This is a genomic window from Gardnerella sp. DNF00257 (assembly GCF_049262745.1).
GTDB classification, from domain to species: Bacteria; Actinomycetota; Actinomycetes; order Actinomycetales; family Bifidobacteriaceae; genus Bifidobacterium; species Bifidobacterium piotii.
On sequence record NZ_CP058403.1, the window covers coordinates 173,014 to 288,356 of the forward strand.

69 protein-coding genes, 3 tRNA genes and 1 pseudogene (2 of these 73 only partly in view) are annotated in these 115,343 nt (G+C 44.8%); 53 read left to right on the top strand and 20 right to left on the bottom strand.

The window, feature by feature from the left end:
• The 6 genes from HXT23_RS00620 to HXT23_RS00645 form a co-directional block, all read left to right on the top strand.
• Positions 1 to 1,532, top strand: partial view of an acyl-CoA carboxylase subunit beta gene (locus HXT23_RS00620; RefSeq protein WP_016801717.1) — the 3' portion only. 121 nt of this gene lie to the left of the window's left edge; 1,532 of the gene's 1,653 nt are visible here — the last part of the coding sequence; its start codon lies beyond the left edge, outside the window; it ends in the stop codon at positions 1,530 to 1,532.
• A gap of 197 nt (positions 1,533 to 1,729) precedes the next feature.
• Positions 1,730 to 11,368, top strand: a complete 9,639-nt coding sequence (locus tag HXT23_RS00625; protein WP_422112909.1) for a fatty acid synthase subunit beta domain-containing protein — start codon at positions 1,730 to 1,732, stop codon at positions 11,366 to 11,368.
• Positions 11,369 to 11,979: 611 nt separating this feature from the next.
• Positions 11,980 to 17,742: a type I pullulanase gene (pulA, locus tag HXT23_RS00630; protein WP_422113061.1), complete on the top strand. Its 5,763-nt coding sequence runs from the start codon at positions 11,980 to 11,982 to the stop codon at positions 17,740 to 17,742.
• A gap of 238 nt (positions 17,743 to 17,980) precedes the next feature.
• Entirely contained in the window at positions 17,981 to 18,499 is a 519-nt protein-coding gene (locus HXT23_RS00635; protein WP_422113062.1) for a holo-ACP synthase, read from the top strand.
• A gap of 198 nt (positions 18,500 to 18,697) precedes the next feature.
• Positions 18,698 to 18,771 (top strand) — tRNA-Gly (locus HXT23_RS00640).
• Between the two features lie 125 nt (positions 18,772 to 18,896).
• Complete coding sequence (locus HXT23_RS00645; protein ID WP_422112910.1) at positions 18,897 to 20,855, top strand: GH25 family lysozyme; 1,959 nt, start codon at positions 18,897 to 18,899, stop codon at positions 20,853 to 20,855.
• Between the two features lie 114 nt (positions 20,856 to 20,969).
• Here HXT23_RS00645 and rfbA read toward each other — a convergent pair whose 3' ends face one another.
• From rfbA to HXT23_RS00670, 5 genes are all read right to left on the bottom strand, one after another.
• Positions 20,970 to 21,869 (bottom strand): glucose-1-phosphate thymidylyltransferase RfbA, encoded by a 900-nt coding sequence (gene rfbA, locus HXT23_RS00650; protein WP_016636204.1) that lies wholly within the window; start codon positions 21,867 to 21,869, stop codon positions 20,970 to 20,972.
• A gap of 14 nt (positions 21,870 to 21,883) precedes the next feature.
• Positions 21,884 to 23,326 (bottom strand): sugar nucleotide-binding protein, encoded by a 1,443-nt coding sequence (locus HXT23_RS00655; protein WP_116438667.1) that lies wholly within the window; start codon positions 23,324 to 23,326, stop codon positions 21,884 to 21,886.
• A 118-nt stretch (positions 23,327 to 23,444) separates the two neighbouring features.
• Complete coding sequence (gene rfbB / locus HXT23_RS00660; RefSeq protein WP_004129905.1) at positions 23,445 to 24,479, bottom strand: dTDP-glucose 4,6-dehydratase; 1,035 nt, start codon at positions 24,477 to 24,479, stop codon at positions 23,445 to 23,447.
• Positions 24,480 to 24,559: 80 nt separating this feature from the next.
• The gene (locus HXT23_RS00665; protein ID WP_373271617.1) at positions 24,560 to 25,231 is read right to left on the bottom strand and encodes an ABC transporter ATP-binding protein; all 672 of its coding nucleotides are present in this window, start codon (positions 25,229 to 25,231) and stop codon (positions 24,560 to 24,562) included.
• Positions 25,232 to 25,383: 152 nt separating this feature from the next.
• Positions 25,384 to 26,247, bottom strand: coding sequence for an ABC transporter permease (locus tag HXT23_RS00670; protein WP_162862698.1), 864 nt, complete (start codon positions 26,245 to 26,247; stop codon positions 25,384 to 25,386).
• Between the two features lie 177 nt (positions 26,248 to 26,424).
• Here HXT23_RS00670 and HXT23_RS00675 point away from each other — a divergent pair, with 177 nt between their 5' ends.
• The gene (locus HXT23_RS00675) at positions 26,425 to 27,267 is read left to right on the top strand and encodes an NAD-dependent epimerase/dehydratase family protein (protein WP_116438665.1); all 843 of its coding nucleotides are present in this window, start codon (positions 26,425 to 26,427) and stop codon (positions 27,265 to 27,267) included.
• A gap of 65 nt (positions 27,268 to 27,332) precedes the next feature.
• Positions 27,333 to 28,304, top strand: coding sequence for a glycosyltransferase family 2 protein (locus tag HXT23_RS00680; protein ID WP_116438664.1), 972 nt, complete (start codon positions 27,333 to 27,335; stop codon positions 28,302 to 28,304).
• Between the two features lie 39 nt (positions 28,305 to 28,343).
• Here the strand turns inward: HXT23_RS00680 and HXT23_RS00685 are convergent, their stop codons facing one another.
• Positions 28,344 to 30,038 (bottom strand): glucosyltransferase domain-containing protein, encoded by a 1,695-nt coding sequence (locus HXT23_RS00685; protein WP_116438663.1) that lies wholly within the window; start codon positions 30,036 to 30,038, stop codon positions 28,344 to 28,346.
• A 154-nt stretch (positions 30,039 to 30,192) separates the two neighbouring features.
• Here HXT23_RS00685 and HXT23_RS00690 point away from each other — a divergent pair, with 154 nt between their 5' ends.
• The 6 genes from HXT23_RS00690 (at position 30,193) to HXT23_RS00715 (ending at position 38,026) form a co-directional block, all read left to right on the top strand.
• Positions 30,193 to 31,479: a glycosyltransferase family 2 protein gene (locus HXT23_RS00690; protein WP_116286085.1), complete on the top strand. Its 1,287-nt coding sequence runs from the start codon at positions 30,193 to 30,195 to the stop codon at positions 31,477 to 31,479.
• Between the two features lie 88 nt (positions 31,480 to 31,567).
• Positions 31,568 to 33,493, top strand: a complete 1,926-nt coding sequence (locus tag HXT23_RS00695) for a rhamnan synthesis F family protein (protein WP_422112911.1) — start codon at positions 31,568 to 31,570, stop codon at positions 33,491 to 33,493.
• A complete protein-coding gene (locus HXT23_RS00700; protein WP_162861533.1) occupies positions 33,486 to 34,631 on the top strand; it encodes an acyltransferase family protein in 1,146 nt (381 codons plus the stop codon). Before HXT23_RS00695 ends, HXT23_RS00700 begins: the two co-directional genes overlap by 8 nt.
• 1 nt (position 34,632) lies before the next feature.
• Positions 34,633 to 35,529, top strand: coding sequence for a glycosyltransferase (locus HXT23_RS00705; RefSeq protein ID WP_020758864.1), 897 nt, complete (start codon positions 34,633 to 34,635; stop codon positions 35,527 to 35,529).
• Between the two features lie 19 nt (positions 35,530 to 35,548).
• Positions 35,549 to 36,721: a glycosyltransferase family 2 protein gene (locus tag HXT23_RS00710; RefSeq protein ID WP_116438747.1), complete on the top strand. Its 1,173-nt coding sequence runs from the start codon at positions 35,549 to 35,551 to the stop codon at positions 36,719 to 36,721.
• 78 nt (positions 36,722 to 36,799) lie between these two features.
• Positions 36,800 to 38,026: a UDP-galactopyranose/dTDP-fucopyranose mutase family protein gene (locus HXT23_RS00715; protein ID WP_032839440.1), complete on the top strand. Its 1,227-nt coding sequence runs from the start codon at positions 36,800 to 36,802 to the stop codon at positions 38,024 to 38,026.
• A 92-nt stretch (positions 38,027 to 38,118) separates the two neighbouring features.
• On the opposite strand, the gene HXT23_RS00720 is transcribed toward HXT23_RS00715, so the two are convergent.
• Positions 38,119 to 38,203 (bottom strand) — tRNA-Ser (locus HXT23_RS00720).
• 353 nt (positions 38,204 to 38,556) lie between these two features.
• Here HXT23_RS00720 and HXT23_RS00725 point away from each other — a divergent pair.
• The 9 genes from HXT23_RS00725 (at position 38,557) to HXT23_RS00765 (ending at position 60,808) form a co-directional block, all read left to right on the top strand.
• Positions 38,557 to 39,504 (top strand): DMT family transporter, encoded by a 948-nt coding sequence (locus tag HXT23_RS00725; RefSeq protein ID WP_004129941.1) that lies wholly within the window; start codon positions 38,557 to 38,559, stop codon positions 39,502 to 39,504.
• A gap of 11 nt (positions 39,505 to 39,515) precedes the next feature.
• The gene (locus tag HXT23_RS00730) at positions 39,516 to 40,184 is read left to right on the top strand and encodes a tRNA (cytidine(34)-2'-O)-methyltransferase (RefSeq protein ID WP_082258759.1); all 669 of its coding nucleotides are present in this window, start codon (positions 39,516 to 39,518) and stop codon (positions 40,182 to 40,184) included.
• Positions 40,185 to 40,248: 64 nt separating this feature from the next.
• A complete protein-coding gene (locus tag HXT23_RS00735; RefSeq protein WP_422112912.1) occupies positions 40,249 to 41,010 on the top strand; it encodes a peptide ABC transporter permease in 762 nt (253 codons plus the stop codon).
• 553 nt (positions 41,011 to 41,563) lie between these two features.
• Positions 41,564 to 45,130: a DNA-directed RNA polymerase subunit beta gene (rpoB, locus tag HXT23_RS00740; protein ID WP_422112913.1), complete on the top strand. Its 3,567-nt coding sequence runs from the start codon at positions 41,564 to 41,566 to the stop codon at positions 45,128 to 45,130.
• 93 nt (positions 45,131 to 45,223) lie between these two features.
• Positions 45,224 to 49,243 carry a DNA-directed RNA polymerase subunit beta' gene (locus HXT23_RS00745; RefSeq protein ID WP_248899346.1) on the top strand — a complete coding sequence of 1,340 codons (4,020 nt, stop codon included), beginning with the start codon at positions 45,224 to 45,226 and terminating at the stop codon, positions 49,241 to 49,243.
• Positions 49,244 to 49,633: 390 nt separating this feature from the next.
• Entirely contained in the window at positions 49,634 to 50,401 is a 768-nt protein-coding gene (locus tag HXT23_RS00750) for a hypothetical protein (protein ID WP_102704916.1), read from the top strand.
• A gap of 434 nt (positions 50,402 to 50,835) precedes the next feature.
• Positions 50,836 to 55,758: a PD-(D/E)XK nuclease family protein gene (locus HXT23_RS00755; protein WP_422112914.1), complete on the top strand. Its 4,923-nt coding sequence runs from the start codon at positions 50,836 to 50,838 to the stop codon at positions 55,756 to 55,758.
• Entirely contained in the window at positions 55,748 to 60,025 is a 4,278-nt protein-coding gene (locus tag HXT23_RS00760; RefSeq protein ID WP_119529381.1) for an ATP-dependent DNA helicase, read from the top strand. Before HXT23_RS00755 ends, HXT23_RS00760 begins: the two co-directional genes overlap by 11 nt.
• A 102-nt stretch (positions 60,026 to 60,127) precedes the next feature.
• Positions 60,128 to 60,808 carry a GNAT family N-acetyltransferase gene (locus HXT23_RS00765; RefSeq protein WP_004132743.1) on the top strand — a complete coding sequence of 227 codons (681 nt, stop codon included), beginning with the start codon at positions 60,128 to 60,130 and terminating at the stop codon, positions 60,806 to 60,808.
• Positions 60,809 to 61,119: 311 nt separating this feature from the next.
• On the opposite strand, the gene HXT23_RS00770 is transcribed toward HXT23_RS00765, so the two are convergent.
• Positions 61,120 to 62,511 carry an MFS transporter gene (locus HXT23_RS00770; RefSeq protein WP_119529382.1) on the bottom strand — a complete coding sequence of 464 codons (1,392 nt, stop codon included), beginning with the start codon at positions 62,509 to 62,511 and terminating at the stop codon, positions 61,120 to 61,122.
• 415 nt (positions 62,512 to 62,926) lie between these two features.
• Here HXT23_RS00770 and HXT23_RS00775 point away from each other — a divergent pair, with 415 nt between their 5' ends.
• From HXT23_RS00775 to HXT23_RS00795, 5 genes are all read left to right on the top strand, one after another.
• On the top strand, positions 62,927 to 63,070 hold the full coding sequence (locus HXT23_RS00775) for a hypothetical protein (protein ID WP_020973320.1): 144 nt from the start codon (positions 62,927 to 62,929) through the stop codon (positions 63,068 to 63,070).
• A 208-nt stretch (positions 63,071 to 63,278) separates the two neighbouring features.
• On the top strand, positions 63,279 to 65,234 hold the full coding sequence (locus HXT23_RS00780; RefSeq protein WP_016636387.1) for a ribonuclease J: 1,956 nt from the start codon (positions 63,279 to 63,281) through the stop codon (positions 65,232 to 65,234).
• A gap of 108 nt (positions 65,235 to 65,342) precedes the next feature.
• A complete protein-coding gene (pepN, locus tag HXT23_RS00785; RefSeq protein ID WP_422112915.1) occupies positions 65,343 to 67,955 on the top strand; it encodes an aminopeptidase N in 2,613 nt (870 codons plus the stop codon).
• A gap of 132 nt (positions 67,956 to 68,087) precedes the next feature.
• Complete coding sequence (locus HXT23_RS00790; protein ID WP_422113063.1) at positions 68,088 to 69,668, top strand: aminopeptidase P family protein; 1,581 nt, start codon at positions 68,088 to 68,090, stop codon at positions 69,666 to 69,668.
• A 308-nt stretch (positions 69,669 to 69,976) separates the two neighbouring features.
• Positions 69,977 to 70,873: a carbohydrate kinase family protein gene (locus HXT23_RS00795; protein ID WP_004132728.1), complete on the top strand. Its 897-nt coding sequence runs from the start codon at positions 69,977 to 69,979 to the stop codon at positions 70,871 to 70,873.
• A 105-nt stretch (positions 70,874 to 70,978) separates the two neighbouring features.
• On the opposite strand, the gene HXT23_RS00800 is transcribed toward HXT23_RS00795, so the two are convergent.
• Positions 70,979 to 71,052 (bottom strand) — tRNA-Ile (locus HXT23_RS00800).
• 147 nt (positions 71,053 to 71,199) lie between these two features.
• The gene (locus HXT23_RS00805; RefSeq protein ID WP_422112916.1) at positions 71,200 to 71,916 is read right to left on the bottom strand and encodes an ECF transporter S component; all 717 of its coding nucleotides are present in this window, start codon (positions 71,914 to 71,916) and stop codon (positions 71,200 to 71,202) included.
• Between the two features lie 351 nt (positions 71,917 to 72,267).
• Between HXT23_RS00805 and HXT23_RS00810 the strand changes: the two genes are divergently transcribed.
• A complete protein-coding gene (locus tag HXT23_RS00810; RefSeq protein ID WP_032815748.1) occupies positions 72,268 to 73,722 on the top strand; it encodes a bifunctional folylpolyglutamate synthase/dihydrofolate synthase in 1,455 nt (484 codons plus the stop codon).
• 59 nt (positions 73,723 to 73,781) lie between these two features.
• Here the strand turns inward: HXT23_RS00810 and HXT23_RS00815 are convergent, their stop codons facing one another.
• The 6 genes from HXT23_RS00815 to HXT23_RS00840 all read right to left on the bottom strand — a co-directional run bounded on the left by HXT23_RS00815 (position 73,782) and on the right by HXT23_RS00840 (position 79,362).
• Positions 73,782 to 75,563, bottom strand: coding sequence for a UDP-N-acetylmuramoyl-L-alanyl-D-glutamate--2,6-diaminopimelate ligase (locus tag HXT23_RS00815; protein ID WP_422112917.1), 1,782 nt, complete (start codon positions 75,561 to 75,563; stop codon positions 73,782 to 73,784).
• A gap of 126 nt (positions 75,564 to 75,689) precedes the next feature.
• On the bottom strand, positions 75,690 to 76,460 hold the full coding sequence (locus HXT23_RS00820) for an exonuclease domain-containing protein (RefSeq protein WP_102704926.1): 771 nt from the start codon (positions 76,458 to 76,460) through the stop codon (positions 75,690 to 75,692).
• 170 nt (positions 76,461 to 76,630) lie between these two features.
• The gene (locus HXT23_RS00825; protein WP_369803150.1) at positions 76,631 to 76,705 is read right to left on the bottom strand and encodes a 50S ribosomal protein bL37; all 75 of its coding nucleotides are present in this window, start codon (positions 76,703 to 76,705) and stop codon (positions 76,631 to 76,633) included.
• Positions 76,706 to 76,774: 69 nt separating this feature from the next.
• Positions 76,775 to 77,275, bottom strand: a complete 501-nt coding sequence (gene ybaK, locus HXT23_RS00830) for a Cys-tRNA(Pro) deacylase (protein ID WP_102704927.1) — start codon at positions 77,273 to 77,275, stop codon at positions 76,775 to 76,777.
• 95 nt (positions 77,276 to 77,370) lie between these two features.
• A complete protein-coding gene (gene gap, locus HXT23_RS00835) occupies positions 77,371 to 78,426 on the bottom strand; it encodes a type I glyceraldehyde-3-phosphate dehydrogenase (RefSeq protein WP_016636398.1) in 1,056 nt (351 codons plus the stop codon).
• 198 nt (positions 78,427 to 78,624) lie between these two features.
• Positions 78,625 to 79,362, bottom strand: a complete 738-nt coding sequence (locus HXT23_RS00840; RefSeq protein WP_422113064.1) for a thiamine diphosphokinase — start codon at positions 79,360 to 79,362, stop codon at positions 78,625 to 78,627.
• Between the two features lie 255 nt (positions 79,363 to 79,617).
• Between HXT23_RS00840 and infC the strand changes: the two genes are divergently transcribed.
• The 5 genes from infC (at position 79,618) to HXT23_RS00865 (ending at position 83,609) form a co-directional block, all read left to right on the top strand.
• Positions 79,618 to 80,385: a translation initiation factor IF-3 gene (infC, locus tag HXT23_RS00845; protein WP_422112918.1), complete on the top strand. Its 768-nt coding sequence runs from the start codon at positions 79,618 to 79,620 to the stop codon at positions 80,383 to 80,385.
• The gene (gene rpmI, locus HXT23_RS00850; RefSeq protein ID WP_004132712.1) at positions 80,366 to 80,560 is read left to right on the top strand and encodes a 50S ribosomal protein L35; all 195 of its coding nucleotides are present in this window, start codon (positions 80,366 to 80,368) and stop codon (positions 80,558 to 80,560) included. Before infC ends, rpmI begins: the two co-directional genes overlap by 20 nt.
• 54 nt (positions 80,561 to 80,614) lie before the next feature.
• Positions 80,615 to 80,998, top strand: coding sequence for a 50S ribosomal protein L20 (rplT, locus tag HXT23_RS00855; protein WP_004114536.1), 384 nt, complete (start codon positions 80,615 to 80,617; stop codon positions 80,996 to 80,998).
• A gap of 242 nt (positions 80,999 to 81,240) precedes the next feature.
• Positions 81,241 to 82,653 (top strand): phosphoglucosamine mutase, encoded by a 1,413-nt coding sequence (gene glmM / locus HXT23_RS00860; protein WP_016794945.1) that lies wholly within the window; start codon positions 81,241 to 81,243, stop codon positions 82,651 to 82,653.
• A 302-nt stretch (positions 82,654 to 82,955) separates the two neighbouring features.
• The gene (locus HXT23_RS00865) at positions 82,956 to 83,609 is read left to right on the top strand and encodes a peptide deformylase (protein WP_422112919.1); all 654 of its coding nucleotides are present in this window, start codon (positions 82,956 to 82,958) and stop codon (positions 83,607 to 83,609) included.
• A gap of 100 nt (positions 83,610 to 83,709) precedes the next feature.
• Here the strand turns inward: HXT23_RS00865 and glnA are convergent, their stop codons facing one another.
• Positions 83,710 to 85,146: a type I glutamate--ammonia ligase gene (gene glnA, locus HXT23_RS00870; protein ID WP_016819218.1), complete on the bottom strand. Its 1,437-nt coding sequence runs from the start codon at positions 85,144 to 85,146 to the stop codon at positions 83,710 to 83,712.
• Positions 85,147 to 85,269: 123 nt separating this feature from the next.
• Between glnA and HXT23_RS00875 the strand changes: the two genes are divergently transcribed.
• From HXT23_RS00875 to HXT23_RS00895, 5 genes are all read left to right on the top strand, one after another.
• Positions 85,270 to 86,922, top strand: coding sequence for an AI-2E family transporter (locus tag HXT23_RS00875; RefSeq protein WP_422112920.1), 1,653 nt, complete (start codon positions 85,270 to 85,272; stop codon positions 86,920 to 86,922).
• Positions 86,919 to 88,145: a glycosyltransferase family 2 protein gene (locus HXT23_RS00880; RefSeq protein ID WP_004130024.1), complete on the top strand. Its 1,227-nt coding sequence runs from the start codon at positions 86,919 to 86,921 to the stop codon at positions 88,143 to 88,145. The genes HXT23_RS00875 and HXT23_RS00880 overlap by 4 nt, the downstream gene beginning before the upstream one ends.
• A gap of 241 nt (positions 88,146 to 88,386) precedes the next feature.
• The gene (locus HXT23_RS00885) at positions 88,387 to 89,250 is read left to right on the top strand and encodes an ABC transporter ATP-binding protein (protein ID WP_422112921.1); all 864 of its coding nucleotides are present in this window, start codon (positions 88,387 to 88,389) and stop codon (positions 89,248 to 89,250) included.
• Positions 89,251 to 89,270: 20 nt separating this feature from the next.
• The gene (locus HXT23_RS00890; protein WP_422112922.1) at positions 89,271 to 90,923 is read left to right on the top strand and encodes a hypothetical protein; all 1,653 of its coding nucleotides are present in this window, start codon (positions 89,271 to 89,273) and stop codon (positions 90,921 to 90,923) included.
• 140 nt (positions 90,924 to 91,063) lie between these two features.
• Positions 91,064 to 92,716: a D-alanyl-D-alanine carboxypeptidase/D-alanyl-D-alanine-endopeptidase gene (locus HXT23_RS00895; RefSeq protein ID WP_020757111.1), complete on the top strand. Its 1,653-nt coding sequence runs from the start codon at positions 91,064 to 91,066 to the stop codon at positions 92,714 to 92,716.
• A 200-nt stretch (positions 92,717 to 92,916) separates the two neighbouring features.
• On the opposite strand, the gene tilS is transcribed toward HXT23_RS00895, so the two are convergent.
• The gene (tilS, locus tag HXT23_RS00900; RefSeq protein ID WP_422112923.1) at positions 92,917 to 93,987 is read right to left on the bottom strand and encodes a tRNA lysidine(34) synthetase TilS; all 1,071 of its coding nucleotides are present in this window, start codon (positions 93,985 to 93,987) and stop codon (positions 92,917 to 92,919) included.
• A 69-nt stretch (positions 93,988 to 94,056) separates the two neighbouring features.
• On the opposite strand from tilS, the gene hpt reads away from it, so the two are divergent.
• The 11 genes from hpt (at position 94,057) to HXT23_RS00955 (ending at position 110,382) form a co-directional block, all read left to right on the top strand.
• Positions 94,057 to 94,611, top strand: a complete 555-nt coding sequence (gene hpt / locus HXT23_RS00905; protein ID WP_422112924.1) for a hypoxanthine phosphoribosyltransferase — start codon at positions 94,057 to 94,059, stop codon at positions 94,609 to 94,611.
• Between the two features lie 220 nt (positions 94,612 to 94,831).
• The gene (gene ftsH / locus HXT23_RS00910) at positions 94,832 to 97,678 is read left to right on the top strand and encodes an ATP-dependent zinc metalloprotease FtsH (RefSeq protein WP_422112925.1); all 2,847 of its coding nucleotides are present in this window, start codon (positions 94,832 to 94,834) and stop codon (positions 97,676 to 97,678) included.
• Complete coding sequence (locus HXT23_RS00915; protein WP_016831152.1) at positions 97,678 to 98,187, top strand: DUF3180 domain-containing protein; 510 nt, start codon at positions 97,678 to 97,680, stop codon at positions 98,185 to 98,187. The genes ftsH and HXT23_RS00915 overlap by 1 nt, the downstream gene beginning before the upstream one ends.
• A 104-nt stretch (positions 98,188 to 98,291) precedes the next feature.
• Positions 98,292 to 99,968: an energy-dependent translational throttle protein EttA gene (ettA, locus tag HXT23_RS00920; RefSeq protein WP_004130043.1), complete on the top strand. Its 1,677-nt coding sequence runs from the start codon at positions 98,292 to 98,294 to the stop codon at positions 99,966 to 99,968.
• A 30-nt stretch (positions 99,969 to 99,998) separates the two neighbouring features.
• Positions 99,999 to 100,136 carry a hypothetical protein gene (locus HXT23_RS00925; RefSeq protein ID WP_422112926.1) on the top strand — a complete coding sequence of 46 codons (138 nt, stop codon included), beginning with the start codon at positions 99,999 to 100,001 and terminating at the stop codon, positions 100,134 to 100,136.
• Between the two features lie 61 nt (positions 100,137 to 100,197).
• A complete protein-coding gene (locus tag HXT23_RS00930) occupies positions 100,198 to 101,292 on the top strand; it encodes a lipid II:glycine glycyltransferase FemX (protein WP_422112927.1) in 1,095 nt (364 codons plus the stop codon).
• Positions 101,293 to 101,592: 300 nt separating this feature from the next.
• Positions 101,593 to 101,766 (top strand): hypothetical protein, encoded by a 174-nt coding sequence (locus tag HXT23_RS00935; RefSeq protein ID WP_422112928.1) that lies wholly within the window; start codon positions 101,593 to 101,595, stop codon positions 101,764 to 101,766.
• A 125-nt stretch (positions 101,767 to 101,891) separates the two neighbouring features.
• Positions 101,892 to 107,366 (top strand): GA module, encoded by a 5,475-nt coding sequence (locus HXT23_RS00940; RefSeq protein ID WP_422113065.1) that lies wholly within the window; start codon positions 101,892 to 101,894, stop codon positions 107,364 to 107,366.
• A gap of 285 nt (positions 107,367 to 107,651) precedes the next feature.
• Positions 107,652 to 109,523: a DEAD/DEAH box helicase gene (locus tag HXT23_RS00945; RefSeq protein ID WP_422112929.1), complete on the top strand. Its 1,872-nt coding sequence runs from the start codon at positions 107,652 to 107,654 to the stop codon at positions 109,521 to 109,523.
• Positions 109,524 to 109,800: 277 nt separating this feature from the next.
• The gene (locus tag HXT23_RS00950; RefSeq protein ID WP_115757313.1) at positions 109,801 to 110,073 is read left to right on the top strand and encodes a hypothetical protein; all 273 of its coding nucleotides are present in this window, start codon (positions 109,801 to 109,803) and stop codon (positions 110,071 to 110,073) included.
• Positions 110,074 to 110,091: 18 nt separating this feature from the next.
• Positions 110,092 to 110,382, top strand: a complete 291-nt coding sequence (locus HXT23_RS00955) for a hypothetical protein (protein ID WP_050567573.1) — start codon at positions 110,092 to 110,094, stop codon at positions 110,380 to 110,382.
• A gap of 207 nt (positions 110,383 to 110,589) precedes the next feature.
• Here HXT23_RS00955 and HXT23_RS00960 read toward each other — a convergent pair whose 3' ends face one another.
• Both HXT23_RS00960 and HXT23_RS00965 read right to left on the bottom strand, forming a co-directional pair.
• Positions 110,590 to 113,052, bottom strand: coding sequence for a LacI family DNA-binding transcriptional regulator (locus HXT23_RS00960; RefSeq protein WP_422112930.1), 2,463 nt, complete (start codon positions 113,050 to 113,052; stop codon positions 110,590 to 110,592).
• 62 nt (positions 113,053 to 113,114) lie between these two features.
• Positions 113,115 to 114,434, bottom strand: coding sequence for a sugar porter family MFS transporter (locus HXT23_RS00965; RefSeq protein WP_020757185.1), 1,320 nt, complete (start codon positions 114,432 to 114,434; stop codon positions 113,115 to 113,117).
• A 479-nt stretch (positions 114,435 to 114,913) separates the two neighbouring features.
• Here HXT23_RS00965 and HXT23_RS00970 point away from each other — a divergent pair.
• From HXT23_RS00970 to HXT23_RS00980, 3 genes and pseudogenes are all read left to right on the top strand, one after another.
• Positions 114,914 to 115,009: pseudogene (locus HXT23_RS00970) on the top strand (helix-turn-helix domain-containing protein); the annotation flags it as partial.
• Positions 115,010 to 115,027: 18 nt separating this feature from the next.
• Complete coding sequence (locus tag HXT23_RS00975) at positions 115,028 to 115,210, top strand: hypothetical protein (RefSeq protein ID WP_230473116.1); 183 nt, start codon at positions 115,028 to 115,030, stop codon at positions 115,208 to 115,210.
• A 23-nt stretch (positions 115,211 to 115,233) separates the two neighbouring features.
• Positions 115,234 to 115,343, top strand: partial view of an IS3 family transposase gene (locus HXT23_RS00980; RefSeq protein ID WP_148699028.1) — the start only. Its footprint extends 688 nt past the window's final position; the window shows 110 of its 798 coding nt (coding positions 1-110); its start codon is at positions 115,234 to 115,236; its stop codon lies beyond the right edge, outside the window.

A 115,343-nucleotide genomic window follows, 5' to 3' on the forward strand; every position in this document is an offset into this window, starting at 1 on the left:
AAGCAGCCGTAGAACACGCGGCTCGCCTTGCTAGAGATGCCGAGCAGAATGCTTTAGAACGCCAGCATGCAAAGGGAAAATCCACTGCCAGAGAGCGTTTGGATTTGCTTTTTGATACGGGCACGTTTGAAGAAATCGGCCGCTTTAACGGCGGAGACATAAATAACGATGTTGCAGGATGCGCTGTAATCACTGGCTTTGGCGAAGTGTACGGCAAAAAAGTGGCCGTGTATGCGCAGGATTTTTCCGTTCGTGGCGGCACGCTTGGTCGCGCTGAAGGCCAGAAAATTTGCCATCTTCTAGACATGGCGTTGCAGCTTGCGGTTCCAGTTGTTGCGCTAATCGACTCGGGTGGCGCTCGCATTCAAGAAGGCGTTAACGCGCTTACGCAATATGGCAGAATCTTCAAAAAAACTTGTGAAGCAAGCGGTTTAATTCCGCAAATTTCCTTGATTTTAGGACCTTGTGCTGGTGGCGCAGTTTATTGCCCTGCTCTTACGGATTTTATAATCATGACTCGCGAGCATTCCAACATGTTTGTAACTGGTCCAGATGTTGTTAAGGCTGCTACAGGCGAGTCGATTAGCATGGACGATTTGGGCGGTGGATATGTGCATAACTCCACTTCGGGCGTTGCTCACTATTTGGGCGAAGACGAGGCGGACGCCATTGACTACGCGCGCACGATCCTTGCTTATTTGCCGCAAAATTGCAATCAAAATCCGCCAACATTCGCATACGCTGCCACTCGCGCAGACAGAGAAACCGCTAAGCAGCTTGCGACTATTGTTCCGAGCAATGATCGCCAGCCGTACGACGTTTTAGACGTTATTCGCGCAATCGTAGATTATGGCGAATTTGTGCAAGTTCAGGAGCTTTATGCTGCATCCGCGGTTGTTGGTTTTGCTTGCATAGACGGGCATCCTGTTGGAATAGTGGCAAATCAGCCTAAGGTAAACGCGGGAATTTTAGACGTTAATTCTTCCGAAAAAGTAGCGCGATTTGTGCGATTGTGCGACGCGTTTAATCTTCCTGTTGTAACTCTTGTAGACACTCCTGGATACAAGCCAGGGTCTGACCAGGAGCACGCTGGAATTATTCGCAGAGGCGCAAAAGTAATTTACGCATACGCAAACGCGCAAGTTCCGCTTGTTACCGTGATTTTACGCAAGGCTTTTGGTGGAGCATACATTGTAATGGGCTCAAAGTCTATGGGCGCAGACTTTAACTATGCTTGGCCTACCAGCCAGATAGCGGTTTTGGGCGCTCAAGGAGCTGTGAACATTATTCATCGCAAGGATTTGCAAAAAGCAAAAGAGCGCGGTCAAGATGTTGACGCTTTAAGAAAAAAGCTTGTTGAGAATTACGAAAATACCACTGTAAACGCGAATCTTTCGCTGGAAACTGGCCAGATTGACGCAATGATAGATCCTGAGCAAACAAGAGATGTTATTGCTAATTCTTTGAAGATTTTAAGAAGTAAAAAACGCGTTTCGAGAACGGGGAAGCATCATGGAAACCAGCCAATGTGATTTTAGGGTGATTTTAGGGTGATTTTAGGGTGATTTGAGATGATTTGGCAGCCGCGCAAAAGTCGCAAGCAGCCGCGGACGCGACTAGCAACAAGTTCAAATAATCAAAGTCACAAATAATCAAAGTCACAAATAAATCAAAACACAAAACATAAATCTTAAAAATAAAACGTAAACCCACAAACAAAGGAAATAAAATGACAAAATACTTATTTGATGAGCTTGCACAAAATCCACATATTTTAGTTTTTGCAGGGCAATCCACGCCGTGGGTTCAAGCGTTAAAAGACGCGCAAAAAGATGAAGACTTAAACGCTCAGCTTCGCGAGTATAACAATTGCGCCAAAAAACTTCTAAACAACATATATGCGCAGCTTTTAGCAAACGCAGGAAAAGACATAAACGTATTCGACGCTTTAGAATCTGCAAACGAGCGCACGCAAGACGCGCAAATAAGCGTTCCAGGAATCACATTGGCGCAGCTTGCATCTGTTAGCGATTTTACAAATCTTGGGTACAATTTTGAAGTTTGCAAGCCAATCGCAAGTCTTGGGCATTCTCAAGGCGTGATTGCTGCAAAAATGGTAGAAGCGCGATTAGAGGCTGGCTCTTGGCAGGCAGCGCAAAGCAAAATCGCGGAACTTTTGGCGATTGCGTACATAATCGGAGCGGCTGCAGATCGCGAAGCGCGGCTTTTGGAAATAAGCGCAAACGGCAATGCTACTCCAATGCTCTCATTAAAAGGCGTAACTCAAAAACAGGCAGAAGTTTTGATTTCGCGCGTGGATCGTAAGCGTGCCGAAGTTTCGATAGCAGTTAAAAATTCGCGAAATCACATGGTGTTATCGGGCTATCCGCAAGACATGGAGGCTGTTTTAAGCGAAGCGCAAAAAGAAGCGGCTCATTCTAAAAAATTACGAGATATGAAGATGCGCGGCGGATCGGTTTTTGCGCCAATCGCAGAGTATTTAGATGTTACAGTGCCATTCCATTCGCCAATGATGAGCAAAGCGGTAGATAACGCTGAAAAATGGGCAAAAGAAGCTGGATTAAATGCCGATCTTACTAGAAGTCTTGCAAATCAAGTTTTAGTAGAGCAAGTGGATTGGGCAAGTCAAATCAAAAAAACTTTGGCAAATCTGGGCGAATCTGCTAAAGATTTGTGGATAATCGACATGGGCCCTGGAGAAGTGCTTGGAAAGCTTACAAGCGTGCTAGTTCAGGGAAGTGGCGCTGGAATCGTAGAAGCTGGAACAATGGCGTATCGCGCTAATGCGTCTACAATGGATGCTTCTTCCGCAAATTCTCTGCGAACGGGATGCTGGGCGGATTTTGCACCACGCGTAGTAGAAACGCCATTAGGGCGCAAAGTAGTTACAAAGTTTAGCAAGCTAACGGGCAAGGCTCCTGTTCTTCTTGCAGGCATGACTCCAACAACCGTAGACCCGCAAATCGTTGCGGCTGCTGCAAACGCGGGATACTGGGCGGAGCTTGCAGGCGGTGGCCAAGTAACAGAAGAAGTGTTTAACAAGCATGTGGAAATGCTCCAAAAGCAGCTAAAAGAGGGAGCAACTGTAGAATTCAACGCCATGTTTATGGACCGCTATTTGTGGAATTTGCAATTTGGCGCCAAGCGTATAGTTCCAAAAAAGCGCGCTTCGGGAGCGCCAATCGACGGCGTTGTTATTTCTGCAGGAATCCCAGAGCTAGACGAAGCGAAGGAACTTGTTAAAACTCTTCAAGAAGATGGATTCCCGTATGTTGCTTTTAAGCCAGGAACAGTAGATCAGATTCGTCAAGTTATTCGCATTGCAAAAGCTGTTAAGCCAGCAACGATTATTGCGCAAGTAGAAGGCGGATCTGCAGGCGGCCACCACTCTTGGGAGTCGCTAGACGATTTGCTTATTAGCACTTATGCTCAAGTGCGCGAATGCAATAATTTGGTGCTTGTAGCAGGTGGCGGAATCGGCACTCCTTCGCGAGCTGCCGACTACATTAGTGGCGAATGGTCCAATAAGTACGACTTGCCAAATATGCCAGTAGATGCTGTGATGATTGGCACTGCAGCAATGACGGCAAAGGAAGCGCACACAAGCGCGCAAGTTAAGCGCATGTTGGTGGAGACGCCTGGAATTACAGAAGCAAATGATGCGTGTGTGGAAGGTCTTGGCGCAAGTGAAGATCCGTTTGCTCCGATTGGCGAGCGCTGGGTGCCTTCTGGAAAGGTTGTTGGCGGAGTAACAAGCGGATTAAGCCATTTGCACGCAGATATTTACGAGATTGAGAATGCATCTGCGCGCTGTGGAAGGCTTCTTGTGCACATGATGAAGCATCCAGAAGAGCTTGAATTACGTAAAGACGAGGTTATTGCTGCTCTTAACACAACAGCAAAGCCATATTTTGGCAATGTTGAAAGCATGACATACCAGCAATTTGCCCAGCGATTCCTCGATTTATGCTACCCGTGGGCAGATTCCACGTATGCGGATCGATATGCTCATTTGCTTAAAAGAATCGAAGCGCGTTTTGCGTTGCAAGATTCTGGCGAATTTGAGTCAAGCTTGCCTTCTTCTAAAATCATTTTTGAAAATCCTCAAGAAGCTTTGAACAATCTTATTGAAAAGTTCCCAGATGCAGCGCAAACAAACGTTATTCCAATGGATGCCGCATGGTTCCCAACTTTGGTGCGCGAATACCCTAAGCCAATGCCGTTTGTGCCAGTAATCGACAACGATTTGCTTCGCTGGTGGGGCCAAGATCAGCTTTGGCAGTCGGAAGATTCGCGCTACTCGGCAGACGCTGTTCGCGTAATTCCAGGGCCGATTTCTGTTGCTGGAATAACAACAATGGACGAGCCAATCGCAGATATTTTGGGAAGATTTGAAGATGCGGTTATAAAACGTTCGGCTGCTGGCGATTCTAGAGTTTCTCTTGCGCAAAGCGCGTTTAGTCAAATCGCATTTAGTCAAATCGCGTGCGCAAAAAATGTTGAAGAATACGTGCGCGCATGCCCGAATATATCTTGGATTGGTCACCTAACTTCTAATCCTGCTTATAAAACGCAAGATAATAGCGAAAACTACGTTATAAGCGTTGTTAGTGAAGAAGATAGCGTAATTAAGCTTGATTTAGATATTAAATTAGACACATTCTGGGATGATTTAAGCGGCAACGATTCAAGTGCTAACGATTCAAGCGCTAACGATTCAAGTAAGGCTGATAATAGCAATAAGAATCATGCTGTGCGAAGCATTGTGATTCCGCTTATTGTAGATGCGAATCGCGCAGGAGGCGTGCCAGTAGTAGATAGAGATCGCTTGCCAAAGTACGTTTATAAGATGCTTGCAGCTACAGCAGGCATTGGAAACGTTGCGATTACGGGAGATGCTTTAAGCGAAATGCCTAAAGTAGATGAAAGCAGCAAATCGCAAGAAGCGCCATTTGGCGTAGTAAAGTCTTCGTACACGCTTTCTAGAAATCTTGGAATCGATCACGAATCTGCTACAGCTGGGCGACTTTCTGGCGGATTACAGCCGTCTAGAATTGTTCCAGACGCGCTAGTTGGTCCTGCTTGGCCAACAATTTATTCTGCTTTGGGGTCCGTAATGGTAGACGGGTACCCAGTAATCGAAGGCTTGCTTAACGCGGTTCATTTAGACCACCTAATAGAACTAGATGTATCTGCAGATGACCTGCAAAAATATGTTGGAACACGCATAAACCTCACTGGTTGGGCAGAAGATTACGCCGAATCAGCTTCTGGGCGAGTAGTGACAATACACATAATTCACAATGCGCAAGACGGAACGCATCTAGCTCACGAAACAGAACGATTTGCGATTCGCGGTCGAAGCTACAGTGCAGCGCTGCCAAAGCCTGCTGCGCAATACGGAGATGCAGCGGATTTGCACGAATATGATGTAGATGCAACTCCTAGAAGAATGCTTAGAAGAGTTGTTTTGAGCGCGCCTAAAGACATGACGGCATTTGCGCGCACTTCTGGCGATTTTAACCCAATTCACACTTCTTACAGAGGCGCTGCAATATCTGGGCTTAAAGCGCCGCTTGTACACGGAATGTGGCTTTCGGCGGCAGCTCAGCACGTTGCGCAAGCCTTGGACGAAAAAGGCGCGCGCTACGAGTTGATTGGCTGGACGTACAACATGTACGGCATGGTGCAGCTTAACGATAAGGTTGAGATAACTGTTGAGCGCGTAGGAAAAGTTCGACGCGCAGGACTTGCGCTAGAAGTAACATGCCGCGTAAACGGGCAAGTTGTGTCTAAGGCCAGCGCTCTTACAGGCTCGCCGCGCGCCGCCTTTGTATACCCGGGTCAGGGTATTCAAAAGCAAGGTATGTCGCTAGATGAGCGCGCAAAATCGCCAGCTGTGCGCGAAACTTGGCAGCGCGCCGATAAGCTTACTCGCGAAAAGCTCGGATTCTCAATTCTTGCTGTTGTTCGAGATAATCCTAAGGAACTAACAGCAAATGGCGTAACGTATCGTCACCCAGAAGGCTTGCTTAACTTAACGCAATTTACGCAAGTTGCGCTCGCTACTGTTGCTTTTGCACAAACTGCTCGCTTGCGTGAAGCTGGATGCGATATTTGGCCAGCTTACTTTGCAGGCCATTCTCTAGGCGAATACAATGCGCTAAGCTCTTTCGCTCAAATTATTCCGCTAGAAACCGTGTTGGAACTCGTGTTCCATCGCGGATCTACAATGCATCATTTGATTGAGCGAGATGCGCAAGGCCGATCCAACTATAGAATGGGAGCTTTGCGTCCAAACCAGTTTGGCGTAGGAGACGATGGCGTAAACGCGTATGTTGAAGGAATCTCTAAGCAAACTGGCGAATTCTTGCAAATCGTAAACTACAATTTGGCAGGTCAGCAATACGCGATTGCTGGAACAATAAAAGGTCTTAAAGCCTTGGCCGAAGATTCCGCTAAGCGTGCTAAAGAATATGGCGGAAAGCCGCCGTTTATTTTGGTTCCAGGAATTGACGTGCCATTCCATTCTAAGCTGCTTAGAAAAGGTGTGCCAGAGTTCCGCGATAAGCTGGATTCGCTTCTTCCAAAGCATATTGATTACTCTGTGCTTGTTGGACGCTACATTCCAAACTTGGTTGCGTGCCCGTTTGAGCTTACGCGCGAGTTTGCGCAAAAGATTCTAGACGTTGTGCCTTCAAAGCGTATTGAAGCGGCTTTACAAGATGATGCAACTTGGGATTCTTATGCTGCAGACGAGCAAAAGCTTGGCAGATTGCTTCTTACGGAGCTTCTTTCTTGGCAGTTTGCTTCCCCTGTTCGCTGGATTGAAACGCAAGCGCTTATGTTCTCTAGCACTTCTTGCGGCGGATTAGGCGTAGAAGAATACGTTGAAGTTGGTTTAGCGAATGCTCCAACTTTGGCAAATCTTGGCGCAAAAACGCTTGCATTGCCAGAGTTTAGTAGTCAGCGTGTTGCTGTTTATAACGTTGGGCGAGACGAGAGTCGTGTTTATAAAACAGACACCGATTCGCTTGTGCCAGAAGTTTTTGAAGACGATGAAAGCGCGGTTAATGAGCAGGCGGCTGCTGGCGATTCTTCCCAGGAGGCCGCACAAAAGTCGCAAGCAACCGCAACGGCAAGTGCTGCGTCTGCTCAAATAAATGCAAATAATAATGCAAATAATTCTGCGCAAAATGTGCAAAATGCATCAAATGCAGTGCAAAATGTGCCATCTGATTCTGTTGCAGATATTGCATTTAAGGCGTCGGATGCTATTGAAATGCTGATTGCATACAGTGCTAAGATTCGCGCCGACCAAATTGGCGCTGCCGACACAACGGATACGTTAACAAACGGCGTATCTTCTAGGCGAAACCAGCTTTTAATGGACATAAGCTCCGAGCTTGGGGTGCCTAGCGTGGATGGCGCTGCGGAAGCTCCAATGAGCACTCTTAGCAAGCTAGTAAACTCTGCAGCTCCTCGCTACAAGGCTTTTGGTGCCGTTCTTAGCGACATTGTAAGGCAAAGTTTGAGGTCGCTTTTTGGTGCAGCTGGCGTAAAGCCTGCTCAAGTAGATAAGCGAATTACGGAAGTCTATAAGCTTGGCGAAGGCTGGCGTGCGCACGTTTTGGCGGCGCTTGTTTTGCAAACGCGCTCTGGCGCAAGCGTTCGCGGAGGCGATTTGGCGCAGCTCTCTACGCAGCCAGCAAAGAACGCTTCTGCAGCTCAAGCGTTGATTGATTCTGCGATTAATCAAGTTGCTAAACAGCACGGAATTACTCTTGCTCAGCCAGGTTCTGCAGGATCTGGCGCTGCAGGTGGTGCGGTTGTTGATTCTGCTGCGCTTGACGCTTTTGCGCAACAGGTTGTTGGCGCGGATGGCGTTTTGGCTGCCACTGCTAAGTTTGTGCTAGCAAAGCTTGGTGTTGAGACTCCTCAAGTAAAAGATGAAGCGGATGAAAATGCGGCTGTTGTTGCAGCAGTAGAAGCTGAGCTTGGAGCGGATTGGCCAAAGCAGGTGGAGCCTCGATTTGATGAGCGCAAGGCGATTCTTTTCGATGACCGCTGGGCTAGTGCTCGCGAAGATTTGGCGCGTATCTACTACAATTCTGGGTATGATTCTTGCGCAAATAATTCCGAAGATCTTAAGCACGTTAGCGAAATTTTGAACCGCTACGGTAGCTTTGTTGGATTAGGGATCGCAACCGCTCGCGAAGCTGAGTGGTTTGCTAAAAAGTGCAAAGATAATAAATTCAACGGTAATAATCGCAACGATAATAAGTTCAGCGTATTGTCTTCTATTTTTGAGCAAGTCGCAAAAGATGCGCTAAAGTCTACTAGCGATTTGCCAAAGTCGCGCAATCATGAGCATTATGGAGACGATTCGCAAATCTTCTCGAATTGCTTTGAAGGAGATATTGCTGTTGTAACAGGCGTTGCGCCAAATTCGATTGCAGCACGAGTTGTGACTGGTCTTCTAGAAGGCGGAGCTACGGTTATTGCCACTTCTCACAGCTTTAAGCCGAGTGTAAAAAAGTGGGCTAAAGAAGCCTACAGACTTCACGCAACAGCTTCGGCTAAATTGTGGCTTGTTCCAGCAAACTTGTCTAGTTACCGAGATGTTGACGCTCTTGTAAAGTGGGTTGGCACAGTTTCTAAGAAGGTTAGTGGCGCTACAACCACCATTTTGAAGCCTGCTTACAATCCAACTCTGTTCTTCCCATTTGCAGCTCCGCCAGTTAGTGGAACTTTGGCGGATTCTGGTGCGCTTTTTGAATCGCAATCCAGGCTTATGCTTTGGGGTGTTGAGCACGCAATCGCAGGATTTGCTCAAATCGGAGCAGATACAGATGTAAAGCATTGTATGCACGTTGTGTTGCCAGGATCGCCTAATCGCGGTATTTTTGGCGGCGACGGAGCTTATGGCGAAGTCAAGAGCGCATTCGACGCCATTGTTAATCGCGCGCATGCCGAAAAAGTGTGGTCGAATCGCGTAACTTTTGCTCATCCAAAGATTGGCTGGGTGCGCGGAACTGGATTAATGGGTGCAAATGATCCTCTTGTGGAAGCTGTTGAAAGCCGTGGCTTAAAAACCTTTACAACAAGCCAGATGGCAAATCTTTTGCTTGACTTGTGCACTAAAGATGCGCGCGAGCTTGCTGCAAAGGCGCCTCTAGACGTTGATTTAACAGGTGGATTAGGCTCGGAGCCTCTTGACTTGAACGAGCTTAAAGCTCAAGCTTTGCAAGAGAATAGTCGTAAGCAGGCTAATCAGGATGCTTCAAACGATTCTTCAATCAAGTCTGAAGTCAAGTCTCTAAATAAGGCGCTTCCGTCTCCAAATATTCCAACTCAAGCAAGCGTTAACTTGGAAGATTGGAAGAACGTAACAGCAAAGCCGCAAGACCAAATCGTTATAGTTTCTGTTGGCGAGATTGGCCCTTGGGGTTCTGGTCGTACGCGCTTTAGTGCCGAGCAGTCAATCCAAGATGACGGAACGGTTTCGCTTTGTGCAGGCGCTGTTTTGGAATTGGCTTGGAGCATGGGCTTGCTAACTTGGCAAGATTCGCCAAAGCCAGGATGGTACGATGCGGAAGGCACGCTTGTGCCAGAAGAAGACATTGCAGAAAAGTATCGCGACGAGGTAGTGGCTCGCTCGGGAATAAGGCCGTTTGAGACTGGTATGGGCAGCGACTACAAGGATGGAGCAAACGAAGAAGAAGCCGAAATCTTCCTCGACCACGATGTATCTTTCAACGTTGCTACAGAGCAAATTGCGCGCGAATACGTGGCGCTAGACGAAGAGCACACAGAGATTTCTAGCGACCCAGAGTCTGGCGAATGGATTGTTACGCGCAAAGCTGGATCCATGATTCGCGTGCCAAGGCGAGCAGCCATGACGCGCACTGTTGGTGGGCAATTGCCTAAGGGCTTCGATCCATTAAAGTGGGGTATTCCAGCTTCGATGGTTGGAAGCGTAGATCCGATTGCGCTTTGGAACATAGTCTCTACTGTTGATGCCTACATTTGCGCAGGATTTACGCCTTCGGAAATTTTGCAAGCTGTGCATCCGTCTCTTGTTGCATCGACTCAAGGCACAGGATTTGGCGGAATGACGTCTATGCGAAAGCTGTATTTGGATAGATTCCTAAATCACGAAATTCCTACAGACGTGCTTCAAGAAGCGTTGCCAAATGTTGTTGCAGCTCACGTAATGCAAACGTATATTGGCGGATATGGAAACATGGTTCAGCCAGTTTCGGCATGCGCCACTGCTGCAGTTTCGCTAGAAGAAGGCGTTGATAAGATTGCGCTTGGCAAAGCTGACTTTGTTGTAACAGGCGCGATTGACGATATTGGCGTTGAGTCCGTTGTTGGCTTTGGCAATATGAACGCTACTGCAAACAGCGAGGAAATGTACGAAAAGGGCATAAATCCGCGATTCTTCTCGCGTGCTAATGATCGCAGGCGTGGAGGATTCCTGGAAGCGCAAGGCGGCGGCACGATTCTTATTACGCGAGGAGATATTGCGCTTAAGCTTGGATTGCCTGTTGCTGGCGTAGTTGGATTTATTCACTCGTACGCGGATGGTATTCACACTTCGATTCCAGCTCCAGGATTGGGTGCGCTCGCTGCAGGATTGGGCGGCTGCGATTCCAAGCTTGTGCACGATTTGGCGGAGCTTGGTGTTACTCCAGACGATATTGCTGTTGTTTCTAAGCACGATACGTCTACAAACGCAAACGACCCGAACGAGTCTGAGTTACACAATACGCTTGCGCACGCGATTGGGCGCACAAGCGGAAATCCGCTATTTGTGATTAGCCAAAAGTCGCTTACTGGCCACGCAAAGGGTGGCGCATGTGTGTTCCAGATTAATGGCTTAACTCAGCTGTTTAGAAGTGGCTGGGTTCCAATCAACGCTTCGCTTGATTGCGTGGATCCTAAGCTTGCGCGCGACGACCACATGGTTTGGTTGCGAAAGAGGATTCACATTGGCTCTGTTAAAGCGGCTCTTGCTACATCGCTTGGATTCGGGCACGTTAGCGGATTCGTGGCGCTTGTGCATCCTGGTGCGTTTGAGGCGGCTGTGGCAGCTAGCGCTGGCGTGGATGCGCTTAAAGAGTGGCGAGCAAAGGCAAATGCGCGTTTGGCTGCGGGCCATCGACTTTTGCAAGAGGGCATGATGGGTCATGTGCAACTGTTTGAGCCTGTGGAAAATCGCCGTTTGCTTAAAGACGGCACGCGCATGCCAGATGGGTCGCGCTACGATGGGCATGAAGCAGAAAAAGCTATGCTGCTAAACCCAGATGCTCGCTTAGATGCAAGCGGCTATTATTGCTGACGAATCGACGATTTCGCGTTTAGAGCGTAGTGCGGTTTCCTTACTTGGTATTGCGCGAGGTTTGAGTATTTCTCTCCTCGCAGGCGCGCCAACCTGCCAGAGCGCTTAAAGCGTAGCGCGCGAAGGCAATTTGGCGCGCTGAGCCGCTCAAACGTAAAGTCCAGTGGACTTTACGTGCGGCGAAGACGTTAGCGCGCTTAGACCGCGCGAGCGAAACGCCTCGCTCGCTGCGAAAAATCTCGAATCTCCACATAGCCTGGTGAAATCTGCGTAATCTTGTAGTGCGTTTGTATGGCAACACGCCGTAAATTAGGTACAAACGCACTACAAGTTTGTGCGGGTTCGCACTATATGTGTGACTAATATCGCAGTTATATTTTTGACTTTTGTAAAAATTGCAAAAGTGTTATAATGGCTCCTTACGTGCAAAATTGCGAAAAATTCAAGGTGCTTATGGCAATTTGCGTTCAAAATAAGCAATCTTATGTGTAAACCAAAGTTGGTTGTAATAAGAAGTGAAACATAGTTGTGTCACCTATAGTTTTCATGTTTTGCATGGCAATAAAACAATATAGAAGCATGTTTGTGCCAACGGAGGAAAGGATATGCAGATGGTCGCTCATCGCCACCTTGCGTCGAAAATAGTTTCTATGATTGCAGCGAGTGCAATGTTAATAACAGGTTTTGCTGTTGTTGGCAATGCAAGCGCTAGTAGTGAGTCTAGTAATTCTCAATCTAGCAATCTAACTCTTAACCGTAAGGGTGTTATTGTTACTGCGTTCCAGCAAACTTGGAATAGTATTGCTCAAGAATGCAAAACAACTTATGGTCCTGAGGGCGTGAGTTATGTGCAAGTGTCTCCTCCAAATGAGCATGTAAAGGGTACTCAGTGGTGGACTTCTTATCAGCCTGTGAGCTATAAATTAAAGTCAAAACTCGGCGATGAATATGGCTTTAAGAAGATGATTACTGCTTGCAATGCTGCAGGTGTTGGAATCATTGCAGATGCTGTTATTAATCACATGACTGGTGCTGGTGACACTCATACAGAGGGTGTTGGTGGAAGTAAATATAGCGCTAAAGATCAGTCTTTCCCAGATGCTGGATATAAAAAGGATGATTTCCATCAAGATGCTAGTAATATTGAGCACTATAACAATGCGGAGGAAGTGTGGAATCGCAGGCTTGTTGGCTTGCTTGATTTGGATACATCAAAGCAGAATGTGCGCGAGACTTTAGGTAAGTACTTTGCTCATTTGCTAAAGCTAGGTGTTGCTGGCTTCCGTATTGACGCAGTAAAACATATTTCTCCAACAGATATGGCTGCGATTAAAGCTGAAGCTGCAAAACAATCTGGTAAAAATGCGGATGAGATTTGGTGGATGCAGGAGACGATTGGTGATCCTTCTGAAGCTAAAGAAATACAGCCAGATCAGCATTTGAATGAAGGTGAAGTCAACGAATTCCAATATTCGTACCGATTAAAGAGTGATTTTTATGGCTCAATATCGAATCTAAAAAATATTACCAATGGACTTGTTCCAAGCGATAAAGCTTCAATTTTTGTAACTAATTGGGATACTCCTCGCGAAAATTATGTGCGCACGCTTACCTATAAGGATGGTCCTCGCTACGAGCTTGCAAACGCATTTATGCTTGGCTACCCGTATGGAAATCCAAACATTTACTCGGGGTATAGGTTTGAGAATGGTCATAAGGATGATGGTGCGCCTGGAGCGACTGAAGATAAAGTTGAAGATGTAGATTGTTCCCCAACAACTGGTTGGCAGTGCACTCAGCGTTGGACTTCTATTCGTGGAATGGTCGGTTTCTTTAAGGCTGTAAATGGTGCTCAAGTCACTAATTGGCAAGATGACGGCAATAATAACATTGCTTTTAGTCGTGCAGGCAAGGGATTCTTAGCAATAAACAATACGCCAAACGCAAAGAAAGTTTTGTATAAGACTGATTTGCCTGATGGTGAGTATTGCAACGTTTATGAGGCTGGAAATTGCTCTAAGACTGTTAAAGTTACAGATGGCAAAGTTGCTGCGACTATTGCTCCTTATTCTGCAATTGCTTTGCATGTGGATGCGCTTAAGGACAATATTTATGAAAAAGTAAAATCTAATACAGCACGTGACGAATCTGATCCAAAATACAATGTTGACGATGCTAAAGACCAGTCAACAACTGTCTATTTTAATGCTAAAAATAAAGCAGGTAATCCAAGCTCAGTAAATATTCATTATCAAATCGGCAATGATTCTTGGACTGCAGTTCCCGGTAGACCAATGCGCAAAGTTTGCGATGATTGGTTTGCAAGAACAATTCCTAATAATGGAAAACAAATTACTGCTGTATTTAACGACGGTGGAGATAGGTGGTATCACTTAAATAATTCAAATAATGGTAATTTTACTATTCCAGCTGGCGCAAAGAATTATGTAGTAGATGCAGATTTGAAAGGTTCTGAATCTGCTGAAATTCCTTGCAAAGCAGAATCTTCAAAACCTTCTGCATTAAAGACGAAGATTGTTATTCACTACAATCAAAAAAACACGAATAAAGGTGTCTATATTTGGGGTCTTAAAGATGCTCAAGGTAATGAAATAGATGGTGCTTGGCATAAGTTCAATGGTCAAGACGCTTTTGGTAAGACTTACACAGTTGAGGCTGATGGCACTTACGAGGGTGGAAAAGTTGGATTTATTATTACCACTAATCCAGGATCTGATAATAAAAATTGGCATAAGGACGGAGACAAAGATCGTAAGATTTGGCAAATTGAAGATGGTGTTGGCGAAGCTTGGGTTGTAAGCGGGAATGAAGATACTTTTGCTGAACCGCCATCTGAAGTTGCTAACAAGCTTAATAACATTAAAACGTTAAACGTTACTGTTCACTATCGCAGAACAAACAAGGATTACGCTGGTTGGAATCTTTGGACTTGGTACGGTAGTGAGAAGGGCGTAAAGCAAGATTTTACGGCCCATGATGATTTCGGAAAGATTGCAGAATATACGTTCCACAATGATTCTGGCGTAAAAGATCCAAAGTTTATTGTGCGCTATTCCATGCAAGGAAACGATTGGGTTTATAAAGATCCTGGCGAAGGCGATCGCCCAATTCCTGCAAAAGCAATCACTTTAAGCCAAGATGGTAACACTGGCAACGCTGAAATCTGGCTTATGCAGGGAGATAGTAGAGTTTACTTAAGTCCAAACGTAATCAACACAAAGGCTAATGCTTTTAACGCTGATATTACGTCTTTTAAGGAATTTACTGTAAATGTGAGCGGCGACCCTTCGGAAGTTAAGAATGGTGATGTTACTGTAACTGATGTTACAGATTCAAAGAAAAATCAACACAAGACAATAGATATTTCGCAAGTTGCTGTTGTGGATAATAGGATCGTAATCACTGCAAAGAACGAATTAGATCTTAAGAAAATGTATGAAATCAACATTAAGGGTGTTGGTGGAATGCCTAAGACAGTTTCTGCTTCAACTGTTAAAGGCTCTAAGATTGTTCGCACTGATGAGTTTGATCAAAAGTATGCGTACATAGGCGATGACTTGGGTGCTGTTGTAAAAGATGGTTCTACGACTTTCAAGCTTTGGGCTCCAACTGCTACAAAAGTGGAGTTAGTAACTTATAAGTCAACTGATGAAAAAGCACAAGAAGATAAAACACAAGATCTGACTCTTGGTACAGAAGCTGGAAAGCTTGGCGTGTGGAGTATTACTACGAGTGATGCAAAAGTTGGCACTGCTTACACTTACAAGGTTCATTTTGCAGATGGCACTGTTAATAATTCTCCAGATCCTTATGCAAAAGCTGCTGTGAGAAACGGAATGAGATCCGTTGTATTCGGTAAAGATACTGGTAAGCCTGTACCTCGTATGGCATCGTTTGATAAGCGCCCAACTGATGCGACTATTGCAGAGATGAATATTCGCGACTTCTCAATTCACGAAAGTTCTGGCATAGATGGTGCAAAGCGCGGCAAATATCTCGGTGTAATCGAGTCTGATGCTAAAAAAGATGGAAAGCCAACTGGCTTTGATTATTTGAAGTCTCTTGGAATCACTCACGTACAAATCATGCCAATGTATGATTTTGGTTCTGTGAATGAAGCAGGAGATTTGAGTTATGTTGCTACTAACGACAAAAATAGTCCTCACCAAAACTGGGGCTACGATCCAATTAATTACAATGTTCCAGAAGGATCGTATGCATCTGATTCAGCAAATCCTGCTACTCGTATTACGGAGCTAAAGCAAATGGTTAAAGGCCTGCATGATGCTGGCTTGCGTGTGATTATGGATGTAGTTTATAACCATGTTTATAACGCGCAAAAGAACGCTTTTGGCCAAACTGTGCCAGGTTACTACTTCCGTTACAACGATGACGGCAGCTTGTCTAATAGATCTGGTTGCGGAAACGATACTGCTTCAGAGCGCAAAATGATGCGAAAGTATATTGTTGACTCTGTAAAGTATTGGGCTAAAGAGTACGGTATTGACGGCTTCCGTTTTGATTTGATGGGATTGATTGACCTTGAAACCATTAAGGAAGTGCGTGAAGCTGTTTATGCAATTGACCCGAACTCGATTATTCTTGGCGAAGGCTGGGATATGAGCCAATTGCCTTATGGAAACCGCACTATTCAGCCTAATGCGTATAAGCTTGCTGGCAATAATGGCGTTGCGTTCTTTAACGATTCCTTCCGTGATGCTGTAAAAGGCCAGGGAGATGATGGTGTTACTGGATTCGTGTCTGGAAACAGATATAGCGACAATCTGGTAATGCAAAATCTTTACGGCTGCCAGCCTGGAAATGCAAGCTGCACTGGTAGGCGCTACGCGAATGCTGGTCAGACTGTGCAATATGTTGAAGCTCACGACAATCTTAATCTTTATGATAAGTTGAAGAAATCCTTGACTAATGAGACAGAAGAGAATCTTAAGAAGCGAGTAATGCTTGCTAATTCGCTTGTAATGTTTGCGCATGGCATGCCATTCTTTGAGCTTGGTCAAGAGTTCTTACGAAGCAAGAATGGTAATGCTAATAGTTACAATGCTGGCGACGGCGACAATTCCGTTAAGTGGGATTTGGTTAATAAGAATTCCGATGCTGTTGAGTACTTCAAAGAGTTGATAAAGCTAAGAAACGAGATTCCAGCGTTACGCGATTCCGAATATTCTGATGTTAATAAGAATATGCATTGGATTAAGAGCAGTGATGGAATTAATGCGTTTAGTGTTGATAGCAACAATAAAACGTATGTGTTTATTTTCAATGCTAATAGTAGTGAATCTACTGTGAATATTAGCAAAGGAAAGTATCATGTGCGCATTGCCGATGGAAAAGCTAACAGCGATGAAGTATCAAAGTGTCCTGAAATTACTGTAGATGACAATGGAAATTACAAGGTTTCTGCTCTTTCGACTGCTGTGCTTGTGAAGGATGCTGAAAAGAAGGACGATAATCCTTTTGCAAATCTTAAGGCTGATGATGTTCTCAAATATAAGATGAATCCTTTAGATATTAATAAGTTGAAGGATGAATCTAAGCCTGGTACTCAGCCTGGTACGCAGAATTCAAATCCATCTACGCCTGGGCATGAACAAACTCCCGGCACTGTAACTCCTACACCGCAGCCACCTGCTCCTGGCCCTGTAGTGCCAAATCCAGCTCCAGCGCCTGGGCATGAGCAAACTCCTGGTCAAGTGACGCCTGCTCCGTCTCCGTCACCAGCTCCTCAGCCTAAGCCATCTGATCATGAAACTCCAGATAAGCCAGGTCAGACTAAGCCAGGTCAGTCTAAGACTGAAACTCCATCTGAGAATTCTGCACCAGCTAAACCAGCAGAATCTGCTCCAGTGCCTGTTGCTCCACGAACAGTTCAGCAGCTTAATCCAGAATTAAGGGGAACTCTCAGTGTTAGTAACAATAACGTTGCAACTGCAGGTGTTGTGAATAGTGTGAGAATTAATGTTGTAAACAGAGAGTTCACCGAGCGTTTGCAGCGTGACGGAGTAGTTTATGCTTACGCGTACATTTACTCGTCTCCACGCTTGCTTAAGGGTGCCGATGGCTCAAAGTTTGTTGCTGTTCGCATGGTGAATGGCAAGCCTCAATTTGATGCTCAATTCCCATCTGGATACTCTGGTAAACACACTGTTTTGCTTGTAGACGAACATGGAAAACAGTTAGCGTGGACGGATATTACTGTTGTTAACAATAGTGATTCGAGACGTGATAGTTTCCATTTGCAAACTGGTAGCAGTGTTATTACTGTGTTTGCGGTATTCATTGTGCTTGCTTTTGCTGCAATTATTGTTCGCTATAAAGTTGCATTTAGATAGATTTGTGACTTTGGGTTTTAGAGCAAAGCGCTTTGACTGCGTTTCCGCACTTTGTACCAAATTTAGGGCAAATTTGGTACAAAGTGCGTCACATCATTCGCGCTCTACGCTTGTGTTATATTTGTCTCAGCCGTGAGACGTTTGTAACGTTTTTTGGCCAAAATTCGTTATATTTGCATCATTGATGAGACAAATATAACGCAAGTGTAGTGCCCAGAGTAGTTAGGAAGTGAGTTCAATGATTGCAGGCATTGGTTGCGATGTTGTTAATGTTGCGGATTTTGCGCAACAAATGCAAGATGGCAATGGGTGGCGCTCGCTATTTTCTACGCGTGAGCTTAGGCAGTGCGCTATGCGAGCACACTTAAAAAACGACGCTGAGGCGATTCATGTTGCGGCTCGCTGGGCTGGTAAAGAGGCGGTTATAAAAGCGTGGTGCGAAGCGATGAGCACTCTTGGTTTGCAATATCCGTATACTTTAGACAACACTCCTTGGGCAAGTATTGAGATTTTAGACGATTCGCATGGATGCCCGAGTGTTCGACTTAGTGAAGACGTTAATCAAAAGCTTCTAGAATCATTACACGCGCCAGAGGCGACTAATCCGCATGAATCCGACAGCGCTAATGTAAGCGTTAATGGTGTAAATCGCGTAAATCACCCTAATTGGCGTGTGTCTTTAAGTCACGATGGATTAGTGCAAAATTCTTCTGCTATTGCACTTGCGTTTGTTGTTTTAGAGTTACGCGAGTCTTAATCATAAAACCTTAATCATGCGAGCATGCAGCGAATTTTACGCATGAATGTGTATTCAATGTGCGTCAAATGTGCAAATTTTCCGAGAATTGCACAATTTAGCGCGAGTGTCGAAAGTTGCTTTAGTTCTAAACAGTCTGTATAATTAATCGAGTTGCTGTTTTGCATGGTAACTAATAGCTTGCAAAATTTGCATATTGCGGATGTAGCTCAATGGTAGAGTATCAGTCTTCCAAACTGATGACGCGGGTCCGATTCCCGTCATCCGCTCCACTTTTATTCTTACTTTTGTTCTTATTTGATTCCATTTTGTTTTCATACACACATGTTTTAAGCTGTTTGCGCATGTTGGTATTGTTGTAACAGTTAAACACGTAAAACATGTGTCTGGAGGGATTTTGGGACAGTTTATTGTACGTGTAATTGCAAGTTTAGTTTCTATAGCAACATCTCTTGTTGTAAATTCTGCTCCTGCGTTTAAAGTAGAAAATCGTTTGGATTTTAAGAATGTTGCTTCCAAAGTCGCAGATGTCGCAGATGGTGAAAATAGTGCGGAATTGTCAGATAATGGCACTAACACTGTTGAAGAAGATCAATTAAATGCGTTTTCTAATGGCGATTCACGCAATGATTCTAAGTTGCCTAAAAAAGTGGCATCTTCCTTTACAAACAAAGACGAAGTTGTTTCTTCAAAGTATGCGATTGCAGATAATGGAGAATTAAAGTCACTTAAAACTGGCCAAACTGTTACCGACTCTAAGCTTGTTGGAACTAAAGATAAGCAGCCAGATCCACTCGCTAAAAGTAACGGTGAACGTTTTACGCCTATAACTGTTGGCGATTTGCGAAAAGAGATAAAGCGCGAAAATTCGAGCAGCACTAATGCTGATTTTTCTGCCACCAATAACACTCCGATTTCTAGCAAAAAGCGTGTTGAAAATAAGCGTTCTCTTAGAAAAAATAAGGTTGTTCTTATAAGCTCTAATCAAAAAAATCCCGAAGAAACTGACTCAAACGAAAAAAGCCAGGAGTCACAAGCTTTAGAATCTAGAACATCCACGTATACAACTTATGGATCGGTGCGTAAGATTTCTTTGCCAACAAACGGCTTTGGCACTAGGTGGGGAGACTACAACGGAACTCAGGCATTCTATGATGGCAATGGAAGCCTGTTTGCGTACAACGCCAGTGGTGTGATTGATGTTTCCGAACATCAAAAAGAAATTAACTGGGCTGCAGCTAAGGCAGCTGGCGTAGAAGGCGCGATTATACGTATTAGTTACGGCTGGGAAAACGGCTACGATAAATACGCTTTGCGAAATATTAGAGAATGCAAGCGTTTAGGTATTCCGTTTGGAATCTACATGTATTCTTACGCCGAAAAACCAGAAGATGGTGCTAACGAGGGCGCAGACGTTGCAAGTCTTCTTAGGCGTGCAGGCGTTAGCCCAGGCGACCTTTCTTACCCTGTTTACTACGATCTTGAAAAATGGGTTTGGGCTGGCCACACTGCTCCAACTAGCCCATACGTTTACCAAAACATTGTTTCGTCTTGGTGGAATCAGCTGTATAACGCAGGATACACAAATCTTGGCATTTACTCATATGCAAACTATTTGAAAGGCCCGCTTAATTCTCAATACATTCACGATCGAGCAAGTTGGGTTGCTAGCTACGGCGCAACTCCGCTATTTAACATTAGAACGGCGTTGCGCGGATGGCAGTACACGTCTAAGGCTCGCATATCTGGTATTGATGGAAATGTTGACGTTAGCGCGTTTGGAACTGGTCCAAATTCTCCAGTAACACAAACTAGCGTAGACTTTACATGGATTATTCGTAATAACGATATTGCTGTTGGAGCTGCTGTTACAGGCAATTTGAATAGACGCTTGGAATATCGTTGGCTTTCTTACGATTTATCCACTAAGCAATGGAATACAATCTCCGATTGGAGTGTTGGCAATTGGGCATCTTGGGTAACAAGCAATGGCGATTATTGGCTTCATTGCGAAGTTCGAGATGCTTACACTTATAAGTCGCTTGGAACTAAAACAATTGCCTTCCACTACCAAGTAAACAATCCTGTTGAGCCTGAGTTTGTTGAAAAAACGATTGTTTCTGGAACTTACGCAGCTTGGCAAGGAAGTAGCGTTCTCTTAGGCGCTGTAACGAATAATCCTAGTGGATATACGATTATTAAGATTTACGATTACAACGCTAAGCAGTGGGTGAGCCAATTTAAGGGGCCATGGGCTTTGTGGAGTCCTCATCCTGGAATTTATTGGACTCATTTCGAAGCGTATTCAAAAGATGGTAAGCTTCAAGACACTAAGACTTATGCTTTTGGAGTGTGATTCTTAATCTTTATGTAACTTTATGTAAAGATAGAAAAAGTCAGTAAATAAAATAAAAAGACCGTGCGTAAACAGCTCGGTCTTTTTGTTAAATTAAGTTATTAATTTATTTTACTAATCTTCAAACAAATCTTTAGATATAATAATGCGATTTTCAGCAACCTGCTTTAAGTGCTTGCCATAGTTGCTTTTACCATATTTTTCTGCAGACTCAAGTAAACGCTCGCGACTAATCCACTGATTTTCGTACGCAATCTCCTCAAGCACTGCGATTGGCAGCCCTTGCGCTCGCTCTATTGTGCGCACAAATTCGCCCGCTTCGTAAAGCGAGTCCATTGTGCCAGTGTCTAGCCACGCGTATCCGCGACCAAGAGTCATAACGTTTAGAGAGCCATTTTCTAAGTACATTTTGTTAAGGTCTGTAATTTCAAGTTCTCCGCGCGCGCTCGGCTTAACTTGTTTTGCAAACTCTGTAACTCTGGAATCGTAGAAGTATAAGCCTGTAACAGCATAGTTTGATGCTGGATGTTCCGGTTTTTCTACTATGCTAACGGCCTTGTGATTTTCGTCAAATTCCACAACGCCGTATCTTTCTGGGTCGTCTACGTAGTAGCCGAATACTGTAGCGCCGTGTTCTACGTGTGCAGCGCGCTTTAGAATTGCTCCCAAGCCATTTCCGTAGAATATATTGTCTCCAAGAACAAGCGCGCAAGAATCGCCATTTATAAACTCTTCTCCGATTATAAATGCTTGAGCAAGTCCGTCTGGCGATGGCTGAACTTTGTAAGATAAGTTGATTCCAAATTGCTCTCCGCTTCCAAGCAGCCTTTCAAAATTCGGCAAGTCTTGAGGAGTGGAAATCACAAGAATATCTCGGATTCCAGCCATCATAAGCACGCTAAGAGGGTAATACACCATTGGCTTATCGTAAACTGGCAAAAGCTGCTTAGACGTTACTGTAGTAAGTGGGTATAGGCGTGTGCCAGAACCGCCAGCAAGAATAATGCCTTTCATCTTTGAAACATCCTTTACTTGTTGTTTTGTTCAATTCTATTTACGTAAGATTCAAGCAAATCTTCCCAATCGCCTGGCGTAAATCCAGTGGACTCGATTTTTTGCAAGTCAAGTGCGCACTTGTGTGGTCTAGGAGAGCCATTAGATATGCGCGTGTAATCGTCTACGCGATTTGCTTCGATTTTGCTTGTGTCTACATTAAGTTGTGTAAACACTTTTTTAGCAATATCGTGCCAAGACGCGATTTTGCCAGATCCTGTAAGATTGTATGTTCCGTATTGTGCCTGAGTGTTTAGAAGATGGAACATGCCTTTTACTAAGTCGCTTGCAAAAGTGAGTCTGCCAGTTTGATCTATTGGTGCTTGAACACTAACAGATTCGCCATTTTTGCAACGGTTTGCAAAGTCAATCATTCGCGTTACAAAGTTTCGTCCTTGCCCAACAATCCAGCTTGAGCGAATAATATAATGCTGTGGAACATTTGCTACTAGAGAATCTGCTGCAGCTTTTGTTTCGCCGTACACGCCTAGTGGCGCAAAGTCTTCGTTTTCTTTGTGATTTTCTTGAGTGCCGTCAAAAACATAGTCGCTTGAAATATGCACAAGAGTAATGTGGTGTTCTTGCGCAATTTTTGCAAGATTTGCCACTCCTTTAACGTTGCTATTCCACGCGGCTCTTCGCCCTTGTGGCGTTTGCGCGCCATCTACAGACGTGTATGCTGCAGTGTTAATAATCGTTCCGTACAAATCCCAGTCGTAGCTGTTGTAATCGTCTTTATTTGCTATATCGAAGCTATCTAAGTCTACGTACTCAAATCCTTCTAAATCATGCTCTTTAGCATAGTTTTGTATTGCGCGACCAAGTTGACCATTGCATCCAGTTACAAGAGTGCGCTTTGGCGCCATTGGCTTTGCGTCTTTTAGCATTGGATGGTGTAAGTCTGCTTCGCTGCGCTCGGATTCTTCGAGCGGTATTGGCCAGTTAATGTGTAAATCTGGGTCTGCAAGGTTTACAAAAGTGTATGTTTTCTTTTGCTCTAGCGACCAATGTGCATTTACTAAATAAGTGTATGCTGTGCCGTCTTTCAAAGCTTGGAAGCTGTTTCCTACGCCTCTAGGCACGTAGATTGCTTTGCTTGGGTTTAGTGTGGTTGTGTACACTTGACCGAAGCTTTGCCCTGGTCTTAAATCTACCCATGCGCCAAATACTTCGCCAGTAGCAATGCTTATGTATTTATCCCATGGTTCTGCGTGGATGCCTCTGGTTACTCCGCGTTTTTCGTTGAACGAAATGTTGTTTTGCACAGGTCCAAAGTCGGGGAGACCTAGAGCCGTCATTTTGGCGCGCTGCCAGTTTTCTTTGAACCATCCGCGGTTGTCTCCGTGCACTGGAAGATCGAACACGATTAAACCTGGAATATTGGTTTTTGTAACGCTTAGTTCTTTTTCAAATTCCATAGCATCCTGCAAATTCTTTATTTTTATTAGATTTATGACTATTTTTGGCTAGATTTGCAAACTATTACATACAAGTTGCATGCAATCTTCGTACAAGCAAGCTTGACTTTTATGCGATTCACTGTCCTTGTGCTTTATATTTCGCTTCGGTTGCGCTTTTAGCGCCTTCCCACCATGCTCGATTTTCTGTGTACCATTTGATTGTTTGCTCTAAGCCTGTTGTAAAGTCTGTGTGCTTTGGCTTCCATCCAAGCTGCGTTTGCAATTTTGTGCTGTCGATTGCATAACGGCGATCGTGGCCTGGGCGATCTTTTACAAGGTCAAAGTCGTCTGCATCTTTGCCCATCATTTCTAGAATCATGCGCAAAACTGTTATATTGTTTTTCTCACCGTTCGCGCCAATCAGGTATGTGTTTCCAAGTTCTCCCTTTGTTAGGATTGTCCAAACAGCGCTGCTGTGGTCTTCAGTGTGAATCCAATCTCGCACGTTTAATCCTTGGCCGTATAGCTTTGGTCGAATACCCTCTAAAATATTTGTGATTTGTCGAGGAATAAACTTTTCAACATGCTGGTATGGTCCGTAGTTGTTTGAGCAGTTGCTGATTGTTGTGTGCAAACCGTATGTGCGGGTCCATGCGCGTACCAGCATATCGCTTGCAGCTTTTGTGGAGCTGTATGGGCTGGATGGGTGGTATGGCGTTTCCTCTGTGAATTTGGCTGGGTCATCTAATGCCAAATCTCCGTACACTTCATCTGTGGAAATGTGATGGTATCGAATGCCGTACTTTCTAACTGCTTCTAGAAGTCTAAAAGTGCCTTCAACGTTGGTTTTAAGGAATGGTTCAGGGTCTGCAATGCTGTTGTCATTATGCGATTCTGCAGCGTAGTGCACAATCGCGTCGTGCCCTGGAACAAGCTTATCTAAAAGCTCAGCATCGCAAATATTGCCGTGCACAAAATCAACTCTGTCTTCTGGCAATCCTGCAATATTTTCAATATTTCCAGCGTACGTTAACGCGTCTAATACTGTTACGTGCGTTTCTGGGTGATTGTTCACTACGTAGTGCACAAAATTAGACCCAATAAAGCCACATCCGCCAGTTACAATTATGTTTTTTGGCTCAAAGTTTGTTGTGTTACTCATGTTTTCCATAATATCCTCTTATATGCCTTTTGCTTTTTAGTTTTGATTATTGTTTATGTTTTTTAAGTTTTATTGCTTAAGATTTTCGTTTATGCTTTATTGTTTAAGCTTTCTCGCATTGCGTTAAATGCTGGCTCGGCTTCACCGTCGTAAATCATGTGTGAATGAGACAGCACTATGCAGCGAGAGCAAAGTTGCTTAATCTGATCTTCGCTGTGCGAAACAATTACCATTGTTTGCCCTCGTTTTTGCTGCTCTTTAAGCCTAGTAATGCACTTGTGTTGGAAAGCTTCGTCTCCAACTGCAAGAATTTCGTCGATTAAGAATATGTCTGGATCGCTGTGCGCTGCTACAGAAAACGCCAATCGTAAGAACATTCCAGAAGAGTAGAACTTAACTTCTGTGTCCATAAAAGGCTCTATTTCGCTAAAGTCTACTATTGATTGGTATTTATCGTCTATTTCTTCTTTTGTCATTCCAAGAATTGCGCCGTTAAGATACACGTTTTCGCGACCAGTTAAGTCGGCAGCAAATCCTGCTCCAACTTCGATTAGTCCTGCGATTCTTCCGCGCGCGCAAACTTCGCCTTCGTCTGGTTGCATAACTCCAGAAAGCATTTTAAGCATAGTGGACTTTCCAGAGCCATTCATGCCTATTAGTCCAACAGTTTCGCCGCGTTTAATAGTAAAACTAACATTGCTTAAAGCTGTAAAGTTTTGTGTCTCGTGCTTTTTAGACGGCGGTGTTAGCAAGTTTACAATCGACTCTTTAATCGAATGATTTGCTCGCAGCGAGAATCGTTTAGTAACGTTAGAAACGCTTAACACAACGTCTTCTGGAAGTGTGTTATAAGGCTTATTCATATATAACTCCTGCTGCTCTTAAAAGTAAAATCCACAAAATCTTAGTAAGCTTAAATTTCTTGAGCAAACTTGCCTTCAAGATGTCTAAATGTAACTTCGCCAATAAGTAGTACAGCAAATGCAACTACAAGGCTTTCGCAAAGTCTTAAAGACCAAGCTCCTGCAAATTGGAAAGTGCGATCTGTGGCATTTAGCCAGAATCCGCGGTGGAATGCTTCAACGCTTATTGCAATAGGATTTGCATAATACATCTCTAAAACCCATCGTGGTGCGTGAGCTGCAACCATCTGCCACGTGTAGAAGCACGGCGCAAGCCATACAGCAACCATTGCTACCAAGTCTGTAATGTTTTCTGCATCTCTATAAAAAACGTTTATTGCTCCAAAGAATAATCCAAGACCAAACGCAAACGTACACACGCTAATAAATCCGATTATTGCCACTATTACGCCTGCAAAATCTGGAATCCACCCCATGCATAATGCTCCGATTATAAGCACGATTACTTGTGGGAAAAAGTGTACAAAAGCAACTCGTAGCGATGCAAGTGGGAATAGTTCTCTAGGAAGATAGATTTTTTGTATTAAGCCAGCATTAGAAAGTATTGATCTTGTGCAATTAGAGAATGCTTCTACAAAAAAGTTTGTTACTATGATTCCGCTAAAAAGGTACAGTGGGTAGGCTTGAATGCCACCTCCGCGGCCAAGTCCTAAGAAAATTCCCATTGCAACGTAGAACACTACAAATTGTGTTATTGGCTTTACGTACGTCCAAGCCATACCGAGCCAAGAACCGCGATATCTTATGCGTACTTCTTTTTTTACAAGTAAGCCAAGCAAATAAAGGTATCTTGGAATGTCAATCAGACCTTTGCTTCTACCAGGGTGATAGATGGCGTCAGACTTTGTTGTCATCGCTGCCTTTCTTACAAAATTTGCAGTGTGCATGCACGTATAACTTTGTTAAGTTTACATTTGGGGATTGATTTGTGCTAATAACTATCACGTGTTTTGTGTTAGTTTGCTTTTGTTTATAGCTTTACTGTGCTTGGCATGTTTGAAAGTTTTTATACGCTGCTAAACTGAAAAATTATGAGTAAGCGAATTCTTGTTACTGGTGCTGGTGGATATATTGGTCGTCACGTTGTTAAAGCTCTTTTAGATGCAGGCGCTAGCGTAATTGCTTCCGACTTGCGTTTAGATGGTGTTGATGAGCGCGCAACGCGTATTGAAGCGAATATTTTTAGCGATGATGCTGATTTGTTTGCAAAGCTTGGGTCTCCAGACGTTTGCTTGCACATGGCTTGGCGCAACGGTTTTAAGCATGCTGCAGACACTCACATGGAAGATTTATCGAATCATTATCGATTTATTCGTCTTATGCTTTCGGGTGGCTTAAAGCAGATTGCTGTTATGGGTTCTATGCACGAAGTTGGCTACTGGGAGGGCGCTATTGACGAGAGCACGCCTTGCAAGCCAGCTTCTATGTATGGCATTTCTAAGAATGCTTTGCGTGAAGCTACTTTGCTTTTGGGCAAAGAGTATGATGCCACTGTTCAATGGATTCGTGCGTACTACATTGTTGGCGACGACGCTCGTGGAAACTCTATTTTCTCTAAGCTCCTTCAAGCGTCTCTTGAAGGAAAGAAGACTTTTCCGTTTACTACTGGAAAAAACAAGTACGATTTTATTAATGTAGACGTGTTGGCTAAGCAAATTGCTGCAACCGTTTTGCAAGATAAAGTAAATGGCGTAATTAATTGCTGCACGGGTGAGCCTGTTTCGCTTGCGGATCGCGTTGAGCGCTACATTCGCGAGAATAATCTTGATATTTCGCTTGAGTATGGCGCATTCCCAGATAGACCATACGATTCTCCAGCAGTTTGGGGAGATAATAGCAAAATCCAAAATATTATGAGTGATTTTCTAAAATAGTTATTGCAAATCGTAACTTTTCTGGATTTTTAATGCTAAATTATGGTTTTTAGAAAGGATTAACATTGCGTGAAACATTGCAAAACGTTAAGCGCCCATGCATATATTTTGTTCTTCCTTGCTACAACGAGGAGCCTGTTCTTCCGCAGACTTCTAGTATTCTTTTAAGCAAAGTTACTTTTCTTATTGAAAATAAGATTATTTCGGATTCTAGCCGTATTCTTTTTGTGGATGATGGTTCTAGAGATTCAACTTGGAATATTATTTGCGATTTACACCAGTCGAATCCTTCGCTTTTTGGCGGTGTAAAGCTTGCGCATAATCGCGGTCATCAAAATGCTTTGCTTGCTGGCTTAACTACAGCATATAAATCGGGTTGCGATGCTGCAATTTCCATGGACGCTGATTTGCAAGACGATGTTGATGTTGTTGATCAATTTATTGCAAAATATGTGGAAGGCTACGAGGTTGTGTATGGCGTTCGCTCGTCTAGAGAAACAGACACGTGGTTTAAGCGCAATACTGCATTAGCTTTTTACAGTGTTTTTAAGTGGATGGGCGCAGAAACCGTTCCAAATCATGCCGATTATAGACTTATGGGCAAGAATGCGTTGAAAGCTCTTTTGGAATACAAAGAAGTTAATCTTTTCTTGCGTGGCATAGTGCCGTCGATCGGCTTTAAGTCAACAAAAGTTGAGTATGTACGCGGTAAGCGCAAAGCTGGTGTGTCTAAGTATCCGCTTAAAAAGATGATTTCGTTTGCTGTAGACGGCATTACGTCTTTTTCTACTAAGCCTTTGAGTTTTGTAACATTTGCAGGATTCGCGTCTATTTTAGTTTCGCTATGCGTATTTGTTTACGTAATAGTTTCCGTTTTGCAAGGGAAAGCAGTTGCTGGTTGGGGCTCTGTTATGTTCTCAATGTGGTTTATTGGCGGATTGATTATGCTTTCAATCGGCATTGTGGGCGAATATATTGGAAAGATTTATATGGAATCTAAGCATCGCCCACGTTACGAGATTGAAACTACTATTTAGGTATTTAGGTATCTAGGTATCTAAATTCTTAACTTCTACTTAGTGCTTATTTTGCACTGGTTCAGAGAATTTTACGACTATATACTTGTTATCTAAAACAGTAGTGCATTTATTTGAAGGCCAAGAAGGCAGATTTTGTACGGCCTTTTCTGCGTTTATATAAGCGGATTCTAATACAGGAGTTTCCATCTTAAATCCAGTAGCTGAGCGTATAAAACCAGCTTTTACCCATGTGCCGTGAAGAGTTGAGAATCCAATCTCAAACATTGATCGCCCAATAAGTTCAAGCTGATCTGACTTAAATTCACTAGGATTGTAGTCTGCTATGTGATTGCCAACGAATACTACTTTAAGCGGATTTTTATGATTTGCTTGTATTGCTTCTATTCTTCTAGCAACATCTTGAGCAATGTAATAGTCTTGGTTGTAAGTCATGTATTCCGTGTAATACAAGCGATTTACTGTAAACGACTGACTTAATCCAATAATTGCAAGAAGAACGCACGCAATAATCGTTGTTAAAGTCTTTTTGCTAAATTGCATAATGTAATGCAACAAATACATGCATGCAAAAGCGCCAGCAAGAGGGTAGGTTAGTTCCGTTCGTGCTATTCCAGATGTGCCAAGTATTACGCTCATCATCATAGGGCTTGCAACTATAGCAATAGCAAAAATAATAGTAAAAGCGTTAAGCTCTTTACGAATCACTTGAACAATAGTTAATAACACTAAAGCGATTAATGCGATTGTTATAAATACGCTATGGAATATTGTTCTTCCTAGATACATGCTTTTTGCATGCGAAAGTATAGCATGAATGATTGTTGATATAGGGTCTTTACCCCAACGCATTTGTTCTTTAATGTACGGATCAACGAAGGTGTGGTTAGTGGCGATAACAATTTTGTTCAAAATCGCATAGCATGCATAGCTTGCTATAAACACGCAAATATATGTAAAAACGTAGGCTACTATGTTCTTGAATTTGCATGCATAGCTTCCTTTAACCATTAATGCAATCATTGCTGTTCCAGCAACAAAAACAGTAGTCATTGCTAAGTAGAGAGTAAAACCAAAAATTGCAAAAATAAGTGCCATTAATGTGTACGTTAAAAGAGTCTTAAGTTGCTTGCGATTTTGGTACGCGTTATGCGCACACATAAGCGATATGCTAACAAACATTAGCGCACAAGCTACGTCATCTCCCATAAGCAAGAATCCAAGCATTTCTGCAAGAATAGGAGCGCTTATAAACGGAATCATAAATAAAGCTGGGTGGAATTTTGTTCCTAAATTGTGCGCTTTGCTAAACAAATATGCCCATGTTGTTGCGGAGGCAAAAAGCGCAAGAATCATTAAGATTCCAGCTAATGAATTGTTATACCAGTATCTTCCTGTAACGTACTTAAAAGCTAGCAATCCAAAGCGTTCTAGGCGTATCCAAGAATTGTAAAGAGCCTTAGATCTAGAGATCATCTCTTCTGTGTCTATAGAAAAAGTATTAGAAAAAGCTTTTTGACCGTATGCAATAATCAAAAAAATTGCGCTTATTGCAAGTTCAACAACATTAGATTTACAAAAATAAATGAAGTCTTTAAAAGAATATGTTTTTTCTATAATTGCTCTAGTTGTGCTAGTTGAGTTGCTTTTTTTGCCGCATTTTGCAAGTGTAGCTGAATCTTGTAGTTGATTAGTGTTTAATTCTTTAATACAACTAGAGTCTGCTTGATTCATACTACAACCCTTCTATGCGTTTAATCTACATGCGCTACTTACAATTGTATTATAAGATTCTATACATGCTCAACAAGCTATAAGGATTACGTTTAGTAGTACAATAGACATGGTTTGTGCTGTTTTACTGATTAGTGTGCAATGGAGACGATTTATGAATCCTGCAATTTCCATAGTTGTTCCTGCGTATAACAAGGAGCCGTATATTAAGCAATGTATGGATTCACTTATTAATCAAACTCTTAAAGACATTGAGATTATTGTTGTTGACGACGCTAGTACAGATAATACTTTGCAAATTCTTCGCGATTACGAGAAAAAAGATTCTAGAGTAAAAATTATTGCTAAGGCTTTGAATGGCGGATTGCACATGGCTCGTAAAACCGCTGTTAAGGCAACTAGCGGAGATTACGTTCTTTTTGTTGACGCAGACGATGAGATTGAGCTTAAAACTTGCGAAGTTCTTTACTCGTACGTTAGTAGTCATCCCGCAGATATATTGCATTTTGGTGTTTCTATTCATCCAGAAGGCAAATCGGACGAAGATTTTGCATACAGTTACGATCAAATGTATGCGCAAACCAATGGGGATCAATCGGGAGACAATATTATAAAATCGTCGTTCTCTAGCGATTTTCCGCATTGGATGCCTTGGAATGTAATAACAGCACTTTTTAATGGCGATTTAATACGCGCTTCTTTTGAAAAAACAGTTTCTACTAGACTCACTAAAGTCGAAGACGCATACGAATACTTTGTAACGGCATCTTCTGCTAATACTTTGAAGGACTTAACGGCGTTCCGCGCGCTTAAATACCATATTGGCAGAGGAATTTCTGGAAGATCTAAAATAAGCGTTGAAAGATTTAGCACGGAACAGCAATACATTAAAGATGTTGTAAGCGCTGTTTACGATTTTGCTGGCGATTTTGCTAAAGAGTCTTCGATGAAAAGTCACAAGCAAACCGTTGAAGAAGCTGCAAAATGGTTTAATAATCGCGCTTTGAAAATAGTAAAAGATGAGTTCTTTACACGTCTAAAAGTCGAGGATTTTCAAGAAGCCATAAACGCTGTTATTGAAACATGGGGATTAGAGCGTGCGTGCTTGATTGTGCTCGAAGAGCTTGTGCACCTTATGAATCAAGTTGTAGAAGATGATTGCGTAATAAAACACGGCTCCGTTTGTGATGCTCTTCTTAACGTTTACCGAAACATTAAACCAGATAGTTTTAATGGTTCACAGAACGCAACTTATGCTGAGCAAGTAGACTTAATGTCTTTGCATATTATGCAGGTTCATAAGCAAAGATATGAAGAAGAACAAAAGCGTTTGCAAATTGAAGCGCAAAAACGTTACGATGCAATGCCAGCGTATAAGCGTTTTGCAAAAAAGATAAAAAATATGGTTAAAAACTTAACTAAACCAAAGAATGATAAATAAAGTCTAAAAAATAAATTTGCGATTAAACAAATTACAAAATTACACAATAGAATAATCAAAGATAATTAAAGGTAAATCGGGAGATAACATGATTTTGGAAAATCCAAAGCGCTTGGGCATTTTCTTCTTCTACGATGCGCAAGGTCACGCAGACCGTTATGTGTCTACGTTGCTTGATGGATTCAAACCATTCTTTAACGAGCTTGCGATTGTAGTTAATGGCAAAATCGACGAGCAAAGTGAGTCGATGCTTAAAAGCTATGCGAATAAGTTTATTTTGCGCGAAAACAAAGGTTTTGACGTGTGGGCGTACAAGACAGCAATGGATTCTTACGGTTGGGAGAATCTGGAAAAGTTTGACGAAGTAGTGTTATTTAACGCTACGATTATGGGGCCAGTTTATCCGTTTAGCGAAATGTTTAACGCTATGAACGCAAAAGACCTTGATTTTTGGGGCATAACAAAGTTCCATAAGGTTAATGGAGATCCGTTTGGCTACAGCCCGTACGGATACTTGCCAGAGCATATTCAATCGCATTTCCACGCATACAGAAAAAGCTTTATTCAATCTAAGGATTTTCAGGATTATTGGAATAATCTTCCACCAATCAACAGCTACTTTGAGTCGGTTGGATTGCATGAATCTGTGTTTACAAAGCGATTTGCAGATAAGGGTTACAAGTGGTCTGTATACGTTGATACGAGTGATTTAGAAGGCTACTCTTACGGTCCAATAACGTATGCTGCAAGGCAGATTGTGGAATATAAGCGTTGCCCGATTTTTAAGCGCAGGTCTTTCTTCCATGATTACTCCGACGTTTCTACGCAATCCGTTGGAAACCAAGCATTAGACTTATACGAGTATTTGCGGGATCACACCGATTACAACACGGATTTGATTTGGGAAAATGCTTTGCGAAGCATGAATATGGCAGATTTGATGAAGAATCTTCATTTGCGATACATTTTGCCGCAAAATCAGATTGTGGAAAACTCATCAACAGCTACATCAACTGCAACTGCTAAGTCTGCATCTAAGCCAAAAGTTGCGTTGTGCATGCACTTGTATTACATGGATTTGCTAGATAAAAGTTTGCACTATATTCAATCCATGCCGCAGTGGTGTGACGTTATTTTAACTGTAGGTTCAAAAGAAAACCAGCAAATCGTGAAACAGCGCGTGAAACAACTTCCGTATAACGTAGACGTACGGTTGATTGAAAATCGCGGTAGAGATGTGAGCGCATTCTTAGTGGGTGGCGGCGCAGATCTTATGAAGTACGATTACGTATGCTTTGCTCACGATAAAAAAGTCACGCAATTATCGCCTCGAAGCATAGGCGACGGATTCGCATACAAGTGCTTTGAAAATATTCTTGCAAGTAAAGAGTATGTGCAAAACGTTATAAATCTATTTGAAACGCATCCGCGACTTGGAATGGCAATGCCAACGCCGCCAAATCACGCAGACTACTTCCCAGGATTTACATACACTTGGGGTCCAAACTTTGAAGGCACAAAGAAATTCCTAGAAAAAACGTTAGGAATTAGCGTTCCGTTAGACGAAAATAAAGACGCTATAGCTCCGCTTGGCACAATGTTCTGGTTCCGCACGAAAGCACTGCACGGGCTATTGGATAGAAAGTGGACTTACGAAGATTTTCCAGCAGAACCGCTAAAAATAGACGGAACGTTGTTGCACTTTATAGAGCGAGCATATGGGTATGTGCCGCAATCAAACGGCTACTACGACGCATACATATTCTCCGACCACTTTGCGCGAATAGAAATGACGAATCTAGAATTCGATGTTCGAGAACTATCAAAATCTGTTAGCACGCCGTGGATTAAGCACAATTTGGAAGAAACTTGTAGAGAAGTAATGCGCGGAAAGCGCTTCCGCTACACTGTTTTAAGAGTGCTAAAAAGTATTGCAAAACGCGTATTTTATAAGGCTTTGTACATAGCTCAAAGAATTGTACACATTGGTCGTAAAGGTAAAGAAGATGAGTGATATAAGCGCAGATACATCGTTGCCAAAACTCGCGCGTGCAAAAAAACCGCGACTTTTCTACTTGGATTGGATTCGCGCAATAGCTGCGATTTTGATTGTTGTAACGCATTTTAACAATCCGTATTTGGAGCCTACGCGATTCTTTGTAAATAGGCCGTTTGGAATTTACATTGGTGGATTAGGAGTATCGCTATTTTTGATTATTTCTGGCGCCGCTCTTATGTACAACTACGGGGATAGAGAAAGCCTGGATTTGCGCACATTCTACACAAAGCGCGCAAAAACGTTGTATCCAATGTTTTGGGTGGCATTTGTAGTGGCGAATATTTTACTGTTTATTCGCAATAATGGCTATATTTTTGTACCAAGGCATAAAATAACAGCAATTTTTTCGCTTTTTGGAATGGATGGCTACGCTTCTGCATTCGGCGTAGGAACTTTTTATGTTCTAGGAGAGTGGTTCTTAGGGTTCATAATACTGTTTTACATAGTGTTTCCACTTTTAAGAGTTGGCGTAAATAAAATGCCAATAGCAACTGTTTGCATTGTGTTGGCTTTATACGCTGCAACAGTTGCGTTCTTTACTTTTTACCAGATTCCACGAGTGCCGTCTGATATTCTTTTAACAACAAGATTGCCAGAATTAGTATTTGGCATGATTTTTGTAAAGTTCATTAAAAAAGTTCCGCATTGGCTTGCTGCAATATCTTTTGTGATTCTTGCAGCACAACAATTAACGCATGTTTTGCAAGGCAATATTGCCGTTACGATTGTAGGAATATTTGCATTCCTATTGCTATCTTATATTGGCGAACTTGTTAAAAGTTTTAAGCCACTAAGCGCGTGCACAAAGTTTATATCCGCATATTCGTACCCGATTTTTTTGGTTCACCACGTGTTAATAATGCAAGTGTTTACAGTAATATATCCAGTGTGGCTTAATCGCTGGCAAGCGTACGGATTGCTAATCGCAGAGTTTGTGGTGATTCTTGTGCTTTCTGTAATACTCAAGCGTTTTACAAACTTGATTGTGGGTTTTGTGAGCAAATATTTAGTGAAAAGTAGTAGCAAAAATAGTGTTGAAAGTGCTGTGAGAAATCGCAGTGATAATAGCAGCACGAATCGCAGTTTGGATTAACATGCATATTTGTGCAGGAATAATCACCTATAATCCAACTTTAACAGACGTAAGCACGTGTTTAGAAGCGCTATGCAATCAAGTAGAGCGCGTAATAATCGTAGACAATGCGTCTAAAAATGTTAAAAGCTTGCAAGAAGTTGTAAGCAAATACGCAAACGTGACTTTAGTTAAAAACAGTCAAAATATTGGTTTTGCAAAAGCATTGACGCAAGTGTTTGAATGGGCAAAATCGCAAGGTTTCAACTGGGTTCTAACGCTTAACGACGATTCTGTTGTGCCAAGCAACATGATTAGCGAATACAAGAAAATCCTGGAAAATCAGGGAAGTCTTGTAAATCAAAAAAATGCAAAAAATGCAAAAATCGCAATTGTATGCTCTTTGCTAAAAAACCGTTTAGACGGCACGATTTTACACAGCAAGTGTCACGAAGACGAATGCATAACGTCTGGAAGCTTAACAAGCGTAGAAGCGTGGGCTAAGATCGGCGGATTTGACGAATGGTTGGAAATTGACGGAGTAGACTTCGACTTTTCAAGGCGACTAGTGCGCGCTGGGTGGAAAATCGTAGAGTGCCAAAACGTTATAATGGAACACCAAATCGGCAAAGCGCGCTCAATAAACTTGATTATAAAACACCCAATCGTGTGGAATCACAACGCAAATCGCAAGTACTACATAGCGCGAAATATGCAAGTAGTGGACTACAAAATGGGAACATACTCGTACGCTAAGTCGTTGCGTGCAGTTGTGCGAGATATGATTTTTGTTGCGCTGTGGGAAAAGAATAAATTTGCTAAGATTCACGCGATGATACGCGGATTTAAGGATGGGCAGCAAAAGATTCGTCAAATGCGCAAAATCTCATCTTGTAAAGCAGAGCAGAACGCGGTTTGAAAGGATAGCAATGATAGCAATGGAAAATTATGCTAAAAACGAAAATCCGCTAGTTTCTATAATCGTGCCAGTCTACAATTCTGCAAAATATTTGAGCGGATGCGTGGACTCGATTCTTGCGCAAACTTACAAAAACATAGAGCTGATTTTAGTAGACGACGGATCCAAAGACGACTCGGGTAAAATTTGCGATTCATACGCATCAAAAGATTCGCGAGTTAAAGTAATACACCAACAAAATGGCGGAATATCGCGCGCGCAAAACGCAGGGCTTGATGCAGCAAGTGGGGAATTTATAGCGTTTGCAGACAATGACGATATTCTAGATTGCAAAAATATTGAGATTTTGTTAAACGCGCTTTTGCAAAGCGGAGCTAGCATGAGCAAAGCAAAATGGCAGCAATTTGGGATAAGTAGCTTAGAGCAGATTAAAAGAGAAGCTGGCTTGGGTGCGCGTGGCTTGGGTGCGCGTGGATTGGGTGCGCGCGGTTTGAGCGCGAGCGGATTAGGTACGGAAAAATCGCAAGCAACCGCGCGTTTAGAGAGCGCGACTCAAATAAAAATCGTAGAAAATCCGCTAAAAGCGTATCAAACTGTATTTTGCAAAATATTTAGAATAATCGGAAACAAGCTGGGCAAAAACAGCGAAGCGCTCTACTTTAACGAAGCGAATTGGTGCAGGCTGTACAAGCGAGAGGTTTGGCAGGGAGTGCGATTCCCAGAAGGAAAGTTTGCGCAAGACACGGCGATGGCAAGCGTGCTGTACTCGCGCATGAATTGCGTGGCACATGTGGACGAAGTGCTGTATTACTGGCTGCAACGCACGGATTCCGTAACGCATAAAATGCGAGACGCGGGCTTTTACCACGATCATATAGACGCAGTTCGAGCAAATTGGGATTTGTGCTTAGAGCACAACGTTTTGCCAGCAAGAAGCTACTACACAATGGTTGGGAATTTGCGTTACGAGCGATGCGCGATGAAAAGCGGAGAAAATACGCTTAATGGCGGAAAAAATAGCGACGCAGAAATCCAAAAAATATACGAAAAAAATTATGCTAAAGACGTAGAATTTGCTAAATCAGCTGTTAAAAAGCTTACGATTTTACAGCGCGCGCAATGTTTTACGATGGCGTGTGTTAGGAATCTTGAAAAAATAATCTACGATTGCAAAATCAAAAATATGAAGTAATGCAATTAAAAATATGAAGTAATGCAATTGAAAATCGAAGAGTAAGTGCAAATCAGAAAGCAAGAAATGAGTGGGAAAATGAGCGAATACCCAGATTTAGTAGTTGTTGGAGCAGGATTGTTCGGCTTAACCGTAGCTCAGCAGGCTGCAGAACGCGCTGGCGCTCGCGTTGAGATTATTGACGTGCGTAATCATATTGGCGGCAATGCTTACTCGTATTTTGACGAGCGAACGGGAATCGAAATTCACAAGTATGGTGCGCATCTTTTTCATACAAGCAATAAGCGCGTGTGGGATTATGTGAACCGCTTTACAACGTTTACTAACTACGTGCATCGCGTTTACGCAACGCATGATGGCGAAGTGTATTCGTTGCCAATCAACTTGGGTACGATTAACCAATTCTTCCACGCGCACTACACGCCAGAAGAAGCAAAGGCGCTTATTGCAAGCCAAGCAGGGGAGTTTGCTGGTAAAGATCCGCAAAACCTAAACGATAAGGGTATTAGCCTAATTGGGCGCCCGCTTTACGAGGCGTTTATTAAGAATTACACGGCAAAACAGTGGCAAACGGATCCTTCTAAGCTGCCTGCTGGAATTATTAAGCGCTTGCCTGTGCGATTTAACTACAATAATCGCTACTTTAAAGACACTTGGGAAGGATTGCCAGCGGACGGATATACGGCTTGGATGCAGCGCATGATTGATAATCCGCTAATTCATGTTTCGCTTGGCGTGGACTTTTTCGACGAATCGCAGCCGTTTAACAAGCGCGCGCTGGCGGAAGCTGGAGTGCCAGTGGTTTATACGGGTCCAGTTGATAGGTATTTTGATTACGCGCTTGGCGAGTTAAAGTGGCGTACTGTTGACTTTAAGGAAGTACGTTACCAGGAGAGCGACCATTTTGGCTGCCCAGTTATGAACTATTCGGATGCTGATGTTACGTTTACGCGCGCGATTGAGTTTAAGAACTTTAATCCAGAGCGCGAGGAGGTTTCTACGGAGGCTAGCGGCGTTGCTAGCGGCGATGCTGATTTTGTGCCAGGTAAAAGCGTGAAAGCTGGGGAGACTGTGGTTTGGCATGAGTATTCTCGCGCTGCAACTCGAGAAGATGAGCCGTATTACCCTGTGAATACTGAGGAAGATAAAGCCTTGTATGCGCGCTATGCGGAGCTTGCAGCAGCTGAGACGAACACTGTTTTTGGTGGGCGATTGGGAACGTACAGTTACTACGATATGCACAATGTGATTGATATGGCTTTGCGCGCTTACGAATCGCAAGTAGCGCCACTTATTGCGCGCTAAGCGTAAGTAAGGCTGTCGCAAGTAGGACTGGCGCAAAGTATATAGTACGAAAAAGGGTTCCAACCACTCATATTGGCTAGAACCCCTACTCGCGGAGAATACGAGATTCGAACTCGTGAGGCTGTTACACCAACACGCTTTCCAAGCGTGCGCCATAGACCACTAGGCGAATTCTCCACATCAATCATTGCGCTAAACACACAACAAAAGACAACTTAAATAAGATAACATAGTGTGCGGATAATGCAAAATCGCGCGTTGCGCGACGACCTACCTTTTCGCTTAGAGCGTAGCTCGCTAACGACATTTCTAACGTTTTTGCGATTCTCAAATCACCTCAATAGATTTATTGCACATACACTCCTTGCAATTGAGCGTTGTTGATTATGTGCGTGTTGTTGATTATGTGATAGTGTAGATTTTTCATATGTAGTAAGCGATTTGCGATTTGTGATTTGCGACTTACTACAGATGTGCAAAACTACAGGATTATTATCAAATACAGGGTTTAAGTTTAGAAGGTGTTTAGCATGGATGTTGGTTTTGTAAAGAATATCCAAAAAATAAAGCCTAAAAAGACAAATCCTGCAGTTGATCATAGTCCGCGCACAATGATGATTGGCATAATCTTAACAATTCTTGGCGGCGCGCTTTGGGGCACAAACGCTACTGTTTCTAAGATTCTAATGTCTAAATACCTTGTAAGTCCGCTGCAAATCGCGTGCGTTCGTCAGCTTGCTGCAGGCGTGCTTTTTGTAATCGTTGCCTCAATTGTTAATCGCAAGCAACTCGTTGGCGCATTAAGCACAAAAAAATCATGGCCAATGCTAGTCGTAACAGGTATTGTGTGCGTGCTTTTAACGCAAGTTGCGTATCTTTTTACAATCGACTGGACTAACTCTGGAACAGCTACCGTTTTGCAAAGCCTCAATCTTCTTTTTGTGCTTGTTTACGTGTGTTTGCGGTCAAAAAGAACTCCGACTTTGCGCGAAAACATTGGTGTTTTGCTTGCGTTTGCAGGAACTGCGCTTATGGCAACGGGCGGCAATTTTAGCTCGCTTTCGCTGCCGTTGATGGGACTTTTGTGGGGATTAGCAGATGCTGCGAGTACGGCGGCGCTTGCGATTATGCCAGTTAAATTGATTGCAAAATGGGGAAATCTTACTGTAAACGGAATCACGTTTATAATTGCAGGTCTTATTATGCTGCCATTTGTGAAGCCATGGCAAACAATGCCTCCTTTAGATTTGAGCGCGTATTTGCTGTTTACTTTTACGATTGTTGGCGGAACTTTTGGCGCATATTGGATGTTTTTGGCTGGCATTATGCGAGTTGGATCTGTGCGCGGAACGCTTTTAGGCGCGAGTGAGCCTGTTATGGCTGCAATCACGGCTGTTGTGTTTACGGGAGCTGTGTTCTCGTGGGCTGATTTTGCAGGATTTGCGCTTATTTTTATTATGATGATTTTATTGAGGTGATTATTACGAATATGCAAGATGCACAAAACACGGATTTACAAAATCCAGATGCACAAAACCCAGTCAATCGCGTAGAGCAGATGTATGAGTACGGCTACCGAAAGTCAAACTACGGCCCAGACGAGCTTGTAACAGACGCGCACGGAAATCCAATCAGCGTTATGGATGCCATGCTAAGCGCGCAAGATGCAAGCACTGCGCAAACTCAAACTCCGCACTTGTGCTTCTATTCGCCTAGAATCCCAGGGAATACAGGCTCTGCGATTCGCCTTTGCGCGGTAACTGGTACGATTTTGCATCTTGTAGAGCCGCTTGGATTTAATCTTCAAGACACAAAGCTTCGTCGCGCAGGCCTTGATTATCACGATATGGCACACGTTGTTATGCATCCGAATTTTGAAAACCTTGTTGAGTCAATGCCAAATTCTCGCATAATTGCGTTTACTGCAAACGCCACAAAACTTTACACAGATATTGAATATAAGCCGAATGATATTTTGCTTTTTGGGCCAGAGCCAGGAGATATTCCAGACCCAATGGATATTATGGCAGGCCCGCATGTTGCGGAACAGGTTCGCTTGCCAATGCGACCTTCGCTTAGAAGCTTAAATCTTACGAATTGCGCATCAATCGCCATTTATGAGGCGTGGCGTCAGCTTGGATTTGAGGGCGGAAAATAGTCATAAATAGCTAGAAATCGTCATAAATAGCCAAAAATAGTCTTAAAACTACTCATGCATTACAATGGTTAATATGCCTGTGTTAAAACGTAAACCGAAGCGGAAGATTAGTGCTGCGCGACGCCGCATGTACATTCGCCGCCGAATCGTAGTTTGCGTGGGGCTGCTGGCTGTTTTAGCATTCTGCATTTTTTGCATAGTCAGCATTTTTAAGGGCATTAGCGCAATCGGAACCGCTATAAACAAACATTCAGACGTTACTCTATCTAAACAGCTTGTACCAGATCCAAGGCCTGTTGGAGTCATAAAAAAATGCAGTGCAAAAGACGTTAGAATTGAGCTATCTGCTGCATCTCAGGCGGTTCCTATGGGCGGAACTTTAGAGTTTAATGCTCACATTGTTTACGAAGGCGACGATTCGTGCAGGATTGACGCTTCGAGCGGAAGAATGGTGTTGAATATAGGCCAAAGCGCAGGCGGTTCATCGCAAGCGGCTGGCGATTCTTCTGGCGCAAAAGTCGATAAGTCAAATAAACAAAATAAATCGTCTAAAACTAAAACAAAAGAAAAACCGCAAGCAGTTGTTCCGCAATGGCAATCAGATATGTGCATAATTCCACTCAAGCCGCTACTTATGGCAAAAGGTGATTCGTACGATAAAAAGTTTACTTGGAATACAAACGCTACGATTGGCACGCCAAGTGGAGAAAATTGCGCGAATGACTCCGATTTGCCTAAAGTTTCGCGCGGAACGTACATTGCGCAAATCGAGCATAAAGATGTAGCAGGGTTGCAAAGCAATCCCGTTGTTATTTCTGTTAGCTAGTGTTTGTGTTGACTTTTGTTCAATATTTTGTGCATTTTTTGCAGTGCGTTTGTATCAAAAAACACCAAAATCAGGTACAAACGCACTACATGATTACGCAGATTTCACCAAACTAGGTAGAGATTCGAGATTTTTCGCAGCGGATGAAGCGAACCTCAGCATGAAATGGTGATTCGCTGAAGCAGCAAGAAAAATCGAGAATCTCGGCGATGAAAACTACGCAAAAGTTCTAGGCATTCAGAAGGTTTGATGTATTTCTATACGAGCAATAAAAGAGGAGCGTAGCGACGGGACTTGCGAGGAGAGAAATACTCAAACCTCGCGCAACAACAAATGCTATATGTGTAGATTAGTACCCTACATCAATGGCGCAAAAAGTCGAAGCGAAGGGGTAAAATCGTTTCTTTGTACACGGTGTGTCATATAGCGGGCATACTCAAGGAACCGAAGAAGGCGCCCGCAAACCCAAAATCGTTGATTTTAAGCGCGTTTGCTGCGATTTTCTAAAGCTCCCAAGGATTAATAAAACTAGCTAGCGATAAAGGAACGTCCATTGGCTGCTGAACAAGCTACGACGAACACCACCAAAGTCATCGCGCGTGCCGACGAGCACAGCATTAAGTTGCACAAAGCGTCGGATCGTGTGAATTTCGGCTCCATTTGTGAGCCAATCGATGTGCCATACCTCCTCGGTGTGCAAACCGACAGCTTTGACTGGCTGATCGGCTCCGAGCGTTGGAAGAAGCGCGTCGAAGAAGATGAGGCAAATGGCACTCACACTGTGCCACACGTCTCTGGTCTAGAAGAAGTGTTCCAAGAGATTTCTCCAATCGAGAATTTTGCTGAGACAATGAGCCTCACATTCTCGGATCCATATTTTGAAGAGCCACGTCACACTGTGCTTGAGTGCAAAGAGAAGGATTACACATATTCCGCTCCTTTGTACGTAAATGCAGAGTTTGAAAACGGCGAAACTGGCGAGATTAAGAGCCAGACTGTTTTTATGGGTGATTTCCCATTACAAACCCCACACGGAACATTCATTATTGGCGGCACTGAGCGCGTAATTGTGTCTCAGCTTGTGCGTTCCCCAGGCGTGTACTTCGATCGCACGCAAGATCGCACTTCCGATAAAGACGTTTTTGGTGCAAAAATCATTCCAAGTCGCGGAGCGTGGCTTGAGTTCGAGATTGATAAGCGCGATGTTCTTGGCGTGCGCGTAGATCGCAAGCGCAAGCAGTCTGCAATCGTATTCTTAATGGCAATCGGCATGACTAAGCCAGAAATTGCCGAAGCGTTCCAGGGATATCCTCTTGTTCTCGACGCTCTAGAAAAAGAGCCAATCGATACTCAAGACGATGCTCTTACAGACTTGTACAGAAAGATTCGTCCAGCAGATACTGCAACTGCCGACGCGGGTCGCAATTTGCTCGAATCCTTCTACTTCAACACAAAGCGCTACGATTTGGCGCGCGTTGGTCGCTACAAGATTAATCGCAAGCTTGGTTTGGAAGCGGATTACAACGATCGCAGCTTGAATCGCGAAGACATTATTGCCACAATCAAGTATTTGGTTACTTTGCATGCTGGCGAAAAGACCTTCCCAGGCAAGCGCGATGGCGAAGATGTGCAGTTGCGTGTAGACGTAGACGATATTGATCACTTTGGAAACCGCCGAATCCGCCAGGTTGGCGAGCTTGTACAGAATCAGATTCGTACTGGCTTAAGCCGTATGGAGCGCGTTGTGCGCGAACGCATGACAACGCAAGACGCTGAGGCGATTACACCACAGTCATTGATTAATATTCGACCAGTTAACGCTACGATTAAGGAGTTCTTCGGAACTTCCCAGCTTAGCCAGTTTATGGATCAAAACAATCCTTTGGCAGGCGTTACAAACAAGCGTCGTCTTTCGGCTCTTGGTCCTGGTGGTCTTTCTAGAGACCGCGCATCTATGGAAGTTCGAGACGTGCACCCATCCCACTTTGGTCGTATGTGCCCAATCGAATCCCCAGAAGGTCCAAACATCGGTCTTATCGGTTCGCTTGCAACCTTTGGTCGCATTAACCCATTCGGCTTTATTGAAACGCCTTATCGTAAGGTTGTTAACGGTCATGTGACTAACGAAGTCGAATATATGACTGCAGATCGCGAAGCCGAGCACGTTATTGCTCAGGCAAACCAGGAACTCGACGAAAATGGCAACTTTGTTGGCACGCAGGCACTTGCTCGCGTGGACGAAGAAGAAGCAGTCGATGTGCCTGTAAGCACTGTTGACTACATGGATGTTTCCCCACGTCAGATGGTTTCCCTCGGCGCAAGCTTGATTCCATTCTTGGAGCACGATGAAGGTCACCGTGCTTTGATGGGTACCAACATGCAGCGCCAGGCCGTGCCTCTTATTAAGTCGGAGCGTCCACTTGTTGGTACGGGTTCTGAATGGCGTGCTGCAGTTGATTCTGGAGACGTGATTCTTTCCGAAAAGCCAGGCGTTGTAACCTACGTTTCTGCGGATATTATTCGCGTTATGAACGATGATGGAACTCAATCTAGCTACAAGCTTTCTAAGTTCCAGCGTTCCAACCAGACTACTTGCTACAACCAGGTGCCGCTTATTAAAGATGGTGAGCGCGTGGAAGCAGGAACTGTTTTGGCTGATGGCCCTGCAACCGACAAGGGTGAGCTTGCACTCGGCAAGAATTTGCTCGTTGCGTTTATGCCTTGGAACGGCTACAACTACGAGGACGCTGTGATTATTTCTCAGCGACTCGTACAAGACGATACGCTTTCTTCGATTCACATTGAAGAGTACGAGATTGATGCTCGCGAAACCAAGCTTGGTGCCGAAGAGATTACTCGCGATCTTCCAAACGTTGGCGAAGACGCTATTGCAAACCTCGACGAGCGCGGTATTATTCGCATTGGTGCCGAGGTAGAAGCTGGCGACATTTTGGTTGGTAAGGTAACACCTAAGGGCGAGACCGAGCTTACTCCAGAAGAGCGCTTGCTTCGCGCAATCTTTGGCGAAAAGAGCCGCGAAGTTCGAGACACTTCTTTGCGCGTGCCACACGGCGAAACTGGTACTGTGATTGCTGTTAAGGAAATCACTCGTGAAGACGCTGAAGACGATGGCGATGAGCTTCCAAATGGCGTAAACCAGATGATTCGCGTGTACATTGCTCAGCATCGTAAGATTACGCAGGGCGATAAGCTTTCTGGTCGTCACGGCAACAAGGGTGTTATTTCCCGCATTCTGCCAGAAGAAGATATGCCATTCTTGGAGGATGGTACTCCAGTAGACATTATGCTTAACCCGCTGGGCGTGCCTTCTCGAATGAACTTGGGCCAGGTGCTCGAGCTTCACTTGGGTTGGATTGCTCACGCAGGCTGGGATATTAACTTGGATCCAGACCTTGAGGCCGCTTGGAAGAAGTACGTGCCAGAAGGCGCCGAGCACGGCAATCCATGCACTCCTGTTGCAACTCCAGTGTTCGACGGCGTGCGCCCAGAGACCTTGAAGGGTCTTTTGAGCACTACGCTTGCAGACCGCGACGGCAATAAGCTTGTTGGCTCCGACGGTAAGGCAACACTGTTTGACGGCCGCACTGGTGAACCATTCCCTAAGCCAATTTCTGTTGGTTACATGTACATCTTGAAGCTGCATCACTTGGTTGATGATAAGATTCACGCTCGTTCCACTGGTCCTTACTCTATGATTACCCAGCAGCCGTTGGGTGGTAAGGCTCAGTTCGGCGGCCAGCGCTTTGGTGAGATGGAAGTGTGGGCGCTTGAGGCTTATGGCGCTGCGTACACATTGCACGAAATGATGACCACAAAGTCTGATGACGTTGACGGTCGCGTGCGCGTGTATGGCGCTATTGTTAAGGGCGATAATCTTCCACCTGCTGGTATTCCTGAGTCCTTTAAGGTGTTGCTCAAGGAAATGCAGTCGCTCTCCTTGAATGTTGAGGTGCTTAACTCCGAAGGAGTGGCAATCGACATGAAGGATGAAGATGATGATCCGGTGTCGTCTTCTGAAAATTTGGGCTTTAATATTGGTGCACGACCAGATTCGTCTGCCAAAGAAGACCAAGTTATTCAAGAACCTGAATACCAGTGATACAAGTGTTACAAGTGTTTTAATCACTAATCACTAATCACTAATCACTTTAAGAAACTTAGAAAAACAATTTCATGAGACAGGACGATAATAGTGCTGGACGTCAACGCATTTGACAAACTGAGGATTGGACTGGCCACTGCCGAAGACATCCGTAGCTGGAGCCACGGCGAAGTTAAGAAGCCAGAAACCATTAATTACCGTACCCTTAAGCCAGAGAAGGATGGTCTGTTCGGTGAGCAGATTTTTGGTCCTACTCGCGATTGGGAGTGTGCGTGCGGCAAGTATAAGCGCGTACGCTTTAAGGGAATCGTGTGCGAGCGATGCGGCGTGGAAGTTACACGCAGCCGCGTTCGCCGTGAACGCATGGGTCATATTGAGCTTGCGGCTCCTGTAACACACATTTGGTTCTTCAAGGGTGTGCCAAGCCGCTTGGGATATTTGCTCGACATTGCTCCAAAAGACTTGGAAAAGGTCATCTACTTTGCAGCCTACATGGTTACTAAGGTGGACGAAGAGCAGCGTCACCAGGATCTTCCAGACTTGCAAGACGAGTTTGATACTGAGATTGGCAATCTTCGCAAGCGCCGCGACAACGAGATTGATGCGCGTGCAAAGAAAGCAGAAGAAGATCTTCACGAGCTAGAAGAATCGGGCGAGGCAAAAGGTAGCGCAAAGTCTAAGTTGCGTGCTGGAGCTGAGCGCGAAATGTCTGCTATCCGTACTCGCTACGACGAGCAAATTCAGCGTTTGAACGCAGTTTTCGATCGCTTTAAGGGCTTGCGTGCAGGAGATATGGAAGGCGATGTTGATCTTTGGCGAGAGATGGAAGACCGCTATGGCGATTACTTTGAAGGATGCATGGGCGCGGAAGCAATCAAGAAGCGCTTGCAAGACTTCGATCTTAAGTCTGCTGCTGTAGAACTTCGCGAAGAAATCGACAATGGTACTGGTCAGCGCAAGGCGCGCGCTTTGAAGCGACTTAAGGTTGTGAACGCGTTCTTGACTACTGGAAACAAGCCAGAAGCAATGGTTTTGGACGTTATTCCAGTAATTCCACCAGACTTGCGACCAATGGTTCAGCTTGATGGTGGCCGCTTTGCAACATCTGATTTGAACGATTTGTACCGTCGTGTAATCAACCGTAACAACCGTTTGAAGAGGTTGATTGAGCTTGGCGCGCCTGAAATCATGCTTAATAACGAAAAGCGCATGCTTCAGGAAGCTGTTGATTCACTCTTCGACAACGGTCGTCGTGGCCGCCCAGTAACTGGTGCATCTAACAGACCATTAAAGTCGCTTTCCGATATGCTTAAAGGTAAGCAGGGTCGATTCCGCCAGAACTTGCTCGGTAAGCGAGTTGATTACTCTGGTCGTTCCGTAATCGTTGTTGGTCCAAGCCTTCGCATGCATCAATGCGGTTTGCCTAAGCCAATGGCGTTGGAGCTGTTTAAGCCATTTGTTATTAAGCGTTTGGTAGATCAGGGCTTTGCTCAGAATATGAAGAGCGCAAAGCGCCTTGTGGATCGCGGAGATTCCGAGGTTTGGGGCGTGCTCGAGGAAGTTATTTCCGAGCATCCTGTTCTTCTTAACCGCGCACCTACGCTTCACCGCTTGGGTATTCAAGCATTTGAGCCAATCTTGGTTGAAGGTAAGGCAATCCACTTGCCGCCACTTGCGTGTGCAGCATTCAACGCCGACTTCGATGGTGACCAGATGGCAGTGCATTTGCCACTTTCCGCCGAAGCTCAAGCAGAAGCTCGCAGCTTGATGATGGCATCCGACAACATCTTAAAGCCAGCAGATGGTCACACTGTTACAATGCCATCTCAGGATATGATTTTGGGCTTGTACTACTTGTCTACCGTAATCGACGGTGCAAAGGGTCAAGGCCGAATCTTCTCTTCGCTTGCAGAGGCGCAAATGGCGCTCGACAAGCACGAGATTGACATGCAAGCTAAGGTGTTAATTCGCGTTCCTGCAGACTTTGTTTTGCCAAAGGATTGGCAGCCTTCTGAGCTTAAGGTTGTAGACCCAGAGCCAGGCAGCCCAGATGTTGTGCGTGAAGAGCGCTTTAAGGATGGAACTGTTCTGTTTGCAACGTCTTGCGGTCGCGTGCTGTTTAATAGCACTCTTCCAGAGGATTATCCGTTTGTAAACCAGCAGGTTCCAAAGGGTGTTCTTTCTAAGATTGTTGACGACATTGCTACGCGCTATTCCACCGCTCAGGTTGCCGCAAGCCTCGATGCTTTGAAGGATCTTGGCTTTACGCGCGCACCTTGGTCGGGCGTTACAATGGCATTCTCCGACATTGTGCTTCCTCCAAATCGCGAGCAAATTGCGCAAGATTACGAGGATCAGGCTGCAAAGATCAACTCCCAGTACGATATGGGTCTTCTTACAGACGAAGAGCGTCGTCAAGAGTTGATTAACTTGTGGACAGAGTGCACCGATAAGGTTGCAGACGCAATGCGCGAGAACTTCCACGACGACAACAACGTGAACATTATGGTTCAGTCTGGCGCACGTGGTAACTGGATGCAGATTCGTCAGATTGCTGGTATGCGAGGCTTGGTGGCAAATCCTAAGGGCGAGATTATTCCTCGTCCTGTTAAGTCAAACTACCGCGATGGCCTTTCCGTGTTGGAGTACTTCATCTCGCAGCACGGTGCTCGTAAGGGCTTGGCAGATACCGCACTTCGTACAGCAGAATCTGGTTATTTGACTCGTCGTCTTGTGGACGTTTCTCAGGAAGTTATTGTTCGCGAAGAAGATTGCGGCACAAAGCGTGGTCTTGTTATGAAGATTGCAGACCGCGACGAAAATGGCAATTTGACGCTTGTTAAGGCTGCTGATGGTGGCCCATACTCGCGCTTGCTCGCTGCAGACGTGCTCGATCCAGCAGACAGTACAACAGTTTTGGCAAAGTGTGGAGACGCGCTTTCTATGGACGTTTTGCGCAGCTTGGTTGCTCACGGCGTTGAAGAGGTTAAGGCTCGCTCTGTGCTTACTTGCGAATCTAAGCGTGGCGTTTGCGCAAAGTGCTACGGCTGGTCTTTGGCTACAAGCCGACTCGTGGATGTTGGCGAGGCTGTTGGTATTGTTGCAGCACAGTCCATTGGTGAGCCTGGTACGCAGCTTACGCTTCGTTCCTTCCACTCTGGTGGCGTTGCTTCTGCAAGCGATATTACGCAGGGTCTTCCTCGTGTTACCGAGCTTTTTGAGGCTCGTACTCCTAAGGGCGAGGCTCCAATCGCAGAGTTCCCAGGCGTTGTGAAGGTAGAAGATACGGATCACGGCCGTCAGGTCACTTTGACTCCAGACGATACAACCGTTGAGCCAATCGTTTACCCAGTAACTCGCCGTGCTCCAATGCTTGTTAAGGATGGCGACCACGTTGAGGTTGGCACGCAGCTTATTGAGGGTTCTGTGGATCCTAAGAAGATTTTGCGAATCCTTGGCCCGCGCGCAGCTCAGGTGAATATTGTGGAAGAAGTTCACAACGTTTACCGTTCTCAGGGCGTTGATATTCACGATAAGCACATTGAGGTTATTGTTCACCAGATGCTTCGCCGTATTACGGTGATTGATTCTGGAGACACTGAGCTTCTTCCAGGTGAGCTTGTGGATCAGGCAAAGTTCCGCGAGGCAAATCTTGCTGCCGTTAAGAATGGCGGTAAGCCTGCTGCTGGTCGACCAGAGCTTATGGGTATTACCAAGGCTTCTTTGGCTACGGATTCTTGGCTTTCTGCCGCATCCTTCCAGGAGACTACACGCGTGCTTACTGAGGCTGCTTTGAGCCAGAAGGAAGATGATCTTAAGGGTCTAAAGGAGAACGTGATTATTGGTAAGCTCATTCCAGCTGGTACTGGTTTGGCGCGCTACCGTAATGCGGATGTGTCTGCGGATCCAGAAGTTCGTGACGCTATGTATCCAAATCTTGCTGTGACTGCTGAAAATAGCACTCCATCAAACTTTGGTGAAAGCGACATGGCAGATGTTGACTTCTCCAACATTGATTTTGGAGACATGAAGCTCGGTGATGATTTTAATCCAGATGATTATCTTGACGATCAAGGTGGTCAGAGTGATTACGATGATGACATTGAGTAATCATGTGATTGCTTAATTGTGTGATTGCTTAATCAAGCAAATCTGCTTCGACTAGCCGTTGCAAGTTGTTTTACGCATCTTGCAGCGGCTTTTTGTTTTTTACATTTTTTGCCGAAAATGTTGCTCTAATTGGCGTGTCGAGCAACAAAATGCGGAAAATCGCGCGCTACGCTTTAAGCGAAAAGGTAGGTCGTGGCGTTGCGGCAGATTGTTTGGCATTATCTACAAAAATCGCCATTGAATTTTGCACGTTTTGCTATTTATAGATCGGAGTCAAGTATAGTAAATCTTATTTATGTAAAACGAAATGTGTTTATGTGAAAAATCGAAGAACATAAATAATCGAAGAACATAAATAAGAATTAAAACTTATTTGAAAGCGAGCTTAAAATGAGCGAAACACTAGTCCTAACGCGCAAAGATTACGTTACAAGAACCATAATTCGAGTTATTGCAATAGTTTCATCCATTTACGGAATGGCAATGTCTTGGGATTCAATGGCGCTAACGTATTTTACGAATCTTTCTAACTTGATGATTTGCGCGGCGCTGCTTGGCTCGCTGATTCTAGACGCGCGAAGTGCGCTTAAGTCTAAAAGCGATGAGCAGGGTGTGCAGGCTGAGCGCACTGGCGGCTGGGTAGATTCAAAGCCAAACGCATGGTACGTTTTTAAATTTATGATGACGATTTCGATTGCCGTCACGTTTACGCTGTATCTGTGCTTTTTGGCTCCTACAAATAAGCTCGGATTTGTTGGCGCGTACATGAACAATGGGTGCTCAAGCTTATGCGTGCATTTTATAACGCCGTTGCTTGCGATTTTTGACTTTATTCTTTTTGACTACAAATACAAGTCCAGCCGTGCGCACGTTTATTTTGCTACGATTCCGCCGCTCACTTACGTTGCGTACGCTGTTGCTCTAAGCGAGTTTGCTGGCGTGCGTTGGGGAGAGCATGCTATGGCAGCGCCGTACAATTTTTTGAACTACAAAGCGCCTGCAGGGTGGTTTGGTTTTGCGCTAAACACGTTTAATTCCACAACTCTTGGAGTTGGTGTTGTTTATTTGCTTGCCATTTTTACGCTGATTTTTATTGGCATTGGAATAGCATTTCTTGCGATTAAAAACGATCGCGCGACGACCTGCCTTCGAGCTTAGAGCGTAGCGCGAGAAGGCAATTCGGAGCGCTGAGCCGCTCAAGGCAGAAGCATTGCTTCTGCGCGGCGAAGACGTGAGCGCGGTTAATCCGCGCGAGCGACCTTCCGCGTTTTGTACCATTTTTGGGTCAAATTTGGTACAAAGTGCGGAATCAAGCGACACGACACGCGCGCGAATCTACTTGCATGGGCGCTTTGACTGAGCTTGAAATTGCATAGCGCATTTCAAGCTCCTTCAAAGCGTGATTTGGCTCAAACGTAAAGTCCAGTGGACTTTACGTGCGAACGACATGACCTGCCTTGTAGTGCGATTGTACTGGATTTTGGTGTTTTTTAATACAAACGCACTACATAAGTAGCACAAGGCAGGTGATCGTTAGCTCAGTCAAAGCGTAAACGCGGGAATAGCTCGCGCCAGTTGATAGAATTGTGTTTATGTGTACGGAAGAATCTGCGCTAACAGACGTTCAGTCGTTGCTAAATGGCACTCTTAAAAACGCGCATGAACGCAACACCAATGTTTTGCTTGTTTTTGGAGCACCAAACGATGGCAAGTCAAGTTTTGCGCTTAGCGCGTTGCTTTTGGGTTTGCGTTTTGATTGGAGCGTGGCATCTGATTCGCCTTGCTCGCTCAATAATCGCGCTGCGCAGCTTTTACTAAAAAACGCTATTCGTGGTGATATAGCTGTTGCTGCTGCTCAAAATCGCTCTACAGCTGCACGAATGTCGGATTATGTGATTCAAAACTTGGGTGTTTCGCATCAATCGCGCCCAGTTGGCACACTTTCCGCGCTTGCGTTTAGTTTGATTTCCGCGCGAAACAAGCTTTTTGGCATGCCTGCACCTAAGTTGCTTAATGGCGCTGAGCAAGATGCTCTTCTTCGTGAAGTTGTGCGCGTACACGTTAATCACGTTTTGCAAGGCGATAGTGGCAAGTGCCGAGTTTGCGCTCTTTTTAGCGAGTATTTTGCTAGCGATTATTCTAAAGATTCTTCTTCTAAAGATTCTTCTAGCGATTCTTCTAAAAATTCTTGGATTTACACAATTTCTAAATTACAAAACGCGCAAAATAGCGAGGACTCGCATGATTCGCATGATTTTAGTGATTCGCTCGATTCTAATTACATCTATAACATCTCGGTAAATAGCGCTTTTATCCACCAACTTCGAGATATGCTCGCGCGCTTAGACGAGATGGGCATTGTAAGCGATCCTGCGGAAAAAAATATGCTGAACAGCTTGGACTCGCATCTTAGTGTTCACTCGGATTTTGTATCGTCTATTATTGTTAGTCGCATTAGAGCTCAATGGAATTTAGCTTTTGCTCTTAGAAGCGAGTATGCTGCAAGCGTGCGCAAAAAGTATCCAAACGCGTTTAGGCTTGATTCTTCTAGGCTTTTGGCAAGTGGCGTTCAAATTTTGAACGATATTTTTAATAATTTACATTGCAATAGTGCTAATAAATCTTCGGCGGCTTGCGATTCTTCACTTGAGTTTTATGCTCTTAAACTCTTCCTTCCGCACATGCTGGTTGTTGACGATTTTCACGATGTAACGCTTGCTGGTTTGGCTTTTCTTGAGTCGCTAGCGCGCTTGGGCGTGAGAATTGTTTTAACGGCAAATCCCGACGAATCCGTGCAATCCTTCCGCGGATCTTACCCAGATTACGTTGTTGAATCAGCGCAAAATGGCGTTATGCAAGCTGCTGTTTCTAAAATTTGCGATTATAAAGTCGAAGGATTTGGCGAAGATTTTGCAAAACAGATATCGCAAGATGTAAAGTGCCAAGAATCGCATAATCTCCCTGATTTTCTAAACCATTCTAATCGCTCAATTGCGCTAAATCTTTTTTCTGCACGTGTTTCGCTTTCGATTGCTTCGCTTATGCCAACGCAAACGCCTATGACCCGCAGGGCTTGGAAAATGGCCAATATTCAAGGTGCTTTTCCTATAGAAAAAATCGAATTAAATTCGCAAAAAACAGAAAATTCTTCGGTTTCTGGCGATTTGTACAGAACTCCTAGCCAAGAGATGGATTGCGTTATTTGGCAAATAAAGCGCGCTCATCTAGACAATAAGATTCCTTGGAAAAACATGGCTTTAATTGCGCACGATAATGCAACAGTTCGCGCGTTTGGCGAGCGTCTTAGAAAAGACGGAGTTCCTGTGCGCTACTCGAGCGTCACGCGCGCGCTTAGAGACGAGCCGTTTATTAAAGCGCTTTTTGCGATTATTGAGTTAGCGCAATTTAGTCAAAAAAGCGTTGACGATTTAGCAAAAAGCGTGCATTCGGGTAATTACACGCTTTATTCGATTGCACATTTTGTTCGCTCTAGAATAAAGACCGTTTTGGAAAGTCCGCTCGTGGATTCTGGTGACTACAATTGTGCGGATTTGGCGGCTGTTGATTCTCTTATGCGTTCGATCTGTTCGCTTAGCGAAGTGATTTCAAGCGCAAACAAAAGCGGCGAAAATTCGCCGTTGAGTAAGCTTATAGAGCAATGGGAAGTGCTTAGCAATCGCATTTTAAGTGCAAACGAGCCATCTACAATTGAAAGAGCAAGCGTTACGGTTGACAATCGCGTTTTTAACGCGCAACCAAACGCAAATAGCACGCAATTTAGTGTTGAGTCGTGCTACATTTTGATTCTTAAGGCGTTTATTGACGGCTGCTCTTCGGTTGCTGGCGATTCTGGCGATTTAGGTGCCTCAGAAAACGAAGGGACTCAAGGCGTAAAATCTACAGAAATCTTTTCTGTTTTGCAAAAAATGCGCCCAAACAGTGTTCATACGCGTGCGTTAATGCGCGTTTTTAATATTGTGCTAAGACTTTCTAAAAACCTAAAAAATAACCTTGAAAAAGTTAAAAACAGCGGAGAAAATCAAGTTAGCTACGTTTTAAGTAAAGCTTGGAATCTTTGCAATTGCGCTAAAAAGTGGCAAATTCAAGCGCTTAGCAACAATGATGAAGGTCGCGCTGCGAACGATAGGCTAGATGCTGCAATGCGGCTTTTTGAGTACGCGGATTCGTTCTCGTATACAGTCTCGCAAAGCCAGCAGATGCCTAATGGCATCTCTGCTGCTCCAACAATCGCGGAGTTTATTGATCAAGTTCGCCAAATGGAAATCGAAGCGGATTCACTTGCAAGCGTGGCTCCTCTTCCAGATGCTGTGACTCTTACAACGCCTTCTGGTTCGGTTGGAAGACTTTGGGATTACGTGTGGATTCCAGCGGTTCAGCAGCGAGTTTGGCCAAATACTGCCGCTAGAAGCACTATGTTTGCTTCGGAAACGCTTGTTGATATTGTGCTAAATAGCAGGATTTTAAGTGGAGAAAGTGGAGAAAGTGGAGAAAGTGGCGATAAATCCGACAGCAGCTATATTAACGATATAACGTACTTTTTTGACGCGTATTCTAAAAATCCTAATGGCATTTGCGTAAGCGATAAGCAAGCGATTTTTACTGGCGAACAGCGAAGCTTGCTAATGGCAATTACGCGCGCTCGCAAGCATATTTGCATAAGTGCAGTTAATAGTGATGATTGCGTTCCTTCGGACTTTTTGTACTACTATTTGCCAGAGATTTATTGGAGAAATCAAGACGGAAGCTGCGATTACACAGATTTTTGTGGCGATTTTGCGGCGGTTGATGCCGATGCAAGAGGTCTTGTTTGCGCGTCTAGAATCACGCTTGCTAAACAGGAGTCTGGCTCTAAGAATAGCGATAGTTTGGCGCAAAATCCTACGATTCAAGATGCGTTAAATGCGTTAAATCTGTTAAAAAACAACGGAGTTGATGCAGCAAATCCAGATAATTGGGATTTTATGCGTAAAAATTACGATTCTGAGATTGGTTCTGCGATTGATTCTGCTGTACAAGAATCGCAAGCAACCGCAAAGTCGCAAGAAGAATCGCAAGAAGAATTGCCGCTAAAGTCGCAAGAAAAATCCTCCACTAATAAAAATCTTGTAACTCTATCTCCTTCAATGGTAGATAAACTTTGGTCTTGCCCAGTTTGTTGCCTTTTGGAGAGTAAATTTGCTGGCCCTGCCGTAGGAAGCACGGCAGCACAATTTGGTACGCTTATTCACGAAACTGCAAGGTGGGCAAGTCAAGATGAGCATTTAGACAACGATTATTTGCGCAAAAACTACCCACAGCTTCAAGCTTTTGTTAGTGGGTTTGTTGGCACTCGTGCGCAGGAATCTGCGGACTTTGATTTTTCGTTTGATTCGTTTAGCGCTTTGCAAAAAAAGGCGATTGATGACGTTGCAAATAAGATGATTGAGCATTATTATTCGATTTGCCCGAGTGATTCTAGTATTTCTAACGTAAAAGATCGCTACCGTTTTATAAAAAACGATTTGAATGTTCGCCGCGCGCTTTACACGATTTCTCAATATTTTGTAGGCTCGCTAAACGGGCAAAATTACCCGATTCTTGTGCAAAAAGACGAAGATGGTGTTGTAACAAAGATTCTGCCTGCACCCGAAAAGTCAAAAACAGCTAAACCGACTATTGCAGACGTTCCTTTGGGTAGTCTTGAGGAAGCTTATTGCGAGTGCCAAATAAACGCCACTTTTGGCTTTGACGATATTCTAAACGCGTACAATCTTGTTGCTAAAACGCAAACAAGCTTGGAAGATCTTTATTCAATAATGGGATTTTTGGTAGGCGGATGGCCTAATGGCGGCTCATGCGATTTGCGCGTTAGAATCCAGGGGCGAATCGACCGCATGGAACTTAGAAAGTTAAACGACAACACGCAACAAATTCGCCTAATCGACTATAAAACAGGAAAAGTTCCTAAAACACAGCAAGTTTTTAATGATTTGCAGCTTATTTGTTATCAACTGGGAATTGTTTTTTGCTCCGAAAACAACAAAGACTATGAGCAATTGCTAAAGCTTAAGCACACAAAAATCGCGCGAAGTGCGCTGTTCCACGTTGTGTATAAGGATTCTCCTGCGCAAGATAATGGTGTTGCGGAGAATATTTGTCAGCCTTCGCTGTTTGACGAAGATGGCTCGCTAAGCGCTAGTGAAATCATAAGTCGTTACAGATATTCTAATAATAATCGACTTTACGATCTTCCAAGTATTGATGAGCAAAATCCTGCGCAAGGCGTAAGTCAAAGTGCGTGGGCGGATTTTGTGAAATTGCCAATGCGCGCAAAATGGTCGCTTATGATGATATCTCGCGTATTTTTTGCCGCTGCTGCTGTTAAGTCAACGAGTTTTGCTGTAGAGCCAAAAGCGGATCATAAAAATTATTGTAGATGTTTAGACGTTTGCCCTGCGTGTGCGGAAAAAGTGGACACTGTTTACGAAGTGATTGAAGGTAAAAATGAGCAATAACAACGTTAGCGCCGTAAAATCCACGCCTAATAGTGGTCCAAGCTTAGAGCAAAAAAACGTTATAGAAGCGCCGATTAATCAAGACGTGCTAATAGTTGCTGGAGCTGGCAGCGGCAAAACGTACACTATGACTCGCCGCGTAATACATTTAATTAAAAGCAAAGTTCCGCCAGAGTCCATATTGGGTTTAACCTTTACAAATAAAGCTGCTGCGGAATTGCTAAGTCGCGTTTCGGCGGAGGTTAGTGCAAGCGGTGCAAATGGCGCAAATGGCGCAAAATCATTCTTAAAGCCAGAAGTTATGACGTACGACGCGTTCTTTCAATCAATCGTAAGAAGATACGGGCTTTTGGTTGGCTTTAATCAAAACACAATGCCATTAAGCGACGCTGGCGCGATGGAAATCATAAAAAGTATAATCGGAAAATATTTAGATAATCCACAAAATAACGCTAAAAATTTAAGTAAGCTATATAATTTTGACACTTTGTGTGCTGATGTTATTAATCTTTGTGCCGAAATATCGTGCTCGATGATTGGAGTAGATAGTATAGGCGAAACGTGCTCAAGCGTGCCTCAAGCTGTTCAAAAAATACGCGAGTGGAATAATGAGTTTGCAAAACACTTAAAAAATGTTATTGGAGATAAAAAGGTAGAATCGCCACTTGCGTCAAAAGCTCCAGCGATTCCAAAATACAAAAAAGTCAAAAAAACGGCTGGAATGAGTGAGCAAGACGTAGCGAAAGTTTCTGCGGAAAAATTTAAGAATGCGTGCAAAAATTACGAAAAATATTGGGATGATTCGTGCTTGCAATTTTGCATAAATCTATACAACGCTTGCCTAAAACGAGACATTTTGCTAGACCTTGTTTTGCAATTTGACGCCGAAAAAAAGCGCGTAAACATGGCGCAATTTAGCGATTTTACGATTGCAGCTTATTATTTGGTTACGCATTTTCCTTCGATTTGCGCGCAATACAGGAATCAATATTCGCAAGTTCTTTTAGACGAGTATCAAGATACTTCTACAACGCAAGCAATGCTTATAAATACGCTGTTTTATGGCGGTTTTGATGCTGTAGAGGGGGGTCGCACGCATGTTATGGCAGTAGGCGACCCATTCCAAGCAATCTACTCGTTTAGAGGTGCTTCGACTGGAGCTTTTTGTAAGTTTGAACAAGACTTTAACATAAGCGCGCAAAACAAGTATTCGCTAACTGTTACGCGCAGAAATTCGCTGTTTATACTAAAAGTTGCAAACGCGCTAACCGAGCCGATGCGCGCGGAAAATGGCGATAATTCAACGCAAAACGCAAGTCGTAGATTTAGCAGCATTGACGATCGCGAAGTGCAAGTGGAAACTTTAAAGCCAAAAGATGATGCGCCAAATGGAACTGTTTGCGCGTTGTTTATGCCAAATCAAAGCGAAGAAATTGATGCAGTTGTGCGATTTGCTAAAAAAATCGTTGAAAAATATGGCGAAAATCCGCTCGAACCGCAACTTGCGATTCTTTTTAGAAGTAAAGCAAAAATGCCACAATATGCTCAAAAGCTGGAGGATGCTGGTATTCGCACGAGCATAGTTGGCTACTCTTCGATTATTGAAAAGCCTGCTGTTAAAGATGTTTTGAGTTTGTTAAGAGTGATTCAAGACCACAGCGACTCCAATTCGCTTATGCGTCTTCTTGCCACTCCTCGTTTTGCGCTATCTACCGCGGATTTGGGTGTATTGGCATCAATCGCAAATAGTGCGAATACGGAATATCTTTACAACGTGTACGCAGCGGCTGGTCTTGTTGAGGAGGGATTGCCTAGAAGTCAGTGGGATTGTGCTGTTCGAAATCTTAGGAATAAGGCAAATAGTGGGGAAATATCGGCGCAAGTCATAAATATTTATGGCGGAGTGTATTTGGCTGATTTGATTATGCGCGATTTTGGGGATTTTGGGGCTAGTGACGCGAGTGGCGATTCTGGCGATTCTGGCGATTCTGGTAAGTCTGCGGCTGCTGGCGATTATTGGGTTAGCCAAATGCGAGAAAAGCTGAGCGCGCATGCATTTGCTGCCGTAAGCCGACTTAGTAAAATCCTAAATAAAGTTGATCGCGTGCAAAGAAATTCGCTAACAAGCGTTATGCAATCAGCTGTTGAAGCGCTTAACGTAGATATTGATAGCGCTGTTGGAGCGGCCTTAAAATACAAGGATTTTAGCAATCAAACAATGCTTAACGACATGCACAATGTGCTAGATTCGCTAAACGCGATTGTAGAAACGTATGTGCAAGAGATGGGCGAGTGGCAAGATGTTAGTTTGCGCGGACTAATCAATTGGATTGACTCAGCAAAAACGCTTGATTTGCAAGCTTCTGGAACAGAGCAAAATAGCGCGCAAGTTGTTTTAATGACAGTTCACCAATCAAAAGGTTTGCAATGGCCAGCAGTTGCTGTAGTTGGGCTAAACGAGGGCGCTTTCCCAAGCAATCAAGGCGATTCGCTAAAAGTTGATGATAATGGGCAAGCCAGCGCTCGCATACCGATTGAGTTTGCTGCAAGCGTGCCTTCTGCTTTGCGCGTGGATGCCAATATTTTGCCGCATTTTCCGCATACAGTAACGCGTGCCGAGGCAATGCATCCACAAAAATCCATGCAAAGTTTAGATAGTGTGCAAAAGATTTTTGACGAGATTAAGCCAGATAGAATCAAAGCTTTGTGTGATTTTGCGCAGGCTGTTGAAGAGGTGGATTCTTGCGATTCTTCGGATTCTGGTTCTTCGGATTCTGGCGATTTTTTGAGCGAAGAAACTCGCCGTGTGTATAATGCGTATAAATCCCAGCAAAGCGTTGATTTTATGCCATTTACGCAAAGTGAGGAGCGCGGAATCCAGCTTCACATGGACGAGCGCCACCTTATGTACGTTGCTCTTACGCGCGCAAAGTTTGCAGCGCTTTTAACTGGTTCAGCAAATTCGGGAGATTCGGAAGAAAATGGGCGAAAGCGCGCCGCTTCGGTGTTTCTTAAGGAGTCGATGGAAGCTATAAAGTCGCTTAATGGTGTGATTGAGGTTAAAAGATGCGAGGCGGAAAATTATGGCGATTCTGTGGATTCTGTGGATTCTAGTAATTCTGATGATTCCAGTGAAGACGTTTCCAGTGAAGACGTTTTTGGCTTTATTGCAGGCGATTTTGCGCATGAGTTTGCTAAAGATTTTGGAAAAATTAAAGTTCAAAGCGATTCGCGTGCTAAAGAAAGCGTGCTTGAATGGCCTTGTGCTTTGAGTGAAGATGTAGAAAATGCGCTTCAAGAATCTGCAAAGCTTGTTAAGAGTGAAGATTTTGATGGCGATTTTGATGGCAAATCTTCCTTAATATCTTCTCAAAAATCCCTTTATTCGCGCGCAAAAGCGTTTGTTCAAGATGCCGATTTAACTGCGCAAAATGCTGGCGATTATTCACTAGAAGACTTGGCAAAAAAGGTGGAAAAGATTTCCAACGGATCTAGGCTTAACGTAACGTCTTTGCAAAAAATAAGCAAGGTTGCGCCTGATGCAAATGCAAACGCTAGCGCGCGCGCAAACGATAGAGTTTACAACAATCTATTGGCTTGCATTCGACCAATTCCTTCCGTTTCGTCAATGGATGCAAATCTTGGAACCAAGTTCCACGCTTGGGCGCAACAATTTGTAGACTCTGCAGTGCCTTCTAGCGCATGCGAGTGTGCTAAGTGGCAGTCAGTTGTAAAAAGCGGAACTTTGTTAGATGATCAATTTGTTCCTCAAGATCGCAAAGATTTGCTTTACGAGTTTAATCAAAATCGCAAGAATGCGGACTTTGCTAATGATTTGGCCAAATCTCAAGACGCTCAACTAGACGAATGGAAGCAACGGCTTATAGAATCGCGTTGGGCAAAACGAGTGCCGCTTGCCGCAGAAATGCCGATTTTAATGCAAATCGATAATGCGGAATTTGCAAATAGAATCATCAATGGCACTTTGGACGCTGTTTTTGCAGGGGGATTAGACGCTGACGACGAATCAAAACTCTACACAATCGTTGATTGGAAGACGGGTAAGCGGCCAAAAAGCGCGGAAGATATTCGCCTAAAACTTGAGCAGCTTGACTGGTATAGGCTACTGCTTGCGCGCGCAACAAACGTTGATTTAAGCTGCATTGACGCCACTCTTTACTACGTTAGCGAGGCGCGTGCGGAAAATCGCGAGATTCACGCGTTGTGCAAAACTCGTGACGAGATTTTGAGCGAGGCGTCTTTTTAGAATCAACGTATTTGGTAATCTAAAAGTAGAGCATAAGCCGATTTAAGTTAGTAAAAGTAAAGTTAGTAAAAGTAAAGTTAGTAAAAGTAAAAGAAGGACAAAATGACGGTTGAGTTTCGTCCAGTTAAAATTAACGACATTGACGCAATCGTAGAAGAATACGAGCGCACATGGGGGATTGCGAATGCTGTTGGAGCAGACGCTTCGCGCAATCTTTCTAGGCGATTCGTGCTGCACTATTTGGAGCCTTCTACTTACGGAACTGTTGCAACAATAAACGGCAAGTTTATGGGGTTGCTTCTTGCGCGTGTTTACGGAGATAAGGTGCTGTTTAAGCAAGTTCAGAAGATGCTAGAAGAGCAAGAAGCGAAGATGTCTAGCAAAGGCGATTCTTTGCACGCAAAAGCGTTGGATTCTGCGATTGGCATGGGGCAGATTGAGCGCAAGTTAGAGGCGATGAGCCATATTAACGACTTAACGCAGGCAGAGTTGGAGCTTTTTATTGTTTCTCCAGACGCTCGCGGGCACGGAGTCGGCGGCGGATTGTGGAAGCGCACAATGCAACATTTGCGTAGCCGCGGAGTGAATCGCTACTTTTTGCACACAGATACAGCTTGCGATGTTAGTTTTTACGATTATCACGGGCTTAGGCGAGATGCTACGTGGGCTAAAAAAGATCACGAAAAGTATGCGGATCGCGTAAAAGACCTTGTTGAAGACTTGTACATATACTCGGGCGAGCCGTTTGTAAACCGCACCAGACGCACGCATCAGTCGCGCTGATTAACTCCGCTTTTTGTACCAAATTTGACCAATCGTTCGCGCGGTCTAAGCGCGCTATTCCTCGCGGCTATTAGTAGCCGCTCGGCTGATTTGGCATGTAAAGTCCACTGGACTTTACATTTGAGCCAAATCACGCTTTGAAGGAGCTTGAAATGCGTTATGCAATTTCAAGCTCAGTCAAAGCGCTTTGCAGCGCAGAAGCAATGCTTCTGCCTTGAGCGGCTCAGCGCTCCGAATTGCCCTCGCACGCTACGCTCTAAGTGCTCAGGCAGGTCGTCGCGCGTACAAAATACGGAAGAATGCTTGCGCTATTAACTGCGCTTGCGCGTTACAATAATCCACCCAATTGACGCGATTGGAATCGCAACAAGCGTAGAAATCCACGGAACCATCATTCCGCCGCGCGAACTCCAAGCGTCAATCGCAAATCCCGCAACCATGGATCCAAGCGAGGCGCCAGTCGCGGATGCTGTTGGAAGCCACGATAATCCTTCAGTAAGCGAATGCTCGGGAATTGTGTCTTTAACAATAAGGTTTCCAGTTGCAAAAATCGGCGAAACGCATAATCCACTTAAAAGCTCAAAAATGCTTAGAAGCACAAGTCTATCTATGTTAATGTTCATAAGAATAAAGCCAATGGTAAGCAGGCTTAGAAACACGATTAGATGAGACCAATTAGAGCCGCGGAATTTATGCGAGCCAAAAATAACGGCTCCAACTAAAGACCCGCATGCAAACAGCGCAAGTTGCAAGCCAATCAGTTTGTCTAATCCTTGCGCGCGCATTGCTGCTGTAACAGATACGTCAAAGGCGCTAAAACTCATGTTAAAAACAAGGAACATAACAACAAGCGGTATAATTCCGCGGTATAGAAGCACGTTTTTTGGCTTGTTTTTGCGATTTGTGTTCCTCAGCTGTTTTAGTGAAAGCCTATCTCTAAGATTTTTTGCGATTAGTTTCTTGCCATTTTTCGATGAGTCCTCACTTGCTGTGTAAGGGCCATTTTCCAGCGCGACTCGCACATCTTCATCATTTGCGGGTGCGCTTTCTACTTGCACGATTTTAACAACCGCTGGCTGCGTGTTTTTAAGCGATAAGAACCATGCTCCGCCTAGTCCGCTTGCTAGGACTGGCACAAAAAGCTGAGATACAGGGTGAACGCTAGTGGCAAGCCATGCAGCAAGAATTGGTCCGAATATAAACACAATCTCGTCAATTCCAGATTCCAGCGCGTATGCAACGTTTAGCAAAGTGTCGTCGCTTTGATTTTTAAGCGTGTATGCCCAGCGAGTTCTAACGAGCGCGCCGAACGCAAATTGTGTAACTCCCATTAAAATTGCAAGCGCAAACAGTATTGGCAAAGGTATGTGGAAAAGTGCAGCGGTGGCAAACGACAGCATGCAAACAACTTGCGCACTTAGGGCGATTACGCCCACTTTTCGCTGGCCGAATCTATCAAAAAGCTTTGCGTATAATGGCGTTACAGCTGCTTGCGATAGCACGTATGCTGCGCTCATTGTGCCTGCAATTGTCCAATTGTTGTAAATGTGGTTTAATGCCAGAACAATTCCTAAGCCCATCATCGAAATAGGCAGCCTTGCTATTGCTCCAGATATGCAAAACGCTCGTGTTCCTTCAAAAGAGAACAATCTTACGTAGTTTGACATAGGCGAAGACTTTGGCTGCGCCGATTTCGATGACATATTCACTTCCCTTAAATTTGTACGCGCTTAACATGTTTAACTTGATTAACATGATTGATTTTTGAGTGTCTTTCTAGTCTACATTATGGCGTCAAAGTTTGCCGATGTTGTTTTGTTTCTTCCCGCTTTTGTACGTGTTTTAGGTCAAATGTGGTACAAAGTGCGTTAATTGGTTCCGCTTTTTGTACGTGTTTTAGGTCAAATTTGGTACAAAGTGCGTTAATTGGTTCCGCTTTTTGTACGTGTTTTAGGTCAAATTTGGTACAAAGTGCGGAAAAGCGATTCCGCAGATTAGTCGCGTCTATTGTGATGTGATTGTTTTTACGATTTTTGCGATTGTATATAGCGATTATCTTTTGAAGAAAAGTATTGTAGAATTGTGTTATAGGTTTCAAACAAACTGGGAAGGCAAGAAATGTTTGGTTCACTTATTTGCTCGGCAGCTGGATTCGCTAACACTCAATCGGGTTCTGCAATACTTGGCTCCATGATTTTTGCAATCGTGGTTGTTCTTGTTGGTATTGGAATTAAGATTTGGAAAAAATACGGCAAGCATTAGAGTATTAGAGTGCTAGAGCACTAGATTTAGCTTAATATTTTTGACTTTCATTTTTCGCGGCATTTTTGTTGGCATTTTAAGACAGCCTTGTAAGACAGCCTTGTAAGGCAGCCTTTTAAGACGGTATTTTTGTGATTGCCATTTTTTATTGCACGCGCGAAGTCGCAGTTTTGTAAATCCGTTGAGGCTTAACGCTACAATAGAGCAGATGAGTGATACAACGACGCAATCGACGGATAAGATTCTTGCAGAGATTGTAGACTCTGTAAAAATTCCTCAATCCCCAGATATAAACAATAAAAAGTCAATAAAAACTGTGAAAAAAGAAAATAAAACTACAAATAAAAATACAAAAACTAAAAAAACTAAAGACTCTGAATCGAATAAGGTGAGTAGGGCATCTAAAGGATTTAAGTCTCCTAAAAGCTCTAAAGCCACTTACAATGCGCTTCCGCCAGTTGTAAACGATCAGCGAGAGGGCGCGCTTGTTGCGCCTCCAAAGTATCGCAAGGGGTCAATGCGAATCGTTCCGCTTGGCGGCTTGGGTGAGATTGGCCGAAATATGAACGTTATTGAATATAACGGCCATATTTTGCTTATAGATTGTGGCGTATTGTTCCCAGAAGAAGAGCAGCCAGGCGTGGATCTGATTTTGCCAGACTTCCACTACATTCAAAACAGACTAGATAAAGTAGACGGGCTAGTTTTAACTCACGGCCACGAAGACCACATTGGCGGCGTGCCGTATTTGCTTAAAATGCGCCCAGATATTCCGCTAATCGGCTCTAAGCTCACTCTTGCGTTTGTTGAAGCAAAGTGCGAAGAACACAAGATTAAGCCAAAAACAATTCAAGTAGAAGGCCGCTCAAAGCTAAAAGTTGGCCCATACAATTTGGAGTTTATTAGCGTAACGCACTCGATTCCAGACGCTCTTGCTGTATGCGTAAAAACTCCTGCTGGAACGATTATAGATACGGGAGATATTAAGCTAGATCAGCTTCCATTAGACCATAGAATCACCGATTTGGTTGAATTTGGAAAGCTTGGCGAGCAAGGAATTGACCTATTGATGGCAGACTCCACAAACGCCGAGGTTCCAGGCTTTGTTAAGCCAGAAACTTCGATTGGCCCAGCCTTGGATCAAGCGTTTGCTAACGCATCGCGCAAGATAATCGTAGCAAGCTTCTCTAGCCATGTTCACCGCGTTCAGCAAGTGGTAGATGCTGCGCACAAGTATGGCAGAAAAGTGGTGTTTGTTGGGCGATCAATGGTTAGGAATATGTCGATTGCGGCCGATCTTGGCTACTTGCATATTCCAGAAAATACTGTTGTAGATCTAAAGCAAGCAAAAGATATTCAAGACGACAAGCTTGTTTATATGTGTACAGGGTCTCAAGGCGAGCCAATGGCAGCACTTGGGCGAATTGCAGACGGAATACACAAAGATATTACAGTTAACGAGTTTGATACCGTTATTCTTGCAAGCTCTCTAATTCCAGGAAACGAGCACGAAGTTTATAAGGTTATTAACAAGCTTGTGCAAATGGGCGCTCGCGTAATCAACAAAGACAATGCTGCGATTCACGTTTCTGGTCATTGCAATGAGGGCGAGTTGCTCTATTTGTACAACATTGTTAAGCCAAAGTGCGCTATGCCAATCCACGGCGAACACAGGCATCTTGTTGCAAACGGTTTGATTGCTGTTAAAACGGGCGTGGACCCTAAGAATGTTGTTTTGGCAGAAGATGGCGATGTTGTGGACTTGTACCACGGAAATGCCGCTGTTGTTGGCTCTGTTCCATGCGGATATGTGTATGTTGACGGCGATTCCGTTGGTGAGCTTACCGACGAAGAACTGGAAAAGCGCAGAATCCTTGGCACAGAAGGCTTTGTGTCTAGTTTTGTAGTTGTAAATACAGATAGCGCAGACGTTGTAGCAGGTCCAAAGATTTACTTGAATGCTGTTGCAGAAGACGAATCTGATTTTGAAAAGGTTCGATCTCAGATTGTTTTCCAGCTTCAAGATGCCATGATGCACGGCGAGAAAGACACGCACAAGCTTCAGCAGATTATGCGCAGAACGCTTGGAAGTTGGATTGCGCGCGCGTTGCGTAGAAAGCCAATGATTGTGCCTGTTGTTGCGGATCTTGCGCAAAAGGATTAGTCAAGTGATTAGTCTGCGATTAATCAAAACTAATCAAGAATCAGAAAAATAGTCAAAAATATAAGAAAAAATATAAGAAAAAATAAAGGAAGATATAAGGAAGTTAATATGCCAGGAGCAAATCTGACTCGCGTAGAAGCTGCGGAACGTTTTAGCGCTATCCAAATGCCAATTCACTACACTGTTGCACTTGATTTAGGCAAGGGTGGCCGCGATTTTAAGTCGCACACAAAAATTGAGTTTGGTGCAAAAGTTGGTGGAACAAGCTTCCTCGATTTGATTGCAAACAGCGTTGAATCCGTTGTGCTTAATGGCGAATCTCTTGACGTTTCTAAGGTTTTTGCAGATAGTCGCATCGAGCTTGCAAATTTGGCCGAGCACAACACAGTAGAAGTCGTAGCAAATTGCCAATATTCCAACACGGGCGAGGGCTTGCACAGAAGCGTGGATCCTTCCGACGGCAACGTTTACCTTTACACGCAATTTGAGGTTCCAGACGCTCGCCGAGTTTATGCAGTGTTTGACCAGCCAGATTTGAAGGCTGTTTTTGACTTTAGTGTAGATGCTCCAGAAAGTTGGATTGTGACTTCCAACATGCCAGTTAAAAGCGAAACTGCGATTGAAGTCCGTAAGACGGAAGATGGCACTTTGGAAAATGGCGTTGTAGAAGGCATGAAGCGTTGGGTGTTTGAGTCAACTCCAAAAATGAGCTCCTATTTAACTGCGATTTGCGCAGGCCCTTACGCCGAATGGCATACGTCTTACAACAATGAGGACGGCCGCGTAGTTCCAATGGCAATGTACTGCCGTCAAGCACTTAAAGACGCGTTTGCAAAAGATGTTGACTACTTGTTTGACATTACAAAGAAGGGCTTTGCTTTCTACGCTAAGACTTGGGGAGTGCCATATCCGTACGCAAAGTACGATCAGATTTACGTGCCAGAATACAACGCTGGCGCTATGGAAAACATTGGTATGGTTACCATTCGCGACCAATACGTGTTTGAATCCAAAGTTACAGACGCTTACGCTGAGCGCCGCGTTGTAACAGTTTTGCACGAGCTTGCACACATGTGGTTCGGCGACTACGTAACTATGAAGTGGTGGAACGATCTTTGGCTCAACGAGTCTTTTGCTGAGTTTACGTCTACGCTTGCAACGGCTGAAGCAACCGAATGGCACGACGCTTGGAGCACGTTTAATTCTGGCGAAAAGAGTTGGGCGCTTAATCAAGATCAGCTTCCAACAACGCATCCAATCGTGGCTCCAATCAACGATTTGAACGACACTTCCGTCAACTTCGACGGCATTACTTACGCAAAGGGCGCTTCTGTTTTGAAGCAACTTGTAGCGTATGTTGGCCGCGAAAAGTTCTTTGAAGGAATTCACAACTACTTAAGCAAGCACGCTTATAGCAACGCAACTTTGGCTGATTTGTTGCACGAGTTGGAGCTTACAAGCGGACGCGATCTTAAGTCTTGGAGCGCGCAATGGCTTGAAAAGGCTGGAATTAACACGATTTCTACAGAAGTCGAAGAAGCTAGCGACGGCACTATTGCTTCTTTGCGTTTGCGTCAGAGCGCCCCAGTTGAGCATCCTGTTCTTCGCGCACACCGCTTGGCTGTTGGATTCTACAATGTGGACGAAGCAAGTGGCGAAATTGTGCGCACAAAGCGAATCGAACTAGATGTTGATGGCGAAGTGACGGAAGTGGCGGAAGCGCGCGGATTGCAAAGGCCAGCGCTTATTCTTGTAAACGACGACGACTTGACTTACACAAAGCTACGCTTTGACGAAAAGTCGCTTGAATTTGCTGCAGAAAATCTCTACCGCTTTAAGGATTCTTTGACGCGCTCGCTTATTTGGCTCGCATTGTGGGATATGACTCGCGACGCAGAATTCCCAGCAGAGCGCTTTGTGGAACTTAGCCTTAAGGCCTTGGCAACAGAGCACGAATCAACTACTTTCCGCTATGCTCTTGGTCAAGTAAAGGTAACTGCAAGCCACTATGTTGTGCCTGAGCGCCAAGCGCAAGTTGCAAAGCATGTTGCTCACGAACTCTGGCAGTTGGCTTTGGCGGCTAACGCAGGATCGGACGAGCAATTCCAGTTGCTAAAGGCTTATCTTGGATACGGCGAAGTTGGAGATAGTGAGTTTGTGCAAATCGCTAATGGATTGCTTGACGGTTCTGTGCGCTTAGAAGGCTTGGAAATCGACAACGACTTGCGCTGGAGCATTCTTATTGCGCTCGCAGGCGTAAATGCTTTGGACGAAGCTGGAATTGATGCGGAACTCGCTAAGCGCGATACTACCGAGAATCGTGAATACGCATACCAGGCTCGTGCGGCTCGCTCAACTGCAGAAGCTAAGGATTGGGCTTTTGAACAGGCTTTGCGCAATCTTGATTTGACTAATATGCAAATGGGTGCTGTTGTTGCTGGATTTGCAAGCACTGCTAAAGGTGATTTGGTTAAGTCTTATGTTGAACGCTACTTTGCGGAAGTTGAGTGGATTTGGAAGAATCGCACATTCCACATGGCGGAAACTTTGATTGAAGGCTTGTATCCAAATTATGCGGATGTAGACGAGTTGGTTGAGCGCGGGCAAAGCTGGCTTGATGAGTATAAGGATGCCGACCTTGCTTTGCGTCGTATGGTGCTCGGCAAGCTTGATTCTTCTCGCCGTACGCTTAAAGTGCAGCATTACAACGCTTCGCTCTAGTTTTTTGCAATCAAATAGCAATTTTCAATGTACATTCCTAATAAGAAAATAGGGAAATGTAGATTGAATCTAAGTTGATTAAGATTAAGTTGATTAAGATTAAAATCAAGGAGTCGCAAGATGGCAGAAGATATGCATCAATCAACGCCAACAATACATGGCGAGCAACTAAACGCGGATGGTACGCAAAAAGCACAAGACCGCGTAAACAATCGATCTTTGCGACCAAACAGCGATTCCTTTAAAGAGTTTATGACTAGCGGCTGGGATAACCAGGAGCCTCAAATCGAACCGCTTGAATCGTCGAAATACACACCAGCGCGTCTAGAAGCGCTTGGCAAGCGATTCCCAGGCGAGCGCCTTGTTATTCCAGCAGGCCAGCCAAAAGTGCGCAATAACGATTGTGACTACGCTTTTAGGCCAGACACAACTTTCGCATATTACACTGGCTTGGGTCAGGATTACGAGGCAGGCGCTGTGCTTGTGCTTGAGCCAGTGCAAGCAGGAAGCGATGAGGAAGCGGCTGGCAAAACTCACATTCCACAGCTTTTTGTGGCACCTCGCGCAGACAATAGCACTGCAGCATTCTACAAAGATCCGCATTACGGCGAATACTGGGTTGGCCCTCGCGCAGGACTTAAAGAGCTTAAGGCTATGACTGGCATTGAAACGCGCGATATTGCCGAGCTTGACGACGCGATTGCAAAAAACGTTAGCGACGATAATAGCGCTGCCGAAAGCGTGCGCGTGCGAATTGTGCGCGAGTCGGATGCTGATCTAACTGCGCGCGTAGATGCTTTAAGAGAAGCGAGTGGATTTAGCGACGAAGATGCAAATATTGCTGCAGACGATAAGTTGCACGAAGTGGCTGCCGAAGCGCGAATGCTTAAAGATGCCTACGAGATTGGCGAAATGCGCAAAGCTGTTGCTGCTACAAAGTTAGGCTTTGACCGCATGCTTACGCGTTTGCCTCAAGCTTTGGGCAAGGATCATTCTGAGCGAATGATTGAAGGCGCTTTTAACTCCGTTGCTCGAGAAGTTGGAAACGAAGTTGGCTACGATACGATTGTTGCTTCTGGCAAGCACGCTCCAATTTTGCACTGGATGCGCAACACGGGCGTGGTTTCTAGCGGAGAACTTTTGCTTATTGACGCAGGCGTGGAAGTCAACAGCCTTTACACAGCAGATATTACGCGAACTTTCCCAACCAATGGCAAGTTTACGGATTTGCAAAAGAAGCTTTACCAGTGCGTTCTCGACGCTCAGCAAGCTGGTTTTGAGGCTGCTAAGCCAGGTGCTACTTACAGCGATATTCACCACGCTTGCATGCGCGTGCTTGCAGAGCATTTGCACGAGTGGGGCATTCTAAAGGTTAGCGTTGAGGAATCGCTTTCTCCGCAAGGTCAGCAGCATCGTCGCTGGCATGCGTGTGGTGTTGCTCACCACTTGGGTCTAGATGTTCACGATTGCGCTCAAGCTCGCTACGAGGCTTATCAGGGTGCGAAGATTACTCCAGGAATGATTTTCACGATTGAGCCTGGCTTGTACTTTGCTGCCAATGATCTTATGCTTCCGCCAGAAATGCGCGGAATCGGAATCCGTATTGAGGATGATGTTTTGATGACGGAGAATGGTCCTGAATGGCTTTCTATCGATATTCCTAAGCAAATCGAAGATGTTGAAGCTTGGATGGCTCAGCGCGCTGCTAAATAGTGTGCTGCTATCTAAACGGATTATCTAGGATTATCTAGGATTATCTAGGATTATCTAGGATTATCTAGAATCATCTAAGACTATCTAAATTAATTATCTAATCTTTACGCAATAATGTTGTTATAGCACTTAGTTGTTATAACAACATTACTTTATTGCGGCTTATGTGGCTTGTGTGCTGCATATGCTTTATATGTTTCATGCGTTTTATACATTTATGTGTTTTATGCATTTATGTGACTTGTTGCAATAAAGATGTTGATTAACGAGTCGCAGCCAAAATCATCGATACTCTCGAAAGGAATACAATGACTAAGCCAATCGTTCTTTCACTTGGAGAACTACTGTGGGATTTGCTTCCCCAAGGAAAACGAGTTGGAGGTGCTCCAGCGAATTTTGCGTATCACGCGCAATGTAATGGTGCAGAAAGCTACGTTATTAGTGCTGTTGGAGAAGATTCTCTTGGTAATGAACTTGTTGAAGAAGTTGAAAAAGCAGGAATTAAGCACGTTATTCAGCGCAATGCTTGGCCAACTAGTACGGTAGATGTTTCGCTTAGAAATGGCATTCCAGAGTACACGATTGTGCGAAACATTGCGTGGGATCATATTGTTTATACGCGCGAACTTGTGGATCTTGTTAGCAAAGCAGACGCGATTTGCTTTGGAACTCTTAGCTTAAGATCGCAAGAAACACACGATACTGTTTTGGAGCTTTTAAAGCATGCAAAGCCAAACGCCATGAAGTTCTTCGACATAAACATTCGTAGCGATCATTATTCAAAGGATTTGATTGACGCTCTTCTTAAAGAGGCAACTGTTTTTAAGCTTAACGATTCCGAGCTGCTTCTTCTTAGAGATATGTTCAATATTCGCGAAACTTCCGACAATGAGGCTTGCAAATGGTTCCAAGCTCGCTATGGTTTGGATTACGTGATTTTGACTGGCGGATCTACTTTTAGCGCAATCTTTACTAAGAATGGCGAAAGCTCTACCTACCCAACTCCTCATGTGGAAGTTAACGACACGGTTGGCGCTGGAGACTCATTCTCTGGCACGTTTACTGCAAGGATTTTAGCTGGCGATTCGCTTAAAGACGCGCATCGTGCTGCAATCAACACTGCTGCGTACGTTTGCACTCAAGCAGGAGCGTGGCCAGAGTACCCGAGCGAAATCCCAGACTATCTTTCTAAAGCAGGACTGTAGGCTGCAAAGAATATAAACAAAAGCTTCAACTTGTAAGATGAATTAGGTAATTCCTAGAATCAAACGAGTTGAAGCTTTTTTATACGCCATTAAGGCGATTATTAGTGGGGCCTCAGGGGCTTGAACCCTGGACCGACGGATTATGAGTCCGTTGCTCTAACCGACTGAGCTAAAGCCCCACGCTAACAAAGTTAGCAACGACTAGATTAGCACACACCCATAAACGTTTAACACGCTGTTTAACACACTACGATTAACGTGTTGTTTAGCACGCAAAGCGCATGAGTGCGCGCAAGACAAGTCGCAAGCAGCTTTAGAGTAAATAGTTATGCTACTACTTCTTGGTCTCTTCCAGAAGCAAAATTGCTCAAAGCTCCAGTCTTACGAACTGCAACGAACAGAAGCCAAGGAACAATGCCTGCAATCACAAAGCCGCTTATAAGCTCGCAAATCATGTGAATTGTAAGATAGTTTGCGCTCTTTCCTTGGTAGACCACAAACATTAAGTAAATACCATATTCTAGCGCAGTGAGAGTGCCAGAAATTACGCTTAAAGTAAGATTGTATTTTTTGTAGCGAGCGATAGCAAAAGGAAGCTCGCTAAACACGGCTTGCAATGCGGCAGAAGCTAAAACCATAAACGCAGAGAATTGCTGTCCAAGAATATTCTCAAACACGGCGCCAACAACGTTTACGTAAATTGCAGCACCAGGCTTGCGGATTAAAAGTAGTGCAAGTGGGCCAGAAAGGTACCAAACGCCGTGCAAAATGCTGCCAAATCCAGGCAAAATAGTGCGCAAAATAGGGGAGATTTGGGAGAAGAACACAATGGTAAAGCCCCAGTAGATTATGCCAAACAAGGCGGCTAGAGCGGCGCCGAGCGATATATCTGCAACGCGCCATTTAAGACTTGCGATTGTTGTTGGTGCAGGATTTGCGTTTGCACGAGCCTTATCGGTTATTGGAGTTTTGGATTGTGCGGAGTATTGTGCGTTTTCTTCGCTTTGATTGTTTGCGGATTCGTTGTTTAGAATATCACTCATTAGTGTTCCTAACTATTGATTGCTGCGCATTGTAATTTCTTTGAGCGTTTCTCGACCTACGCAGCCTGGGCAGAAACGCCAACGTGTACTTTACCATTTAATCGCCACTAACACGCCTTTATGCGCTAGTTTTGTGCGATTTGTAACGTTTTTGATTATTGCAGAAATCTATAACGCGCTATAAAACCGATTATTCAACGCGAACGCTATTTCCGCGTTTTGTACCACGACACGCCGTAAATCAGGTACAAAAACACTACAGTTATTAATCTAGATAGTTGGAAAAATGAGCGAAACGTAAATCCGAAAACGTAAATCCGAAAACGTAAATCAAAAATAGGGGAGCACAAAATGTCGATGGAACATCCAAATCGCACCAATGAGCGAATTGTTGACGTTGAGCGAGATATTATGAGCCGCGCTCCAGAGCATAACAAGACAAATCTTGATTTAGATAGAATGCGCTTAATCCTCGATATTTTGGGGCATCCAGAGCAATCGATGCACGTGATTCACATTACTGGCACAAATGGCAAAGGCTCCACGGCGCGCATGGCGGAGGCGATCTGCCGCGCGTACGGTTTGCGCACGGGTCTTTACACTTCGCCGCATTTGCAACGCGTAAATGAGCGAATTATGATTGACGGTCAAGAAATTAGCGATGACCAGTTTGTTGACGTGTTTGATCAAATGAAAGACATTATAAACATGGTTGACGCTCGCATGGATGCTGATGGCAAGCCGCGCATGAGCTTTTTTGAAGTGCTTACAGCTATGGCGATTTGGGCTTTTGCTGACGCTCCTGTAGATGTTGCTGTGATGGAAGTTGGCATGGGCGGCGAATGGGACGCCACTAATGTTATGAACGCGGATGCTGCGATTATTGGCCCTGTAGACATGGACCACATGCAATGGCTTGGAAACACGGTTGAAGAGATTGCGCGCACAAAGGCTGGGATTATTAAGCCAAATTGCACTGTGATTTTGGGGCCGCAGCCACACGAATCGCAAGTTTTGCCGATTATTCAAGAGGTGGCAAATCGCAATAATGCCAAGCTTTTACGCGACTTTAGTGACGGAAGCGGCGAGTTGGAGGTTGTTTCGCGCACTCCAGCTGTTGGTGGTCAAGTTGCCACTTTGCGAACTCCAAATGGCACTTATGAAGATGTTCCAATAGATAAGTTTGGTGTGCATCAGTCGCATAATGCTTTGGCGGCGCTTGCTGCTGCGGAGGTTGTTCTGCCTGTAAATGGCGCTTTAGACGGCGATTTGGTTGCCGAGGCTTTGAGTCAAGTTAAGGTTCCTGGCCGAATTGAGCAAGTTCGCACTTCTCCAACGATTATTATTGACGGCGGCCACAATGTTAATGCTGCTGAGTCTCTTCGTAAAACAATCGAAGAAAACTATAATTTTGAGCAGCTTATTGGCGTTGTGGCAATGATGGCAGATAAGCAAGTTGAAGAATATTTAGGTGTTCTTGAGCCGATTTTAACTAAGATTATTGTTACGCGTAACTCTTGGCGCGACCGCGTGATGGACCCTAAAGACCTAGAGAAGATTGCGATTGGCGTGTTTGGTAAAGATCGCGTGATTCGCGTTGACGATCTTCCAGACGCTATTCAAACGGCAGTGAATCTTGTTGACGAAGACGATGAGCTTGGAGTGGGGTATGGGCACGGAGTGCTGATTTGCGGCAGCTTTGTTACAGCAGGAGATGCGCGCACTATGTTGATTGAGCGCGTTAATCCAGACTTAAAGAAGCCAAAAGATCAACGCGCTAACATTCATCCGAATCTTGCGGAATGACTTTAGCTACGGATTGACTTGAGCTAAAGAGTTGCTAGCTAAAGAGGCGTTTAGCTAAACTAGCTAAATAGGCGCTTAATAACAAGCGAATCGCTTTCGTAAGGAACGTGCTTGTTGTTGTGCTTAATCCAGCGCTCGTCGCCCTTTCCAATAATGAGGATTACGCTTAATAAGTCGTTATCTTCATAGCGTTTGCTGTGCTCGCCGCGCTCTCTAGCTTCGTTTACGCTGTGCTCAATCGCTTGCGTTCTATCGATTATTATTTGCGACTTAACGCTTGGGATTGTTATGCAAGATTGCATATCGTTGCAAATATCCATTGGATCTTCGGTGTTTGTGTCTTCGATTGTAAACACAAACTCGTCGATTCGATTTTGCGCAGCTTGAACAATCTCTTTGCGTCTGTCGTAAGCTTTGTTTCCAGCAGACCCCGTAACAAGAGTAGTGTATAAACTCTGGCTTGCGTATCTTTCTTCAACAAAGTCCAGTAGCGCCTTTACAGAAACGTAATTATGCGCGTAGTCAACGATTGCAATCGTGTTGGATTTTGGATCCTCAAAAATCTCCATGCGCCCTGGAATTTCAACGTTTTCAATCGCGTGCAAAGCTTCAACATTGTTGATTAAATCTGGTTGCGCGTTTTGTGCAATTGCAATCGCAGCCAATGCGTTCTCGTAGTTAAAGTCGCCAGCAATCTTTAGATTGAATTTGTCTATAGCGCTGTAATTAGGCATGTCTTGATTTACGTACTCGCTAGCTTCGCCTTCCAAAATCGCAATACAATGCTCTTGCGAACTTGGTAATTCTTGCGATTCTTTCAACCCTTGCGGCTCTGGTATCGCTACATACCTTGGCAAAACAAGCTCTGGGTATTTTTCGCTGTTTTCGTAAGGATGAATATCGGAATAATCGCTGCATTCTGGGCAATTGCAAGTATTTCCGTCTAGTTCTTCTTTGTGTATTCTGGAAAAAGTCGTGACTTTTACGCCATTTTTTTGTGCGTCTTGAAGAAGCAAATCCGCATGCGCGCAATCCGCATTAAGCACAAGTGCATCCGTATTTTTTACGATTTGACGCTTGCAATACAAATAATCTTCAAAAGTCGGGTGTTCGATTGGGCTTATGTGATCTGGGCTAATGTTCAAAAATGCCGCAACATTAAAGTGCAATCCATACACGCGGTTGACTTTGTACGCTTGCGACGAAACCTCCATAACAAGGTATTTCATGCCATTTTCTACAGCCTGGCTCATCATTCTAAACGCGTCTAGGCTTTCTGGCGTAGTCAAGTCCGACTCAACATATGTTTTACCGTCTAAACAATTGTCTACCGAAGAGAATAGCGCGGCTTTGCCATTAGAATGTGCGTTCAAAATAGCATGAGTAAAGTATGCTGTGGTTGTTTTGCCTTTTGTTCCCGTAATGCCAATAGTCGTAAGCTTTTCTTGCGGATTGTTAAAGAACGCAGCCGAAAGTACGCTCATAGCTTTACGAACGTCTGTTACAATCAACCCAACCGCATTTGTGTAATCCGCGTAGCAATCCTGCGCAACGTATGCGTTTAAGCCGTTTTTATCTGCGTCTTTAAGGTATTCTGGCTTAAAATTGCCTTTAATAAAAAGCAATGTGTTTGGCTTAATATCGCGCGAATCGTACGTTATATGGCTGTACGGCTTTGAGTGTGCACTAAAATCGCTAGCATCGATTGACCAAGTTTGGTCGTTTTCGTGCGTTAAATCGTCATGTTTTTGCGCACTTTTATTTTGTATTATTTCTCGCAAAAGATTTTGCTTCAACAAAATATTGCATGCTTCGTCTAGAGATAATTTTTGTAAAGACATTTCGCTTTTCCGTGTTGTTTTTGTTATTTGCGTTTTATTTTAGCTGATTTTATTTTAGTTGTGCTTATTTGATGTGCGGCTGCTTGCGATTTTTCCGCGCGCAAATTGCACAAGAATTGCCATTAATCACAGCCAGTTTCCTTCGCTAGCTGGTCTTCCTTTAGACTTAAGCCAGCTATCAAAGTTTAATTTCCACTTTGCGTAAGCGTCTCGCTGCCAAGTCATAATCTCGCATAACTTAAGATTTGCAACGTTTTCGTGCAACTCACTTATAGGCTCAATCAAATCAACTGCAGCAACTGTATCTGCTGTAGCATCGTGAAAATTGCCAATTGGCTCCACGCCGTAAAACTGCGTTGTGTATGTAAGTGTGCGTTTGCCAGTGCGCTTAGAAATGGCTCTATCTATAACAAGCGGGTCTACAATAAGCATCTCGCCGCCATTAATTGTGCTTTTTGGGCGATTTTGCAAAGAGTCAAGACTCCATCTTTGCAAATCATGGTTTAGCATTTTAACGTCAAAAGGCGCATTGTATGCAAGAAGTGGAATGTTCTTGCTTTGTGCAAGGCTAATGGCTCTTCCAAGCAATTCGATTTCTTGAGTTGGATCGCCTCCATTTTCTTGCAAAAACTCGTTTGTAAAGCCGTTTACTTCGCTTGCTTTAGGGTTGATTGGCTTATGCGGGTTTACAAGCCACGTTGCAATAACGTCATTGTTACGCCCACGCGCTGGGTCTCTAAAAACGAGCGTTGCAGAGCATATTGAATCACTGCCAATAATTGCGCCCGTTGTTTCTGTGTCGAAGCCAAGCAGTATTGATTTGCACAATGTTGTGTTTTTATCTTGCTGCGGTGCTTTTTCTAGTGCTTCTAGCAACTCATCTATGTTCTTTGCCATGCAATAATCCTAGAATGCAGCGAAGACCCTTGCGTACGTTTTTGAGTCGTTTGGTAGTTTGGTTATTTGACGATTTGATTAAAAATCACGTAAACAAAAACCCACGGTAATAAATCCGTGGGTTTTTAGTTACAAATTTATACGCAAATCAAACGTATTAAGCATTTGCATTAAGCATTTGGCCTTTTGCCGTGATTTGCTGCCTTTTTGCGGCGAGCCTTGCGCTTGCGTCCACGCATACCCATAATAAACTCCTAACGATTAAAATGAACAACCTTACGGATTATCGCACGTTGCCACGACGTTTGCTAGCTTTAAGCTAGAATATTTGCCACAGTTGCGTTAAGCAAGCTAACCAAATCGTTTGGATTTAGAACAACGTCTAGTCCGCGTTTTCCTCCAGAAACAAGAATCTCGTCAAAGTGCATAACGCTAGCATCCAGAACGGTTTCGTGATGGGTGCGCTGACCAAATGGGCTGATTCCTCCAACAACATAGCCACTTTCTCGTTGTGCTACGTCTGGGCTTGTCATGCTGGCTTTTTTGGCATTTACTGCGCTCGCAATCGCCTTCATGCTTAATCGAGCGTTTACTGGCACAATGCCGACTACGCGCTTTTCGCCTGTGTCTACCATAAGCGTTTTGCAAACTTGCTCTGCGTTTACGCCTAATTTTTGCGCTGCTTCCATGCCGTAGCCGTCATCCATGTGATCTGCATCGTGCTCGTAGTCAACAACGCGGAATCTGATTCCAGCATTTTCTAGCTGTGCGATTGCTGGCGTTGCTTTGCCTGTTGCAGCATGTTTTTTGCCCATTTTACCCCCCGTGTGCAATGCGTTGCGAAAACCCCCTGCGATGAGTCACCGCAAGGGGTTTGTAGCTTTATGTAGCTTTATTTGTTTCGCTAATTTTACTCAGCAATCTCAGCGAAGTAAAGCAATGTGCGAATCATGTTAGCAGTAAAGCCGTATTCGTTGTCGTAGAAGGTAACGGTACGAGCCAAGGTTACGCCGTCAACAGTGTTAACGTCGGTTTGAGTTGGATCGAAAACGCCACCGTGGGTATCGCCAATAATGTCGGAAGACACAATGCTATCGGCGTTGTAGCCAAAGTAATCGCAGTTTTCGAATGCCTTCTTAAAGGCTTCGTTGATTTCTTCGGTGGTTGCTGGCTTCTCGAGAACAGTAGTCAACTCGGTAACGGATCCATCTGGAACCTGAATACGCTGAGCGTGACCCTGAAGCTTGCCATTAACCTCTGGAACAACCTTGCCGATTGCCTTAGCAGCACCAGTGGAGTGCTCGATTGTGTTGCAAGCAGCAGAACGGTTGTTGCGTGGCTTGGAGCCGCGTGGGCCGTCGAGAATCATCTGGGTGCCAGTGTAAGCATGGATAGTGGTCATAAAGCCAGACTTAATGCCCCAATTATCTTGCAAAAGCTTAACCATTGCAGCCATGGAGTTGGTGGTGCAAGAGCCAGCAGACACAATGTTATCGGTTGGCTTTAAGATCTCTTGGTTTACACCAAACACAACGGTTGGGGTGGTTTCGTCTTTAGCAGGAGCAGAGATAAGAACCTTCTTAGCTCCAGCGTTCAAGTGAGCCTGGGACTTTTCTGCAGAAGTGTAGAAACCAGTGCACTCGAGCACGAACTCAACACCATCGTTCTTAACCCATGGAATGTTGTTTGCGTCTTTTTCGGCGTAAACCTTGTAAGTCTTGCCATCTACCACGATTGCGTCTTCGGTGGAAGTCACCTCAACTGGGGTGCCATCGTCGTGGCGGAAAGTGCCATGAGTGCTGTCGTACTTAAGCAAGTAAGCAAGCATTGAAGGAGTGGTCAGATCGTTGATGGCTGCGACTTCAATATCGCCAGCTTGACCGCCACGAGCTTGAAGCTCAAAAATACGACGGAATGCCAAACGGCCGATACGTCCAAAGCCGTTAATACCAATCTTGACTGTCATGTGTGATCTCCCTTGAGTGAAACCTTAACGCACGGTTTTTGCGATTTTTCGCGATTTTTAACAATACGTTTTTGGTCTTCGTTATTTAAACTAACATGTTCATTTTAATGTGCGGCATGTACTACGTTAGTGCATCATTTTGTATTACACTTGTGCAACATTTTGCCTTGTTGCATCGCGCATTTGCGATTATTCGCACTATTTTGGCGAAACGGCGAGAGCGCTAGACACACTAGCGTTTACATCTCCCAAATCGCCAACTGGACGCTTAAACCAGCTAACTTGCGGCAGTGGAGCGTCTATAGGGAATGTGATTACAAGAGTGCCTTCGTGAACGTCAATATGCGCAGGAGTGTCGTTTAGCAACTCGTTGCTTAGGCCTTGAACGGCATCGCCATACATAGTTTCGTGCTGAAGTTGATATTTAAGCCCAATCTCGTTTACATCGCTAGAAATAGGCGTGTGCGAGAACACAGAAACCATGCGGCCTTCGGGCCCATTGGACGCAGGAAAGTCAAGGGAACCGTTGTGAATTGCTGTAACAATCGTGCCGTCTCCATACAAGAATCCAATTCCGCCTCTAACGGCAAGTCGAACCATAAGCTGAATATTGGAAATCGTGTGATCAACGCGGCCGCCTAAGCCGCCAAAAATATGGAATTCTCTAGAGCCTTTAGACCAGCCAACTTTAAGAGCAGAAAGCAAATCTGGGTCATCTTTTTCTGCAGGAAGTCGCGTAATCGCAGCGTCTGTTGGGAGCTTTAATCGCACGGAGTCAAAGTCGCCAATTAGAGCATCAACGTGTAAACCAAGTCTGCATGCATGATCCCAGCCGCCATCGGCTGCAATAGTTAAAGCGCGATCAGGAACGTGTTCGCGCGTATGGTCGTAATAATCTCCAGCTGCTAAAACAACGCAGCGCTTTAAAGGCTCCATAGTCATATAATATCGCGCGCGCGGAATTGCGATTATATCGCGTGTTTTGTTGTGACTGGTTGAGATTTAATGCGACTTGTTTAGTGTTTTTGAGCATGGTTGATTATTGTCAAGGCTTCAAGTAGAATGAATATTTGGCTTGAGTAATCAAGAAAGTGGTATATCCCACCTGGAAGCCTAAAGGGTTTCGGGTTCATGACTTCGGTCACGTAGCAATATGCTTGCTATAGCGCTATTCTTAAGCGCATTTGATTGATGTTTGAACTTGAATTTGTCTTTGACCTTTTGGTGCGCTGTTCCACTGTTTTAACAAGGATTGGAGTCATCATTAGCGACGAACCACGCATTAACGAAGAGATTCGCGTCTCACAAGTACGCCTTATCGGTCCGAAAGGCGAGCAGGTGGGTGTTATTGCGACCTCGGTAGCGTTGAACCTAGCAAAGGAAGCAAACCTCGATCTTGTAGAGGTTGCGCCTACTGCTAAGCCTCCTGTAGCCAAGCTTATTGACTACGGTAAGTACAAGTACAACGAGAAGATTAAGGCTCGTGAAGCGCGTCGTAATCAAAGTACGGCCGAGATTAAGGAAATTCGTTTCCGACTCAAGATTGACGATCACGATTTCGACGTTAAGAAGGGTCATGTTCTTCGATTCCTAAATGGTGGAGACAAAGTAAAAGTCACCATTATGCTGCGCGGCCGCGAACAGTCGAGGCCTGTAGGCGGAGTTGAGTTATTGCGTAGGCTTGCAGATGAGGTTTCCGAAAGTGGAACCGTGGAGTTTGCCCCTAAGCAGGAGGGTCGTAACATAATAATGACTCTCGCGCCTAAGGGTAAAAAGATTCATACTCAGTCTGAGCAGCGTCGTAGAGGCGCTGAATCGCGCGCAGAGCGTCAAGCTCGTCAAGCAGCACGACTTGCGGCAAAGCAAGGAGCTCAGGCAGCGGCCGATGTGTCCGCAAAAGCTTCTGTAGAATCTGATCAGAATCATAAGGAGGGCAGCAATGCCGAAGATGAAAACTAATTCCGCAGCGTCCAAGCGCGTTCGCCTCACCGGCACTGGTAAGGTAATGCACGATGGAAGCGCAATGCGCCACAACTTGGAGCATAAGTCTGCTCGTAAGCGTCGTGCTTTGTCTGCAGATAAGGTTTTAGCTACAGCACAGAGCAAGAATTTGAAGGGCTTGCTAACTAAGTAAGTGCAGTAAAACGAAGACGCAATTAAAAATTTTTAAGAAAGCTGAGGAATACTTATGGCACGAGTAAAACGCGCAGTTAATGCTCACAAGAAGCGTCGCGTTGTTCTTGATAGGGCTTCGGGTTATCGCGGTCAGCGTTCCCGCCTTTATCGCAAGGCAAAGGAACAGCTGCTTCACTCATTTACTTATAACTTCCGCGACCGCAAGGCTCGCAAGGGCGACTTCCGCAAGTTGTGGATTCAGCGCATTAACGCTGCTGTTCGCGCAGAAGGAATCACCTACAACCGCTTTATTCAGGGTTTGCGCTTAGCTGGCATCGAATTGGATCGCCGCGCTTTGGCAGAGCTTGCTGTTAGCGATGTTGAAACCTTTAAGGCAATCGTCGAAGCTGCTAAGGCTGCTTTGCCTGCAGATGTTAATGCTCCAGTAGAAGCCTGATTTTAGTTTATTGGCTTTATTTGAGTGATTTAATCACTTTAAGCATTAAATAGCATTAAATATTAAGTCCGTCTTTTTAGGCGGGCTTAATTGTTTTTGTGCATATATTATGCTCATAACCTGGTTTTGTGTTTAATTATTAAGTGCTTAAGTCGTAGTGTGCAACTGTGGCGCGTCTAGCGCATTGCAGAGTAAAATGGAACACAGTGTGTTTTTTGAAATCTAATTGAAAGAGTCTGATTATGCCAAAAATGTTCGGTACCGATGGTGTTAGGGGATTAGCAAATCGCGATTTGACTGCACAATTAGCGTTAGATTTAGGCGATGCTGCCGTTCGTGTTTTAGGAGAGGCAACGCATAGCAGCGATTCAAATAGCGAAGATACAGGGAAAAAGATGCACGCTAGGAGAAGGGCGCTGGTTGGTCGCGATACTCGCGTTTCTGGCGATTTTCTAGCGTCCGCTTTGGCAGCAGGCATGAGTGCAGGCGGATTTGACGTTATAGACGCTGGCATAATCCCAACTCCTGGCGTGGCCTTTTTAACTTCTGTGCTAAACGTAGAGATGGGTGCAGTAATATCTGCTTCGCATAATCCAATGCCAGATAATGGAATCAAGTTCTTTGCGCGTGGCGGTTTTAAGCTCCCAGACAGTAAAGAGGACGAGATTGAGGCAGTTTTAGGCAAGGATTGGCAGCGTCCTACGGGCAGTGGTGTTGGGCGAATCAGCCACGATACCACTACAGCTACGAATCTTTATATTGATCATCTTGTTTCTTCTGTAGCGCCTTTAAGCAGTGAGTCTTCTACTCGTCCTAAGCCTCTTGCAGGTCTTAGAGTAGTGGCAGATTGCGCAAATGGCGCAACGTCTGTAGTAGCTCCAGAAGCATTGCGCAGGGCTGGCGCAGAAGTGATTGTTATTAACGCTTCTCCAGATGGCTACAACATTAACGATCATGCTGGTTCCACGCATCCCGAGCAGTTGCAAGCTATGGTTAAGGCGTCTAAGGCCGATTTAGGAGTAGCTTTCGACGGAGATGCAGACCGATGCTTGGCTGTAGACGAAAACGGAAACATGGTTAATGGCGACCAAATTATGGGCATTCTTGCGCGTTCTAAGAAGGCCGAAGGCAAGCTGAATCACAATACTCTTGTTGTTACTGTAATGAGCAATCTTGGATTAAAGCTTGCGCTAAAAGACATGGGCATCTCTACTGTTCAAACAAGCGTTGGAGACCGTTACGTTCTAGAAGAGATGCTTAGAGGCGATTATTCTCTTGGCGGCGAGCAGTCGGGGCATGTGATTAATCGCGAGTTTGCAACCACGGGAGATGGCACTCTTACAGCGCTTACGTTGTGTCGAGAAGTTGTGCGAGAGGGCAAGAAGCTTTCACAAATGGCTGCCGACTTCCCACAGCTTCCGCAATGCTTAGTAAATGTGCCAAACGTAGATAAGATGGCTGCTAAAACTAATGCTGCTGTTCTTAATGCTGTAGAGAAGGAAAGTGCGCTTTTGGGAGACACGGGTCGCGTTCTTCTTAGACCAAGCGGAACGGAGCCACTTGTGCGCGTTATGTGTGAAGCTGCAACGCAAGAGCAAGCAGATGAGGTTTGCGCGCGACTTGCACAAGTTGTAACGGATAATCTTAAGCTGTAGCGCTCGACGATAATCTTAAGATGTAGTTTTCCCGACTTTGTACGTGATTTGGTTCAAATTTGGTACAAAGTGCGTCAATCTTTTCCGCTTTTTGTACGTGATTTGGCTCAAATTTGGTACAAAGTGCGGAGTGGTTTTCCGCTTTTTGTTGTTAGACACGCCGTTTACAGCTACAAAAAGCGGATAATCTTGATATACTGATTCTTTTGGTATTGTTGTTGATGTACGTGTTTTATCAACAATAGTCAAAGTTAGACTTATAGAGTTAGAAGTTTTGTAGAATCGCCTTGTAAAGGAGTCCTATGTTTACGCATCACGCAAGTGTCGACACTAAGCTTAGCCGCGCAGTAGAGCGCCTTTTGGATTCTGCTACAGAAGATGGCGTTTTGTCGATTGTTCAAGCAGGGGAGCCTGTTTTAAGGCAGCGCACGGTTGCTTACGATGGTCAGCTTACGCGCGCAACGCTTAATAAGCTTATTTCGCTTATGCACAGCACTATGCTAGACGCTCCAGGAGTTGGTTTGGCCGCTCCGCAAATCGGTCTTGGCTTAGCGATTGCGGTTGTAGAAGATCACGTTAGGGATGACGAAGACGACCCTAGAGATATTGCGGAATTGTCATTTAGGGCGATTATTAACCCGCATTATGAGCCAATTGGCACGCAAACGCGCAGCTTCTATGAGGGCTGCTTAAGTGTTGCAGGGTATCAAGCTGTTCGTCAGCGCTGGCTAGACATTCAAGCCACTTGGCAAGACGAGGATGGAAAGCAGCATTCGCAGCGCTTGCATGGTTGGCCAGCGCGAATCTTCCAGCACGAGACGGATCATTTGCGCGGTGAGCTTTACATTGATCGCGCAGAAATGCGCTCGCTTTCTAGCGACGAAAACCTTGAGGATTATTGGGCAGATGAGGCAGTTCCTGTAAACGCTGCTAGAACACTAGGCTTTGCGATTTAAAATAAAAGACGAATGCAAAATAAAATCCCCCACAAGTTTTCTTGCGGGGGATTTGCTTATCGCTTATCGCGATTTATTACGCATTGTTACGTAGTTACTATCAGATATGGAAGTAAAGCTCGTACTCAAGTGGCGTTGGAGCCAAGCGAGCCATATCCATCTCTTCGTGCTTTAGATTAAGCCAAGTTTCAATCAAGTCGCTAGTAAACACATCTCCTTGCATAAGGAAGTCGTGATCTTCTTCCAAAGCCTGCAAAGCCTCACCAAGCGAAGAAGGAACCTGCTTAATGCCGTCATGCTCTTCTGGTGGAAGCTCGTAAAGATCCTTATCAACAGGAGCAGGAGGCTCAATGTGGTTCATAATGCCGTCTAAGCCAGCCATAAGCTGAGCAGAGAACGCCAAGAACGGGTTGCAAGAAGGATCTGGCGCGCGGAACTCAATACGCTTAGCAGCAGGAGCCTCGCCAGCAAGAGGAATACGAATAGCTGCAGAACGGTTACGAGCAGAGTAAACCAAGTTTACAGGAGCTTCGTAGCCTGGAACAAGGCGGTGGTAAGAGTTAAGCGAAGGATTTGTAAAAGCAAGCACAGAAGACGCGTGCTTAATAAGGCCGCCAATGTACCAACGCGCAATATCGGAAAGCTGAGCATAACCAGTTTCCGCATAGAACAATGGCTTACCATCCTTCCAAAGCGACTGATGGCAGTGCATACCAGTGCCGTTATCTCCAGCAATTGGCTTAGGCATAAACGTTGCAGCCTTGCCAGCCAAAGCAGCAGTCTCGTGAACAACGTACTTGTACTTCATTAAGTCGTCGCCAGCGTGAACAAGCGTGTTGTAACGGTAGTTAATCTCCTGCTGGCCTGCGCCGCCAACCTCGTGGTGGGAACGCTCAAGAATCAAGCCAACCTTTTGAAGATTGTAAACCATGTCGTCGCGCAAGTCTTGGTTGTGATCAACAGGTGGCACAGGGAAGTATCCGTGCTTTACGCGATTCTTAAAACCAATGTTATTGCTGCCATCGTCTTCGGTGTCGATGCCAGAATTCCATGGAGCCTCGTTAGAATCCACCTCGTAGAAGGAACGCTGCATGTCGTTTGCAAAACGAACCTTGTCGAAAATAAAGAACTCTGCTTCTGGAGCAAAGCTTGCGGTATCGGCAATGCCAGTGGCCTTTAAGTAGGCTTCGGCTTTAATTGCAACTTGGCGAGGATCCCTAGAATAAGGCTCGTCTGTTACAGGATCCACAATCGAAAAAGCAACGTTCAAAGTCTTGTGCTTGCGGAATGGGTCAATGTATGCGGTGTCTACGTCTGGAATAAGCTTCATGTCGGATTCGTTAATAGCCTGGAATCCTTGCATAGAAGAGCCGTCGAAGGCCATTCCATCTGTAAATGCGCTGTTTAAGAACTCGCTTGCAGGCACAGTAAAGTGCTGCTGAACGCCAATCAAATCAGTAAATCGAACAGATACGTACTCAATGCCTTCTTGCTTAATCAAAGCCTCGGCATCTTCTTTAGTTTGCAAAGTGGTCATGCCACGATCCTTTCATAAAAATCTCAGTAAATAGTTTAGATTGTTGTATATGATTTTGGATTTCAGCGACTCGACTATCTGGTTACGATTGTGTTACACGCTTTGTAAAGTACAATAGAATTTATGACAAATAAAGAAAACTACGAAAGCCGTATGGACAGCCACGGCACAAGCGCAAAAATCGACTTAGCTTCGATTTTTCCAGCTAAGGGAGATAATCGCAGGCCTCCTGATTGGCTAAGTCGCGCGCTTATGTATGCGGTAATCGCCGCGTTTGTTGCGATTTTTGTTTGGTTTGCGTGGGGAAGTATAGCTTTTATAATTTTCGACGTTGTAATCTCCATTTTTATAGCGTTGGCAATAGAGCCACTTGTTGTGCGCCTTATAAAACACGGTTGGAGTAGGGCTTTTGCATCTTTGGCAAGCTTGGTTGGGCTGCTTGCGGTTATTATTTTGCTGCTTGTTCTTTTCGGCAATCTTTTTGTGCAACAAGCTGTTTCTATGGTTCTTGGTTTGCCTGATTTATACAACCAATTTGCGCATTTTGTGTTAAATTCCACTGGATTTAAGATGCCAAATATCGAGCAGCTTGGAATGGAGATTTTGCGCAACATTCAAACATCGTGGGTTGTGGATTTTGGCGGTTTTGCACTTAACACTACCTGGGGTTTGATGGCCGCTTTGCTTGATTTGCTTACCATTTTGATGGTTACTTATTATATTTCGGCGGCTGGTCCTGCAATGCGTAGAAGTGTTTGCCGTTTGCTAAATCCTAAGTCTCAAAGGCGATTTTTGTTTATATGGTCGGTTGTTCAAGAGCAAATATCGAGCTTCTTGTTCTCGCGCACAATTTTGGCTGCGATTAACGCAACGGGTACTGCGATTTTCCTAATATTTATGAAAGTTCCGTACTGGCTTCCGCTTGCGCTGTTCTGCGGAATAGTTTCGCAATTTGTGCCTACGATTGGTACGTATTTGGGCGGAGCTTTACCAATTGTGTTTGCTTGGAGTTCCAACGGTTTTGCAGCGGCATTGGCTGTTCTTGTTTTTGTTACCATCTATCAGCAGATTGAAAACATGGTGATTTCTCCTAAGATTTCCGAAAAAACAATGGACCTAAATCCTGCTGTAGCATTTTTGTCGGTGTTGGTAATGGGTGCTGTTTTTGGGGCGCTCGGCGCATTTTTGGCGCTTCCTGTTACTGCCAGCTTGCAAGCCATTCTTAAGGTTTGCACAAAGCAATACAAGCTTGTTGATTCTCCATTAATGAACGATCCAAAGCCTAATCGCAAGTCGATTATGGTTACAAGTGTTGAAGCGATTGGTAATAGTTTTGTAAAGCCTGTTAAAGACAAGGTTCTTCGAGTTATGAAAGGCTCGTCTTCTAGAGTTTCGATTAATGAAGACATTATGTATTGGTATAAGCAAGCTTATGTTTCTTCTAGTGATTCTAGCCTTTCTTCTAGTGATTCTAGCGAAAGTCAAAATTCTAAAGAAGATTCTGGATACATTGAAACAATGGCTATTTCGCGCGATGTTCTAGACGCGGTTAATCGCGATATTGCTAAGAAGCGCGCGGAAAATGCGGATTTGGATAGTGGGCAAGCGGCTCGCGAATCGCAAGCAGCCGACGGGTTGCATGCAAATGCTAAAGATAAGTCGCAAGATAAGTCGAAAGGTAAGTCGCAAGCAAATAAATCTGCTACAATTCCAAACGAAAGTAAAAACAAAAAATCGAACACAAACACAAATCCACGAAGCGGGTGGAATAAATGATTCTTTTGTCTATTTTCGACGTTTTAGTAATCATAATCGGCGTGAGCAGCGTTATTTACCAAGGCGTTTGCGCAGTGGCGTCGCTTGTTGCAAAGCCAGTAGTGTTTCCGAATGCTCCAATGGACAAGCATTATGCGGTTTTAATATCTGCGCGAAACGAGGAAGCTGTAATCGGAAATCTTATAGAGTGCATACAGCATCAAACTTATAACCAACAGCTAATAGATATTTGGCTAGTTGCCGACAATTGCACAGACAGCACGGCGCAAGTTGGAAGAAAGTATGGGTGCAATGTTATAGAGCGATTCGATAAGCAGCATATTGGCAAAGGTTACGCGCTTAGCTACCTTTTGGACCACATAATGGAGCTTGGAAAAGACAAAGATTACGACGCGTACTTTGTTTTTGACGCAGACAATAAGCTGGATTTGCACTATTTTGAAGAGATGAACAAGGGATTCCATGCAGGATACCAGATTCTAACAAGCTACAGAAATTCCGTGAATTTATCGGATAATTGGGTGTCTTCTGGGTCCGCATTGTGGTTTATACGCGAATCGCGATTTACTAACAATTCGCGCATGCTTTTTGGATCTAGCTGCCACGCAGGCGGAACGGGATTCATGTTTTCGCGCGAAATCATGCACAGAAATCGTGGATGGAAGTTCCATCTGCTTACCGAAGATCTTGAGTTTACAATGGACTCGATTTTGCATGGCGACAAAGTGGGCTATTGCGGGTCGGCGGTTCTTTACGACGAGCAGCCTGTTTCGTTTAGGCAAAGCTGGAGGCAAAGGCTGCGCTGGAGTAAGGGCTTCTTGCAAGTATTTCGATATTACGGAGCGGCTCTTATACGCCACGGAATCCGCGAGCGCGATTTTTCGTCGGTTGATTTTACGCTTATGCTTTGCCCGTTTATGGTGCTTGCGATTATTCGCCTTATACTCGGATTTATCTTTGCAGCATTTGGATTTGTTACGTGGGCAAGTCAGATTGATTCAACGCTTAGCTTTATAACAACTACTGTTACAAGCGTTTTGGGTATGATGGTGTTTGTTTCGCTTACTATTCTTGTAGAACACGATAAGCTTGGAGCTACTAACAAAGAGCTTTTTGCGTACGTGCTTAGCTTCCCGATTTTTATGCTTTCGTATGTGCCGATTGCGTTCCAAGCTGTGTTCTCTAAGAGCGAGTGGAAGCCGATTCATCACACGGGGCGGTAGTTTTGCTGCGTTCTGCGCGAATTAACTCCGCTTTTTGTACCAAATTTGGCCTAAATCACGTACAAAGTGCGGAAAATAATACGCGCATATTCCCCTTACTCGGTATTGCGCGAACGACATGACCTGCCTCGTAGTGTGTTTATACGCAAGATATGAGATAATGGAATCCTTGATATAAACGTGCGATTGCGCAATTAATGTGGCGCAATACGTGCGTTTATCTGTATGTTGCGAGGTTTATATGGTGGATTCTGTTCCAGTTTTTGGTGCAAACACTTATTCGAGTGATGCAAGTGATAGCAATTCAGAAGTTCCTGCGGTTTCTATTCGCGGATTTGTTAAGACTTTTGGTAAGAAAGTTGCTGTAGATAATCTTTCGCTAGATATTCCAGCAGGCTCTTTCTATGGATTAGTAGGCCCTAATGGTGCTGGCAAAACCACTACGATTAAGATGCTTACAGGCTTGCTTATGCCAGATGCTGGCTCGGCTTCGATTTTTGGCAACGATGTTTGGAGCGATGTAAATAGCGCTAAGCGTGCAATCGGTTTAATGCCTCAAGCAGACGAGATTTTTAAGACGATTACTGGCCTTCAGCTTTTAACTTACGCTGGCATGCTTCGCGATATGAGTCGCGCGGAATCCGTAAAGCGCGCGAACGACTTGCTTTCTGCTTTCGACTTAACAGAAGCTGCAAACACTATGGTTTCTGACTATTCTACTGGTATGACGAAGAAGATTTGCCTTGCAACAGCTATGATTCATAGCCCTCGCGTGCTTGTGTTGGACGAGCCTTTTGAGGCAGTTGACCCTGTTTCTAGCGCAAATTTGAAGGATATTCTCGCCGAGTATGTTTCTACTGGCGGCACGGTGATTATTTCTTCGCACGTTATGGAATTAGTTGAAAAAATGTGCTCGCACGTGGCGATTATTAACGAAGGTCATGTTGCAGCTTCTGGCACGCTTGAAGAAGTTGCTCAAGGCAAAGATCTTGAAGATCGCTTTATGGAGCTTGTTGGTGGACGTCATTCTGCTGCGCGCATTGATTGGCTTAACGGCGGCGAGTCTTATAGCGCAACGCCAATCGCAAGCAACCACAACGCGTGAGCGAAAGGCGGTAAGTAATCATGTCTATGATTTTTACAATGGTTCTCCTTCGTTGGGCGCTTACTTTTTCCGTTATGCGAAAGTCGATTTGGCAAAAAATCGGCTTTGGTATAGTCATTGTTTTTGGACTTGCGATTATATGTGCTCTTGGTTTTGCAGGCTGGGAAGCAGGAAAGTATCTTAATCCAGGAATGCTTGCAGACGCTAAAGATTGGCAGGAATTCCAACTTGCTCCAATAATGGTTGCGTCGATTGTGTCAATTTTTACGCTGTTTATAAACTTGTTTATGTTAGGCAGCGACACAACACTAAAATCGCGCAGTTTTGCGCTTTATGGCATTCCTTACGTAAAGCAGCAAGCTGGCATGCTTCTTGGCTCTCTTTTTGGAGCGATTTCTGTAAGCTGCACAATCGCGCTTGCTTTGTGGTCTTTAGCGTACAGAAGCTTTGGAATTGTGCCGGTTTTAGTCAGCGTAATTGCAGCTCCGCTTTACGTTGCAACAATCGTGTCTTTAAGCAAAATGCTTATTGAGCTTTTGGACACTATTTTAATAAACAAGCGTTCAAGAAACATTTTTTACTTTGTTATTTTCGTAGCGTATATGCTTTTTGTTGCGTCAATGAATACGCATAGCCCCTCGCAAATTGTAATTTCGCTAGGTACAAGTTTCTGCGCTGTTTCCGCTTTTACGCCGTTAAGTGCGGCTATGGCTTTGCCTCTTGACGCCATTAATGGCAATTGGCTTGCGCTTGTTATTCGCTTCCTTATTTGCGTTGTGACGATTGCTGCTTGCTTTGCAATCTCTGTATTTTGCGCAAAATTAGAGCCTAAGCTACTTCGCGGTGAGCAAAAAACAGTTGTTAAAGCTAAAGGAATCGGCTTCTTTGCAGCAGTTCCAGATAACATAGTTGGTGCGATTATTGCTCGAATTGTTAGCGTTATGAGAAGAGATATGCGTCAACTGTTTTTGCTTATTGCGCCGCTTTTTATGCTGGTAGTTGCAGGAGGAACTAGTTTTAATGCTAAAGGATTTGGTTCTATAGCACAGGACATAGGTGTTTCTGGCTGGATGATATATGCTGCGACGCTTATGGGAATGGTTGTTGGAAACAATATTGCATACGATGGAACAGCTTTTACTATGCATGCGATTATTGGCGTAAAAGGTTTGCACGATCGTTTAGCGCACGCAATAGTTTGGTCCGTGATTTGCGCTGTGTACTTTGCAATTCTTGGAATAGGGGTTTACGCTTTCCTTTTCTTTGTAGCAAATGTTCAGCAAAATATGAATGCAGTTATGTTCCAAACTCTTTCTCCAATCGGAGTAGCTTTTGCTACCATAGGCATTGGCTTAATTTCTTCGTGCATTGCAATGTACCCTGTAGCGTCAATCGAAAAGCCATTCTCTAGGCCGCAAGGAAGTGCTGGCGGGCGAAGTTTTGCAGCTATCGGCTTTATGCTTCTTTCTGTAGTTTGCATGATTCCTTCGGCTGCGGCTGTGATTGCGTTTATTATTCTTGCGCCGAAACTGCTGTGGATTGCATGCATTCTGTTTGTAGTGAACGGTTTGATTGTGCTGGTTGTTGGCGTAATTATTGGTGGCAAAGTGATGGATAAGCGCATGATTCGTATTGTAGAAAACTTGCGCAGATTTGCCTCGATTACTGCTTGAGTATTAATGCGCACGTAAGATCTGCGATTTATGTGTGCAAGCGTATAGCTTATGTAGGCTTTATGTAGTTCTTATATAGTCTGCACGGCTTGTATAGTTATACAGAGTTGCAATTAATCGGTAAAACAGGCGGCGTGCGCATGCAAGACGATGAAAACGTTAAGAATCCAGATAATATAATCGAGATTCCCGAAGATGCTTTTACGTCTAAAGAATCAAGAGAAAAAGCTGGATTTACGTCTAGCTTAGGCGCGCAAAAGCCGCCAAAGTCACGTAATCGCGCTGTTGTGTGCTTAATCGCAGCTGCAAGCGTTCTATCACTAATGTGCGGATACATTCTGTTCGATAGCAAAGATCTTTTGCAAAATCGCGATTTTATTCAGTCGCGAATGGCAATTAAAAACAATAAATCTTTGCAAGAGCTAAGCAGTCCAAAACCTAAGAAAATAGCGCATTACGCGTCTTTAATAAAGCAATTAGATAAAAACAAGCCAGTTGACAAAGCTGCTGCGGAAAAGGTTTTGCAAACATTCCTTGAAAATCCCGCGCTTGGGCCAAATGCGGCGGCTGTTATAGCGGATGCAAACGGGAAGATTATTGCTGCAAAAAACGAAGATCTTGCTTTGCAACCAGCGTCTACAATGAAAACGCTTACAGCTCTAGCAGCCTCGCATACTTTAGACATGGCTTCAACGCTAGACACGCTGGTCTATGCAAGCTGCGACGAGAGTGGGAGTGCTGCGCGAATTGTTTTGCGCGGCGGCGGAGACATGCTGCTTGGGGCTGGGCAAAGCGACCCGAATCACGTAAACGGTAGAGCAGGTTTAGAAACTCTTGCAAATAAAACGGCTGCAGCTCTTAAAAAGCGGGGCGTTAAGATTGTTCAGTTTGCTGTTGACGATTCGCTGTTTGGTGCAAAAAGATACCCTGAGCTTATTAACGAGAACGACGAAGAAGGTAGATTCTACGCTCCAACTTCGTCTGTTGCGGTAGATGAGGGGCGCAATCGCGATTTTGCGGCGTGGGTTTCGTACGGAAACGACGCAGACGATACCGACGATTATCCGCTTTTAGACAGGCATCCTGCGGTTAGTACGGGTTTGATTTTTGCAAATTTGCTGCAAAAGTCTGGAATTGACGTTCGCGAATGGAAGGGTGATTCTGCAAAAATCACTAAGGCAGCTAAAATTTCTGGCGCAGACTCCATGCATGTTAGCTACAAAAAATCGCTTATTTCCGCCGATTTTAGCCAGATTGCGCGCGTTTGTTCTGCTCCGCTAAGCGAGATAATGGCGTATATGCTTAGGCATTCCGACAATTCCCTTGCAGAAGAGTTTGGGCGTTTAACTGCGCTAGCTATGCGTAAGTCAAATTCTCCAAAGGGTGCGACTTTGGCTGTGCAAGATGTTTTGCGTGATTTAGGTATTGATATAAACGGATTGCACATGTCGGATTGCTCGGGACTTTCGCCTAAATCCGCTGTTCGCGCGGTTACTTTGATTCAAGTTCAAGCGCAAAATCTTAAGGCGGGGCTTGGTGCGGCAGCGGCAGAAGGCTTGGCTTTGCCAGGCGTTTGGTGTACTTCTGCTAGAAAGCGTCTTGTTGATAAGTCGGCCGCTGGATTGATGCGTGTTAAAACTGGATTTTTGGGTGATGTTTCGTCTATGGTTGGCAACGTTTCTAGAAAGTCGGGAGGAGCGCTAACCTTTGCGGTTGTTGTTAATCCTCCTGGAGACGTTAACTACACTTATGTTGGCGTTAATAAGATGATGGCAGAGCTGACTAATCTTTAGCCTCGTTCGACGTGCTCACGTCTTCGACACGCGAATCTACTTCGATTTTTCCGTGTTTTGTACGTGTTTTGGGTGGATTTTGGTACAAAGTGCGGAGTTGTGTTCCGTGTTTTGTACGTGTTTTTGGTGGATTTTGGTACAAAGTGCGGAAAACCGTTAGCGCGCTACGCTTTAAGCGCTCAGGCAGGTCGTAGCGCGCGTTACGAAATCGTTATAGTCTGCGATTTTCTGCTTGCTTCATATCCTCCTGGAAGCGCAATCGGCTTTTGACCATGCCAGTTTGTTATTAACTCGTCGATTGATTCTATATGATTTGACGAAAAGCGTATTCCAGCAGCACTTAGCGCGCGAGCTACGATTCGCCGCCTAATCGAGATGTGGCTATTTGCTAGAGTCGCAAGTTTGATTTTGACTTTGCAATCCTCTTTTACAATCGCCTCTTTTTCTACAAGATTTACTTGAGAGTTTATGTAGTCTAGGTCGTCTTGAGCAAATTTCGCTCCTTTTGCAAGCAGCAAAGTCATATCTGAGTCAAAAAATTGCGAAATATACGGCATAAGTGTATGCCTGATTCTAGAGCGCAGCGGGTAGGATTTTGGCAGCTCAACATCGATTGGCGATGAATCGCCGTTTGTTGGATCGTCCCACCATTCAACGCTCAAATCCTTGCAAATCTGCGTGGTTTCAAGTCGCGTAAGATTAATTAGCGGCCGAGCAAATAGCACATTCTCCCTAACTGTAACGTCTTTCATTCCAGCCACGGCCTCCAAGCCAGCAGAATCGCGCAATCCCATTAAAACCGTTTCTGCCTGGTCGTTTGCTGTGTGTGCTAAAAGAACCGCCGACGCGCGCAAGTCTTTTGCAACTTCAATAATCGCAGCGTATCTAGCATCTCTAGCTGCGCTTTCTTCTCCCTCTTCGTTATCTTTAACTTGCACAGATTTAACAAATACGAGTGACTCTTCTACTCCAAGTTTTGCAACAGTTTTAGCAGCATTAAGCGCCACTTTGCTGGAGTCTTTTTGAAGATTATGATTTACGATTATTGCTGCGCATTGAATCCCTCTGCTTGCGCATACTTTTGATGCAAGCGCCGTTAGTGCAAGCGAATCGCGACCGCCAGAGCATGCGACCAACACAATAGGAGCGGATGGTAAAATTGCGTGTTCGCCGTGTTGCAAGAATTGCGGATCTTGCACGTTTAACCCTATGTTATTAAAGCAACGTTTTACTTGGCCGATTCCTTTACGCCAACTAGGTGAGTAAACCATGCTTATAGTCTAAATCATAATGCGTAAGTTGTAACATGTCCGTCATTCTCTTATGCAATTATAGTTAGCATGCAAGTTGCAGATATAAGAGATGATATTGATTACGAATTAATCAGCCACGAAGAGCTTATGAAGCGCATTCGCGAGGTTGCTGCTCAAGTTAGCAAAGACTACGAAAACCGCGATATTTTGCTTGTTGCAGTGCTTAAAGGCGCTGTGAACACGCTTGCTGTTTTCTCGCAGGAGCTTAGTCTTAACGCTCCTATGGATTTCATGAGTCTTTCCAGTTATGGCAGTGGCACTAAGACCAGCGGCCATATTACGGTTCGCGAGGACTTAACTACAGATGTTCGCGGTCGAGATGTGCTGATTGTTGAGGATATTGTTGAATCAGGTCGCACATTAGCTTGGTTAGTGGATGAGCTTAAAAGCCGCGGAGCTAACAGTGTAAAAGTTTTTGCTTTACTAAGTAAGCCAGAACGACGCGAAGTAGAAGTGCAAATCGACTATTCAGGATTTGAAATTCCTGGCGCATTCGTGGTCGGTTTCGGAATGGACTACGACGAAAAGTACAGGAATCTTAATTCTATTGCGGTTCTTAAGCCTTCTGTATATGAGTCTTGATTGGTTCTTTATTAGCGGTCTTGATTAGATGGTTGCAATTGAGTAATCTTGATTGATTACATGCTATTTATTTAGCGATTAATTAAAGCGATTAATTACAGGGATTAATTCAAGCGATTAATTACAGCGATTACAGCGATTACGCTTTGGTTGCTTGCGATTAGTGATTACGTGTTTAGACGAGTGTTGTTAGTTAGAATCCTGAAAGGAGTCTGATTGTATGGGCGCTTCTCCAATGTCGCCTCGCGGACCTATGGGTGGACCTATGAAAAGTCCTATGGGAGGAAACGGCAACAATCCGTTCTTGCCTCCTAATTTTGGAAACAATTCAAATAAGAATAAGAATAAGAACAATAACGGCAATAAGAATAATGGCAATAAGAATAACGCCAATCCAAAGGATGGCAATAATTCCGATTCCAATCGTAAATTCTTTAAGTCGCCTTGGACTTGGATTGTTATTTTAGTTTTGCTTTCTGTAGCTGCATTCCAATTGTTTGTGCATAATGGTTCGCAAACAATCGACACTCAAGACGGATTAGAGTTGCTCGATAATCGTAGTGCAAATTACGTTGAGGTTATAGACAATAAGCAGCTTGTTAAGCTTACTCTAAACAATAAATACGTTAAGGTAGATAAGCGCGATAAGCAAAAGCACGATTACGGAAAAGACGTTCAGTTCTACTACACGATTGCTCAAAGCAAGACAGTTGTGCAAAAGATTCAAAAGGCTAAGCCAGCAAACGGTTGGACTGTTAGCATACAAACTTCTAGCTTTTTCTCGTACTTGATTACGTCTATGCTGCCGATTTTGATTCTGCTTGGACTTGTTTGGTTTATGTTTGGCAGAATGGCAAGCGCAGGCGGCGGAATGCTTGGCATGGGTGGCGGCCGCGGCCGTGGAAAGCTTTTGGAAGGTCAGACTCCTAAAACTAAGTTTGCGGATGTTGCAGGCGAGCAGTCTGCAGTAGAAGAAGTTGAGGAGATTAAGGAATTCCTTAAAGATCCTTCTCGCTACAAGGCTTTGGGCGCGCGCATTCCGCGTGGCGTGCTGCTTTATGGCCCTCCAGGAACTGGTAAAACTCTTCTTGCGCGTGCTATTGCAGGCGAAGCTGGCGTTCCGTTCTACGCAATGGCTGGATCGGACTTTGTTGAGATGTTTGTTGGTCTTGGCGCGTCTCGCGTGCGCGAGCTGTTTGATGAGGCTAAAAAGAACGCTCCAGCAATCATCTTTATTGACGAGATTGACGCTGTTGGACGCCGCCGCGGAAGTGGCATGACTGGCGGCCACGATGAGCGCGAGCAAACTCTTAATCAGCTGCTTGTAGAGATGGACGGCTTCGATAACGACACTAATTTGATTATTATTGCCGCTACAAACCGACCAGATGTGCTTGATTCTGCGCTTTTGCGACCAGGTCGATTTGATCGCCAAGTGGCTGTGGAAGCTCCAGATTTGGAAGGCCGAGAGGCGATTCTTAAGGTTCACGCTAAAGGCAAGCCTTTTGTTCCAGACGTGGATCTTCATATGGTTGCTGTTAGAACTCCTGGATTTACTGGCGCGGATTTGGCTAATGTGCTTAATGAAGCAGCTTTGCTCTGCGCTCGCTCTGGCGCTCAGCTTATCGACAATCGCGCTATTGACGAGGCAATTGACCGCGTTCAGGCTGGTCCTAGAAAGAAGTCTAAGGGCATGGCTTTGGATGAGTTGCGTAACACGGCTTATCACGAAGGTGGACACGCGCTTGTTGCTGCTGCTTTGCATCACACGGATCCTGTTACTAAGGTTACGATTTTGCCTCGCGGCCGCGCTCTTGGATACACGGCTGTTATGCCAACTAGCGACCGCTATTCTCAGTCGCGAAATCAGCTGCTAGATCAAATGGCGTATGCTATGGGCGGCCGCACTGCGGAAGAGGTTGTGTTCCACGATCCAACTACTGGCGCTTCCAACGACATTGAAAAGGCTACAGCAATCGCTCGCAAGATGGTTGTTGAATATGGCTTCTCATCTAAGCTTGGTGCTGTAAAGTGGATGGATGCAGATCAAGATTCTTCTGGTTCTTTGGATTCTTTGCAATCGCGTAAGTTCTCTAATAAGACTGCGGAAGTGATTGACGAAGAAGTTCATAAGCTTATTGAAACGGCTCATACCGAGGCTTGGCAGATTATTAACAATAATCGCGATATTTTGGATGAGCTTGTTAGCAAGCTTCTTGTTAAGGAGACTCTTAACGAGAAGGAACTTGAGCAAATCTTCTCTAAGATTCGTAAGGCGCCAGAGCGCGATTTGTGGCTTTCTAATGCGGATCGCCCAGATTCGCCAATCCCTCCTGTAGAGATTCCAGAAAGCTTAAAGAGGAATGTTTCAGGTGCGAGTTTAGAGAAGAGCGATAAGGATTCGGATTCTAATGCTTCTAAGGCTGGTGCTGCAGCGGATTCTGAAGCGCAAAAGTCGCAAGCAACCGCAGAAGTGCAAGAATCGCACGAGTCTTCCTATAACTCAAATATCGCAAATACTACAAATGCCCTAAATAGCCCAATGCAAACAACCGCAGTGGTTTCTATGCAAGGCAAAAAGAGCGATTCAACAATGCGCGCAATGCTAAACGTGTTAAGCGGACTTGAGTATAAAGATTCGCATAGCGTAACTCAAGTCGAAGGCGTTTCGGCGCTTTACCAGGCAAGCAATGCAAACGGTGAAGATTTTTGCGCGGTTGTAGTGGCGTCTACAACAATGAGCAATCAGGAATTTGCGCAAAGAATCGAGCAAATGCAACGTGATCAAATTGATGGCGATTCTGGAGATTCTGCCGATTCTGCCAGCTCTTTAGATTTGCGCTTAAATATTGTTGGAACAAGAGAATACGGCTTAGATAGCGCGTCTACAAAGTCAATGGATTCAAGCAATCCTTTGCACTTAAGTGCTGCGCAATTGGAGCCGTGGATGCAAGTTGAGCCAGACGCTGCAATTGATGGCGAGCCAGTCTCTTACAAACTTGCGCTTTTGCAAGATGCTTCGCAAGTTGGCGTTTATTCTGAGCGCTGGATTATTGGGGAGTGCTGATGAAAGCTTACCGTACGCCTTGGTGGTATTTTGCGCTTGGACTATTGTTTGGATTTGTATTCGGCGCGTTTTTGGTCTCGATTACAGAATCTAGCGCAATATCGCTTTCGGGAGCTCCGTGGATTGTTTTGGCTGTTATGATAATCGGCGGAATAGTCACGTTTGTTCTTGCTTGGCAAACGCATCAATACGCTACTTCTAAGCCAAAAGAGCGCAAGCCTTTTAACATGCAAATGGCTGTCTCGGCACTCATGCTTGCAAAATCGCTTGGAATGGCTGGTGCTATTTTAACGGGCTGGTATGCAGGTCAGATTTTTGTTTGCTGGCCGCACGCGGATATTCCGCTTTATTCCAACGTTATTCGCGAATGTGTTATTGCGGGAATCGTGTGCATTATAGATATGATTATTGGCATTGTTGGCGAATGGATGTGTCAGATTCCTCCAGAAGATGGAGCGGATGCTGCTGGCGATTCTTCGGATCGAGCGCAGAAAGCTGCGGCGGTTTAATGGCGGTTAGCTGCGATTAATGTAGAAAATTGCAACTAACGGCAACTAACGGCAACTAATAGCAACTAAAATAGCGGTTTAACAATTTTAAGAAAGGTATTACTTTGGCTGAATTTATTTACCAAATGATTAAGGCACGCAAGTCTTACGGAGATCGCGTAATTCTAGACGACGTTACCTTAAGCTTCTTGCCGGGCGCAAAAATTGGCGTTGTTGGCCCTAATGGCATGGGTAAATCAACGTTGCTAAAGATTATGGCTGGGTTGGAAAATGTTTCTAACGGCGAAGCTTCGATTACTCCAGGCTACACCGTTGGCATTTTGCAGCAGGAGCCGCCGCTGGATGAGACTAAAACCGTTGGCGAAAACATTAAGATGGCTTTTGGTGAGATTGCTCAAAAGGTTGATCGATTCAACAAAATCGGCGAAGAGATGGCAAATCCAGATGCCGACTTTGATGCATTGATGGAAGAAATGGGCAAGCTGCAAACGGAGATTGATGCGGCTAACGGTTGGGATTTGGATTCGCAACTTGAGCAGGCAATGGACGCTTTGCAATGCCCAGACCCAGATTCGCCTGTTTCTGTGTGCTCGGGTGGAGAAAGGCGACGCGTGGCATTGTGCAAGCTTTTGCTTGAAGCCCCAGATTTGCTGCTGCTTGATGAGCCTACAAACCACTTGGATGCGGAGTCAATTCTTTGGCTGGAACAGTTCTTGCACAAGTACGAAGGCGCTGTTATTGCTGTAACTCACGATCGCTACTTTATGGATAACGTTGCAGAGTGGATTTGCGAGGTGGATCGCGGTCAGCTTTACCCATACAAGGGCAATTACACTACTTACTTGGAGACCAAGGCAAAGCGTATGGAGATTCAGGGCGCTAAGGACGCAAAGCTTGCTAAGCGCTTGAAGAATGAGCTTGACTGGGTGCGTAGCTCGCCAAAGGCTCGCCAGGCCAAGAATAAGGCTCGTTTGGAGCGTTACGACCAAATGGAGCAAGAGGCACGCAATTCCAAGAAGCTTGATTTTTCGGAGATTCAAATTCCAGCAGGTCCGCGCTTGGGATCGCAAGTTTTGGAAGCGAAGCATATTCACAAGGCTTTTGGCGATCGCGTGCTAATCGACGATTTGTCGTTTACGTTGCCTCGTAACGGCATTGTTGGCGTGATTGGTCCGAATGGCGTTGGTAAGTCTACGCTTTTCAAGACGATTGTGGGCTTGGAGCCACTTTCTGGCGGCGAGCTTACTGTTGGAGACACTGTAAAGATTTCGTACGTAGATCAGAATCGCGCAGGCTTGGACCCAAATAAGAATTTGTGGGAAGCTGTTTCGGGAGGCCTTGATTTTATTGAGGTTGCAGGCGTTGAGATTCCTACTCGCGCATACGTTGCAAGCTTTGGTTTTAAGGGTTCGGATCAGCAAAAGCTTACGGGCGTGCTTTCTGGCGGCGAGCGTAACCGCTTGAATTTGGCTTTGACTCTTAAGCAGGGCGGCAACTTGCTGCTGCTTGATGAGCCTACTAACGATTTAGATGTTGAGACTCTTGAAAGCTTAGAGAACGCTTTGCTTGACTTCCCAGGATGTGCTGTGGTTGTTTCGCACGATCGCTGGTTCTTAGACCGCGTTGCAACGCATATTCTTGCTTGGGAAGGCACAGACGAGAATCCTGCAAATTGGTACTGGTTTGAAGGCAACTTCCAGGCGTACGAAGAAAACAAGATTGCGCGCCTTGGTGAGGAAGCTGCTCGCCCGCATCGCTTGCACAGAAAGCTTACGCGCTAATCGCAAGTTGTGTGTTGCTGCGGCTGGCGAATGGTGGCTTGGTGGCTTGGTGGCTTGGCGGCTAATCGCAAGCTGTTGGTGGCAAGTCGCAAGTCGCTGGTCGCAAATCGCAAGCTTTTAGCAGCAAGACACAATCTGTTGGCGGCAAATCGCCTTGTAAAACGCTAAAGCAAATATCTTAAACGGTAGTCGCGCTAAAATCGTGTATTGAGCTAAAAAAGGAGTGCAAATGCCAATACTAGATAAAAATGATTCTGCTAAAGTTAAAGAATACGAGGACTTTGTAAAAAATTCTCCGTACACTAATGCAATGCAAGACATGGCATGGGCAAAGGTTAAAAACAACTGGTCTAGCGAATACGTTTATCTGGAAGAAAACGGCAAGATTACTGCTGCAGTGTCTATTCTTGGCATTAAGGCTGTAGACGATAAAACGCTGTTTTACGCTCCTAGAGGCCCAGTTTGCGACTTTTACGACGTTGAAACCACTAAAAAGCTAATCAACGAAGCAAAGCCACTTTTTGAAAAGTACAACGCGTTTTTGCTTAGAATGGACCCTTGCGTTCAAACCGACGAGGCTCTTATAGAAAAGTACAGGGCAGCTGGCTACACGTTTAGAGGCCAGGGATTCCACCCTAAGTCTTACTCCAACCCGCTTCACGAGATTATGCTTAAGGTTGAGGGCAAAACCGAAGAAGAGCTTATGGCTGGTTTTAGCACGCTTACAAGAAGGCATATTCGTGCTGGCATTAAGGCTGGTGTTGTAACTCGTTGGAGTAGGTCGGAAGAAGACTTGCAAACCTTCTACGAGCTTACAAAGATTATGGCAAACAGGCATGGCATTAAATATAGGCCATTTGAATACTTTGAGCGCTTGCTTGCTGCCTTCCCGCAGATTGAGATTTGCACTTGCGAGTACGAGGGAGAGCCAGTTGCAAGCATGCTTTCGTTCCCGTACAAAGACACTTTGTGGTACATTTACGGCGCAACGCAGACCATGCATGGAAAGGTTGCTCCAGGCTATACGTGTATTTGGAATTTGATTTTGCGCACTAAGGAGCTTGGCTTAAAGTGGTTCAACATGGGCGGAACTTATTCGCTTAGCATGGATGAAGGCCTTTACTTCTTTAAGAACGGTTTTTGCAGAGCGAATGATCCGTTCACTTGGATTGGCGAGTTAGACGTTGTTGTTGACCAAGACGCTTACAAGAAGTTTGTTGGCAGGTGGGATGATTTGCCAGAAGCTAAGAGTGATGCGGATAAGGCAGATGCTGCGTCTGCAGGTGAGGCTGCTAAGACTGATGGTGATTCTAAGGCGGAATAAAGCATTAGTAATGCTCAACTCTAGTAGCTTTTAATAGATTTAATAGCTTTTAATGGCGCTTTTGCGACTAGTTGCATGTTTTGTGTGGCTAGTCGCTTTTGTTTTTCCCACGAGTCTTTCCGCTTTTTGTACGTGTTTTAGGTCAAATTTGGTACAAAGTGCGTTAATCACACAAAATTCATCATACGAATTAATCTTAAATTGTATAAAACAATTAGTAAAATATGCCTTGCATAGTTATATGGATTTTGCGGTCTGGTTGGCGCATTAATCCAAAGAGTAAGATAATGGAGTAAGAGTATGTCTAAGAAGATTCGTGTAGTTAAGCACTATTCTGGCGTTTATTCTGGTGTTGGGGCTGATTCTCAGCCAGTTCTTTCAAAGAGTGTTTGCGCTGCAATGCTAGCTGGCGCAATGGTGCTTGGTGGGGGGGGGTATTCGTTTCCTCGCCTGCCTATGCTGATGGTTATGTAGACGGCACTGGCAACAACATTTATTACGGTTTTAAAACAGACGCAAAATATGCCGAGGCTCATTTCAACATTGACGTTGAGTATTACGATACCTTTGAGCATGCCAAAGCTGGCGGAACCGAAGGCATAGATCCTCTTGGTAAATTTGTTCGCGTTCATTATCTTTCTAATTGCAACAACAATGCTACAGCAGATGACTGGCGATTCCGCCCAATGTGGTGGTTTGGCGTTCCTGCTGGATTAAAAGATCCTCAAGATATACAATTTAAGCGTATTGAAAAGTTAACAAACGGCGGAAAGCAATCTGTTAAACCTGCCGGTTCTTCGCAATATGTTCAAACCGACGCAAATGGTTATGGTGCTGTTTCTGACAAACATTTTAACAGTCCTAAGGAATGGAATAATATTTCAAACTTCTACTTTAGTGGGGAAAATATTGCAAGCAAAGGTTGGAAGCGGCTTGTTGGACTTTCTGATAAAGCTGGTAGCAAGACTTACGACAATGCTGGTGATACAGAGAAGCAGTGGAATATTTATAAGCAAGATACTCAAGGTCTTAAGGGTATTTTCGTAGACTGGGAATCTGCTGGTCGGCGTTGGTATGACATGACTTACGTTTCCGAGATGGAAGATACTGCATGGAAGAATCGTGATAAGAATCCTTTGCGTTTTGCTGCTGGTGTGTATCGCTTTGCAGGTAATTGGCACTATGCGGTTGGTCAAAAGCACAATACTCCAAAGATTGCGGACCATTTTAATCTTACTTATCCAGCTGTAACTAAGGTGAAGGATACCAAAAAGCTTACTGGTGACGAACAGGAAGCTGTTAAGAATGCCATAGTAGACGCTAATAAAAATGCAAAGTATTACTCGGATTTGGTAGATAAAGTAGAAGTATCCGAAAAGGGTGATGCAACTATCACCTTTAAAGACAACACTACTCGCACTATGCCAGCTAGCTTGCTTGTAACAAAAGATGAGACTGATAAAGATAAGTACAAGCCAACTTTGACAACTCGCACGCCTGTAGTGAATTTGAAGAACCTTACTTCTGATGAAAAAACTAAAATTCGTCAAGCAATTATTAATGACAATGGAGGCTCATCTCCAAACGAGTTCTTGAAGCATGTGAAGAAGAATGCTGATAGTAAGCAGTACGAGTTCAATGTTAAAGAAGATGGTTCCGTAGAAGTTACGTACGAGGATGATTCAAAACTTACGATTCCTGCTGAAGATTTGGTGTTCCAGGGACCAAAAATCGCCGATTGGGCGCCTTACGTTGTGCCAGATGTGATTGAGGTTGATGACATTACAAAGCTTACTAGTGAAGATATAACCAAGATTGTCAATGCCTTTGATGAAGCCAACAAAGGCATTACGCCATATGACGAGGCAAAGGAAAATAATACAGGTAAGAAAGTTCCTGTTACAGTTGACCAAACAACGGGTGATGCAACAATCAAGTGGAAAGATGGCTCAACAACCACTATTGCAGCGTGGCAATTCCTAAAGCAGAAACCAAAGGCTCCATCTCCAGATCCTCAGCCGCCTGCTCCAACTCCTGCTGCCGAAAAAGAGTTCATTGTTGAAGCGCCTAAGACGCAGTTAAATGTTAATTTTGATCCGTTTAATGCATCACAAAAAGACATAACTGATAATCAGACGCAGCTTAATGCACTTAAAGATGCGATTAAAAAGTGCGCGGCAAAAGATGCAAAGGACAACAATACCTCTGTCACAATCAAAGATGTTGAATTTAAGATAGTAGATGGTAAGGGCGTAGTAGTATTCCACGCCGAAGGCTACAAAGATGCTACCTATCCAATGAGCGTATTCCTTAAGCAAAAAGCTAATACGCAAACGCCTCAGACACCTTCTACGGAAACTAAGACAGAAACTGGTCAAGGTGAGCACGATACCTTTAAGTATAAGGTTACAAAGACTCAGATTGATGGCGATAACCCAACTGCTCAAGACGCTGTGAAAGCATTAAAGCAGTTTGTAAGAGACAATTACGATAATGTATCTGAGTCTGATTTAGCTTCTGTTGGTGACAGCGTTGCTGTTAGTACAAATTGGACTCCAAAAACCGGTACTAAGAATATGGGCGCATATGGTGCTCAAGCCCCTAATGATGGCCCAATGATGTCGTTTAGTATAGCAGGCAATGACTTTGGCATTAAGGTGCATGGTCGCCCTTGGGATCCTGATGCTGAAAATGGTCCCGATTGGAATTCTTCTATGGACATGGATCTGTTTACCATCAAGCCAGATGAATTATATGTCAAAAAAGCTGGCGCACAGCATCAAGACAACACGCTTGCAGACCTCAAAAAGCAAGCAAAAGATTTGCTTAAACAAAGACGTGATACCGACCATTTGACCAACAACGACCTCGCGCGCGCAGGTGTCAAGGACGCTGAGAACCTGAATGATGGTACGATAGACAACATGGATGAAAAGGCTCTTCGCGACCTTATCCGCAAACTTACCGATGCCAAGAAGGCGGAGCGCAAGTACAATCCAATTCCTGAGATTGAAGTTACCGACCCAGAAAATCTGTCTGAAGATGATTTCAAGAAAGCTGCGGAAGCATTCTTGAAAGCCAATTATGATGGCACGGATTCACTAGCAGTAGATAAGGTGCCGTATACCGTTCCTACGAGTCTCAAGCCAAAAACAGATACCGTCTTAATGGAACCTGCATCCGATACTAACGCAACAGGTATTTCATCGATTAAATACACAAACAGTGATTTTAAGAAGCTTATTTTCAGTGACAAAAATAATCAACAGCTGTTTACCGTTTCTGTAACATACAAGAAGAAGGCTGAGACGCCTGCGCCAACGCCTGATGCACTTGCGCAGATGAAGGATGATGCGAAGAAGATTATTGATAAGAATCCGTATTTAACTCCTGATCAAAAGAAGGAATTTAAGAATAAGATTGATAATGCTCCTGATGAGAAAACTATCAAACAGATTCTTAAAGACGCTAATGATAAGGGTAAAGAGAATAAAAACAACACAACTGATCCTAACGTTCAGCAAATCATCAACAACAACAAGGGCGGCGGCGACGAAAAGAAGCAGCACGAGCTTGATGCTGCTAAAGAAGCTGCTAAGAAAGCAATCGATGCTCTTAAGAATTTGTCTGAACAAGAAAAGAAGGATCTTAAAGGTAAGGTTGATAAAGCAAATGACATTAATGGCGTAAATAGCGTTGTTGATGAATCCAAGAAGCAAAACGAACTTAATGGCGTTAAGAAGGAAGCTAAAGAAGCAACGTTTGTGTTCCTTGACCATGGTAAGGGTGGAAAAGATGATTCGTCTGATCCAAATCACACTGAGGACGCTGCTCTTAACAGCGTGCTTGACTCTACGCCAGAAGAAGATTCTACGCTTAAGACTTTGGCTGAGAAGCTGAAGGAAGGCTCTAAGGCTACTGCAGAAGATATTAAGAATGCTCTTGCCGCAGCCAAGCGCCAGAATGCGATTAACGAAGAAAATGCCAAGAACGCTGGTATTGCGAAGCTTGATGCTAAGAAAGCAGATCTTGTTGCAGCATATAATGCTTTGACTGAGGATCAAAAGAAGTCAGCTAAAGATAAGTATGAAGCTGCAACTAAAGCAATCGATGATGCTAAGGATACTGTGAACAACGCAACAAAGCCTTCTGACATCATGACAGCTGTTAATGGTGTAGATACTTCGATTAATGATGCTAAGGAAGATATCAAGAAGAATACGCCTAAGCGTGATACTTCCCAGAACACATACGATGATCAGAACGCTCTCAAGCAAGAAAAAGAAAAGCAGATTGAACGCATCAAAAATAGTGATCTTCCAGATGCTGACAAGCAGAAGGCTATTGATGACATCAATAATGCAAAGAAGCTTGGCGACCCAACGGGTATTGCTGATCGCGCGCTGAAGGCCAAGAAGATTGCGGATGCTCTTGACAAGCTGGATAAAGACTTCAATCATCTTAACAAAGCGCAGAAGGAAGCTTTCAAGAAGATTATTGAAGATACTGATGCTGGTGATCACACCAATGCTGATGGCACAACGTCTGACGACATTGACGATGCGCTTGCTAACGCTGCAAACACCGATAATGCTATGGCTCGTCTTGAAGACTTGAAGGTTATTGCGGATGAGTTTGCTACGGGCGATAAGTACAAGGCCTTGCAAGACGGAAATAAGCAAAAGAAAGCATTTGATGATGCCTCTACTGCAGCTGGTGCCGTGCTAGACAGAGATAAGGGCGATGCTAAGGGCGCTGCCGAAGTAAACGATATCTACGCGGATCTTCTTAAAGCAATGCAAGCGCTTGACAACACTGTTAAGGGTGCAGGCGTTAAGACAGATGCTCTTGCTGCGGAGATTGGCTCTGATAAGGGCTTGAAGCCAAGTGAAACTGATCCTAAGACTCCAGGCGATTCTGTTTATACCACTGCTTCTGCAGATAAGAAAAAAGCATTTGATGACGCTTTGACTGCCGCTGAGCAGGCTTTGAAGACTGCAAACGACGATAATGCAAATTATAAGAAGGAAGGTGCCACGCCGCGAACTCCTGAACAGGAAGCAAAAGCTCAGAAGGCTGTTGACGAAGCTCTTGACAAGCTTATTAAGGCTCGCCTTGCTTTGGATGGCGTTAACACCAAGCCGTTGCAAGATGAGATTGATAAGGATGGCAAAGTTACGTCGTCTGTAGAGTACACCAATGCTGATAAAGATAAGAAAAAGGCGTACGACGAGGCTCTTCAAAAGGCTAAGGATCTTATCGATAAGCTAACTGGTAAGAAGGATGCTAGCGCAGACGATCATCTTGACACCAAGGAGAATAAGCAGAAGGCTTTGGATGCAGCGCTTAAGGTGTTGAGCGATGCAGCTGCTGCTCTTGATGGCAAGGATACAACTCCAGTTCCTCCAAGCGATGATGACAATACTGGCTCTGGTTCGGAATCGGATTCTGGCTCTGGCACTTCCACAAGCACGAGCGGTGGCGTTAATAAGCAGAATTTGATTAATCAGATTAACACAACCGAAAATCCAGGTGGCGCTAATCCAGGCTCTGGTGCTGCTGGCACAAATCCAAGCGCACCAGGTGCAGGTGCGCAAGGCGCTGGTATGGGTGCTGTAGCTCCAGGCTCAGGCGCTGGTGCTGCTGGCGCTGGCACTGCGGGCGCAGCCAGTGCAGGTGTTGACAACAAGGCTGTAAATAACGCTGTAGAAAACGCTCCAGAAGTTAAGCAAGCGGATGCTGCTGTTAAGCAAGCTGCTGCTACGCTAGACGAAGCTTTGGCACAAGCTAAGCGTGTTGCTGCAGATCCGCACGCAACGCAAGCGCAAGTCGACGCTGCGGCAGCTAAGCTTGCGGATGCGCGCAAGGCACTTGCGGATGCTCAAGCCAATGCAGCAAAAGTGCGTGCAGCTGTTCGCAGCCGCGTTATAAAGGGCATGCGCTCTCGCGGAAATGCAGGCATTGCGACTGGTGCAAACGTTGCAACTACTGGATTGATGGCAACTATGATTGCAGCAATCGGCGGAGCATTTGCAACTCGTCGCATGCGCACAAAGCACGCTAATCGCGACTAGCGTTTAGTTGTAAGCTATTTAGCTTGACTGATGTTTTACTGATAGCTGATTAGCTTTACTAGTGCTTACGGCATATATACTCATAAGCCTCGTTTGGTCTTTGGCCGAGCGAGGCTTTTTGTTTTCCCGAAAATGTTGCTCAGAATGCCGATTAGAGCTACAAACTCGGGAAAATCGCGCGCTGCGCAACAGTTTTGTGTGGGGCGTGTGCTAATCTCGGTTAGTTCATGACTTTTTATCGATTCGTCAATCGAATTGTTCAATCATAAAATACGAAAGACTATTGTGCCACATACTCATTATGATGCGTTTGCTAAAACGCAAGGCTCTAAGAAAACTGCTGCTAGAAAATCGAATAGTAAAAAATCCGCTGTAAGTCAAAAAGATAATAAGAATTTTTCTAAAAAAGGTTATAAGTCCAAAGAAAATCCATTTGAATATAGAAGAAATCGCAAGAATAACGAATTTAACGCTCGTAAGAACCGCAATCGTAAGGCAGATAAAGCTAGAAGTCGTGCCAGAGAAAAAGCTTTGCAATACGAAGAGATGGCAATTCAAGAAGCTGAGAAGGACTTTGGAGAGAAGGGCTTTACTTCGCAGGACTTTAGCAAGCGCGATTTTGATAAGCGCGACTTTAAGAATCGCGACTTTAAGAATCGTCGTATAAATAATCGTAATCAAAATAAGCAAAATTCATATAAGCAAAATCAAGAAGTCGAAAAAAACTCCGTAATGATCCCAGATACAGCTGTGGAATCGCGCGAAAACTATAGCGATGACGTGACTTTTGCGCAGCTAGGCGTTCCGCAGCCTTTGGTGGAAGTTTTGCGCGCAGACGGCAAAACCACGGCTTTTCCAATACAGCAGGCGACTTTGCCAGACTCTTTGCAAGGCGCGAACATTCTTGGGCGCGGCCGAACTGGAAGTGGCAAGACGCTAGCGTTTTCTATTCCGCTTGTTGCGCGATTGGCTGAGAACTTTGTTGATTTAATCAACTCGGGGCGCGCTTCTAGAAAAAACAAGAATCGCAAAGAAGACGATGTTCCAGCGCCTCACGCAATGATTTTGGCGCCGACTCGCGAGCTGGTGCATCAAATAGACGACGTAATCGCGCCTCTAGCGGCTGCTTACGGCATGAAAACTGTAACGGTTTATGGCGGCGTGCGCTACAAGCAGCAAATGGCGCTTCTTAAGCAGGGAGCGCAAATCGTAGTGGCTTGCCCAGGGCGATTAGAGGATTTGCTGCGTCAAGGCGCGTTAACGCTCGAAAAAGTGATGGTAAGCGTTTTAGATGAGGCGGACGAAATGGCAGATATGGGATTTTTGCCAGCCGTTACGCGCTTGCTTGAGCAGACTGATCCAAACGGCCAGCGCATGCTGTTTTCTGCTACTTTAGATAAGCAAGTTGCGACTATAGTAAATCGCTTCTTGCCGAATGCGCTTGTTCACGCTGTAGATGACGCGGATTCGCAAGTAGACACAATGACACATTACGTTTTTGGCGTCTCTGCGGCAGATAAGTACGAAGTTTTGCGAAAGCTGGCTTCGGGCAAAAAGCGCTCAATATTCTTTACTCGCACAAAGTATCAAGCCAAAAATATGGCAAAGAAGTTTGTGCAACAGGGGATTCCTGCAGTTGATTTGCAAGGAAACTTGTCGCAAAATCAACGCGATAGGCATATGAGCGTTTTTGCTAATGGAGACGTGCGCGTGCTAGTGGCTACGGATGTTGCTGCGCGAGGCATTGATATTAGCGATGTTGCGCTTGTTGTGCAAACGGAGCCGCCAGAGGACCCAAAGTCGTTCTTGCATAGGTCGGGGCGTACTGCGCGCGCAGGCGAGTCGGGCAATGTTGTGACTCTTGTGTTACCTAATCAAAAGCGCATGGCTCACACTATGTTGAGGCGTGCTGGCATTAATGCTAAAGCGCAAGACGTTAAGCCAGAGTCGCCGATTTTGCAAGAGATTGTTGGCGATTTGGCAGATTTGCAAGAGGGCTGGAGTATGCCAGAGCCAGAGCAGCCGAAGCGTAAAGGTGGGCGCTCCGACCTGCCTTTGCGCTTAAAGCGTAGCGCGAAAAGGCAATTCGGAGCGCTGAGCCGCTCAAACGTAAAGTCCAGTGGACTTTACGTGCGGCGAAGACGCGAGCGCGCTTAGACCGCGCGAGCGATACAGCGCGCTTAGACCGCGCTAACGATATTTCCGCTTTTTGTACGTGATTTAGGTCGAATTTGGTACAAAGTGCGTCAGTTTTCCGCTTTTTGTTGTTCAATACGCCGTGATATGTACCCCTTTCACTAACTGTCCAGAAAAAAGGTGTATATATCATTGGGTGTCTCGGTCCGGATACTACAAATGGGCTGTCAGTCAGCAACTATTACACGGAAGAACAACGGTTGATTTTGCGTATTCTCCGAGCTATGCGAGCGGTTCGGTGTCTGAGAAAGGGATGCAATCCGCGGCGGCGCAACGCTACATTGCTTTTCACGAGGCTGGCAAGGCTCAATGGCAGGGAATTCTTGATGAGGCTAAGCAGCCTTCGAGTGGTGTGTCTGGGATTCCTGGGGCTGTGGGTGGTGTGTCGAAGGTGTCGAGTGATCCGAAGGATGTTTTTGCAAAGTATGCGGATCGTCTGGAGAGCCTGGCGGGTGCTTTGAATGATTCCCAGAAAGCGACTTTGGGCATGATGTATAAGCTCGCTTCGTAGAAGGGAGGCGAGGGCTCTATGAAGAAGGTTGATGCGTTGGCGAAGACGTTTACGACGGCGAACTTTATGGAGGTGATGTTGCTTCCGGGTAAGGATAAGGACGGTAAGTCGACGACGAACCTGCTGGATATGCTGGTGTGGATGAAAGATGTTCCGAACCAGGCGGATTTCTTGCAGTCTGTGTTGAATAAGAAGAACGAGGCGGCAATTGCGAAGGTTGAAGAGAAACTCGGTATTGACCTCGGTTCGAAAGCGGGTCTGAACAAACCAACCACTGCAACGTCGGCGCATATTGACACCGAGGCATAGCGCTTTGAGAGTATTTACGAAACACCCTCGTGATTTCAACTAAAACCTGGCGACCGGTTTTTAACAGGGCCGCTCGCGCCCGCCGCTACTTTCGCGCATTTGTATCATCTTCGGCAACTATGAAACCAATTAGGAAAATTTGGGTCGCCCGGCAAGAAAGCTGGGCGACCCAATATCTATCTAGAAACTTCTAGGCTTCGATGTTTTTTAACGCAGTGCACGCGGTAGGCGAGTACCGTCGTCATCAAAAGCAGATAGCCGGTAGAAAGTTGCTTGTAGATTTTCTGATAGCTGTAACTGGAGCGAGCCTTGCGGATAGATACGCTGCGTAAAAGAGGGAGTATCGTCTTGGAATAGCTCCACTAATGATCCATCTACCCAGAGCGTAGCCGGATTGCTAATCTCTGCGGAGAAGAGGATTTCATTAGTGCTCGAATCAAGCAAAGCAATAGTCCCGATGCCAGCTATATCTAGAGAGAATTGCAAAGTATCGGGGAGCTCAGTAATCACTTCCACTTTCCCTTCTCGCAAAGCGAAGAGTTCTTGGGCAGGTGCAGCCCACACTCTTCCTTCCGAAATATGCAAACGGCGCGGATGGGTGAGTGCTCCGTTATATCCAGATGCGTCAATATCTGCATCGCTGCGATCGGAGCCTTCCCACGTCCAACCCCACATGAGAATGCGATCTTTATCTACTACGCATTGGGGAGCATAAAAATCGGGGCCGGCGTCTAATTTGCCGCCGGTGCGCGGAATGAATCGGGGATATCCGGCACTCATATCTAAATCACCTACCAGGTAGGCAACTCCGGTTAAGTGATCCATAAGCATTTCGGCTTCTACCCATTGCGAAGCAATAAGTACCCAAGAATTTCCGATTTTTACCAGTTGCGGGCATTCCCAAATTGAAGCGGGGGCGTAAATAGAAGCAATAGGATCATCTCCTACGAGCAGTGTATTTAGATACTTCCAGTTGTACCAATCAGTGCAGTCATAAAGGAATATAGCGGGCGTGCCGTCTTCAAAACCGCCGCCGTGAATAGCGTAAGTAGTGCCATCTACTTCAAAAACGAAAGGATCGCGCATAGCGCGGATATTTTTAATAGGAGGCATGGTGGCCACTACCTTCGTAGGCTCCCAGCCGGTGCGGTCAGCTGTTTCCTCTGCTAGTACCGTGAGAGAGGGGCCATCGAGCTGCGTGACGGCGGTGTAGAGCAAAGAAGAAATTCCTTCATGCACCAGCCCTACCCCAGACCAGCAGCCACTTGCATCCGGTTTACCAGAGCGCGGTTTTAGCGCAATTTCTTGCGATTTCCAATTTACTAGATCTTTGGAAGTGGCGTGCCCCCAATGAATGTGATCATGCCAAGGAGCTTTCGGGTTGAACTGGTAGAACATATGCCAAGTATCTCCGACCTTGTGAATTCCATTCGGATCATTCACCCAACCGAAATCAGGGCGCATATGCAGGCCAGGGAAGAATTTATCGGGGAAATTATTAGATTTAGTCATAGTATTTTCTTTCGTACTAGATAAGATATTTTTTCGATTTTTCGTAATTTGTGGTTTATCGGAAATCCATCCGGCATGCCGCCGCCCATGTGCAGAGGCATAAAGAGGATGTGATTCCGTTTCTGAAGGCGGTATTTCCTGCTCAACAGCTGGGCAACCGCAACTTGGGCCACTAACTAGCGGGCAAGGTACTAAGTCGATATAGGATTCAGTATTGGCTCCACTTTGGGTGCGCAGAAAATAAATAATTTTCTCAATTACTTTCTCTGCCACTTCTTCTAACGGGTCGATTGCGCGCAAGAAGAAGTGATCATTGAAGATTTCCGAATCTTCAAATACTCCCACTCGGATGTCTTTTCCGATAGTGAGCCCGCGGCGGCGAATTTCTGCTAAAGCGGGTGCGCACATAGCAGAACTGCCCAATACAAGTGCATCGATATGCGGGAAATTATCCAAAGTCCAAGATATGTGCCGCTGGATTCCCCTCGGAGAGGATGGAGTATTTACCAGTTGCCGGCGCGTTACCCGGTATCCTTTTTCAATCAAGGCTTCTTCGAATCCCCGCAAATGCTGCGATCCGTTATTAATGCGTCTATCTGGATAAAAAAGTACGGGATACCGTGCTCCATGCTCCAGCAGATGCATAGTAATATCTCTAATAGCTTGCTGATGATCGGTGCATATCTGCGGCGCAATCACAGCTAAATCGTTGCTATTGACTACCACAAATGGAACTTTGTGTTGGCGTAAACGGGGCAGAGAATGCCGCCGCCATCCTGGTATAGGACTAATGACTACCGCATCGATTTGATGGGCAATCAAAGCATTCAGAGCGGCTTCTTCTGTAAGCACATTTGCGCCAATATCAGATAAGAACGGTGTTAATCCACTATCGGTGGCTTGCCTTGCTAGCTCTAGATTTAATGCAGTTCCACTCGGATTTCCAAGCAAGGTGCCGACGATTCCTATCCTCGGCAGTGCTCCTGCTTGTAAAGAGCGCACAGTGTGCGGACTGCTGTAATTTAGTGCCCTGCTAGCTGCTAGAACTTGCATCTTCGTAGATTCAGCGACGCGGCGAGTACCATTGAGGACATGAGATACGGTAGTGATGGATACGCCAGCGCATTGCGCTACGTCTTTCATACTTACTTTTTGCATCTTTTCATCCTCTGCAAGTACGGATTTAATTTTGGCCTCGCTGCTGAGCTATATTGCTCTCTTTATACTTCTTCGAGGATAGATCCCTTTGTTTCCGGCATCATAGTGCATGACCAAATCACTGCACCCAGCATACAAGCTGCATAGAACAGGAATGTGAAAGTCATAGAGGCTTTAAACATTACGGGGAAAGTGCTGGAAATAATCGCTGCCGCTACCCAATGTGCAGCCGAACCAGTGGCTTGCCCATTGGCGCGGTGTTCGGGTGGGAAGATTTCCGAGATGAATACCCATAGTACTGAGCCGATTCCCACCGCCAACGCGGCAATGAATACGATAATCAAAAGCAAAACGATAATGCCCGTCGTGGTAGATAGATTATTGCCGGAGAAGTAGAAAATACCTGCAATTGCTACCAAAGCTAACAAATCTATTCCAGCTCCCAAAGTTACTAACGGCCGCCGCCCCACTTTATCTACTAGTAAACGTCCCAGCAGTGTGAACACTAAATTCGTCAACCCTACTAATATGGAGGATGCGAAAGCGGCATCGCCCGCAATACCTGCTGATTGTAGGAGAGAAGGTGCGTAGTAAAGTACCGCATTAGTGCCAGCGAACTGGGAGAAGAAGGCGATAAGAATAGCCATCGCAATTGGGCGGGCAGTACGGCTGGAGAAGAAAGGTTCTTTTGTCTTTACTTGTGGAACGGCCTGTTGCATGTTGGCCAATACTTCTGCGGCTTCTTCGTTTCCCCATAGATCTTTCATGACTGTTAAAGATTCTTTTTCTTTACCGCGTTGATGTAGCCACCGCGGGCTCTCGGGAATGAAATAGCAAACTGCGAGGAAAATTAATGATGGAATTGCTTGAATTCCGAGCATCCAACGCCAGCCTACTTCGATAGGCATCATCTTAACTATAACGTAGTTAGATAGATACGAAACTACTATTCCGATAACTATGTTGAGTTGCACGGTAGCTACTAGTTTTCCGCGGCGGGCAGCTGGAGATATTTCTGCAGTATATAGTGGCGCTATTACGGAAGATGCACCTACTGCTATGCCGCCTAGCATACGAAATACTAAGAAAAATGCCCAACTGTTGGCGATAGCTACGCATATGGAGGTCAATAGGTAGAGGGAGGCCACTCCTTTGAGAACTGGCCGGCGTCCCCACCGATCCGCGGGGATACCGCCGAATAAAGCGCCAATAATAGTGCCGATCAGCGCGCAAGATACGGTAAAACCGAGTTGCCCAGCGCTGAGATCCCATTTATCTTGCAGGGTGGCTGTGGTTCCCGAAATTACTGCCGTATCGAAACCAAAAAGGAAGCCACCCAGTGATGCAGCAGTGGCGGAAAATGGTACTAGATGTTTTTTCATAATTTCCTACTCGTCTTTGAAAACAATTATCTGGCAGCCGTATTGATAGAGATGCTAGGAGATGCGATCTTTGCATCCAGAGCAACTCTACTATTTGGGCTGGTATCTAAATGTTAAGAAACATATCGCGCACAAGATAGAGGCTGGAGAAAAGTTTTGCGCAAATTTCTCAAGGAGATTTTCTCCGCGCTCTGCCGGCTAATAAATGATATTTAAAGAGCATGAAAGCCATTAGGGGGTGCGGACGGATTGTTGGAGAGTATTTTATGAATGTTTCGTATTCTTTGGAGCAGCGACGTGAGGCGTTGAGGGTGTATAGGCGTACGGGGTCGGTAACTAAAACGATTTTGTTGCTGGGTTATCCTGGGCGTTGGACGTTGCATAAGTGGATTCGGGAGGCGGGAAAGCCGGTATTGAAGCCTAGGCGGGCTGAAAGACCTACTCATTATCCTTTTAAGACAAAGCTTAGCGCGGTTAAGATGTTCAACAAGGGTGCGCGTCCTAGGCAAATCGCTTCGCGCCTGGGTTTGTGTAGCCCGATGAGTGTATACAGTTGGGTGGGGCGCTACCGGCAGGAAGGAGAGTGGGTATTAATGAGTAGAAAGGAACGAGGGCAAGCGGCTAAGTTACCTACCGTTAAGTCGCTGGAGGCGTCCTTGCCTGATGATCCGCAAGAGTTGAAACGCTTAGCAGCCAAGCTAATCGTGGAAAAGGCGGTGATGGATCAGGAACTGGAGTTAATAAAAAAGACGTCAGCGTCCTACCCGGAGCTTTGACGAATCGTCACAAAGCGTAGGTAGTGGACGCTCTTAGAGATACATATCCGTTGGGAATGCTCCTTGATGTTGTGGGGTTGTCTTCCTCAAGTTTTTACTACCAGCTTCACGCAATGGCTCGCAGGGATAAATA

Coding starts and splice junctions, on each gene's coding strand:
- HXT23_RS00625 (WP_422112909.1), top strand. CDS start 1,730: ATGACAAAATACTTATTTGATGAGCTTGCACAAAATCCACATATTTTA.
- pulA (WP_422113061.1), top strand. CDS start 11,980: ATGGTCGCTCATCGCCACCTTGCGTCGAAAATAGTTTCTATGATTGCA.
- HXT23_RS00635 (WP_422113062.1), top strand. CDS start 17,981: ATGATTGCAGGCATTGGTTGCGATGTTGTTAATGTTGCGGATTTTGCG.
- rfbA (WP_016636204.1), bottom strand. CDS start 21,869: ATGAAAGGCATTATTCTTGCTGGCGGTTCTGGCACACGCCTATACCCA.
- HXT23_RS00655 (WP_116438667.1), bottom strand. CDS start 23,326: ATGGAATTTGAAAAAGAACTAAGCGTTACAAAAACCAATATTCCAGGT.
- rfbB (WP_004129905.1), bottom strand. CDS start 24,479: ATGGAAAACATGAGTAACACAACAAACTTTGAGCCAAAAAACATAATT.
- HXT23_RS00670 (WP_162862698.1), bottom strand. CDS start 26,247: ATGACAACAAAGTCTGACGCCATCTATCACCCTGGTAGAAGCAAAGGT.
- HXT23_RS00675 (WP_116438665.1), top strand. CDS start 26,425: ATGAGTAAGCGAATTCTTGTTACTGGTGCTGGTGGATATATTGGTCGT.
- HXT23_RS00685 (WP_116438663.1), bottom strand. CDS start 30,038: ATGAATCAAGCAGACTCTAGTTGTATTAAAGAATTAAACACTAATCAA.
- HXT23_RS00690 (WP_116286085.1), top strand. CDS start 30,193: ATGAATCCTGCAATTTCCATAGTTGTTCCTGCGTATAACAAGGAGCCG.
- HXT23_RS00695 (WP_422112911.1), top strand. CDS start 31,568: ATGATTTTGGAAAATCCAAAGCGCTTGGGCATTTTCTTCTTCTACGAT.
- HXT23_RS00700 (WP_162861533.1), top strand. CDS start 33,486: ATGAGTGATATAAGCGCAGATACATCGTTGCCAAAACTCGCGCGTGCA.
- HXT23_RS00705 (WP_020758864.1), top strand. CDS start 34,633: ATGCATATTTGTGCAGGAATAATCACCTATAATCCAACTTTAACAGAC.
- HXT23_RS00710 (WP_116438747.1), top strand. CDS start 35,549: ATGGAAAATTATGCTAAAAACGAAAATCCGCTAGTTTCTATAATCGTG.
- HXT23_RS00715 (WP_032839440.1), top strand. CDS start 36,800: ATGAGCGAATACCCAGATTTAGTAGTTGTTGGAGCAGGATTGTTCGGC.
- HXT23_RS00725 (WP_004129941.1), top strand. CDS start 38,557: ATGGATGTTGGTTTTGTAAAGAATATCCAAAAAATAAAGCCTAAAAAG.
- HXT23_RS00730 (WP_082258759.1), top strand. CDS start 39,516: ATGCAAGATGCACAAAACACGGATTTACAAAATCCAGATGCACAAAAC.
- HXT23_RS00735 (WP_422112912.1), top strand. CDS start 40,249: ATGGTTAATATGCCTGTGTTAAAACGTAAACCGAAGCGGAAGATTAGT.
- HXT23_RS00750 (WP_102704916.1), top strand. CDS start 49,634: ATGAGCGAAACACTAGTCCTAACGCGCAAAGATTACGTTACAAGAACC.
- HXT23_RS00755 (WP_422112914.1), top strand. CDS start 50,836: ATGTGTACGGAAGAATCTGCGCTAACAGACGTTCAGTCGTTGCTAAAT.
- HXT23_RS00760 (WP_119529381.1), top strand. CDS start 55,748: ATGAGCAATAACAACGTTAGCGCCGTAAAATCCACGCCTAATAGTGGT.
- HXT23_RS00765 (WP_004132743.1), top strand. CDS start 60,128: ATGACGGTTGAGTTTCGTCCAGTTAAAATTAACGACATTGACGCAATC.
- HXT23_RS00770 (WP_119529382.1), bottom strand. CDS start 62,511: ATGTCATCGAAATCGGCGCAGCCAAAGTCTTCGCCTATGTCAAACTAC.
- HXT23_RS00775 (WP_020973320.1), top strand. CDS start 62,927: ATGTTTGGTTCACTTATTTGCTCGGCAGCTGGATTCGCTAACACTCAA.
- HXT23_RS00780 (WP_016636387.1), top strand. CDS start 63,279: ATGAGTGATACAACGACGCAATCGACGGATAAGATTCTTGCAGAGATT.
- pepN (WP_422112915.1), top strand. CDS start 65,343: ATGCCAGGAGCAAATCTGACTCGCGTAGAAGCTGCGGAACGTTTTAGC.
- HXT23_RS00790 (WP_422113063.1), top strand. CDS start 68,088: ATGCATCAATCAACGCCAACAATACATGGCGAGCAACTAAACGCGGAT.
- HXT23_RS00795 (WP_004132728.1), top strand. CDS start 69,977: ATGACTAAGCCAATCGTTCTTTCACTTGGAGAACTACTGTGGGATTTG.
- HXT23_RS00805 (WP_422112916.1), bottom strand. CDS start 71,916: ATGAGTGATATTCTAAACAACGAATCCGCAAACAATCAAAGCGAAGAA.
- HXT23_RS00810 (WP_032815748.1), top strand. CDS start 72,268: ATGTCGATGGAACATCCAAATCGCACCAATGAGCGAATTGTTGACGTT.
- HXT23_RS00815 (WP_422112917.1), bottom strand. CDS start 75,563: ATGTCTTTACAAAAATTATCTCTAGACGAAGCATGCAATATTTTGTTG.
- HXT23_RS00820 (WP_102704926.1), bottom strand. CDS start 76,460: ATGGCAAAGAACATAGATGAGTTGCTAGAAGCACTAGAAAAAGCACCG.
- ybaK (WP_102704927.1), bottom strand. CDS start 77,275: ATGGGCAAAAAACATGCTGCAACAGGCAAAGCAACGCCAGCAATCGCA.
- gap (WP_016636398.1), bottom strand. CDS start 78,426: ATGACAGTCAAGATTGGTATTAACGGCTTTGGACGTATCGGCCGTTTG.
- HXT23_RS00840 (WP_422113064.1), bottom strand. CDS start 79,362: ATGGAGCCTTTAAAGCGCTGCGTTGTTTTAGCAGCTGGAGATTATTAC.
- infC (WP_422112918.1), top strand. CDS start 79,618: ATGTTTGAACTTGAATTTGTCTTTGACCTTTTGGTGCGCTGTTCCACT.
- rpmI (WP_004132712.1), top strand. CDS start 80,366: ATGCCGAAGATGAAAACTAATTCCGCAGCGTCCAAGCGCGTTCGCCTC.
- rplT (WP_004114536.1), top strand. CDS start 80,615: ATGGCACGAGTAAAACGCGCAGTTAATGCTCACAAGAAGCGTCGCGTT.
- glmM (WP_016794945.1), top strand. CDS start 81,241: ATGCCAAAAATGTTCGGTACCGATGGTGTTAGGGGATTAGCAAATCGC.
- HXT23_RS00865 (WP_422112919.1), top strand. CDS start 82,956: ATGTTTACGCATCACGCAAGTGTCGACACTAAGCTTAGCCGCGCAGTA.
- glnA (WP_016819218.1), bottom strand. CDS start 85,146: ATGACCACTTTGCAAACTAAAGAAGATGCCGAGGCTTTGATTAAGCAA.
- HXT23_RS00875 (WP_422112920.1), top strand. CDS start 85,270: ATGACAAATAAAGAAAACTACGAAAGCCGTATGGACAGCCACGGCACA.
- HXT23_RS00880 (WP_004130024.1), top strand. CDS start 86,919: ATGATTCTTTTGTCTATTTTCGACGTTTTAGTAATCATAATCGGCGTG.
- HXT23_RS00885 (WP_422112921.1), top strand. CDS start 88,387: ATGGTGGATTCTGTTCCAGTTTTTGGTGCAAACACTTATTCGAGTGAT.
- HXT23_RS00890 (WP_422112922.1), top strand. CDS start 89,271: ATGTCTATGATTTTTACAATGGTTCTCCTTCGTTGGGCGCTTACTTTT.
- HXT23_RS00895 (WP_020757111.1), top strand. CDS start 91,064: ATGCAAGACGATGAAAACGTTAAGAATCCAGATAATATAATCGAGATT.
- tilS (WP_422112923.1), bottom strand. CDS start 93,987: ATGGTTTACTCACCTAGTTGGCGTAAAGGAATCGGCCAAGTAAAACGT.
- hpt (WP_422112924.1), top strand. CDS start 94,057: ATGCAAGTTGCAGATATAAGAGATGATATTGATTACGAATTAATCAGC.
- ftsH (WP_422112925.1), top strand. CDS start 94,832: ATGGGCGCTTCTCCAATGTCGCCTCGCGGACCTATGGGTGGACCTATG.
- HXT23_RS00915 (WP_016831152.1), top strand. CDS start 97,678: ATGAAAGCTTACCGTACGCCTTGGTGGTATTTTGCGCTTGGACTATTG.
- HXT23_RS00925 (WP_422112926.1), top strand. CDS start 99,999: ATGGTGGCTTGGTGGCTTGGTGGCTTGGCGGCTAATCGCAAGCTGTTG.
- HXT23_RS00930 (WP_422112927.1), top strand. CDS start 100,198: ATGCCAATACTAGATAAAAATGATTCTGCTAAAGTTAAAGAATACGAG.
- HXT23_RS00935 (WP_422112928.1), top strand. CDS start 101,593: ATGTCTAAGAAGATTCGTGTAGTTAAGCACTATTCTGGCGTTTATTCT.
- HXT23_RS00955 (WP_050567573.1), top strand. CDS start 110,092: ATGAAGAAGGTTGATGCGTTGGCGAAGACGTTTACGACGGCGAACTTT.
- HXT23_RS00960 (WP_422112930.1), bottom strand. CDS start 113,052: ATGCAAAAAGTAAGTATGAAAGACGTAGCGCAATGCGCTGGCGTATCC.
- HXT23_RS00965 (WP_020757185.1), bottom strand. CDS start 114,434: ATGAAAAAACATCTAGTACCATTTTCCGCCACTGCTGCATCACTGGGT.
- HXT23_RS00975 (WP_230473116.1), top strand. CDS start 115,028: ATGAGTAGAAAGGAACGAGGGCAAGCGGCTAAGTTACCTACCGTTAAG.